Origin of the sequence: Methanolobus mangrovi (assembly GCF_031312535.1) — an archaeon.
GTDB classification, from domain to species: domain Archaea; phylum Halobacteriota; class Methanosarcinia; order Methanosarcinales; family Methanosarcinaceae; genus Methanolobus; species Methanolobus mangrovi.
Map to the genome: position 1 here is coordinate 1095492 of NZ_CP133594.1, position 115343 is coordinate 1210834.

Below are 115343 nucleotides of genomic sequence, written 5' to 3' on the forward strand. Positions count from 1 at the left end.
CATACACCTTAATGATAATCATGCACAACAACTCAAACAATGTTATTTTGTCCATTTGTGACATACATCCATTAAGATATGGATCATTCGAATGTTTTTTATATGAACTATCCAAAAGCTTAGAAGTAAATGGATTTAAACATGTTATTGTTTTTAGAGGAAATCCGATAAAATCAGTCAATACTGCCCTCTTATCAACAAATTCAGAAATACTTATCTTTAGCCCCTCAAAACACAGCATCTTTGATTTTTTTAAATTATTCCGCCTGGTTAAGGATTATAACCCAAAAATTATTCATTTCCATTTTTATCCACCTTATAGTATTCTCAACTTTATAAAATATATAAAAAATACTACTTTTTTGTATACAGACCATATGGGAATTAACCCGACGAATAATTATTGTAAGAAACTTATTAGAAAAATATACCATTACAGTAATTTTTTATTATTTAATAATCCAATCGATTCCATTATTTGTGTATCTGAAGTTATAAAATCAAAGTATTTAAAAGAATATGGAATCAAATCAGATAAATTGATTGTAATCTATAACGGCATTGATACTAGTCGTTTTTCATATGAAGAAAATCAATTTTGCGCTAAAACAAAATATGCCACGACAGAAGAAATAATAGTAAGCTGTATTGCTGGTTTAAGGATAGACAAAGGTGTTCAATGCCTAATAAAAGCTGCACCGATTATAATAGAAAAAATCCCAAATGTTAAATTATTAATAGTCGGAGATGGGGATTATAAAAAAAAACTAGAAGAACTCACAAGTAACTTGAATTTAAAAGAAAAAATCATGTTCACAGGGTTTAAAGACTCAACAGAAGAGATATATTCAATATCTTCATGCATTGCAATTCCTTCATTATCAGATGAATCATTTTGTTTTGTTGCTGCTGAAGCTATATCAATGGGTATCTCAGTTGTAGCCTTCGACTCTGGAGCAATAACTGAACTATTTGGTAAAATCAAAACTGTTAAGATTATACCACAAAATCATGAGGTGTTGGGGAATTCTATTGTTGATATATTATTAAATTTGCCAACTGACACCGTTCTAAAGGAAGGAAGTAAAGTCATAAACGATAATTATTCCGTTAATGAATGTGTAAATAGACATATTAATCTTTATAAATATTACACAAACAAGAACTAATCCTAGACACCATACAGGAATTTAGACTTTTATTTTATAACCCAAGTTTTACAGTTTCACTCTTTCACTCTTTCCTAAAGAGAAGACCTCCCTTTATCCTTATTTTCTTTTTTTGTCAGGAAAAACTAGTTGACAGTTGAAACAATTTCGCTGCATCCCCTATGATTTAATCCATTTTTATCTAAAATCAGTTATTTATAGCATGAAAGTTAGCGCAAATGCACTTTTTTACCTGATTTTTCACGGAATAGGTGGTTACTGTCAAATTCAACAGGTTATCTTTAATGAATTTTATTGACTTATGCTTGAGTTCATCGAATTAATATTACATCAGTAATATGAACAATTATGCAATGAATCCAATAATCACAGTTCCATTCTTGAAATAAGTATTGTCAGGTACATTACCTTTTTGGGCAGTAATCCCAATGGGTATGTTAATAGGAGCTGCAAGTTCTGAAATGCCTAAAGTAATCTGTTTCTTATCTGGCCTGTAATCTCGCTGTACCCATGTTTTCCAAGAGGAGATTTATCCCCATACAAAACAATGCTGGTCCAGTCCATGTTTATGTTGGTGTGTTCAAAATCATATAGAGTGAACAATCTACCCTGATATCGGAAACAATCGTTTCACGATTATTTCCCAAGGTTTCAAGAATCCTGTACAAAGTTCTTCCACTAAATTTGAGAAGATTGAAAATGTCGAGAACCTCAAAACGGTTGATCCACAGATTAACTTTATTATGCTGAAATTATCTGTGAACTTATAGCTCACAAGTGCTTCCATCAGGTCGTTGATATCAATACCATTCTTTTTGTATTTCCCAAAAACAGTGAAAAATTGGGGAAATCATAGAGTTGGTTTACAGCTAGAATGGTTCCGATAGGAAAACATATACTCGCATTTGAAATAGTGCCAGACATTGTTATTTTTTATTGCATGTTTGCCGACTACGACAAAATTAAGAACCATTTTATTACTTTTGATTGGCAAACTTGGATTATAATTATCTATCAACAAGTTTCATAAAATTCTATGTACATATTCACGTAATCGCATATTACACGGTCCCAGCTGTAATTAAGAGCAAACTCCTTTTGTTGTTTAATCACACCCTCATCATAATCTTTCCCATAAACTGCAGCAATTATATCACATATATTTTCAATAGTTGGTTCAAACGCATAAAGTTTATTGCTACTCATGAGTGTAAAATCATATATCCCTGCCTTTTTGGAAAAATAAACTGGACAGTTTGCACAGGCGAAAGCTTCAATATAAGAAAGTGGAAAGTTATCCCATAATGAAGGAAAGATAGCAGCATCTACTGTTTTTAGATATGATTTTATAATGTATTTACCTACATTTCCAAGTAAAATCACGTTATTCTGTAACTTCAAATCATAAATTAATTTTTCAAGATTTTTTTTTAGAGGACCCGTACCTGCAATATATAAAAAGGCATTACTTATTTTTCTTTTAGACATGAATCTATGAAATCCTTTTATCAAAATATCTACTCCTTTTTCTGCAGATAATCTTCCATGATAAAAGAATTCCAATCCATCTTTTTTAAGCATTAACTCATGTTCTGGTGAGTACCAATAATTATCTAAAGCATTAGGAATTACTTTTGCAGTTTTGACTCCATAGTTTTCAGCAACCAAGTTTTTAAACAAATATGAATGGACAATAAGCTGATCTGCGCTTTTCAATAAAGAAGGTAAAAAAAAATAAGTTGGAATATAAGAGTAGTTAATTGATTTGTTGCTGTGATAATTCAATTCTACTTCCTTTCTAATATCGCCATGATAATTAAATATTAAAGGATATTTCTTTAATTTTGAATAAACATGCAACAGGAATTTACTATTGGGATAGATATGAGGACTGACTGGAATATGGACAATACTGTGTGGCACATCCATAATATTTTTTTCAGAATATATATTGACATCTTCGAACTTCATTTTTATATTAGCCTCGTATTTTGAAGGCGAAAATATTTCAATATCAGTAAAAGGTAATTTATCTCTTTTTTTGAGAAGATGTTCGAAAATACTTTGACCTACGGACGAAGGAGCGCCTTCACTGAATGGATAATAATAAACTAAGCTTAAATCATCTTTAATAAATATGCCCCCTTATGAAAATGTACGTCTTCGATTAGTAAGTAATAAATGAAATGTACATCACATGGAATTACGTTTAGTACCAGTAAGGAATATTATTATATAAATTGAAAGCTCAACAGCTATTTATCATGATCAAAGTACCATATAGCCATCCTTGAACTATCGTATACTTTGCCATAATTCTGTTCCACGACCTTTGTCACAGGTTTAATGTAATATTTATCTTGAACAAAATATTTATACTCACTCAGTTGTTCCATATTTGTAGCTGCCTGTCTTAACCATTCCATGCGACCAGACACAGTAGTCCCACCTTTAACAACATAAGGTCCTTCAAAATAGAAGTCCTTTTGTAAGAAACTATTCTGGACATATTCTATTTCATCCTCCTTAATAAATCCATAAGCTAAATTGCCTGCACTAATAGTTGGTGTAATTGGATGACCTTCTGAAACAGCAAACAATCGTCCTGTTTCAAATGCAGTATCCAGACCATAAGAATTATCAGGAATATAACTTTTACCCCATATGCCAGTTACATAAGTATCTTGAGTCATATACCAATATGCATCAGATTCTCCTGTACGATTATGGTTATAAAAGCCTGTAAAAGTCACACTCAATAATATCATCATGATAAAAATAACTGATGAAAACCTTTTGTTAATCGAAATCTCAGTAACATTAAAAAAAGATATACTAATAAATAATACAATCAAAAGTAACAACAAATAAGCCCCATAAGCATGTAAGTAAATAGCCGGAATAAACAATGTAAAAAGAATAAGTAAAAGAAGTTCATTTATTGACTTGTCTTTTTTGAATAGACCATAAATGAAACCTCCAATTGAAAGAACGAACAGGGGACCCGATTGCCTTACCAAGGATATTAAAGAAGTGATTAGCCAGCTATATCTGGATCCAGACTCCACAAGTGATCGATTAATAAAAGGCAAGATAATAGATATAACTATTATGGGTAAAATAATTAGGTACAAATTCAACTGTATTGTATCAAAGTATTTTGTCCTTCTTAATAAAAGAAGGCACGTATAAACAACCATGATTGGGATAATAATAAAGGCAAGATGATGTATGGAAAATTGGAAAACAAGCAATAAGAACAAGAGAATTATTTTTTTAAACAAATGTATTTCAGATATGAGCAAATAAATAAACAATGGTAAAAGAACTATAAACAGACCTCTGGTACTTACTTCCCATGTAGAGAAAAGCATTACCCCAGGAGATGTTGAAAAAAATAAAGCAGCAAGATATTTAAATGTAAACTTTGAAGAAAATCTACCTGCTAAAACATAAGCTGTAAATATAGAAAAAACGCCAGTAACTACACAATAGATTAAAATAATTACTTCCATCTCGATTGATAACAATTGATGCATCCCAGACAGGACAAAAGGTACTGCACTTGCATATGAATATGCGTAAAAACCAAAAACTGAAAGCCAGTTAATCCACCATTGTGCATCTCCAAAGATTGAAATTGAATTTGCGAGAGAGTGTATAAAGAATGAATCGTAACCTTTCTCATGAGGAATGCTTGGAATGCGTAGTGCTAAATTGAGTAAAATCAATAATGATAGCAAACATACTTTGGCTTTCTTCCCAATTAAAAGAGAAGTTTTTATGGATGAACTTGTTTTTTGTTCCATAATTAATCAAAGAATTCTTTATATTTATTCCTGTAGTAACATCGAACTTCAGGCATATCAATCTTTTCTCTAACCACTAGCACTCCATAGATATAACCGTATAAATAAGCAACTCCGATATAAAAGAAAGGATACTTGATACAATATTTCAATGATTTTAATAGTACATAGATTGGATAGTAATCTCTGTAATAATCAGAAATACCTCTCACTTTATAGCCTTTCCATAATCCTTCAGTGCTATTAGTAGGACGTGACGTTATTGCTATAATATCATTGTATTTTTTAATTTTCCAACCAGAAAGTATCGCCATGACATTTGACACAGAATCTGCAGAATAACTTAATGGAAATCCACCGGATTCTTCGAAGCATTCTTTCCTCCAGACCCTCAACCCACCAATCGGATTTTGTGACCGGCCGTTTTCATGGACTAATTTATCCCCTAAATAGTATGCTGCTGAACCACTACATACACCCAGATCAGGATCAGTTTCAAACTGACCAAGTATCTTTTCAAAAAAATCCTTATCCAGAACCATATCAGCATCTATCAAAGCAATGAATTCATGAGAAATAGCATTCTTGTCACAAAAATCAATTGAATACTTTATAGCACTATCAACTATTTGTGCATAGTGAAAACTCAAATCTCTTTTTGACTCTTTTTCACTAATTACGTAGACCCATTCAACTTTATTCTTCAAATTCTCTAAAATTAATGGCGTTGAATCAGTACTACCATCATCTACTATGACCCAAAGGTTGGGTTTTATTGTATTATTAATAACTGAATCAATCAAGCTAGGTAACGATTCCTCTTCGTTTTTGCAAGGAGTCACTACAATATAATCATATTTTCCCATAAATACACCATACTGAACAATTATATTTATTTACCAATTTCAAGTGTTTTTTCTATTGCCCCAACAATGAATTCCACAATATCAACAGTATTGTTGTATAAATGTTGACTCTTCTCTTGCCATTTTAAATTTAAATCAGAATCCTCAAAAAGAGATTCCGCCTTCTGGATTGCAACATTCTTATCCTCAATTGTGTATACCAGATCATATTTACTTTCAAGTTCATTCAGATAGCCACGTTTGGTATTAGAGACATATATCGAAGGGACACCTAATATAGCAGACTCAGAAGCCATTGTCGCACCTTCACCAATATACATTTTTGCAAAGTACAATATATCATGTAAATCTTTGGGATTTATATTCAACCGATGCTTTTCGATGAGCTGCCAGTCATCAATCTCAGAAAATATAATAACTCGTCCATATCTTTCCAATACAGTTATCAAGTTTTGCAAATCATCTTCGGACTCAAAATTGAACCCACGTGCTCCAACATCATGATGAGAACCAAGAGCAGACAATCTTAATACAATATAATCATCCGTTAATTCATACTTGTCAAGAACGGACTCGTTTGGTGTAAAATACTTTGGGTGCAAGTATGCCATTTCATAGTATCCTTCAAAACGCTCTTGTTTTGGCCCCAAATCAATGAAAAAACTTGTTGATGTGTATATCTTATCCGTAAATGGAAATGTTAATTTCATTACAATTCCAGCGATCTCAGTATCAGGAAACGCAATATGTGGTTTTCCAAGCAATCGGCTCACATGAGCAGAGTATGGTGAACCAGGACTCACAAATATATCTGGTTTGAAATCTTTTGAAAACTTGTATAATCGATAATCATTAATTGGTATTCCTAACGCTTTACCCAGAATGTGCGAATAATAATTGCATAAATGGTACTCAATGCCCAAATCATCAAGCATTCTCCTTGTATTCTCTTTAGCTCTCGCAAACACTTGTACTTCATGTCCCTTATCGTTCAGCTCAGAGATGACACCTTTAAAAACATTGACATCCTTCGGATGACCAATATCAAACAACACCTTCATTTATCAACATCTCCAATCTTTTTGGCAGGGACACCGGCAACTATTGAATAATCATCTACATTTTTGGTCACTACAGAGCCTGCACCGACCACAGCCCCTTCTCCAACAATTATATCCGGCATTATGATAGCTCCTGCACCAATCCATGCATCATCTTTGATGATGACTATTCCCCTCTGTATTTTTACATGAGGATAGATTTTGGAATTGTTAGGATCGGATGATGAAAGTAAGATCACATTTGGCCCTATTGCCACCCTATTACCAATGACTATGTTACCCTTATCTTCAAGTTTTTCTGCAATTGTCAAACCTTCTGCAATATAGGTCTGATCCCCTATTTGATATCCACAATTTCGATACAAGAATAATCTCAGAGATGAGCAAGGGAGAGTTTTTGCAAGAAACTTAAATAGCTTTTTTCTGGATCTCCACAGCATGATCACTCACAACATTACCTTTTTATACACAGAAAGACCGATTCCTGCAATATTCTTCCTAATCCCGGAATGCACTTTCTCATACCTTCCAAAATTTACCATTTCCCCACCAAACCTTCTCTTAAACTCCCTCACACCATATGGTTTGTCGGGATGGCCGGCTCCTCCAAAATCGAATACTTTGTATTTACCAGCATTCTCTTTAAGAATGTGCCATACAAGAGCTTCATCTACATAATCAACACCTTGTTTCGAACCTGCGTACCAGTCGTAGACCATGTCTTTGTAGTTCAGTGTTATTCTTGTGCCTACAGCCTCATCATCCTTTAAGGCAATGAAGAAGTCTGCAAGACCTATTGATGATAGGTCATCGTAGGCAGCCTTAAAATGAGAAATATCTGCAATGGGAACCTTGAATCGTTTGTATGTTTCAAGCACCAGGTCATAGCATGACTGCAGCTCGTCTCTGCTGTCCACCTTTTTGATAGTTATGCCACTTTTCTCTGCACGATTTATACCCTTTCTGCGAGATTTCTGGATATCCTGCCATATATCCCCCTTGCTTCGGTTAAGATCGATGAGAAAATCAAGATGTGGCTCATAATCATATTCCATTGAACCAAATATCTGCAGGCAATTTTCCGTATCCCACATGTTCCTTATCTGAGTGTACACTATCCTTCTCCCTACAAGTTTATCGTAGTGTTCCATCATGCTCTGGACAGCTTCTCTTCCCTTATCTGAATCTACAAACAGAGGTCCACCATGTAGGACAGCACGCGATGAAAATGAGGAAAGAATACCTTTCATTTCACAAATGATAACGCTTTGCATAACAGCCAGCAGATTATTTGAAACAGGGTCCTTTGCAGCAAGACAAATAGACTCATAGTTTTTGGTCTTGCCATACAAATCAGCCATCATGGAAGTCTGGAAAATGTTACCCTGCGGATGGTTGGATACAAAATCATCCCATTCATGTTTGTCAAGGGTTTCAGTTATTGTTACCATTATTCAATCACTCTGACTTCAAGCCTTTATTTTCCGGTACTGTATAATACCAGCCTTGCCCACATTTTTCACATTCTGCATGACCAGTTCTTTTGTCCAGCCCAGCATTCTATCACACCATCTGTTGGGATGCGCAAGTATACATATCTGGTCCACTTCTTCTTTACTGATAAGGCTTATAACATCATTTGTACTTTTTATCGTTTTGCCATATCTAACACTTAATCCATTATCCGGAGATTCAAGAACATCCTTCACGCGTATGTTCCGGTCAGCCCATGTTCTGCCGGTATCAGTGAGATAGAGGACTTTTGAGTAATCTATAGAGAAATATGGCTCCCCTATGATTCCAAAATCTCTGAAGTCGTGATCTTTCCACATGTCCCTATTGGACCATGATGCAAGAGGATTTCCATGCATACATGCAGTGGTTACATCAGCATATTGACGCAAGTCCTCAAGTTCCTCTTTGAATATTTCAAGAGCTAAACGGACGTCTCCTTTGGCCTTGTCCATGACCTCGTAATGGAAACCAACTTCATGCCCCAGCTCAGCCACTTCCCGAATCGCAGCAGGAATGAAAACATCCCTGACATGCCTGAAGTAATACGTTGATCTGATACCAAACTCCGCCTCAAGCCGGGCCATTGCAAGATTTCGCTCCACAGCACGATCCACATCATGACGCATGATTATACATTTGCCCATAGGGGATGTAAGATAGTCGTGAATAGGTGTTGTGTCATAGTTAGTTAAAAGAATGGCTTCAATCAATTCCCTGTATTTGGATAATGTAAAATCTCTCAAATCAGTACCTCGGTTGGCGATTGACAAATCGTAGCCAATCATTATACTTAATGACCATCAAAAACTCCCATTTATGGCATCATAGCCAATTAATGTTATAATCGAAATATAATTAAACTATGCTATATAAAGTTAGCACCCGGATGCAAAAATGATAATGATGATAGGCCTGGTCAACTATATATAACAGTTTAATGATTCGAATTATAGGTAAAAAAATGCTGGATCAAAATAAAAACATAATAATTATCCTTATAGTACTTGCACTTTTCACCGGAGCGACCATCGAGCTCAGTGAGGGTTCCACAACCATGGGCATAGTGCTCTTCATTGTAGCTGCATTGCTAATGTCAAGAATGACTCTCACAAGTAATGAAGGATTGAAAAGCTCGAGGAACTATTTGATAATAGGCGGCTTCATTGCAGCTGCAGACCTCATATATAATTATGTCAACAAAAGTGATATCGGAACCCTTGACTCAATGGTCTTTTTCCTTGGTGTTTCACTCATGGCAATGGGAACTAACAAAAAGGACATTAAACAGATGGGAGAATTGGGTTTCTACATATCCTCTGTGTTCACAGTACTATATCTGATTTTCTACTCATTATTTGGATTCTTTAACATTGACTTCCTGCATCTTTTTGACCATTACTTCGTCCTTATGCCCACAGTTGCCCTGATAAAATCCTTCGGCATCCCGGTGGAGATTATAGCCATCGAGACAGTTATCCTCTATGGAGCAGTACCCATGACCATAGTCATAGGAGGACCATGCTCTGGCCTTTACTCCATGTTCTTGCTCATAGGCATAGTGGCAGGATATTCAAGGATCGAACGAATGAATATCAATCAATCTTCAAGACTTCTGGGACTGGCAGTATTGATCGCATACCTTGCAAATCTTGTCAGAGTAGTGATACTGTACATCACAGCATACCTTTATGGCATGGATATTATGATGATGGTCCACACACACATAGGTTGGATTATCTTCGCCCTGACCGCAGGCGGCATAATGTACATTATGAACAGGAAGAAATGAAAAACATATGAAGAACGCATCTAGCGTTCTATCAACCTTTTTTTGAATATTTTTGTGGCTACAAGAATAGTAACTATCAGGCCACCCATATACACAAAAGTGATACCGAATACAAGAAGGAACTTGAAATCCTTCAGTATGAATGTAATGGCCACAATGATGCCAAAAAGAACCACAGAGTAGGAAACAAAGCTGAATATCAGTGCTTTTTGCCAGTCCATAAGACTTGTGTAAAGATAATTTATCTCAGAGAACATGATAGTACCTCAATTCAGTTCTACTCCCTCAACAGCCTTTAAACGCTGCGAAATATCCGGTTTTGCTTCAAACAGGGATAGATGGACATCATAAAGTGAATTCACCTTAACTGGATTCATTGCAAAAAGGTGAACATGGCCGGGATTGAAATATTCAACAGAATTCAGATTAATGTCATTATGGACCCTCTTCAGGGCTGAAGTAAGATACTGTTTGCTCCCCAATGCCTTAGCAGCCATTATATCTGAATATAAGGTTGAATCCACCGATCCAAGATATACGACCAGCGAAGCTGGGAACATTACAAGACCCATTGCGACAAACCGTATGAACTTTGGTGCAGGATCGTCCTCCTGTCCGAAACCTCCAAGCAGAGACATCCACATGGCGATCGTGGAGAAAGAAGCAATGATACCCGCAACAAAGGCCACAAAAGTGTTATGGGACACATTTCCCTCGGAGATGCGAGCCACCTCACGTGCGAGCATGGCTTCCAATTCATTATTACTTAAAAGCTCCAGAAGCCCATAGGACATTACAATGTTATATTTTTTATTAGAGCCTACTGTAAAGATGATTGGGGTCGATGAATCAAAGATATTAAGCTTAGGGCATTTAACGGAAAAGTTCTCTGAAAGGTACTTCAACATTTGGTGTGCATCTACGTATTCCCCTGGAGACATATATTCACACCTGTACAACCTCATCATTATTTTGGAAGCTGAAAGGTAGATCTGCCTGCTTAACAGATACAGAATAAGCAAGCTTACCAATCCAGCAGTGACACCTCCAAAATAGAATATCAGAGATACTATGGGCAGGGAGATTATGATAAACAGAAAATATATCCACACCTTATTTTTAATAGAGAACCCTCTTTTTATTTTAGTTGAAATGTGCCTGATTTAAGAAGCTGTAATATTATAGAACCCTATACTTATATATTTTAGCAAATAATTACACTCAGTTCATAAATAATTCATTATATATTAATCACCCTACAAGGATCTCGTGAACAGATGTTCGGCTCTAATAAATGCGCGTATACCCAGGATCTTAAACTATTATTGGTTGCGTCGTTACTATCGGTTGTATTCATACTCATTCCACCGTTTAACGAGATAGCACTGGTAAGGATACTCTTTGCCCTATTGATCATATTTTTCATACCCGGATATGCATTTATATCAGCCTTGTTCCCGAGTAACAAGGAAATTTCAGGAATAGAACGATTTACCCTGAGTGTTGGTTTCAGTATTGTGATTATGGTCTTTGATGGATTTATTGTCAGCCTCACAGAATGGAAATTCAGACCAAATTCAATAACGTTATCGCTTGTCATTCTTACGGCAATCTTCATCATACTTATATATATTTCCAGAAAACGCCTTCCTGAAAATGAACAATTCAGCTTTTCATACAGTGCTTTTATCCAGTCACTGAATTCTGACGATGAGGTCCATACAGAAGTTGAAGAAACAAAATATCAAAGCACAGAAATGGATAAGAGATTCTCTGCAAGTAATCGAAAAAAGATATCTTCGGTACGTAAAAAAAACCGCACAACCCCAACAGAACCCAATACAAACAGAATCCCCCCCGAGATCACAAAAGCACTCATGATAGCAATGGTGCTTTCCATAATTATTGCAGGTGCTATGTTTGCCTATGCAAAAGCAACCAGGGAAAAAGAAAGTTTTACTGCACTATATATACTAGGACCTGATGGAAAGGCTGAGAATTATCCAGAGAATTTCTCCACATCAAATCCTATCCACATAATTGCAGGCATAGAAAACTACGAACATGCTGATGTCAACTACATACTACAGGCAAAACTGGATGGTAGTGTGCTGGACGAAATCGAAGTAACACTTGGACATGAAGATAAGTGGGAACAGGAACTTGTACTGACACCTACAAAATTCAAGCAGGGAAGGCAGAAACTCGAGTTTGCTCTTTACAAAGAAGAAATTGGATATTTCGCATACAGGTCAGTACATCTATGGGTAACTCAGGAAATAAGTACGGAAACTATTGATACAACAGATTCCAAAATAATAAACTTTATAGAAATGGAAAACCCTTCAATGGAATCTGATGGCGGTTGGACATTCATATCTAGTAATGAAACATCAGTAATAGGTAATTACCTGAATGAATCAGGCATCTACACATCCAGGGCATTTATTATCAACAATACTTTTGAAGGGTATTGGGGACAAGGAGGTTATGAGCAGTACTATCTACAGCAGGAGATATACAGTAACATAACAGAAGATGTGTTGCTTTCAGTTTATCTAAAGGATAACTACACAGGAGGAACTTCTGGTGAGGATGAATACCAGTTCAAGAGAGTTACACTCAATAATCTAATAGTATGGTCAGATGGCATAAATGGCGATGAAGGGTGGCAACATGTAGTAGTACCTGTTACCATACTAGAAGGGAAGAACACGCTAACATTTGCCCTAGCACAGAATCGTAACATGAATCTTAAAGCTGTCGAGTTTTCCATAGATGAAGTGAGTTTCATGCCGATTTCATCTATATCCCCATACATGAAGGAAGATAACACTGTTGAATTTGATCTTCCAGTATCAAAAGTACTCCAGCTCCCACAAAGTGTGAACGAAAACAAGTTTGTAGTCAGTTGGAACGGAACCGATAAAGGTTCTGGCATTTATTATTATAATATAGATTACAGCACAGATGGCATTAACTGGAAGAGATGGTTAAGCAAAACTACATCAATCTCAGCAGAATTCGAAGGAGAAATGGGTAAGACGTACTACTTCAAATCAAGAGCTGTTGATAATGTCCTTAATGAAGAAATGGAGCACCCTCTTGCTGATGCCAGTATAAAATTAGATAGTACAACACCACAAATAGAACTTGACATCACGCCAAACCCCACTAGTAGTACCACATATCTTACAGTAGAATCAAACAAACCTCTGATGGAAGTTAAATGCTTAATAACACCACACACTTTTGGCGAAGCAGAATATATAAAACTTTCAACTAGCGACAACATAAAGTGGACTGCTAAATACACCGTGAAATTAGAAGATGATTATGACGTAGAAATCTCTGCAAAAGACAACGCCAACAACACAGCTTACACATTTGGCACTATATACACAGACATATCTGCGGAAGAACTATCAATAAATATCGATCCTGAAAAAACATCTGATGATGTAGAGATTAGCATTATCCCATCTATTGCCTTAAAGGAAGAACCACACGTAACAGTAACAGATGTATACGGACACTATTTAGATGTGAACCTTAAAAGTTCATCTGGCAATAAATACGTATATACAGTCGTGATGGATGATATTATGAAGGATGGGGTAGCACGTGTGACTGTAACTGCAAAGACAGTGAATTCCCATAGCTTATATGAAACAGATACATTCATTATTGATAGGGTAGAACCTACCATTAAGAGTTTCAACCCTAGTGATGGAGAGAACGTGAATACAAACAGCCCAGCAATCATAGCTTTGTTTTTTGATGATCGTTCAGGGATTGATAAAAGTAAGATCGTCCTTCGGATTAATGGAATAGATGTAACGAAAGATAGCGAAATTACCGAGATAGATTATGTATCTATAACTTATCCTACAAGTGGACTTGTCAATGGTGAAGTAGAAGTGTACCTGAGTGTTACAGATGAGGCAGGAAACACCAAGATAAAAGAATGGAGTTTTCACGTAATCTCATAAGTAACTCATAATTATGAGGATAACCATATAACGACATTTGCAAATGTTTATATAGAAAGATGCTACATTGAAACAATATTAGACAATAATTATTAGTTAGACAATAATTATTAGAAGGTGGTACGAAAATGAAGAAATTAATAATACTAGCTATAGCCATGATTGCAATGATTGCAATGATTGGGACTGCAAGTGCATATCAAGCAGTTTTCTATGACGAAACTGGAAATGTTGTAAATCTTGAAAATCCATTGCAATTGAAACCAGGTGCATCAATAACCCTAAGTTATTATGCAAGCGGGATATCAGATAATGACGTAAATGATGATTTCTATTACAAGATAATTAAAAGTAATGTGTCGTTAGAATCACCAGTACCTGCTTCCGACAACGATATCGAGGTAATATTGAATAACGTAAAGTTCAACCCTGCTGGGGCAAATGCATACATGGACATTGGCGCTGTAACAATAAAAGTAAAGGATACAGCACCCGAAAAAGCATTGTATACTGTAGAAGTAGGTGCAGGAAATCCAGATGGTACCAACATCCCCTCGAGTGCAATAACAGAATTCCAAACTGTTTCAAAATCAGTTCAGCTTATCCCAGAATTCCCAACAATTGCACTCCCAGTAGCTGCAATACTCGGCCTTGCATTCTTCATGCAGCGCCGTAAGGAAGAGTAAGTTAACTAACTTACTCCAATCTTTTTTTATTCTTTGTTCTAATTCTCAAATTCTTTTTCTTACTCTAACACTTATATTCTTTTAACCCCATACTTTCCTGAATAACATCAGAAGATGATCATCATGGAAGAATTAATCACTAAATTGTCAAATGCCCATGGCATATCCGGTAGCGAAGGGAATATCAGGACCATCCTCGAAGAAGAGCTAAAGCCATATGTGGATGAGATGAGAGTAGACAAGATGGGCAATCTCATCGCCGTCAAAAAAGGAGAAGGACCTTCCATAATGCTTGCAGCACACATGGATGAGATCGGACTGATGGTCAAATACGTTGATGACAATGGATTCCTTAAGTTTGTGAAGATTGGTGGATGGTATGACCCAACACTGCACAGCCAGAGGGTTGTTGTCCATACAACAAAGGGACCTATTCCGGGAGTAATTGGATCAAAGCCACCACATGTCATGAAGGAAGAAGACAGGAAAAAGCCTCCAAAAGCAGAGGATATGTTCATTGATGTTGGTGCTAAGGACAAGGAAGATGCCACAAATATGGGAATCATCATAGGAACCCCTGTTTCCATGGACCGTGAGGTCAAGAAGCTTGCAAACGGCAAGATAACAGGAAAGGCATTTGACAACAGAGCAGGTTGTGCCATAGTCATCGATGCTATGAAGCAGATAGCAGAACTGGACATTAAAGCAACCGTTTATGCTGTAGGCACAGTGCAGGAAGAAGTTGGCCTTAAGGGTGCACGCACATCAGCATTCGGGCTCAACCCCGACATTGCAATAGCAATTGATACAACCATACCAGGAGATCACCCGGGTATCAGTAAGAATGAGTCTGTACTTGACATCGGTAAAGGTGGAGCTATAACCATAGCTGATGCAGCAGGCAGAGGCATAATAGCTTCACCACAAGTAGTCAAATGGCTTGTGGAAACAGCAGAGAAGAACGAGATCCCATACCAGACAGATGTTGGAGATGGCGGTACAACTGATGCAACGGCCATTCATCTTACAAGAGAGGGCATTCCATCCACAGTCCTGAGTGTTGCAACAAGGTATATACACTCACCTGTAGAAGTTCTGGACCTTGCAGACCTGAAGCACTGCTCAAACCTCGTGGCAAAGGCAGTTCTCAGTGTCAACGACTATTTCTAAGCAGGGAAGGATTTTTTTCCCTTACTTTTTTTTGATAGGTTATCAGATCAGTAAAACCACCACGTAACCGTCTCTTTTCACTTCCCGGATGTGAATTTATTTCCAATCATTCAAAAAAGACATTATACTACGAACTGAGCATCAGGAAAATAACATGGCATCCTCATGACGAATCATGATAAATTAATCGTTATACATATATAGCACTTCAGTGTACTTCCCTAAGCTGCTACTAAGTAGCAGACAAATATTGTGAGGGATTGTATTATTCGAAAATGTCCGGTTTTTAGACACAACTCTTAGAGATGGCGAACAGACACCAGGTGTAGCACTTACCAGCGAGGATAAGGTAACTATTGCTACAAAGCTTGATGAACTTGGCGTAAATGTAATAGAAGCAGGCTCAGCCATCACCTCAGAAGGTGAGCGCGAATCCATAAGAGCCGTGGTTGCCGAAGGACTGAACGCAGAGATATGCAGCTACTGCAGGATCATGAAGCCAGATGTAGACTATGCACTGGCATGTGATGTGGATTCCATTCACCTTGTAGCTCCCGTATCAGACCTTCATATCAATGTAAAGCTTAAGAAAGACAGGGAAACCGTAAAGCAGATGGCTGTAGACGTAACAGAATACGCAAAGGAACACGGCCTCATTGTAGAACTCAGCGGAGAAGATGCTTCAAGGGCAGACATTGATTTCCTGAAGTCACTATACAATGACGGAGTAGAAGCAGGAGCTGACAGATTATGCTTCTGTGATACCGTAGGATTACTTGTCCCAGAGAAGACAGAAGTCGTCTTCAGCGACATATGCTCTGCAGTAAAGGCACCGGTCAGCATCCACTGCCATAATGACTTTGGTCTTGGAACAGCCAACACCATTGCAGCCTTAAAGGCAGGCGCGCAACAAGCCCATGTAACGATAAACGGCATTGGCGAAAGAGCTGGTAACACGGCCCTGGAAGAAGTTGTGATGACCATCGAATGGCTATACAAATGTAAGACCGGAATCAATACAAAAGAGATCTTCAAGACCTCTAGGCTTGTAAGCAGGCTCACAGGACTACCTGTGGCACCAAATAAATCACTTATCGGCGGCAATGCATTTACCCATGAGGCTGGCATCCACGTGCATGGACTGCTGGCAGATACAAGCACATATGAACCTATTAACCCTGAGGTGCTTGGCAGGGAAAGAAAGATCGTGCTTGGAAAACATGCAGGCAAAAGTTCGGTTACACTGGCAGTCAAAGAAATGGGATTCGAAGTCGATGACCCACAGCTCCATGAAATTCTCAACCGCGTCAAGGAACTTGGAGACCACGGAAAGAAAGTCACCGATGCAGACCTGCAAGCAATCACCGAAACAGTGCTCGATATCCAGAGAGATGTAAGAGTCGCCCTTGAAGAGTTCACGGTCGTATCAGGTAACAAAGTAACCCCAACCGCTTCTGTCAAACTTATGGTTGACGGAAAAGAAGTTGTGGAGGCAGCTACCGGAGACGGACCTGTGGATGCAACACTTGCAAGTATCAAAAAGGGTATATCAGGCATTGCAGATGTGCAGCTTGAAGAATATCACGTAGATGCTATCAGTGGAGGAACCGATGCTCTTGTAGAAGTATTGGTGAAACTCTCAAAGAACGGAAAGATGGTAACATCCAGAGGATCACGCACAGATATAGTCATGGCTTCTGTGGAAGCAGTCCTTAATGGAATAAACCGCCTTATCTGAAGTGTCAGATTGTCAGAAACTTTTAAGATAGATACTGGCAATTTACACGCAGATTTGATTTGAAAATTTGATTTACCAGTTTAACTACCAATTTAACTAATATTTAGAGGTTTTATATGACTGAATCGACGGAAAAAATGACAGGTGCAAGAGCCTTCATCGAGTGCCTGTACAGAGAAGGTGTTGATACCATCTTCGGGTATCCGGGAGGCGTACTGCTCCCCATATACGATGAACTTTATGATGCGGATATCCGTCATATACTAGTCCGCCACGAACAGGCTGCAGTCCACGGAGCAGAAGGGTATGCAAGAGCTACCGGAAAGACAGGAGTCTGCCTGGCAACTTCAGGACCCGGGGCAACAAACCTTGTAACAGGCATTGCAAATGCATACATGGATTCCATACCAATGGTAGTCTTTACCGGACAGGTACCAAGTAGCCTTCTTGGAAATGACGCTTTCCAGGAAGCGAATATTACCGGCATCACAATGCCAATTACCAAGCATAATTACCTTGTACAGGATGCAAACGACCTTCCAAGAATAATCAAAGAAGCATTCCATATAGCATCCACCGGCAGACAGGGACCTGTACTCATAGACCTTCCAAAGGATATCACTGTTCAGGAAATTGATTTCTATTACCCTGACAAAGTAAATCTGAGAGGATACAAACCCACATATCAGGGCAATCTCCAGCAGATAAAAAAAGCAGCTTCAGAGATAGGAAGATCAAAGAATCCGGTCATATATGCAGGTGGCGGAGTCATCAGTTCAGAAGCAAGCAAAGAACTTCGTGAATTTGCAGAGAAGATCAACGCGCCTGTAACAACAACCCTTACAGGCATGGGCGGGTTCCCCGTGGAACACCCACTGTTTTTGGGAATGCCCGGTATGCATGGAACCAAGTATGCCAACTATGCCATTCAGGAATCAGACCTTTTGATCGCAGTAGGAGCAAGGTTCGATGACAGGGTCACAGGCAAGCTCAAGGCATTTGCATCAAATGCGAAGATAATCCACATCGACATCGACCCTGCAGAGATATCAAAGAATGTAAAGGTCGATATACCAATTGTCGGAGATGCAAAGTGGATACTGCAAAAGCTTTTGAAATACGCATCACCATCACAATCCGAAGCATGGATCAAAAGGATAGACCACTGGAAGAAAGACAATCCTCTCTACTATGTAGAACCTGCAACTGGTGATGGAATCAAACCCCAGTACATCATCGAGCAGATAAGCGAAGCATGCAAGGATGCAATCATAGTTACAGAAGTAGGACAGCACCAGATGTGGGCTGCCCAGTACTTCAGGTTCAGCGAACCAAGGACCTTTATCACATCCGGAGGACTTGGAACCATGGGTTACGGATTCCCTGCATCCATCGGTGCCAAAATTGCAAGACCTGATAAAATAGTCTTTGACATTGCAGGTGACGGTTCATTCCAGATGAACTCACAGGAACTTGCAACGGCAGTTCAGGAAAATGTGCCTGTAATAGTAGCGATTTTCAATAACGGCTACCTTGGAATGGTCAGGCAATGGCAGGAACTGTTCCATGACAAAAGATATTCCTCAACCTGTATACAGAACAGCGTTGACTTTGTAAAACTTGCAGAAGCCTACGGTGCACTGGGACTTCGAGCCACCAAACGTGAAGAAGTACGCCCAGCAATTGAGGAGGCCATCGCATCAGGAAGACCTACTGTAATTGACTTCATTGTCGAATGCGAAGAGAATGTCTCACCGATGGTACCGGCAGGTGCTGCAATTAACGAAATACTTGATCTGGAGAAGAAAGAATGAGACATACACTTGCAGTTCTGGTTGAGAACAAATACGGAGTACTCTCAAGAGTCGCAGGCATGTTCTCAAGAAGAGGTTACAATATCGACAGCCTTACAGTAGGAGTTACTGACGACCCAACCATTTCCCGCATGACTATCGTAGTAATGGGAGATGATGATGTCCTTGAGCAGGTCATGAAACAGCTCAACAAACTCATTGATGTCATCAGAGTCAGTGATCTTAAATCAGAAGAGTCTGTTGACAGGGAACTGGCCCTCATAAAGGTTAACTCTGAAGTAGCCAACCGTTCCGAGATAATGCAGATTGCAGACATATTCCGTGCCCGCATCATAGATGTTGGTTCAAAGTCCATGATAATTGAAGTTACAGGTGACGAAGGCAAGATAACTGCTATTGAGCAGCTACTAAAGCCATTTGGGATCAAGGAAATGGTAAGGACCGGAAAAGTTGCCCTGCGAAGAGGACAGAAGAATTCTTAATTATTCAAGCACTTATAGATATTTCAATTAAAGAGGTACATAAAATGGCAGAAATGTATTATGATAACGATGCAGACCTTAACTTACTGAAAGGTAAAAAGATCGCAGTGATGGGTTACGGAAGCCAGGGACATGCACAGGCACAGAACCTGCATGATTCAGGACTTGATGTGACCGTCGGCCTTAGAGAAGGCAGCAGACGCTGGAAACAGGCAGAAGAAGATGGACTTAAGGTCATGACAGTTGCAGATGCAGCAAAGATGGCCGATGTCATCCAGATACTTCTTCCTGATGAAGTACAATCACAGGTTTACTACAGCGAGATCGAGCCAGGACTTGAAGCAGGCAATGCAATTGTATTCTCACACGGATTCAATATCCACTACAACCAGATCATCCCACAGAAGGACATCGATGTATACATGGTAGCTCCAAAAAGCCCAGGCCACCTCGTCAGAAGGACCTACAGGGACGGAGCAGGCGTACCCGGACTTATCGCAGTCTATCAGGACGCAACAGGCAACGCAAAGAACCTTGCCCTTGCACACGCAATGGGAGTAGGATGTACACGTGCCGGAGTATATGAGACATCATTCCGTGAGGAAACCGAGACTGATCTTTTCGGAGAACAGGTAGACCTCTGTGGTGGAGTAGCTTCCCTTATTAAGACTTCATTCGAAGTACTTGTTGAAGCTGGTTACCAGCCGGAAATGGCATACTTTGAGACATGCCACGAACTGAAACTCATCGTTGACCTTATCCACGAGGGCGGCCTTGACAAGATGTGGTACTCAGTATCCAACACTGCAGAATACGGTGGAATGACAGTTGGTCCTAAAGTCATCAACGAGCTTTCCAGAGAAGCCATGTACGAAGCACTTGAGAGAATACAGAACGGAGAGTTCGCTCGCGAGTTCGTACTTGAGGGCAAGGCAAACAGACCAGTCCTTACTGCAATGGAAAGACAGGACAGGGAACACCCTCTCGAAGTCATCGGTAAGCAGATCAGAGCTAAGATGCCCTGGCTTAACAGTGAATTGAACGAAAAGTAGACCATCTGGTCTACACAATCTTTTTTTATTATTTAATGGATTAGAATATTCGCAGTATCCACTTCTTAATTAGAATGAATTGAGCAATCTTTCATTAAGCTTGTATCTTTCATCTTTAATATCCGCTATCTCACACTCAATTCTGCCCTTTTGACGTATCAGTTCCACTTTTTCGTCTACATTGGTAGTATTTTCTATGCCCTCAATAATAATATCTAATTCATCTTCCAGAGCCATGAGTTCATAACCTAACCTAGTTGCCCTTTTACCGAGTTCATTAATATCTTCGTCCATCGTAGCCCGTCCCAATTATATTTTAAATGCCAGTAATTTAATAAAATCAATTCTCGGAGAATATAGTGCACCTGCACCCCTCAATGCAGCAATAGCATTCGATAACTCGAAAGGAGTAAGCAAAGACATTGTTTCAACATCTTTCATGGAGATTACCACATCAATACCAAAATTATCCTCTAGTTGCAGATACAATTGCGCTGCTTCTGCAGGCAAACGGAATATGTCCCTTGGAGATAGATTGGATTTCTGAAACTTAGAAGCATGTGCAAACATATCCATCCAGATATCAAAGCCTTCACGTACATTGGCAACGGTAACTTCATTGCTGAAGTTCATTCGGGCAATACTTGACCCTAGTTTAGGAGCAGCGTCACCAAGATCCTGCTTATAAACAAAATTATGTGAGTTCGTGAATGTCTCAGTCATATCATATATCCGCTCGGTCAAGCATTTTTCTGCTTTTTGAGTAATCTCCGGTTGAAACATCAAAGCATCCAGAAGATGAGCCCTTACAAAGGGAATCTCAAAAGATACATCTGCAGAATAAGCGGACTTTGGACGCATTTCAGCATCAAAAACTATAGGTACATGCACAAATGTCTCTTTGGGCATTAATATTGAAAGATTTACCTCCATGCTGCCTAAGGGGTTTATTTTATTTTCAACCTCAGAAGAACTATAAAAATAAGGCGACTTTACACTTTTAAATTCCCGGGGAACTAGTTTCTGTAAAGAAAGAAAGGAATCCCATCCACTTTTCTTTGCAATTATTCCGGAATCAATACCACCTTTTTCATTGATACCAATTGCATTCGATGAAACGGAACACATTGCAAGACACTGAGAAATATTATCAATGTTTTCGTCTGCCCTATTAAATGGATGCTTAAAGAAATTAACGTATTCTTCCTGATCCATTACTTTTCTGTGAAGAAGTTTATTTGGATCGATTTTTGTCCATGCTTTAACATACCGGACATCAATATTAACAAGATTATCAAATGTGCCCTTTACAACCCTCTCTATTTCAAATGATGTGACTTTTATCAGATCATTCACGTTTGGTGTCGGAACAGATTCGTCGGCTATTATGTATACATCTCTTTTTGGCGTAGGGAGAAAAGGAGAAGGATCAAGATAGAAAATCCGCCTGCTTCGACCATCAAATCGAACAAAACCTGTTTCATCACTATCAAATATGAGTTTATGCTCCACACCAGAAAGCTCATAACCAAACTCACGGTTCTTCAGGGTTTGTTTTTTGACCATAGCACGACCTTCTCATTATTGATTGATAAGGGTTATTCAACCTGAACTAAAGAGAACAGTAATTTTAACTATAAACTGTAATCTTATAATTCTTCTTATCCATAAATGACCGGAAAATATTATTTTATTAGTGGTACAAATTAGGCAACACAGGAAGCTAGAATATGACAGAAACAATAGATACCATACTATCAAGGCGCAGTGTTCGGAAATTCACAACAGACGAAGTAACAGATGAAGATATTAGAACCATACTGGAAGCAGGCAGATGGGCACCATCCGGCCTGAACAACCAGCCATGGAAATTCATTGTGATTGAAAACAAGGAAAACATGAATGAACTGGCAGAATGCACGCATTATTCACATATAATCCTGAATGCACCTTTGCTTATAGCCGTTTACCTTGATACCGAAACTATGTACAACAAGACAAAAGATATACAGGCTATTGGTGCATCAATACAGAACATGCTTCTCGCATGCTGTGACCTTGGACTTGGAGCAGTCTGGCTAGGAGAAATACTCAACCAATCAAATAAAGTTAACTTGATTCTCAATTGTCCTGATACTATGGAACTGATGGCAGTGCTTGCAATAGGCAAACCTGCAGAAATTGGAAAAAATAGTACCAGAAAAGATCTGAATGAGATTACATACCGTGAAAAGTATGGAGAGATATTTTAATTAAAAAAAGGAGGCAGAGACAAATTGAAGATAATCATTGGTTTGTGTAGATTGATTGGAGGTGGTAGATTTGAATGACCCATTTATAGTGGATTATTATCAGGAAATAGGTCTACAATTCGTCTCTAAGCCTTAAAATGGATTTTATCCTATATAAACTTATGTCAAATATTTGATTAAATCAAGGAAACATGATTTAACACCAAATCAATTTTGATTGATTCTTCCAGATATCCGCTTTTTACCCGGGCATTGGCGATTAGCACAGAACTCTACAGCATCCTTTTCCTTTTCTTTAACACGCAGCATGTGCCAGCCACAATGCTCACATAGAGTACTGAGGACCGTAAGCCTGCCTCCTTTTGGGACTGACTGTGTATGTCCGCATCTGTTAGTACAACCAAGGAAACGAGAATCTTTGACAGATATAAGGAACATCGAACCATCACAAACCGGACAAGGACCAACGACTTCCGGTGGGAAACACTTCTTTTCCAACTCACATGTAAAACAGGGACCGATTCCAACAGCCCAATTGTATTTGTTGCCGACCTTGAGAACAGCTACTCCACCCTTACTACACTCCTGGGAACGCATGACAGTAAGTGCACCAGTCTTTGGCAGAGGATATGTCTTTTTGCACCCAGGATAACCGGTACAACCCACAAACCTTCCGTTCTCGGTTTTGATCATATGCAGTATCCTTCCACATTCAGGACATGTACCCACAAAGTTCTTCTTATCCGTAGTTACCTGCTCATCAGTGATAGTGCCTGCCATTCTTGCAGCAATTGCATCCTTGCTTGAATACAACTGGGAATACATTTCCTTGATAAGTCCGGTTCCTTCCGCAAGAGCCCCATCAAGTGTCTTTTTCCCATCCTCAACATCCTGTATCAGAGATTCTATACGGGCCCTGATCTCTGGTTTTACAAGTATCGACACGGTCGTATCAAGTGTATCCATCAGGGTAAAACCCGTATCAAGAATTAAGATGGTCTTTCCCTTTGTTTCAAAATAACCTCTTTTCTTATTAGTTTCAATATGGCTTGGAGCCGTTGCCTTAGTACCAATGCCATGCTTGTCCATTAAAGTAAGTAATTCTGCCTCAGTAAGTCTTTTGGGAGGGGTTGTCTCGGATTTAATGTTCTTTATCTCCTTTACACCAACCTCTTCCTTTTCCTCAATAGCGGGCAATAATTTGTCATTCTTGGTTTCAAAGGGATAAACTTCAAGCCATCCTGCATCCCTGAGTACAGAACCTGTGACATCGAATATTTCACCACCAACAAGAATCTCAAATCTTGTTTTCTCAAATACGGCAGGCCCCATGAGATTTGCAAGGAAATGTCTCACAATGAGATCATACACCTTCCACGCATCCGGCATCCTGACACTCTTCTCTACATCATCTCGTGAAACCGCTTTGATTGGATGGATAGGGGGATGGTCATGTCCATCTTTGGTACCGTTTCTGCATTTTATTTCTCCGGCAGAGATTATTGAAAGTGCATACCTCTGATAAGTGCCTGATGAAAAAGCAACCAGCATTGACCTGAAATCAAAATCCTCGGCATATTTGTTAGTCTCGGTCCTTGGATAACTTGTAAACCCTGAAAGATAGAGCTGCTCTGCGATCTCAAGGGCATTTTCAGGACTGATACCCAGGAATTTGGAAGCACGTTTCAGGAACTCAGTGGTATTCAACGGATATGGAGGACTTGTTAGAGCCTGTTTTACACTTTTTTTATCAACAAGACCTTTTTTGCAATTCTTTATCCTGGCAAATAGCTCATCTGCTTTTGCTTTCTCAGAAATGTGCCCGCCCCTGTGAGCGCCTGTAAATTCCGTGCCGTTTGCATCGAAAACAGCTTCGATCTTCCAGAAGTCCTTTGACTGGAAGTTCTTTATCAGTTTCTCCCTCTCATAGACAAAACCACATGTCGGGGTCTGACAGGGACCAATTGAAATAACACCCTTGGTGCGGGCCTTTTCCCTGACTGCAAGGGTCATGAAACGAGTAAATGCAGCACCCATCTTCAGGTCAAGTATCTGGCGGGCTTCAGCTGACATTGCCATATTATAGTCAGGTTCAACAAGATTTGCAAAAGCATTTTTGATCTCACTGGCAGATAGTGAAGAAAAACGGGCCCTTTTAACCGGAAAAGAAGCTACTTTCTCGGCAATTGTCTTCGCCTCGAATCCAATATTCTCCCCTTCCCTGTCAAAGTCGCAGGCAAGAACAACTTCTTCCGCACCACTTGCAAGAAGTGAGATGGCAGCAGCATATGATTTTTTAGTTACATTTTTAACAGGGTCAGTATCCAGCAGGATTGCAGGATCGCATTCACGCCAGTTATTGAACTGCTCCGGGAAATCATAACCCATGATATGGCCGGCAAGACCCATTATCCGCCATTCTTTCCCATTCATTTTAAAGTCGTACACAGGAACACCTTCCACTGAAGCACGATTAAAATGTCCTCCGCTTAAGATCCCTGCTATCTGGGAAGCTGCCTTGTTCTTTTCCGTGAATACGACAATTGACATGCTGCATCCGTATGTCCTGATATTAGATAAGAATTGAGCTTGCGGGGTGAAAGTAATAATAAAGATAAAATAATCTCAAATATTCGATAAGTGCTGTGAAACATATATATGTGGCAAGAATGTATCTGCACCTAAAGACACTGCATACCGGAGTTACAATGACATTAATGGAAGATGCTAAAAAGGGCAAGATTACGCCCCAGATGGAGGCTGTAGCTAGAGATGAAGGCATTGATGCTAAGACCATCTGCTCGTGTGTTGCCAAGGGACTCATAAGTATTCCCAACAACCCTGTAAGGGACTGCAGGGTCGTAGGTATAGGAAAATATCTCAGTACTAAGATAAATGCCAATATCGGAACCTCACGTGACTACATAAATATCGATGAGGAAGTCGAGAAAGCAAAAACAGCAGAAGCTTTTGGTGCTGATGCACTAATGGACCTGTCAACTGGCGGGGACCTTGACCTCATCAGGAAGAAAATAATGGATGCTGTGAACATCCCAATCGGTTCTGTACCCATATACCAGGCAGCAGCCTCACAGAAAACTGTTGTGGATATGACATCCGATGATATGTTCAATGCAGTACGCAAGCATGCAAAAGATGGTATTGATTTTGTCACCATACATGCAGGCGTGAACCAGGATTCCATGAACAGGATCAAACAGGGCAGCAGGATAACAGATATTGTCAGTCGTGGCGGATCATTCACCCTTGCATGGATGCTGCATAATGGAGAAGATAACCCGTTCTATTCAGAGTATGATTACCTGATGGAGATAGCTCACGAATACGACATGGCCATCAGCCTTGGAGATGGCATGAGACCGGGTTGTATCCATGATGCTTCAGATGGTCCTTCGTTTATGGAATTCATAACTCTTGGTGAACTTGTAAAACGCACCCGTGAAGCAAACATACAATGCTTTGTGGAAGGACCGGGACACGTGCCAATTGACGAAATCGAACTAAGCGTAAAGGGAATGAAGAGCCTCTGTGACAATGCGCCTCTCTACCTATTGGGTCCGCTGGTAACAGACATAGCCCCCGGATACGACCACATAACCGGAGCCATAGGAGGCACTTTTGCCGGAATGTGTGGAGCTGATTTCCTTTGCATGACCACACCAGCTGAGCATCTGGCACTGCCTACTAACGATGATATCCGCGAAGGAACTATTGTCACCAGAATAGCAGCCCACGCAGCAGACCTCGCAAAGGAAGGACAGAAAGAGCGTGCAAGAGCTGTTGATAATAAAATGGCATATGCCCGTAAGAACCTCGATTGGGACACACAGTTCGAGCTTGCCATAGACGGAGAGAAGGCAAAGAAAATACGAGACAGCAGAAACACCGGAAGCGATGCCTGCTCAATGTGTGGCGACCTTTGTGCTATGAAGATAGTCAGCAAGGCATTAGAGGAAGAGAAGAAGAAATGAATATTCCAGTGTTAAACTGAATAACATATATGAAAGGACCACAGCGGTCCTTTTCTATCATTTCTTATAATTTCCACTTTTTATAACTGCTTCCTGATACACATGAACCAGTCAAGGCAGTATTTACTTTCCTCTTCTGATTCAACTCTTTACCAGGTAGTTCCGCATGATTCCGGTGGTGGAATCTGGGTTGTGTCCGTCGGACAATGAATGATACAGAATAGCCCTTATCCTTGCATTCGAGTCAATTATGAAAACTGCCCTGACAGTTTAGACACCCCAAGCATTTAACCGTAAAATGCCAGACTTCTTTGCTATTTGATTTTATGATAACATAATTTTATGGGACTATCAAAACTTAGAGAATATCTACCCACACTTCACTAAATATTAAGGACTTTTAAAACAAGAACCTGATAGAAGTGGATGTAAATATTAATACTGTCAAGTTCTGAATATTAAATAGTACAAAAAATTATAAATACTGCAGTATACAAAGCATAAATGGGTAATGTATAAAGTATACCATCTTTTGAACACACTAACCATAAAATGAAAAAGATGACAGAAAAATATCACAGGTATGTAGATGAAACATCTGTTCTACCTGAAAACGGTGACGATGGATTTGAAAACCTCGTTGATGAACTCCCCCTGGGCATACTTTCATGTGACAGGGAAGGCAACATTACAGCAATAAATAACTTTCTTTTGAATATATTAGGTTCTCCTTCAGCGGAAGATACAAAAAAAATCAATCTATTGACTTTTCCCCCTTTGGTAAAATCAGGCGTTTCTGCAGTTGTTGAAGAAGCTCTTACAACTGCAAAGAACTCATCAATAGAAACGTCTTACTTATCTAAATGGAAAAAGGAACTCTTCCTGAGTTTCAAGGTATTTCCCCGAAAGGACGTTAATGGATTTGTATATGGATGTCACGCTATTATCGAAGACCTGACAACAAGAAAAAGAGCAAATCGGGAACTTGAAGAAAGTAAGAATAAAGACATTCTGATATCTCGAATATCAAGCCGTTTCATCAACAGCAATTTCAAGGATATTGAAGGAGACATCAATAAAACACTTGAAGACCTGGCTGATTTCATTGGTGCTGATCGTGTATCTCTGTTCAACGTTACTGAAAATACAGATCATATCATTAAAACACATGAATGGCACGTTGAAGGACTAAGCTCCAGAATACCACTCAATGAAAAATGGGATACTAAAGAACTCGTATTTGAACAATTGAGTAATTCGCAGATCGTTAATATTTCTGATGTTGATAGACTACCTGAGGAAAAGGAGTGTGTACGAAAGTTACTCCATGATCTTGGAATTAAATCCATTGCAATGATTCCTCTTTCACACTATGGTATTTTTAAAGGTTTCATTTGTATCGATTCAAAAAGTGAAAAACAGAATTGGAATGAAAAACAACTCTATGTCCTGAAGATAGCCGGTGACATGATAACCGGAATCCTCGAACGTAAAGATGCAGAAGTCATGTTACTCCAGAAAGAAAAGGAATATGAAGATATTATAAATTCCCTGGACGCAGTAATATGGAAAGCTACCTTTGACAAAGATGGAAACGTACTGACATCCTACATTTCTAAACCCGTAGATAATGTACTGGGACTACACGACGGGACCATCGGTAATGACTGGAATAAGTTTTTTGCGCATATACACCCCGAAGACCTGCCAAATGTGCTGGATGCCTTTAAAAAATCCTTTATTGAAATCGACACCCCTATTGACCAGGATTACAGGCTACTGTCAGATGAAGGAAAAAGCGTCTGGATAAGTTCCATAGGGTCTTCACATCTTCAGAGTGACGGAACCTTCCTTACATACGGAACATCGGTTAATATCACACCCAGAAAACTTGCTGAGGAAGAGGTTGCTCGAAGTGAGGAACGGTACAGATCCCTTGTAGAGGAATTAAGTGATGCAGTTATCATAAACACTTTTGAAGGGGAGATACTGGAGGTCAATGATAAGACATGTGAAATGGTTGGTTATTCCAGAGATGAATTGCAGAATATGACCATTTATGATCTTATGCCTCCTGAAAGAAGGACATCTGCAAAAGAAAATATGAGTAGGTTCATTAAAAATGGAAAAATTCTGGCGGAAAGTAGATTCGTCACTGCAGATGGAAACCTGCTAATAGTGGAAGTAAATGCAAAAGCCCTGAAAGGATATAATAACACAGCCCAGGCCATTGTCAGGGATATCACTGAGCGCAAAGAAGCTGAAATTGCACTCAGGGAAAGCGAGGAGCGGTTCAAAGTACTTCATAATGCGTCTTTCGGCGGAATTACCATCCACGACAAGGGAATAATCCTTGATTGCAACCGGGGTCTTTCTGAAATAAGCGGTTACTCATATGAAGAACTGATAGGAATGGATGGATTGATGCTCATTGCGGAATCATTCCGAAACACTGTAATGAACAATGTCCTCCGAGGTTATGAAGAGCCATATGAAGTAATGGGACTTCGCAAAGATGGTAGCGTATATCCCCTTCGACTGGAAGCAAAGAATATCCCCTATAAAGGAAAACAGATGAGAGTTGTTGAGTTCAGGAACATTACCGAACAAAAACAAACTGAAGATAGAATAAAAGAAAGTGAAGAAAAATACAAATCTCTTTTCGAACAATCCAATGATGCCATATTCCTGAATCATGTTGATGGACAGATAGTGGATGTGAACGAAAAAGCTTGCAAAATGTTCGGATATACAAGGCAAGAATTCCAGAAAATGAATGTGGTTGATCTTCTGGCCCCATATCATAAAACTGCTGGCGATATGGGGATGCAGCAGTTCAGAGAAGATGGAAGCGTTTATATTCACCTATTGTACGCAAAGGCAAACGGCGAAACCTTTGATGCAGAAGTGAACGCTAAGGTCCTTGAAGGATATAATAATCTCGCTCAGGCTATTGTTAGAGATATCAGTGAGAGTAAAAAAGCAGAAGAAGAAATCATCCGAAGCGAAACTAAATACAGGAGCCTTTTTGAAAGATCGAATGATGCTATAATGATCCATGATCTTAACGGACTAATACTGGAAGCAAACGACAGAGCTTGCGAAATGTTTGGTTATAGTGAAACCGAATTAAAACAAATATCTGTTCTGGATCTAACATTGGAAGAAGACAGAATAGAAATGAAATCAAGAATTGGGATAATCAAGACAGAAGGTTACTGCCGTAAAGAAAACAGGATGGTTCGCTCAGATGGGAGTATTATATATGTAGATGTTAGTGCTTCATTCCTCAAAGCACAACAAAATCTGATTCAGACCGTGAGTAGAGATATAACAGACAGGGTCCGAACGGAAGCAGCTATGATCTGTGCAAAAATAGAGGCAGAAACAGCCAGCCGCACTAAAAGTGAATTCCTTGCTAATATGAGTCATGAACTGCGTACACCATTAAACTCTATCATCGGTTTTTCAGATGTCATGCTTGATGGTCTTACAGGAGAACTTAGTCCTAAGCAGAAAAACTACATGAAACATGTTTCAAATAGTGGACATCATCTGTTAAACCTCATCAATGACATACTTGACATTTCCAAAGTGGAAGCAGGAAAGATGGAGCTACATATTGATACGTTGAATATGGAAACAGTAATTGATGATATTGTAGCTATAACACAGACCCTTACATCCAAGAAAAATATAAGCGTTAATGTGGATGTGCAGGAGAACATGCCAGGGATGAGAGCCGACAGATCAAAGCTCAAGCAGATAATGTATAATCTGATGGGAAATGCAATTAAATTTACAGATGATGGCGGTAAGATAACCATACTTGCTAAAGTCAAAGATAAAAAGGTACTTGTTTCTGTCATAGATAACGGAATTGGTATTTCCATTGAAGACCAGAAGAAACTCTTCAAGCCTTTCAGCCAGATAGATTCGTCCATATCCAGAAGATATGAAGGAACAGGTCTTGGACTTGCCCTTGTAAAGGAACTTGTAGAATTGCACGGAGGAAAGATCTGGGTTGAAAGTGAAGTTAGAAAAGGAAGTAATTTTACATTTGAATTACCGATTGATGATAATCAGGACTAACTATTATTGATCAATTAAAACGTTTTTATTTTTTATAGACTAACTACTTGTTTTGTAAACCAGCAGCTACTTCTGATTGGATTGTCAATCAAACAATAAAATAAATATTCCAAATATAAGTTACCCTGACCTTGCCAGGGCAACTTGGGAAGTGGGATGTGGTGGAGTGGAGGTAGTTTGATGGATATAAATGACCCACATCCTCGTATGCACTAGAGTAATAATCCTCTAGTAATTTGTCGTTTTATTATTACTGACATATAAAGATATCGTGAAGATATAAATACAGTAGGCATTATTTCTAATTGTGCAACAAAATAGAGCAGTCAAATGTAAACCAATATATAAATGACAGTATACGTACTGAATTTTCTGCCAACAATTGTAAACCCTGAATGACTCACGCACATCCTTAAAACTTAATACATGAGGACAATAACCACAACTCTTATGTATTTATAAAAAAGAGATTAGACAGGTTGAATACGGGGAGGAACAAAGACGGACAACATTGCATTTTTGATATACTCGTTCAGCTCCCTTTTTGCCATAGTCAGTCCAGTTGGTGGAGTTATCACATTCGTCTCACTGACAAGTGACATAACACTGGAAGAGAAGAATGTACTTGCCACAAAATCCGTAATCCTTGCCTGCATAATTGCCTTATTTTTTGCAATATCAGGAGAAATGATATTAAACTTCTTCGGTGTGAGCATTGATGCTTTAAGAGTAGCTGGCGGAATACTGCTTTTTACTGTGGCTTTTGATATGATACTGGCAAAGGTTTCCCGTGAAAGTATCACAAAAACAGAAATAACCAAATCACAGGACCGTAGCGATATATGGATATTCCCTATTGGCCTTCCACTTTTAACAGGCCCGGGTACAATTACCACCGTTATTGTCCTAATGGGAAGTGCAGTTTCAATATTACAAAACATTGCAGTCATGTTTGCGATACTGCTCACCTTTTTAATAACATTGATTTTATTTAGGTTTTCCAGAAGAGTGTATAAATTCCTTGGCCATACCGGAATGCTGGTATTTACAAGACTTATGGGATTGTTGCTTGCAGCAATGGCTGTAAATTTCATTGCACTTGGAATATGGAATATTTATACCTCATTCCAGTGAACGACAAGTACATTTGATCCAAAGATAACAATCACAATGATTTTATCGGATAATCTCATAAACCTCATAGAGTGTGGGTGACAAAGTGCCGGAAGAAAGGGACTTTCAATGTCGATCCAGAGGGGACGAACATAACATTTCACTGGAGCAGATTCTTGAAAAACTTGCTGCATCAGCTGAAGGCTTGTCTTCTGAAGAGGCAAGCAGAAGGATTGGTCTTTGTGGAAGGAACGTTTTCGAGGAAACCGGAAAACAAAGTCTTCTTATCAAATACTTAAAACAATACAGGAATTTCTTCTCACTTTTACTTTTATTTGGTTCCATACTTTCATTCATTGCTGAATGGCTTGACCCCGGACAGGGCAATATTTTCATTGCCATAGCACTACTTGGAGTGGTTATACTCAACGGCAGTTTTACATTCATTCAGGAATACCAGGCCGAAAGGATAATGGCGAGTTTCAAGAACCTCATTCCTCCAAAAGCCCGGGTACTGAGGGATGGAGAGATCAAAGAGATACTTGCCACCGAAATAGTGGTGGGTGATGTGGTCTATCTTGAGGAAGGTGACAAGATACCTGCAGATGGCAGGCTCATAGAAGAGAACTCACTGAAAGTTGACAACTCACCAATAACCGGAGAAGCTGAACCACAACTACGTTCATTGAACTGTACGCATCCCAATATGCTGGAATGCAGGAACATGGTATTCTCAGGAACACTTGTCCAGACAGGAAATGGAAAAGCACTCATCTTTGGCACCGGTTCGGATACACAGATAGGAAAGCTTGCAGCCCTGACAGAACAGACATCTTCCGTGGACACACCCATACGCAAGGAACTCAATGACTTTATAAAGGTCATTTCTGCAATTGCTATATTTCTTGGAGTTTCCTTCTTCCTTGTAGGATTCCTCATTCAGGATACATTCCTTGCAAATCTCATTTTCGCTATTGGTATCATCGTTGCAAATGTACCTGAAGGACTACTGCCAACGGTAACGCTTGCCCTGAGTCTCGCATCGAAAAGAATGGCAAAAAGGAATGCACTGATCAAACAACTGGAATCAGTTGAAACACTTGGTTCCACAACTGTCATCTGTACAGATAAAACAGGAACCCTTACACAGAACAAGATGGCTATTCATTCAGTTTACACAGGTTCAGGCCATCTGGATGTAGAGAAAAAGGCCAACCCATCCGATGTATTTCTGCGTGTGGCTACCATATGTAATAATTCCAGACTTACAGAAGAAAAACCGGGATACAAAGGTGATCCTACTGAAGGCTCTTTGCTTGTTTATGCCAGTGAATTCACCGACATAAATAAAATGAAGGATGAATTTCCCCGGCTTGCAGAATATCCTTTCGATTCCAAAAAACAGAGGATGCAGGTTATCTCCAAAACACCAACCGGAGAGATGGAAGCATACCTGAAAGGAGCACCTGAAGTTATTATCGATATGTGCAGCCACATAATGATTGATGGGATAGAAGAGATACTTGACGAAGTAGAAAAAAAATCCCTTGACGAACAACACCTTGTAATGGCAAAAAAAGGGGAAAGAGTACTTGCATTTGCTTACAGGAAAGCAGATAGCGATAACGAATATGACGATGGTTTTATCTTCATTGCTTTTGCAGGTGCCGTAGACCCTCCACGACCGGAAGCAAAAGAAGCCATCAAAAAATGCCACCTTGCAGGTATCAAGGTTGTTATGATAACAGGAGATCATCCGGTAACCGCACGTTCCATCGCTGAAACCGTAGGCCTTACCGACGATCACATTGAACCTGTCCTGATAACCGGTTCAGAACTTGAAGAGCTTTCGACAGAAGAGCTTGCACAACGACTGAAAGCTCCAAGCATTGTATTTGCACGCACATCCCCTATACAGAAACTCAAGATAGTACGTGCTTTCCAGGCGGCAGGCGAAATCGTTACAATGACTGGAGACGGTGTGAATGATGCACCTGCCATGAAGAATGCAGATATGGGGGTTGCCATGGGAAGCGGTACGGACGTTGCAAGGGAAGCAGCGGACATGGTACTGCTCGATGATAATTTTGCTACCATCGTCAATGCAATAGAAGAAGGCAGAACCGTCTTTGATAACATCAAGAAGTTCATAGCCTACATTCTTACAAGCAATGTCCCTGAAATATTACCATTCATAGCTTTTGTGCTGCTTGCATTGCCTCTGCCAATGAACGTGCAACTCATCCTTGCCATTGACCTGGGAACTGACATTCTCCCGGCGTTGTCCCTTGCAGTGGAAAAAGGAGAAGGCGATATTATGAAACGTCCCCCACGCTCAAGGGAAGAGAAACTGCTTACACCACAGGTACTGCTAACGTCCTACGGAATCAAGGGACCTATAGAAGCTGCTGCCGGATTTGCATGCTACTTTGCAGTGCTTTTCGATGGTGGGTGGAAATGGGGACAGCAACTGCCATTCACGGATACTCTTTACATGCAGGCCATAACAGCATTCTTTGCAGCCGTTATTGTCTGCCAGATAGCAAACGTTTTCACATCAAGGACCAGAAGACAATCCGTATTGACAAAAGGATTTTTCAGCAACCGCATGGTTCTTCTCGGTATAGCCAGCGAGCTTCTCATACTGGCTTTCATCATCTACAACCCACTGGTGAACCTTGTATTCAATACAGCAGCAATATCCATGAAATATGTACTTATTGCAGTGCCATTTGCCCTGCTGCTGCTTGGAGTCGATGAGTTCAGAAAGTATGCAATAAGGAAAGACTCACCCTTTGTCACCCGTTTCTTCAAATGGTGATTATCGGGTGACCTTTATTCTTTCTTTTTCCGGAAAACCACTTCAGTATGAGGATATGCGATTTCCACATCATCAGAAACCCTTATACGGTCAAATATCTCTTTTGTGATCTTCGTGGAATACTCGTTTAACTGCCGGGCCGGAGAGAAATACTTTATATGGACATCCACCCCACTTGCCTGGAACTCAAGTCTTATACGAGGATTTCCAGGACTAGTACTGATAATGCCTGCAAGATATTTTCGAGCTGCAAGATCAGCTATTTCAATTGCATGATCAAGATTGCTCTCATATGTCACATTCACTATCACACTGTCAAGAACAAAATCATTGTTTAAAGTGTAATTAATGATATTTTTCTCAAACAGCATCCAGTTGGGAACCATCACCACTCTACCAGAGTTTTCCTCATCAATGATAAGACCACCAATCTCCATAACATGCACATGAGTCAGATTGATATCTACAACATCACCTTTCACATCACCTATTGTGATCCTATCACCGATGTCAAATGGTCTTTTGGTTACCACCATAATCCAGGCAGCTATACCCGTCATCGGTTTCTGGAGAGCAAAACCGATAGCTGCTGAAAGCAGACCAAGGAATACACCAAATTCAGACCATGCATTAGAATATGAAAGAGCAGCGAATAGAATAATTATCAGGTAAAGTGAATACCTGAATAGCTGACTCATTAATTTGATGTTGGAACTTTGTTTCTTCGTTTTAGCCTTGCGCAGGAGATTATTTTTCAGCACATCAATAACTATACTGATCAAAACAAGGATGATAAAGACTGCAAGAAGTCTCATCCCAAATGACAGTAATCGATCTACAGTAATAAAGTCCTGCAAATTAAGTAAAGTAATAATTTCCTGCAAATTAAGTCCCATGAAATCATCCATTGACAAATTAAATCAAAAAATGAAAGAGCATTGTCACTCTTTCTTCAGTAGTTTCTTAACCATTTGTTTTAAATCAGATGCCAGATCATCTGCCTCATTTCCGGTTGCCTGAGCCAGTTCTTTGACTTTATCAGATATCTTGTCTACATCTTTTTTAATGTCTACAGATTTTACCGAAGAGGCTATTTTCTTAATGACATCCATGATATCTTCGGTGATCTTTGCAGCCTCATCACCTGTTGCATCAATGAGTGAATCTATTCCGGCATTCGCCCTGTCATAGTTCCTTCCAAGATTGATCTTCTCTGCAAGGATGTCCAGCTGTTCACCAAGCTCAGAAGACAGGCCCTTTGCTCCATCCCCGGTCTTTTTGGCAAGATCATCGATGCCTTCAAACAATTTATCCATGTCTTCACGAAGGTCTATGCTTTTTATATCATCTACAATGCCTTTTATTGATGATTTTACGCTAACAGCGATATTTTCTGCCTCATTGCCAGTCTTGTCAACTAGTTCATGTATCTCATTTCTAATTTTACGAATCGTTTCTTTCACAATGACCCCTCCCCGAGTCTAAACATATTTGATTTTTTTAAGTATTAAACATATCGTAATCAGTAATGATATACAGCAAAAAATCTTTATTCAACTCTGACAACTATCCCCCTAAGGAGGCGACCCAGTATATCCGAACCTGTTATAATTATCTTTTCGGGATCATCCTTGTTCCAGTAAAGCAGAAGATCATTATCTATAACATCATCCTCAGAATCTACAGGATAAACCTTCAACTTGTGAAGTACACCACCAATCTTTTCTTCAGGATCCCTTACAATTATAGGATGATGGCAGTACTTATAGGGATTGAATTCTTTTTTTCTGTAGACGGCATCCCTGAGAAATGACCCGGAATCAATTGCCATCACTGGCTCGTTGGTTTCATCCACCACTATGACCCATTTCTTTGAACTTGAAGCAATATTTTCCAGCAACGTATCGAACTCAGCATCTTCAGATGATGGAAATATAACAAGGCCATTGAAAGTAGGCAGGGATATTATACTCAATGGGTCAATAACAGACCCTTCCTGCTTGACATGAAGATCATCTATGGTAAGGAAATTCAAAGCTCCAAGCCCTTCAAGGTGATCGATATCACTACTCTCGGAAATGATATGTTTTCTAAGCATTATTCCAAGAGAACGTTCTTTGAAGAACTCCATTTTCTCTTTCCCAAGCCACGTATCCAGAATTATTGCAGACGGTTTTGCCACGGGATACAGCAAGAACATGTATAATTTGACAAGAGGGGAAAAAGTAGCTCCAAGTCGTAAGGAATTACGTGTGAAATAAGCCTGCGGAGCAATTTCTCCGAAACTTGTGATAAGAACTGTGGAAAAAATAAAAGCTGATGCTCCAGACATTATAGAATCAGTCAGCAATGCCAGAAGAACATTTATACCAACATTACCCCATAGTAAAGTAGAGAGCAGCAGGTGGGAATTACGCCTTATTTCCAGTATTTTCCTTGCATCCTCATTCTTAGCTTCAGCCTCTATTTCAAGACGAAGACGGGTCAGTCCGAACATGCCTATGGTCAGTCCGGAAAATATACCGGATTGAAGCAGGCAGAGAGCTATCAAAAACCATGTTATTATGTTATTCATGTATTATTCCGTTGAGGCGCGTTCAAAAACCTCTGGTTTGATATGGGTATAAGAGTAGTAAAACTTTTCTGAGGAATGGACTGCTTCATCTTTAGCTAAAAAAGGGTTGCTAAGATCTATTTTGGTCATAATTAATTCTGAATAGCAGGTTCAGTAACTCCTGTCAGATATTTTCATATATAATCGGACTCTATTTAGAATGGAAGATATTTAAGGGAGAAGGGAATGATGCTGGAAAGCAAATGTATAATAATAGCAGGTGAGGAAGCCGGTCCAAAGTCTAATAAAATGGGCGGCATCTGGAATGTAATTGATGCCGAAGCCAGAAATCTTGCCAATCTGATAAGTAAAGGGGTTATCGATGAAAAGACTGCACCCAGTATAATTGTCGCAGGTCCTTACTATGGTCACAGCGGTTCTGACTGGAATAAAGGGCTAAATCGTATCACTGATATGAGCGGATTTGAAGAATTTGAATCGGAAGGTGAACTCTTTGAAACCCTCGAGGAATTAAAAATAAAAGGTATCGAAGTAATTCCGGGAATTGAACATGTGAACGGTGTAAAAATAATATACCTCATGTTCAGAACAAATGATTTTTGCAGGGTCAGCAGAGAGTATAAAGGACAGGAAATGTGCCTTGCCAATATGATAAAAACAGAGGCATTCGACCTTATCGGCCTGGACTCCATGGCTTATGAAAATATGGGCAATGGCATGGAATATACGCATTATCTAAATCTTTCCTATGCAATTTCAGAATTTGTAAAAACGCTTGTAACAGCAAGAGAAAAAAGCTCAGAGGAATATAAGGACAAAGCAATATCAGAATTTGCAGCTTCGCTAATGCCTGCAATCCACGTTTCACTTCACTGCCACGAATTCGGTGTTTTCTATTCCCTTGCACGCCTTAAAAAACTGGGGATCAGTGTTAATACAGTGGCAACTTATCATGCAACACTTCCAGGCAGGTCATCAGGACATCATTCCATTCAGAAGATACGGGAGAATGATAGTTCATTTGACAGTGGTGTTCCGCTCAATTTCACAAAACTTGAGTCGCTCTCTTCTTATGCAGATGTTGTAACTGCAGTTGGAGATTCAACACGCAAGGAAATCAAGCTATTCTACGGCATAGATTCGATAATTGTCCGCAATGGCATAGACAACAATGATGATGAGATCGAATGGGGAAAAAAGACAGAATGCCGCAAGAAGATACAGGATTTCCTCTCTGAAAAGATATACAACGTTTTTGATAGTAAAGTAATACCAGCAGACAGGATAATACCCATTTTTTCAATTTCGCGTATCGAGATCGAGAATAAAGGATATCCCGATCTGCTCGATTCCCTTGTTATACTTGACAGGATGGTTAAGGCAGAGATCGATGCCGGCCATCTTGATGAAAATTATCGCGTTATCTGTTTCATTATTGCTGCACATGGACCAAAGACAAATCTTCCTGATAATTTCCCGATAAACCTTCCTGAAGAAGTACTGGTTGGAGAGGAAATACGCCTTCAGCAACTGATTAAAGCCAGAGGGCTGGAATGCTCAAGAATACCTGATGGCAGCAGACATGTTGCCGCAGTACTATATCCACAGTGGATATCTGACCATGACGGAGGACTTAACCTCAGTCCGGATGAATTCATGTCAGGGTGTATTGCAGGTGTTTTCCCGTCTAAGTATGAGCCTTTCCTGCTTACAGGACTTGAAGCAGGAAAAGAATCTACCCCCAGCATTGTGAGTAAGATATGTGGTTTCAGTGACGCACTCAAAACCCTGAAACGACTTGTCATGGGAATGGGAGGAGTAATAGTCGTTGATAATATCAATCTCTCTTATCTGGAATCTATTTCTGACTACGCTCTTGCTATGGACTATTTCATAGACACATACACGGATGATAAGGTAAAGTACAATCTCCTTTGCCAGGAAGCAAACCTCCTTGCAAGAGACATGAACTGGGAAGATCCCATTAAAACGTACTATGAACTTCTCACAGGAACGAGGATGGAGTAAATGTCTGAAATACGCAAACACTATTTCCTTGATGAGCATTGTATTATAGCAACCGGCAGAGCTAAAAGACCATCTGCTCCAAAAGCCTGCGGAGAAGAAAGCAGATCTGCAAGTTGCGTCTTTTGCAAAGGTCATGAGGGGGAGACACCACTTGCAAATGCTGTTTACAAAAATGGTGAGATACTAAAAGATATTGATGAACAACGTATCACAGACTGGGATGTAAGGTGTATTCCTAACCTTTACCCTGCATTATCCCCTGAAGCCCCTGAAGTTGAACATGCAACATTTGAAGTTAAAAAGGGCTATGGGTTTCACGAAGTTATCATCGAGAATCCACTTCATGAAAGCAGACTACATCTGTCCTCAGATGAAGAAATTCTTCTTCTGATGAAAGTATACCGGGACAGGGTAATGCACTATCAGTCGCAGAAAGAGATCAAATATGTTTCACTGTTCAAAAACTGGGGTAAAAAAGCAGGAGCATCACTGGAACATACTCACACACAACTAATAGCTGTTCCGATCATGCCTTCCTCCATCATAAGAGAAAGAAAGGCAATGGAAGAACTGGAAAGTTGTCCTTACTGTAAGATAGTTGAAAAGGAAAAAGGAAAAGAAAGACAGATTTACGAGAATGACGATTTCATCCTTATAGCACCATATTTTTCCAAAGTACCTTATGAAACGTGGATACTTCCAAAACAGCATGTAAACCATATATCAGCATTCAGTGATGAAATGCTCCTGTCGCTTGGCGACTGTATCAGGACAGCAGTTTCATTCCTGGACCGGACCATACCTGAACTGGCATACAATTACATGTTCTTCCAGATAGAACATGACCTGGGTTACCATTTCAATATCCGCATATCTCCAGTAACATCAATTGCAGCTGGTTTTGAAAAGAATACGGATATATATATCAACTCAATGCCACCGGAAATAGCTACTCAACATCTGCTGGAAAAAGTGTAGGAAAGCATGTTTAAGAAGTGATCCAATGAAAGAACAATTGAGAATAGCCATGTTTTCATGGGAAAGTCTTCATTCTGTTAAAGTCGGCGGACTGGCACCTCATGTGACGGAGTTATCAGAAGCTCTGGCATCCATAGGACATGAAGTTCATATATTCACCCGTAACAGGGACATGCTTCCCTATGAGATGGTTAATGGTGTGCATTACCACCGGGTATATCATGATCTCTACGGAGGCATAGTGCAACAGATGGACAGTATGTGTGATTCTATGCACACTGCCTTTGTTGAAGCCACACGGGATTTTGGAGATTTTGACATTACACACGTACATGACTGGCATCCTGTAAACCTGGTTTGCAGACTGAAAGATGAATACGGAATTCCTTTTGCCATAACCTATCACAGCACGGAATGGGGAAGGAATGGTAACCAGCATGGCAACTGGTGGGAGGCTATGGAGATAAGCCACCGCGAATGGAGAGGCGGATACGAATCTGCATGTGTGATATCCACATCCACAATCCTTACAAAGGAAATACAGCACCTTTACCAGATCCCTGATTATAAGATAACTATTGTTCCCAACGGCATACATGAGAACAAGATGGAAATGAAAGTGGACCCTGGTAAGGTCAAAGAAGAGTATGGGATTCATCCATACGCACCAGTTATTCTTTTTGTTGGAAGGATGAATTATCAAAAAGGACCTGATCTCTTTGTCCGGGCTATCCCTGATGTGCTTGCGAGCAAGTGGGATGCACAATTTGTCATCATAGGCGAAGGAGAGATGCGACCTGAATGTGAACGGATATCATATGAACTGAACATTCAGGACAACTGTCATTTCCTGGGTTATGTGGATGAATCAGTAAAAAAGAAATGGATGAATGCCTGCAACCTGATCTGCGTTCCAAGCCGTAATGAACCATTTGGCATAATACTGCTTGAAGCATGGGATGTTAGTAAGAATATCGTTGCAACGGATGCCATATCACTTATAGATAACTTCAAGGATGGAGTTATAGTTCACCAGACACCCGATTCAATCGCATGGGGAATTAAATACGTTTTTAACAATTGTGCAGACGATGAGCTTGGAAAAGAAGGCAAGAAACTGATAGGAACCAGATATAACTGGAACAGTATAGCTGAAATGACCGTGGGTGTCTACGGAAGTATGGTCCCATAAGCCTGTATTTGCTTCAGTATATGCAGTTATTTGAAACAATCAAGGACATAGGGGCGATATTATCAGGAAATTTGTAAATAGGGTTTCAAGAAAAGCAGGAATGGCACCCGGAACTCTGGTGCATGTTGGTGAAGAAAGGACTGAGAAACCAAAGATAACCATCATAGATTATGACAAGGACAACTATCAGGAAAGAGTGGTTGAAACTGTAGAGGAATGTTTCCCTTTCAAGGATTATCCGACAATTTCATGGATAAACATTGACGGCATCCACCAAGTTGACATCATTGAAAAACTTGGTAAACACTTCGGTCTGCATCCGCTTGTCATGGAAGATATCGTCCACACAAGCCAGAGACCTAAAATGGAAGATTATGATAACTACATTTATGTAGTTCTTAAAATGCTCTGGTTTGCAGATGATGATACCGATGTGAAAGCCGAACAGGTCAGTATAATACTTGGACATAACTTTGTCCTGTCTTTCCAGGAACTCGAAGGTGATACTTTTAATTCCGTAAGGGAACGCCTTAGAAATTCAAAGGGTAGGATACGGACAATGAGGGGTGATTATCTTGCATATGCTCTGCTTGACTCCATAGTTGACAACTATTTTATAATAATCGAAAGGTTCGGGGAAATAATTGAGGATCTGGAAAATAAACTGATAGAGAACCCATCCCCTGAAACCCTGCAAAATATCCATGACCTGAAAAAAGAGATGATATACCTACGTAAGTCAGTTTGGCCCCTGAGGGAAGTTATCAACGGATTGGAAAGAACCGAATCACCCCTGTTCCAAGATACGACTTTCGTATTCCTTAAAGATGTCTATGACCATACTATACAGGTGGCAGAAACTGTTGAAACATATAGGGATATACTCTCCGGGATACTGGACGTTTACCTTTCAAGTGTAAGCAATAAGATGAACGAAGTAATGAAGATACTCACAATTATAGCAACTATCTTCATACCACTTACTTTCCTTGCCGGAATGTATGGAATGAATTTCTCCTATATGCCAGAACTTGGATGGAAATGGGGATATCCTGCCGTATGGACCATCAATATACTGATATTCATATCTATGTACATGTACTTCCGTAAAAAGAACTGGCTTTAACATCGCAGAAGGATACAGATAAAAAATGTATGAAATATATCATCCACCATTCACAACAGAATTAACAGATTTTGAAGATACTGTCATTACAGTTGAAAAGCAGGGAAGCGACCTTGTGTACAAGCGTACATTCCAGGGAAAAGAGGAAACTGAGCTTGTGCTGTTGAACAATGATGGAAATATCCTCATAAATCCTATCGAGCCGGTGAATCTTCCACGTAAACTTACATCATTCCTGTTAGTGGAATTCAAGCGTCCGGCTTTGATACGACCTGGTGACAGGAAGAAGATATACCTTACATTTCCCGTAGAGATAGGAGTGTTCGTCACTGACAAAGCAGGAAATCATGAAGTAATCGACATCTTCACTTTTTCAAGAGTTAAGTTCACACTTTACGGCAGCCATAATCACGGACTTATCTGCAGACACTGGGAAAGTGATGTTTACTCCACGGAGCCACATACTGATCTGTTGCATGAAGGATACATTGAACTTGAAATCATCAATGATTCAAACCACATGATGGAAGTCACAAAGGCTGTATTCAATGCTTATGGGATGAAAATATACTATGGTGACAAAAGACTTGGTATGAAAGCATCCATGAGAATCATAAACAAGCTGCTGGCTGAAACCGATTTCAGTACATACCCCACAACTTCTAGATTCAAGAGGTCCATGGAACTCTATACGTCACGTAAGCTGATCATAAATGGGACAAAGGGAATAATGGAGTTCGGGCTATGAGCAACAGCACCATCATCTCACAATATATCCCTTCGCTCTCTGACCCTTTCCTGCAGATCATCACAGTCATATTAATACTCTTCTTTACCATTTTGATAGGTAAAGGAATCACAATCTACCTTCAGCGCTCACTTAAGGACAAGATGGACAAAGAGCATCTCAACATCCTGCTCAAGACGATCTATTACGGACTGATAGTAGTTGCAATAATCGGGATCATCTTCCCTCTCCTCAACATTGATACATCCGGTCTGCTTGTGGCCGGTGGTGTTGTGGGTATTGTCCTCGGTTTTGCCAGTCAGAGCATTGTGGGTAACTTCATATCAGGAATATTCCTGATGATCGAACGTCCTGTTAAAATAGGTGACCAGGTAAATATCGACAACAAGCTCGGATACGTTGAGGACATAAAAATAATTTCAACGATCATCCGTACATATGATGGCCTCTATATCAGATTGCCAAACGAGACTGTTTTCACCACCAGCATCACAAACTATGTGGCAAATCTTACTAGAAGGTTCGAATATGTGGTCGGAATCCGTTATGAAGATGATGCAGATAAAGCCATAAAGATTATCAAGGGACTCATTGACGACCAGCCATATGCGCTTGTAAATCCTTCTCCAAGTGTTTTTGTTGACAATCTTGGAGATAATGCTGTTAATATCATTGTCAGAGTATGGGCTCCTGCTACTGAATGGTATGATATGAAGACAAAACTCCTCTGGATAATCAAAAAGACACTTGAAAAGAACGGAATTGAGATAGCCTTCCCACAGAGAACTGTCTGGTTTGCCAGCGAACTCAATACTAAGAGAATCGATACTGAGCATGAAAATAACGTAAGTATTAGGGGAACTGATGAAGTATGAAAGCTGTATGTATTTGTTTTGAAGTACACCTCCCAGTTCCCTTACGCTGGTACTGGCCCCGGGAAGGGTATGGAGAGACACATATCGAAAAATACTTTGATATGGAAAAAGCATTCCATAATTTCAAAAAACTGGCAGAGAACCTGGAAACATTGAACGATACATTATCCGAATCCATAGATAATGGCGGCAAATACACCCTGGATATCTCCGGGGTGTTCCTTGAACAATGCAAATGGGCACCTGAAGTAATTGATGGTTTCAGGAAGCTTGACCCTGAAATGGTATCTTTTGCAGCTTCACCATATTATCATTCAGTATGTTCGCTGTTTCCCGACATGACTGAGTTCAGGGAACAGGTTAAGATGGATATTGCTACAATAAAGGAACTTTTCGGACAGGAACCAAAGACATTCGTGAATACTGAACTTCTTTTCCAGCAGAAGGCAATTGAGGTCATCAAAGAAATGGGATTCAGGTGCTTCATATCTGAAGGATCCCATAACCTCATGAATGGTTATGACCCCACGCACGTTTACAACAGTGGGATTCCCACACTTCTCAGGCACATAAACCTGAGTGAGGATCTGGAAATCAAGTTCTCAGATAAAGGATGGGCAGGATATCCACTGATAGCCGATAAGTTCGCATCGTGGATAGCAAGCATGGATGGAGATGTAATAACACTCTACATTAAGTATGATGCTATGAACACACACCTCCAGAACAATAAGGAGATACTAGAATTCCTGCGGGAAATACCCCTGTGTTTCAAAAAGCATGGGATAAAGATGCTTTTAGCTGAGGAGGCTGTGGATATGTTTAAAATTAGCAAGTTGTCGTCCCTTGATTCAAAGACAACGGCACGCTATGGTATGCATAACCTTCTTGGAAACCATGCACAGCACCTGTTCATGCATGAACTGGTGGATATTGGCGAGCAACTTATGAAGGTTAAACAGCCGGAAAGAAGAACAGAACTGCAACGATTATTCCGCTATCTGCAACAGAGCGAGATATTCCTGGAGATGAACTCAGGAGGAAGACGACTTGGATATGAGAGAGCAGTGAACGCCCTCTTGATACTATCAGATATCGAGCGTGCAATACTGGAGGAAGGAGAATGAATTCAATCTGTCCTTTCTTTGAAGTTCACCAGCCATACAGACTAAGGTGGTTCTGGCCTGATCAAAAACAGGGTTTTGACAGGTATTTTGACAAAGCTGTGAACAAAGAGATATTCCATAAGGTTGCAGATAAGTGTTATCTTCCTGCAAACAGGACCCTTCTTGAACTTACAGACAGTACGGATGGTAATTTTAAGGCAAGTATGTCTGTCACAGGCACCTTGCTTGAGCAGTGTCAGGAATGGGGCGAGGATGTACTCGATTCCTTCCGTGACCTTGCAAAAACAGGTTGTGTGGAATTTCTGGATGAAACATGCTATCATTCCCTTGCATCACTATTTGAATCAAAGGAAGAGTTCGTTGATGAAGTGAAAGAACATCGTGAACTCATCTCCGAACTGCTTGGTGTCACCCCACGCGTATTCAGGAACACGGAGATGCTATACAACAACAGTATCGCTTATTTTGCAAAGGAAATGGGTTACGATGCAATACTGACAGAGGGCATCGAGCGCATTATGGATGGCAGGTCCCCGGACCACGTGTACAAAGCAAAAGGCTCCGACATAGCCATCCTGCTTCGTAATTACAAATTAAGTGATGATATAGGATACCGTTTTTCATCCAGATGGTGGGAAGAGTATCCACTAACTGCCAGCAAGTGGGCAGACTGGGCATCCCGGAATATGGGTGAAACCCTGAATATATTCATGGATTACGAGACATTCGGCGAGCACCAGTGGAAAGATACAGGCATCTTTGATTTTCTCAGGGCGCTGCCAGGTGAAGTAATGGATAGGGGAATGCGTTTCCTTACACCATCACAGACAATTGAAGCTTACAGACCAGCCGGTGAGATAGATGTAGGTGATTTCTCCACAATATCATGGGCAGATATAGAAAGAGATACAAGTGCCTGGCTTGGAAATGATATGCAGAGACGCTGCTTTGAGGAAATGAAAATACTCGAGAAATATGTCAAAAGGACAAAGGATGCAGAGCTGTTGAGAATATGGAAACACCTGCTGACCTCTGACCACTATTATTATATGAGCACAAAGTGGCTTGGAGACGGGGATGTGCATTCATATTTCAGCATCCACAGCAGCCCCTATGATGCAGCAGTTAACTTCATGGCAGCAGTGATGGATTTCAAGGCACATGTCTTCAGGATTCTGGCAAAAACAGAATAACAATATATCATTTAAAGTCCTATTTATTTATCGGGAGTATTTTGCATGGTAAGAGACCTTTACATGTTCTCCAAAGTGGATAAAGAAGCAGAAGTTGTCTGGTTCAATATCGCATACGAGAACACAGTGCATTCTGAAGCGGACATAACATCTTTTTTCGCAGAGAAGGGACTTGACATAAGATTTGCATATCTGGATTGTTCGGATGATCCCTCCAGAGGCAAGTATGTCATGTTCACTGAAGCTAAAAAAGGCATGGACATCAAAAGTATAGCAGATGAACTTGGAAAAATGGATGTTGTACTTAAGCTGGATTGGGGCTTTTCAAAGAACCGGGTAATTCAATCTGTGGAATTCCCTCTTCACCTGCTTGGAGAAAGAGCGGTCATCATCAGGGCAAAGACCTTTGTAAATATCCTCAATATGCTTACCGAGCACGTTCCACAATCAGAAGGACTGCTAACTATGATAGGACTGAAGAGCGGGGCAGACGTTGTAAACTATCTGAGAGATATGGTTGATGTGAACGACAGCAACTTCCTTGACCTATTAAAGGAACTCCTTATGGCTGCAGGGTGGGGTATTCTTGAATATGAAATGAGTACTGTGGATCTGAAAGGAACTTTAAGGATCAATGACTCGTTCATTGCTGATGAATACGAAGAAAGTGATGTTCCCACATGCCGCTATATAAGCGGTTTTCTTGCCGGATATATCTCCGAATCATTGAATACTACGGTCCATGTCCGCGAAACAATATGCAAGAGCATGGGCAATGGTTTCTGTGAACACCTTGTATCACCTGCTCCAAAAGGTGCTAAGATAGAACATTTACTAAGGGGAGAATCTCATTGATACGACAGCCCAATGCCATTCTCGGCAATGACAGGTTACTTGTGACCGTCGGGAAAAAAGGTGAGATCTTCGGATATTACTATCCCGGGAGGGATTTTGCACAGCATGTAGAAGAGTCACAGGCTTGCCTGCATGACGGAAAAGGTCTCATATGGTTAAATGCCCGTGAATGGGTGGCAGATCAGAAATACATTGAAAATACGAACATCGTAAACACTGAGCTTACCCATCCCTCGGGACTTACAATCAATATAAGGGATTTTGTTCACCCTAACCTGCCTGTTCTTGTACGTAAATATAAGATAAGTTCACAGAATAGATTCCAGGGGAAGTTCTTCTATTACTCAAACTTCCAGGTTGGGGAAATGAATAAAAAGAACTCAGCTTTCTGCGACTATGATTCCGGCCTGCTGGGACAATACTGGAAGAATTACTATGTGGGAATAACATCAAGTCCCATGTTCGAGGAATGGCAGATTGGCAAAGCCATGGACACTATATGGTGGACAAATGCCAAATACGATATGGAAGACGGTGAACTTCAGAAGAATCATGAAGATATAGGCAACCTTAACTGTTCTATCGGATGGAAACTTGACATCGATATATTAAATCCTGCTGAAATAACGGTATTCATTGGCGCAGCATCAAGAAGACCGGCACTTTACAGACGAATGCGGGATGTACAGAAAGAACCAGTAGAGAGCATATATAATGAAACACAGGAGAAGTGGATCAAGTGGCTCTCAAGGAAAAAACTTCTGGATTTACCTGAATATCCCGGCTTTGAAACTTACAGACAGGAACTTTTGAATGCTTTTAACCGTTCATTGCTTGCCTTAAGTGTACTCAATGACTCAAGCAAAGGCTCATTCGTTGCCGCCCCGGAATTCGATCATGAATTTGAGATGAGTGGAGGCTATGGATATTGCTGGAACAGGGATTCTGCTGAAATTGTTACTTCGCTAATGGAAGCAGGATATCCTGAATATTGTGCTCGTTTTTTCAAGTGGTGTAAAAATACCCAGCTCCAGGACGGCTCATGGTTCCAGCGTTACTGGCTTGACGGGAACACTGCCCCCTCATGGGGAAATTTCAGCTTCTCAACCCAGATAGATGAGACGGGTTCCACTATTTTTGCAATGGATAACTATTACCGTACACTGGAACAACCTATTAAAACAGAGTTTCTGGATAGTGTGTGGGCAACAGTGCTGTCCGCTGCAGAATATCTGATGAGAAGAACTTCCGAAGGCCTGCATGAACCATGTATCTGCCTATGGGAAACCTATGCCGGAGTTTTCACTTATACTAATGCCGCCATATATGCCGGATTGATGGGGGCGGCAAACATGGCGATGGATTATAATGAAAAAGGACTTGCAGACAGGTGGATAGAGAGAGCTGAGTTCGTCAAGAGTACAACCATCAAAAAACTATGGCTTGATGAAGGCTATTTTGCCAGGGGAATAATCCACGACAAAATTGACACTGCTATTGATGCAAGTATAATTGGCACCTTTGTTCCTTTCAATATGCTTTCAGCCGAGGATGAAAAAGAAAGAGAGATGATTAAATCCATAATCAAGAATATTGAGAAACAGCTCAGGATTCCTGTAAATGACCATTTTGGAATTAAGAGATATGTGGATGATAAGTATATTGACGGCAACCCCTGGATAGTTACAACCCTGTGGCTGTCAAAGGCATTGCTCGAGATGGCAATTACCACCAATTCCACAGAAAAAGAAAAAGATGAAGTTCAGACTTTGACCAATGATGGCTTAAAATATATCAAATGGTCACTGAAAGGTACCACTGGTGCGGGAATGTTACCGGAACAGGTCAACAAATATACAGGCAGGCCTGCATGGGCCATACCCCTTTGCTGGAGTTGTGCATTGATGCTTGACAACATTCTCCTTCTGGACAAACTACAGAAGAAACTGTCAGAGTAACCTATCTGAACTCGCTTAATGAACTTGTAATTATGAACTACACTGACTACATAGCAGGAACAGGCAAGGAATGGATAATTACCAATGGTCTTGGAGGGTATGCATCCTCTACGGTCATAGGAGCTAATACACGCAAATACCATGGCCTGTTGATAGCTTCAGTAAACCCTCCTGTTGAGAGAAAAGTCCTGCTTTCGTCCCTTGATGAAGAACTGATCATTGGGGAGAATATTCTCAAACTAGCTGTTCACAGATATCCGGATACCATTTATCCCCACGGTAACGAGTATCTTGAAGACTTCAGTGTGGAACCTTTTCCGACTTTCCTGTACAAAGCAGGCGGATTGACTATCAAAAAGCAAATTATCATGGTTCATGGTGAAAACACCAGTATAGTAAGATATGAGATTAACAATCCTTCAGGAAAACATGGAACTTTCAGGATACTACCACTTATAAATAACAGGTCAATTCATCAGATGACCAGCTCAAAAGGACTTTCCTTCATGCAGGAAACATTTTCCAGAGAAACTATACTGAATTGTGGAAACTCTTCTTTCAAAATATCCTCTGACCTGCCCTACAAAGATGATGAGCACTGGTACTACAATTTCGAATATGAAGTGGAACTCTCAAGAGGGTATACGCATATCGAAGACAACTTCAATCCCGGATATTTCGATCTGGAAATAAATGGGACAGATACTTCCTGTTTCATCGTAGCTTCCACAGAAATTGACCAAAATTGGGATATACGGAAAATTCAGGACCTGTTTAGAAACGAAGAAAAGCTTCAGGAAGAACTTGTTCAGAAATTCATAAATGAGGATATATTCTTACAAAAACTCACTATTGCGGGCGATTCCTTCATAGTCGATAGAAGGTCAACAGGCTCAAGATCGATAATTGCGGGCTATCACTGGTTTGGAGACTGGGGAAGGGATACTATGATATCATTGCCAGGCCTGACACTTGCAACCGGAAGGTTCAATGATGCAAGGTCCATACTTTCCACCTTTGCAGCTCACTGTAAAGATGGGCTTATACCCAACCTTTTTCCTGAGAATTCATCAGATTCACCTGTTTATAACACGGCGGATGCATCCCTTTGGTTTGTTCATGCAATTGGAAGATATCTGGATTATACAGGTGACATTGAATTTATTGAAAGTATGTGGCCAACCATTGAAAGCATACTGAACCATTATCGTAACGGAACTGCCTATGACATCAAAATGGCTGATGATGGCCTTATAGAACATGCAGGGCAGCTTACCTGGATGGATGCAAAGATTGGGGACTGGGAAGTAACACCCAGACGGGGAAAAGTCTGCGAGATCAATGCTCTCTGGTATAATGCACTGATATATGCAACAAAAATAGGAAAGCAGCTTGGAAAAGATGTTTACGGTTTTCAGGAGATTGCCGGATTAACAAAAAGCAGTTTCAATGAGAAATTCTGGAATGATGAAAAGAACTGTCTTTATGACTGTATTTCCGTTTTTGGGGAAAGAAGCGAAAAAGATGCTTCTATCAGGCCAAACCAGATATTAGCAGTTTCTCTTCCCCACACAATGCTTTCACATGAAATGGAAAAAGCTATTGTTGATAAGGTTACTGAAGATTTGCTGACCCCTTACGGCCTCAGGACACTCTCACCATATGATAGCAGGTATGCAGGCCAATACAAGGGGAATCCTGAAACAAGGGATGCTGTTTATCATAATGGTACTGTCTGGCCATGGTTACTTGGTCCTTATATAACGGCTTATGCAAAAGTATACAGGAACATGCCGGATCTGAAAGACAAGCTCAGGGCGTTCCTGTATATGATAGAAAAGCACATGGATGAAGCATGTATTGGTACGATCTCAGAAGTATTTGATGGAGATATGCCTCACAGTCCCGGTGGATGTGTATCACAGGCATGGAGTGTGGCTGAGATAATGCGCTGCTATGTTGAAGATATTCTACCGGAATAATCGGATATTCATCAGGACTAGAGCAGGAGACCACCGTATTAATGCGGTGGAGGAATGTGTCAAATACCAACGAAAATGCCATATAATCATGAATTATATGTTCAATATATGCTTCTGACTATCAAGGTAAAATTATATCCTAATAATCAACAACATAAGGCATTATTAGAGACCATGGAACGTTTCAACGAAGCATGCGATTATATTTCAAAAATAGTATTTAGCAATCGTGTATTCGGTAAAATCGCCATCCATAGAATTGCTTATTATGATGTTAGGGAAAAATTTGACCTTTCTTCTCAAATGGTAGTTAGAGCAATAGGCAAAGTAGCGGAATCTTACAAAGTTGACAAATCATGTTGTCACGAATTCAAAAAACATGGTGCTATCGTCTACGACCAGAGGATTCTTACATTCAAAACATCGGATGAGATCTCTATCCTAACACTTGAAGGTAGAGAACGCATTACCATAAAATACGGAGAATATCGCCCTCTTGATACGGATAGAGTAAGAGGACAGGCAGACCTCATCTACCATAACAATACCTTCTATCTTATGGTAGTTGTAGACGTTCCTGATGCAGACCCTATAGACCCCAACGGAGTCATAGGCATAGACATGGGAATAGTTAATATAGCTACAACCTCTGACGGTGAGATATTCTCTGGAAAAAAGTGTACGGAAGTACGTCAACGTTATTCAAATCTTAAAGCAAAACTCCAAAGCGTAGGAACTCACTCAGCCAAAAAACATCTCAAGAAAATAAGTGGAAAGGAAAGACGATTTAAAAAAGATACTAATCACTGTATAGCTAAAGCGATCGTTCAAATTGCAAAAGACACAAACAGGGCTATTGCCATTGAAAAACTCAAGGGTATTAGAACTAACAGCACGGTTAACAAAGCAGTAAGAACAGCTATCGGTAAATGGGCTTTCGATGAATTGGGTAACTTTCTCAAATACAAAGCCGCTCTCGCAGGTATTCCAGTATTTGAAATAGACCCTAAAAACACATCGCGAGAATGTTCAGTATGTGGCCACATTGACAAGGGCAATAGAAAAAATCAAGCAGAATTCCATTGTCAAAAATGTGGACATAATGAAAACGCCGATATAAACGCTTCCAAGAACATATCATCCAGGGGCATCTGTCAACTGTCCCATAGTCTTCTGTCCTGTTAAGGAACCTAGAAAGACAAGCCGCCCCATTTATATGGTGGTAGTTGACTCGCAATCTTTATGATAGGTTAAATTCCTTTTTATTACAAGGTTTTTGGGTTTTATTGTATAAGTGAGTGGAAGTATGGAATCATTGAGAATTGCAATGTTCTCATGGGAGAGTCTTCATTCTGCGAAAGTCGGAGGACTGGCTCCTCATGTGACCGAGTTATCAGAACAACTGGTAAAGTTAGGCCATGAAGTACACATATTCACCCGAAGTGGGTGGTACAGGGACTACGATGAAATAAACGGTGTACATTACCAGAGGTGCAGCTTTGACGAATCCGGGGATATAATCGCCCAGATGAACAAAATGTGCGATGCAATGTACTCCAGATTTATCCAGGTCTCAAAAGACTATGGAAATTTTGATATTATACATGGACATGACTGGCACCCCGTAAATGTACTTAACAGGATCAAGTACGAACATGGGAAAAACTATGTAATGACATATCACAGTACAGAATGGGGACGAAACGGAAATGTCAACCTGAATTCTCCGACATCCAATGAAGTATCCCATCGGGAATGGCTTGCCGGATATGAGAGTTCTGAAGTGATAATCACCTCAGAAAATTTCAAAAGAGAAGTACAGAATATTTACAGCATTCCGGATTATAAGATATCAGTGGTACCTAACGGGATATCACCCGGCAAAATGGAGAAAGATGTTGATTCCGGATCTATCAAAAAGGATTATGGCATCCATCCGTACGCACCTGTAGTGTTGTTTACCGGCAGGATGAATTACCAGAAGGGACCAGACCTGCTGGTGAGAGCGATTCCCAGAGTACTTGACGGAAACTGGGGTGCACACTTTGTATTCATAGGTGAAGGTGAGATGAGGCATCATTGCCAGAATCTTGCCAATGAATTGGATATAGGTCAATCATGTCATTTTCTGGGTTATTCACCTGACGAAGTACTCAAAGACTGGACTAATGCATGTGACATGACATGTGTTCCAAGCAGGAACGAGCCTTTTGGGATCGTTGTACTTGAATCATGGGATGCTAACAAGGCAGTGGTAGCAACAGATGCAGTTAATATAGTTGACAATTACCAGAATGGCCTTATAAGTAACAGGACACCCGAATCTATAGCATGGGGCATCAATTATGCCCTGGATGGTTTAGATTCAACAACACCTATTATGGGAAACAATGGTAAACAGCTGGTTAAAACAAAGTTCAGCTGGGATAATATTGCCAGAAACACGGTTCATGTTTATAATAGAATTACATGAAGTGATACAAATGGATGAAATGTGTTTGAACATTGGTGAAGCAGCAGGTTATGTGTACAGGCTGCTTGAAAACGGAGAATCGAATTTGGCAAACCTGAAAAACCATCTTAAGGAAAATGGTTTTGATTCGCAGCCAGTGGTATTTATGGCAATTGGATGGCTTGCAAGGGAGGAAAAGATATGCATGGCCAAGAATGGGAATTCCTGGTCACTGAAATTAAAGTGAAGCAGGAATTATCCAGTAGCTCCTCATCATCCGTAATAATTGAATTATTACCTTCGGGTAAACTTATTATTTCTTTTTTATCAATAAAAAATCCAGATACATGTGTGTATATGGATAGCAATTATATCAGGCAGGAGTTTTTGGTATTGCAAAGGATATCCAATTAGCAGATATACCTATATTATTGTTTAAAAGTGCAATCTAAAGAGATATAAAGTATTATCAAGCAAAATAAGCTATTTTGAGGCTTTTTTTATAGAGAATCACGCTTGAAGTTTTCATGAAGTAAAGTATGTTTATATCCGGTTCTGCAAATCCGGGACTGTAGGTTGAAACATGACGCAATGTTAGTTTCAAACCTATACTTTGAACTCAACTAGGAGGGATTACGAAAACGTAAGCAATTTTGTAGACTTTTATGACCCTTATACCGGTTAGTTTAGTACTGAGCCAAACGGAAGGCTAAACCGGAAAATAGTAACAAGGGACATGAAAAAGATATTAATATTTAATTTATAAGATAGATGTGCATTTATATACTATAACTTTGATAAACCTTTATGCATAATACAAAAGAAACAGAATTTGGAGGGGAAAGAATATGAAAAATCAAACAAAATTATACGTATCTGTAGTAGCAATATTAATATTGCTAATATGTTCAGGCGTTGCTACTGCTGCAAGTAACACTACAGATAACAGTACTGGTAATCGTATATGGGATGCAGATGAAAATCTCTCTCTTGAATACACATGGACAGCTTTGAGCTATTCAGGATTCTATTATGACCTCGATTCAGGTGAAGGGTCAGAAACACTCACTATAAAGCTGGACAGTAATAGTGACAGAAATATAGGAGACGGTGATCTCGAATACGTAACAACTCCCATTGACACTGATTTTGAGCAGGGAGATTGGGGATCCTATCAGGTAATCGGATTCATGGCAGAGAGATATTTTGCCGGTTACACTGATGACACCGAATTCGCAAAAGATAGTGTAAGCCTTATTTCCGATGGTATACTTGCAAAGGTCCTTATGGATGATGATGAAGAGATATCATTCTATTCCGGCTCTTCCCTTGTACTTGAAGAAGGATACGAGCTTAATCTGGAAGAAGTAGACGTAAACGGTAACAGTGTACTTGTCACTCTTGAGAAGGATGGAAAGAAACTGGATACTGATATTGTGTCTTCAGATGACGATTATGTATACGAGGCTGATCTTGGAACCGATGATGACGTTCCTATAATAGCAGTCCATTTCACTAACATCTTCCAGGGAACTGAAACAAATGCAGTATTCGTTGAAGGTATCTTCCAGATATCAGAAGATTATGTGAGTGTGGAATCTGGAGATACTTTTGGAAAGATGGAGATACAAGCCCTGAGCTCAGATGAGATCACAATGGAAAATTCAGATTCCATCAGTCTGGGAAGAGGCGATACCATCAGCATTATGGGTAAACTGAAATTCCTGGTTGCAGATGCCAGCACCCTTAGATTCGGACCTATGGTCGATATGTCAGAACCAGGCACCTATGAGCTTAGAGGTACAGTTGCAGAAAACGAAGAACTTAAATGGACACCGCTGAACTTTGAAGGATTCTATTACAACATCGATGAAGGCGTGGGAACCGAATCTCTTGAGATAAAGGACCTTGGTGGCAGAACTATCGATGACGGAGACCTGGTTTACAGAAGCATACCTCTTGATGTCAGTTTTGAACATGATGACTGGGGAGATTTCCAGGTAATTGGTTTCCTTGCAGAGAAATACTTTGCCGGATATCCTGACAACGAATTCACAGATGATGTCAGCCTGCTTTCTGACGGTCAGCTCTCAAAAGTACTTATTGACGATGATAGTAAGACATCACTTTACTCAGGTTCTTCTTTGATACTTGAAGATGGGTATGAACTCTACATTGTTGAAGTCGATCTTGACGGAAGCAGTGTAATGGTAAACCTTGTACAGGATGGCGATGATGTTGATACGGGAATTGTTTCCTCCGATGACGACTATGTTTACGAGAAAGACATTGGTTCAACAGATGACGTACCAATCATAGTTGTGCACTTTGATGAGATATTCAGAGGAACTGAAACAAATGCAGTATTCATAGAAGGTATTTTCCAGATATCAGAAGATGTAGTTGAAATTGCTGCAGATGAAAAGTTCGGAGAGATGGAAGTTACAACTTTCTCATCAGATGAGATAGTCCTTGAGAACGAAGACTCTATTTCACTTACAAGAGGAAATGTTGTCGAGATCATGGGCGATATTGCATTTAACGTTGCAGATGATGGTGATGTACGTTACTATCCATTTGTGGAAGTATCCACACTGCCCTCCGAATCACTTTCCATAGACATGCCTTCTGTTGTTAAGCAGGATACAGAAATGGAAATTGAAGTAACATCAAGAGGTGCAGCTGTTAACAATGCTGTTGTAATGTTCGGTGGTGAGGAAATCGGACAGACATCAACTGATGGTACAATATCATACACTCCGGAAACTGCAGGTACTTTCACCGTCACTGCTGAAAAAGAAGGTTTTGTTTCAGCAAGCGAAAAAGTGGAAGTCATCTCACCTGAGGATGCAAGCAGGAAACTCGTCATAGAAGTATCCCCGGAAACGGTTGTTGAAGAAGACACAATAACCATCTCTGTAATCACAGCTATTGGAGGAGATTCCGTTGAAGATGTACAGCTTTACTATGATAACAAGCTCATAGGAAGTACAGATTCCAATGGTATGATCACATACACTGTGAAAGAACCAGGAATGCATAAGCTGACATCTTCATCAGATGAATATCTTGAGGCCGAGCTCAACCTTGAGGTTCTTGAGTTGACTGCAAAGTTCTCATACTCCAATTTGCAGGTGACACCTATCCTGGTGAAGACCGGAGAAGAGGTCACTGTTACAGTTGATGTAATGAACACAGGCACCGCAGCAGGTGAAACAGATGTGGATCTGCTCATTAACGGAACCGTTGCAGACTCTAAGAGTGTATCATTGGATAAAGGAGAAGAAACAACTCTTACTTTCACAGTCTCACAAGAAGAGGCTGGTACCTATGAAGCACAGGTTGGAGATTCCACTGCAATCTTCGAAGTCGAAAAAAGCTTACTCCCTGCACCAGGTATCGTTGCTTCAATTATGGTGGTACTTGCAGTTGCATTGCTTGTACGCAGGAATGAAAGAAAGGGCTGAATAATAAACAATTGAACTAAATCAGTACCTGCGTTTCCGCAGGTACACATACTTTTTTTGAGTTATATTATACTTATTTATTCAGTTATTATTGCCATACTTGATTTATTTACGGGGAGAATTGCCACCACCTTTTTTAGAAGCTGCTGTGACTGTAACTGCACCGCTTCCCTGATACACAATGACTTTTTTGCCATCCAATCTTGTTTTTTCAGCAACAAGGAACAAACGTTCAACATTTGAGTCAATATCCGGCAAATCCTTTACATAGAAAACAAACTGATACTTGTAGTCACTTTCTGTGTGAACATTAGAGAATACAGCCCCTGTATCCCCAGGTTTGCTAGGATTGTTTGCATCCGGAAGTCTCAATGTTAATGTGAACCTTTCTTTATCCTCATTCATATAGTTAGCAAGCTCACTGAGACTGAAATCCTCGGCATCCTCATCATAGACCTTCACAATTGATGCCGTACCATCACTGTTGATCGTGGAATAATAGTATGGATTACTGTACACTGCCACACGAATAGGATAATCTTGTATTAAGGGGATTATTGCTGTTGGTCTATCAATGTAAAGAGGGTGAGTCTCGATAGGAGATATGGCTATCCAGATGTTGTCGTCTTGAAATAATTCATTGACTTCCGTTGGTTCTTCATCTTCTTCATGTGCCATTGCAGGTACTGCGCTGATACATAAAATTAAGAACAATACTACTATTTTGTTTATCATAGATTTCCCACACATTATGATTTAAATGACTTAATAGAGAAAGTCATTAATAGAAAGTTATAACATTAGACATATACATAAGAGTAAGAATAAATAATTCTAATTAATTATACATATTATAGGAAATAAGGTATAATATTTTATGATGTAGTAACATGGAAATTAACTTCTGTAGAAGCTTTGTTTTTCATAGTGCTGCAAATAAGCACGAAATCCTCTTTGATATTGCAAGAAAAACACTGCAAAAAACCATACCCCAATGTGTCTGACACCTAATAAACTCTAAATCGGTTATTAAAGGTCTTATATCAGTCCCATTAAGATCTTCCATATATTTTACATGACAGCGATATGGCTTTGTGTCATCATATATCTTCATAGGAGAATAGCAGACTATCCAGTATCCGGTATATTGCATATTACCAGAACCTCCAAATCTACAAAATAAAAGACATCAATTCATTTCTTTGCGGTACTGAAGCTTATAAGATTATATAGTGTACAGTGACGCATAATTGAGGTATATAGTCCTGCAAAAGCAATCAGTGCAAGAACCCATCGCCAGATGCCAGAGCCTACAAGATCCAATGCCAGCACGGTTATTGCTATTGATCCGAAAAGTGCTCTTAGAAGAAGATCCAATCCACCCACGTTCTCCTGAAGGAATAACTCTTTCATATCCATATTTTCACTCCTTTTTAATCACAGAAACAATTGTAATTGTTGTTTCATGAATACTAAAAATATGAAGGAATTAACAGATAAAGTAATCTGTTGGGTCTGGGAATTTTTAAACAAAATTAAGAAATAGAATAGAGAGTCTGAAATCAAAAATTACAGATTTGCATCCAAAGTCTCATCCTCTTTCAGCTTCAGCCCTGAGGTATTAATGCTCCAAGTTTGTTAACTTCCCTTTTCATAAAGATCACGGCTACAACGAACCCAAGGAAATCCGATATTGGGAATGATAGCCATATACCTGTCAGGTCCATGAACAATGGAAGTATGAATACAAGGGGTGGCAGGAAGAACACCTGTCTTGAAAGTGTGATCATCAGTGATTGTTTTGATCGTCCCAGAGATTGGAGCAGGGCCATGGCAACTATCTGACTTCCTATGAATGGCATCATAAGAAAACTTATTTTAATGGCTGGCACCCCCATTTCTATCAGCTCAGCATCACTGCTAAAAACACGGAATATCTGCTCAGGAATCAGGAAAACCACAATGACGCTCAATATGCACATACCAAATACGATATAATTTGAAAGAGAAACGGTTTCCCTGACCCTCTCGAAATTGCTGGCACCGTAATTGAAACCAAAAATAGGCTGTATTCCGTGTTTGATCCCTATTATGGGCATCAGGGTAAGCATGAACACTTTTATAATAATGCCGAATACAGCGATTGCCATATCCCCTCCGTATATCAGGAGACTCTGGTTCAGGAGAATAAAGACCAGACTTTCAACCGAATTGAAAATGAATTCGGACATCCCTATGCTTAGAGTTTCCCATGAAAGAGCAAGGTCAGGCATCATATATCCAGGCTTGAATGAGACAAGGCTGATATTACTCTTATAGTAGTGAACTGTCATCAAACAGCCGACGATCTGGGATATAACAGTTGCAACAGCGGCCCCCATAATGCCCATGTTGAACTTGAAGATGAAGAGCGGATCGAGTATAATATTCACAATACTTGAAAGTAACATGATAGACATTGCAAACTTCGCATGCCCTTCTGCCCTTATGGCATTGCTCATTGCCGCAGAGAATGCAAAGAATACGGTTCCAATAAGAATATATTTCGTATATTCCCTTGCAAAAGGAAGTACATCCTCCGAGGCCCCGAATATCTTCAGTAGTGGGTCAATAAATATCAACCCGAGAATTGTAAAGATCACACTCGCTATGACAACCAGTGTGACCATATTGGCCAGGGTTCTCTCGGCCTTGTCGGAATCACCCATTCCGAGGGTCCTCGAGATAATAGATGCCCCACCTATACCTATTCCCATGGCTATTCCCATCATGAGCATCTGTATAGGAAATGCAACCGATATTCCAGCAATCCCAAGAGCACTATCTGCTCCCAATCCTCTTCCCACAAAAATGGTGTCCACAAGATTGTAGAATGCCTGCACAAGCAACCCTACTATCGCAGGGGTTGACATCTTGAAGATGAGATTCTTTATGTTCTCGTTCGCAAGCATATCATATCTATCGTGTTTCATACAATGGACCCCTGATCACTGTAGATTGGTGAGACTTGCAATGTGAGTATTTTCTATTTAATTTTGTAATTTAAAGCCTGAAAAACCGGGCCGGATTAAACTGCATTGGTCAAGCCTTAGATCATCTGGTGATTGCAAAAAATCAGCAAAATTAAACCAAACGGAGAAGGAATGGAGATCATTGAACAAAATACATGATCAGGCCAAGCAAAACTCCCATAAGGATCCATATTTTAAACATACCAGAACCACCACAGCAGCATGAATTGCATTGTGCATTATTTTTTTCGTTTGACATTGGAATATCACATCCTTAGTATTATTGAATGACTGTTTGGCCTATGTTGAGAACTACTTTTGACAAAATCAAAAGGAAATAACTATTGATGATTTAATTATTACATTTGAGTAGTAAAAAATGAATAAAAAATAAAAAAATGAGTACACCAGCCGGGATTCGAACCCGGGTTCGAGCGTTGGCAACGCCCGGTGATAACCGCTACACTACTAGTGTGATTTGCTTAGGTGCCCAGACCCGGACTTGAACCGGGGACAACTGCCTCTTCAGGGCAGCGCTCTCCCAACTGAGCTACCTGGGCATGATGACCCGAAGCACCTAATTGCTGTTTTAGTATTTAACCTTAACTGTTGTGGTGGGCCCGGGGAGATTCGAACACCCGACCTCCGCCATGTCAAGGCGACGTCATGACCAGCTAGACCACGAGCCCATTAACAGTTAGCAAATATCTGTAAACACCTTACTGCTTAACAACACTTCAGTGTTATTACCGCAAGCCTTGGCGCTTATCAGCACCCCTCATAATGCATAATGGTTGATAAACCTTTTGGGTCAAAGGGTACAACACCATAACAGGACATATAAAGAACAGCCACCATGATAGTTATCATACAGCATTTACTTCATCAATGACCCTTCAACACAAGCAGAACAATACACAATAATCCAGCAATACACCTATAACTCCTTCCCTGCGGCATGCCCTGACGGAAGGATTGGAAAGATCATTCAATATACTACACTCCCCATTAATCCAAAATTAATGTTCAGAGTGATTCACTCATCATAGAAAGTATCCGGTGTAGCAGTTACATATGATACGGTTCTTGTGGAACCATCCGGGTATATCATTGTTAAAAGCTTTACAGTGCCACCCATTTCATGAGAATCATGAAGATAGTATTCATCATTCCTACGGGATACATCCTTTACAAAAATCACCGCATTATCCCTTCCAATCTCAAGTACCTCCACATCCCCAAAATCATAGAAAAAGTCATTGATAGCAGGTTCAAGGTTGTAAGTTCCCATCAAAAATACATATATACTTGAGAACATATCAAGACTGTAGGACATTGAAATAACTGCATCGGTACCCTGGAATTTCATAGTGACCTGATTAAAATGAACGTATTCCTCACCATTTGAAATTATGTTATTACTGGCTGAGAACGAGAAAAGAGAAACTATCAATGCAAAAACCAGAAAGGCACTTAGCTTCATTTTAGACCATGTCCAGGATTATTAAATGCATAGTTTCTTATATTCAGATGTCACTTTATTCATATTAACTTTACTCACAAGTTAAAGATCATAAATTTGAGTTACCTAATTGTAAAAACCGTCAAGTATATATTTTGTACGTACAACTGTGAACAAACCACAAACCTTGTGAGAAGACTATGGAAAAAGAAATTACTACTTCTAGCGAAGAGATTGAATTATACGAGGATAATTTCGAAACCACAGACTCCATAGATGTTCCCGAGCTTTTGATAGATCAGATTATCGGACAGGAACATGCAGTGGAGGTGGTGAAAAAAGCAGCAAGCCAGAGACGCCATGTTATGATGATTGGCAGTCCGGGCACTGGAAAATCCTTACTTGCAAAGGCAATGGCTGAACTTCTTCCAAAGGAAGAATTACAGGACATAATGGCGTATCCTAACCCTGAAGACAGTAACAACCCTAAGATACGTTCAGTGCCTGCCGGCAAGGGCAGAGAAATTGTCATGGCCCACAAGCTGGAAGCCCAGAAAAAGGTCCAATCACGCAATATGCTGATGATGATACTGGTCTTTGGTATTATTATATACTCATTCTATGTAGGCCAGCTCTTATGGGGCATCATAGCTGCAATTATGATATTGCTACTGACACGTCAGTTTCTGCCAAAAGAAGAAATGATGATACCTAAACTGATAGTTTCAAACTACCAGAAGGAGCACGCACCTTTCCTTGATGCAACAGGCACCCACGCAGGTGCACTTCTTGGTGATGTCAGGCACGACCCTTTCCAGTCAGGCGGACTTGAGACACCGGCACATGACAGGGTAGAGAGCGGTGATATTCACAAGTCGCACAAAGGTGTGCTCTTCTTAGATGAGATCAACACCTTGAGCCTTGAATCTCAGCAGAGTATGCTGACAGCACTTCAGGAAAAAGAATACCCCATCACCGGCCAGTCAGAAAGAAGTTCCGGTGCACTGGTAAAAACAGAGCCGGTCCCTTGTGACTTCATAATGGTAGCTGCAGGTAACCTTGATGCAGTGGAAAAGATGCACCCTGCACTCAGATCCCGTATAAAGGGTTATGGATACGAGCTATTCATGAGAGATTCCATGGAAGATACTCCTGAAAATCGTAAGAGCCTAGTCAGGTTCGTAGCACAGGAAGTCCTGAGAGATGGCCACCTTCCACCATTTGATAAGGAAGCAGTGGACGAAGTTATACGTGAAGCCCAGAGAAGAGCAGGGCGAAAAGGTCACCTCACGCTGAAACTTCGTGACCTTGGAGGTCTGGTAAGAGTTGCAGGAGATATTGCGCATTCTGAAGATGCAGCAGTCACCACTGCAAAGCACGTGCTTGCAGCAAAGAAGATGGCAAGATCTATAGAACAGCAACTTGCTGACAGTTACCTTGAACGCAAGAACGATTATCAGCTGTTCAAGAAAACAGGTAGTGCTGTTGGTAGAGTTAATGGTCTTGCGGTAATGGGAGGAGATTCAGGCATCGTTCTGCCTATAATGGCAGGAGTGACACCATCACTTTCTAACTCAGAAGGGAGAGTGATCGCCACAGGTATGCTTAAGGACATAGCTAAGGAAGCTGTTCAGAATGTATCTGCTGTTATCAAGAACGTCACAGGTAAGAGCATACCCAACCATGACATCCACATACAGTTCATCGGAACGTATGAAGGTGTAGAAGGAGACAGTGCATCCATATCTATAGCCACTGCAGTTATATCTGCTCTTGAAAATATCCCTATCGACCAATCTGTAGCAATGACAGGTTCATTGTCTGTAAGAGGGGATGTACTTCCAATAGGAGGAGCAACCTATAAGATAGAAGCTGCAGCCAGAGCAGGAATAAAGAAAGTAATCATTCCTAAATCCAATGAGGCTGATGTGCTGATAGAAGAAGCATATAAAGATAAGATAGAGATAGTTCCAGTAACTAATATTATAGAAGTTATTGAACACAGTCTTGTTGACGGGCCTGATAAGGACAGGATAGTTGAGAAGTTAAAGAGCCTTACAAGTCTCAAAACCAGTGCAGAAATGCCAGAAATTGTCCCTGTGTGAACAGGGAACTTTTATTTATTTAAACTTGTATTTAATTATACAGGGAGGAGTAAAATTATGCATAGTGTAGACTTTTTTGATACAAGGATCATAGAGGGGACAACCACCTCCATTGTGCTTGATAATGATAAGATCGAGCAGATATCTGTCAATTTTACAAAAGGTGCGGCGGTACGTGCTTTAAAAGGAGGTTCATGGGGATTTACATCCGCTGACGGGGACTTCGATATTGAGAAAGCAATACGTGCAGCCACAGAGCTTGCTATTAGCATGAATGAGAAATCACCTAAAGAAAAGGTGCAGATGAAGGAAATAGCAAACCCGATTGTTTCAAACCTCCCTAAAGTAAAAAAGAACCCCCTGGACATATCTCTCGAAGAGAAGGTTCAAAACCTGAAAGAATTTGGTAAGCATGCCAAAATGGATGGTATCAGCAGTACCAGTGCAGTGTACAGCGAATCCTCCTACAAGATAATGTACAGCGATTCCACAGGCATCGAAGGAGAATATGATGTTGTACGAACCGGTTTTGCCATTAGTGCTGTAGCATCACGGGACGGGATATACCAAGCTGGAAGAGAGAGCCGTTTTGGCGTTACAGGATACGAGATATTCGATAAGTATAATGCAGCAGAGCTTGCAGAAGAAGCAGCAAAAAGTGCATTGCAATTGCTCGATGCAAAGCCGGCAAAAGGCGGGAACATGCCAGTCATCCTTGATCCGGAACTTGCAGGTGTTTTTGCTCATGAAGCAGTCGGACATGCATCAGAAGCGGACCTTGTACTTGAAGGAAGTTCAGTCCTTGAAAATCGTATCAATGAGAATATTGCATCCCCCCTCGTTACAATTATTGATGATCCCACATTGCATGAATACGGTTATTTCCCCTTTGACGACGAAGGTTCACAGTCAGAGAAAACAACCCTTATAGAAAATGGCATACTGAAGTCATACCTGCATTCAAGGGAAACCGCTGCTAAACTCGGAGGAACGCCAGGACATTGTCGTGCACAGGGGCATTCCAGACCCATTATCCGTATGAGTAACACGTACATTGATAATGGAAATTCCAAATTTGAGGAAATGCTTGAGGAAATAGGCAACGGAATTTACCTTATAGGCTCCAGAGGCGGCCAGGTCAACACCGGTGAAGGTGTTTTCCAGTTCAATGCTGAGAAAGGATACCTAATAGAAGATGGAAAACTCACAACACTCATCAGGGATGTTTCACTTTCCGGAAAGATACTTGAGATACTGAACAATGTGAAAATGGTTGGTGACGACCTGAAGATGAATTCGGGAAGATGTGGAAAAGGTGGGCAGCTTGTACCTGTCACTGACGGTTCCCCGCATCTGATGATATCCAAAGCCATGGTTGGAGGTGCATGATATGTACGACCTTGCTGAAAAAGCCTTAAAAGCAGCGACAAAATATGGTGCTAAAGAGGCTGAAGTATACATCATTGAAAGCCAGAAAACTTCTGTAAACATACAGAAGGATCAAATCGAGGGTGCAAAAGAAAGCATCACAACAGGTATCGGCATACGTGCTATCATAAACGGTGCCATAGGATTTGCAAGCACCAACAAAATGAGTCTTATTGATGAGGCTGCAAAAAATGCAGTCAGTTCTGCAAATATACAGGACGGCGACCCGGACTGGAAATCATTGCCATCGAACCAGAAATATCCAACAGTCTCCGGAATAATGGATGAGCATATCAAGAATATGGAACTGGATGACTGTATTAGTCACACCATGGAAATGATAGAAAGTGCAAAGAACACACCCGGAATCATAGTTACTTCTGGTAGTTTTGGACGCAGCCATGGAAAAAGACTGATACTGAACACCAACGGAGTTGAAGTTTCAGAGGAAGGAACCGGAGTATCCGGGTTTGTTGATGTTATCACAAGTTCAGGAGAAACATCCACTGCCTATGATTTTGCAATATCCCGAAAAAATGATATTGATTTTACATCCATCGGGAAAAATGCCGCTGAACTTGCAAAGAGGTCACAGAACACAATATCTGTTGAGCCCCATAAGACTGAGGTAATAATCCATCCTTTTGCATTCTCAGACCTGATAGAAAATGCATTCATGCCATCAATTGATGCCGACAATGTCCAGAAAGGACGTTCTAACCTTATCGGAAAGAAGGGTGAAATGATAGCAAATGAAAAACTGTCAATATACGATGACGGTTTACTTGCAGGTGGCATAGAGACAGGGATTGCAGATGATGAGGGAGTTGCATCACAGAGGACCACTGTGATCGAGAACGGAACATTCATGTCATACTTATATGACACATATACAGCAGGAAAGGATGACGTGGAAAGTACTGGGAATGCATCCAGAAATTCATATCTTTCAACACCTTCTGTAGGACCAAGGAATTTCATAATCGATTTCCCAAAATGCGATGTGATAGCTGACACGGACTCTGGTGTTTACGTGAACACAGTAATTGGTGCCCATACAGCAAATGGTATCTCAGGAGATTTCTCTGTGGAAGCAAGGAATGCTTTCACTATAAAAGATGGAAAACTGGATAAACCCATCAAGTCACTCATGATATCAGGCAACATATTCGATATGCTTAAGAATATCAATGGAGCAGGCACCGATGTAAGAAAAGTCGGCGGTACCATCACTCCGTCAATAAGAGTTTCGGATATGAGCGTAATAGGCTGATCATAGAATGGTTACATGAGAACGATACGGTTCTCATGAATAATTTATTTCTTTTTTATTTTTTCGGATACATATTGTTTTCTAAACTATCTTTTATGAAAGTGTGCAGTAATCGGAGAATGGTGATTGTTTTAGACGATCTGCATTCATTAGCTGATTATTTACTTCTCAAATGTGCATGTAACATAGACATAATTATATATGCATATAAATTATAAGGGAGTTATATACCATTAAAAACAATGACAATTGTATTACTTATATTTGTTTTAAGGCGAATAAATGGCAACATTACTCAGGAAGACATTGGGCATCATTGGTGCAACCCTTATAGGAATGATCTTTATCTTATACCTGAGTTCACATTTTATAATAATAGACAGCTTTGACAAACTGGAAGATCAGGATGCCAGGAAAAATGCCATTTCCCTGAAAAATACATTATTATTCGAAACCCAGGACCTTGAAAACAAAGCTGCTGACTGGTCTGTGTGGGATGAAACTTACCAGTTCATTCAGAATAACAGAAGCGAGTATATTAAAAATTACCTGATGGATGAGACTTTTTTAAACCAGAGACTGGATTTCATGTTCTTTTATAATGAGAGCGGAACTCTGGTGTACAAAAAAGCATTATCTTCAATAGAAAATAACAATCAGACCATCCTGGAACTGGAAGAACACCTTGAACAGGTAAATTATCTTCTGGAACATGAGAACGAAACCACAAGGAAAACAGGATATTTGGTTTTTGCAGGCAAAGCGATAATGATAACTTCCCAGCCAATCATTAAAAGCGATAAAAGCGGTCCTATTATGGGATCGGTTCTTATGGGAAGGGTTCTTGATCATGATGAGATTGTAAGATTAAATGAAATAACTAACCTGAAGATAGATATTGGACATATCAGGAACTTCACTGAGAACGTTAATGATATGAACACACCGAAAAGCCTAAATTATGAAAACATAAACATAAACATTCTCACAGACGATACTAATATTTATTCATATACAAATTTCAACGACATCTACGGAAACAATGCTTTTTCCCTGGAAATTAGTATGCCCCGTGAAATACATACACAGGGGATCAACACTATCAACTATTCCCTTATGGTTTTAATCATTACAGGCATCGTTTTCGGTATTTCCGTAACGACTCTGCTGGAAAGATCACATATATCACGCCTTAAGAAGCTGCAGAATGAAGTTAGAGAGATCGGCCACCATGGAGATTTTACCAAGAGAGTGTTCCATGAAGGTGACGATGAAGTAGCTGATCTGGGACAATCCATTAACAGAATGCTTGAATCGCTTGAAAGGACACAGGACCTTATTATCAAAAGAGATACAACCATAAACGCTATTTTGCGGGCAATGCCTGATATGATGTTCCAGATCAAAAAGGATGGAACTATCTGCAACTATAAGCTCTCTACGGACAAGTGCATCTACGAATCTCCTGAGACTGAGCTAAATATCAAAATTGATGATGTTTTTCCAGGGCATATTGTAGAAATGCAACGCAAAGTGATAGAACAGGCCCTTCTCACAAAAAAAATCCAGACCATGCAATATGCAATGCCAGTTAAGGGAGAAATGAGAGATTTTGAAGTAAGGGTGGTGGTTAGCGGTGATGATGAAGTCATGGCTATTGTTAAAGACATAACTGAGATAAAGCAGGCAGAAGAGATGCGTAAAAAAGACCTGCTATTAAAAGAGATACATCACCGCGTAAAAAACAACCTCCAGATCATATCAAGTCTGCTACGACTCCAGTCAAGGAAATTTACTGATAAAAAAACCATAGAAGCTTTCAGGAAGAGTCAGATTCGTGCTAAATCAATGGCTATTGCACATGAAAAATTGTATCAGTCACGCGATATCGAGAACATAGAACTTGAGACATATATAGATACCCTCACCAAGTACTTACTTAATTCCTATGGCTGTAACCCGGACGATATCAAAATAGATATAAAGATTAGAAACATAACACAGGGCATTGATACAGCCATCCCGCTTGGACTTATCATTAATGAGATCGTTTCAAATGCCCTGAAACACGCATTTGAGGACCACAAGGGGGAGATCCAGATAGAGATTTTCCCGATGAACGATGATCTTTACATGCTTATTATCAGGGATAACGGAATCGGATTCCCGGAAGAGATCGATTTCATGAAAACAGATTCATTGGGCATGCAACTCGTTGTTTCATTGGTTGAACAAATAGAGGGAAACATAGAACTCATAAGAAACAACGGTACGGAATTCAGAATCGCATTCAAAGAACTATCCTATAAAAGAAGGGACTACTGATGACTAATGAAAGGATAATGATAGTCGAAGATGAGAAAATAGTAGCTCTGGATATTAAGGATAGTCTGGAACATTTTGGATACTCTGTACCATGTATGGCTGCCAGCGGAGAGGATGCAATCAAATTCGTTGAAGAATGCCATCCAGACCTGATACTCATGGATATAGTCCTTAAAGGAAAGATAGATGGCATAGACGCTGCAAATGCAATACATCAGAATTATGACATACCTGTTATTTACCTCACCGCCTATTCGGATGAGAGAACATTGCAAAGGGCAAAACTCACCGAACCCTTCGGACACATCCTGAAACCTTTTGACGAAAGGGAACTTCGAACGAATATCGAAATTGCCCTGTATAAAAGAGAAAAGGAGAAGGAAAAACTTTTCGATCATGAAAAGTGGATTACTTCATTACTTAACAATTTTGGTGATGCAATTATATCCACCGATAACAGTGGCACAATAAAATACATGAATCCTCTTGCACAGGCACTTACAGGATATACACAGGAAGATGCACTGGGCCAGAAGATCGGCAAAGTTTTCAAAGTCGTTTGCGAAGATAGTGGAAAGTGTGCACAGGACCCTACTGCAAAGGTTCTCCGGGAAGGTGCTTTTTTCGGACTTGACGAAAACACCATGCTGATATCAAAAGACAGCACACGCATACCACTCGACATAATCGGTTCACCCATAACCAATAAGAAAGCCGAGGTAATCGGTACTGTAATAATCTTCTATGATATTACCGAAAGGAAGAATATAGAGAAGTCATTCAGATGCTTTGAAGTAGCTTACAGCTGATCAAATTTTATTCTTTTTTAAGATTTAGGGGTTCTTTAATACCCACAAGTACAAGCATCAATGATAACAGTAACATAACTGCACAGAGATAGAAGGGCATTTCAAAGGATATATAACCTGCAAGAAGTCCTCCCATAATAGGACCAAGAGCCATTCCTGCTGCCTGTGATGCTGTAATGGAACTCACTTTTGAACTCACTGATATACCTGCAAGATCAACAGCCAGGGCCATGACTGGAGTTTCTACCGCAGCCATGGATATACCCTGAATTGCACGTAGTATTATGAGCTGTATGACGTTGTCAACATGACCAAGACCGATTACGATTGGAATGTTCAGGAGAAGACCCATTGCAATTACTCTTTTTCTCCCAATATGGTCGGATATAAGACCCATGGGAGTCTGGAACAGCACTCTTACGATCACATAGGCAGAAACTGCAATACTTAGAGATATCTGTCCGGTATTGAGTCTTGTTTCATATTCGGGCAGGAACGCAAATATGATCATTATCCCTGCCATCATCATGAACATGGCTATCGAAAGAATAGCAAACTGGAATCCCTGTGCAGAATCGGATGTGCTTTTCTTAGACTGTATGCCGTCATGCGTCTCAGATACAAAGAACGAGATCAATATAAGACTTGCAAGACCCAATAAAGCGCATATGTAGAATGCCGTTACAAAGCCATAATAACTGGCAACGATACCGCCGATAATGGAGCCGATACCAAAGCCAAATCCCCGCACAGTAGAATAGATGCCAATGGCAACACCTCTTGTACTGCTTGTTGACATATGGGTTACCATTGCAACAATTGCAGGTACAGTTGCACCTACTGTAAGTCCCTGTAGCAAGCGTAGCAGTACCAGTTGATCGAAATTATGAGTATTGGCATAGATGAAAGATATCAGAGTAAATCCGGCCATGCCTATAACAACAAAAGATTTTCTTCGGTTAAGAGAATCTGATAAACGGCCGAGAAATGGCTGGGATATAGCATTCGAAAGTCCAAAAACAGTAGCAATAATGCCTGCCCTGACAACTATAGGAGTTTCAGAGAAAATATTACTATCCATACCGACTATATACAGAGGAAGCAGGAATGCAAGCATCCCGGTACCAAGATCCTTGAATAACTTGGAAAGAGAGAGTACATAAAGTGCAGGATCCAGTTTCTGTTTATCTTTTTGAATTAGCCGTGTATCTGGTGTCATCATGGGACCTTTGTATTCGAATTATTTCAAAGTATAAATTGACAGGATCATTGAGCATATATCAGAATATCTGCCTGCGATCATCAATGATTCCTGTTGAATGTAATATCAAACTTACTCACTATTCTGTCATGGTATCTTGTAGCAACATAATAACTGAGGACAGCAAGTATGATACCACCAATGAAATCTGAGATCCAGTGTATACCCAGATAGAATATAGTGAATTGAATAGCCAGGGTTACAATAACCGCAACTACTTTTACTCTCTTAAGATCTGTTCTGAAAACTATAAAGAGCATTGCCAGGAAAGAGAGTGCTGCGTGAAGACTCGGAAAGCAATTATCAAAGAAAGGATCTACAGACCTCAAACCATCATATATTATGGGACTCAGGTTGTAAAGCAGTGGTACTACATTGGGTAAAGTGTAGCATGTAACCTTTACAGGAGTGAAAAGATAAAACGGGAAGGCCACTATGTAGATAATTGTAACTCCAATGGCAAATTCCTGTAATGCCCTGATCTGCCGGGTCAATATGAATATAACAAATGTGAATATAAGAAGGAAAGAAAATCCGAAGAGATAGACAAATGAACTTATATATGTAAGTAAAGGATTGGTAAAAGCCTGGAACATACTGACCCTGTTACCCTCTATAAGAAAGATATATTTTGCAAGATCATAGTCCGGAGAAATATCTAACAAAGTTATGATAGCATCCTGGGATTTCACTAAAATATAGATTACAGAAACCAGTATCAAATATGGGAATATTTCAAATAGGAATAAATATGTACCTCCACTATCTTTTAGTGACTTCTTGATTTTCATTCTGTAACTTTGTGGTATGAACATGTAATAGGCAACAATGTTCATTAGTAAAACCACAGGCACAAAAATCATCAATAAGTACATATCTTCCATAGTATCATTTTGATTGGTTTTTTCCAACTAGAGATATAATTAAATAAATTTACTTTCTATGATAAAGATTATGCTTGAGCCTTTATTTATTGAATGCTACCAGAAGATAGCAAACAATGAATTGTATTCAAGGTCAGAACTGATAAAAAACATACCTGCAGTTTTCGATGAAAAGTGTAGCGAAAAAGAGCTTTGGAAGCTACATGAATATTACATGGAAGTTTACAGGGAATATAAGCAAAAAATCTATCTGAATGGTAATAAAGCAGAGAGGAAAACTGAAAAGAGTCTTCTTGACCTGAAGATATTAATTGCCGAAAGAATAATTGAAAACTGTCACCTTTGCCATCACAGATGCGGAGTGAACAGAAAACTGGGTGAGAAGGGTTTTTGCAAACTAACCGATACTTCCAGATATGCTGCTGAATTCCTGCACATGGGAGAAGAACCGGAACTTGTGCCATCACACACAGTATTCTTCACAGGGTGTGTGCTTTCCTGCATATATTGCCAGAACTGGGACATATCCATGCACCCTGAAACCGGCAAGCAGATCGATGCCATCGATATGGCACGGATAATCGATAAAAGGCGAAAGGAAGGAGCAAAGAACCTCAACCTTGTGACACCCACGCCACACCTGCACAACATATTGAAGATCGTGAAGGAAATTTCCATTAACACACCTGTTATCTGGAATTCAAATATGTACCACTCACAAGAGGCTACAAAGTTGCTTGAAGGTGTTGTGGATCTGTTTCTTGCAGACTTCAAGTACGGAAACAATGATTGTGCCGTCAAGTACTCTAAAATAAAAGAGTACATTGAAACTGTCACATCAAATCTGGAATATGCAAAAAGGGATGCTGAGATATTAATGCGGCATCTTGTACTTCCCAGACACCTTGAATGCTGTACCCGAAATGTAATTGACTGGACCGCTAAGAATACGCCCGATGTTCGTTTTAACCTGATGTTCCAGTACAGGCCAGAGTATCTTGCTTACAGATATCCGGAGATAGACAGAACACTGGAACTTCAGGAAAAAGAAAAGGCTATAAAAATGGTAAAGGATGTAGGGCTTAAGGATGTCCTGCTTTAACAGACCTACTCAACAACAATGAGCCCGCCATTTGTCCATGGGTGAGTCACAAGTTCATAGTTGTAAGTGCCCACATCTTCAAATGTGTAGGTGAATGTATCATTTTTCCTGAGTGTAGGTGACTGGAAACTGTTGCCTCCCACAAGATTACCTTTTATAATGAAGGCTACAGAATCATTATTTATCCATCTGACAGTATCGCCGGATGATATAGTTGTTGAATATGGATGGAACTCATACTTATCAATATAGACAATTGCATCAGCTTTGATAGCTTGTGATTCTGAAGTGTCCTCATTGGACGGTATATCAGAAGACTGCTCTTCAACACAACCTGAAAAGAACAATGTCAGTACCGATACCAGCACGATAAGGAATAGAAGACTTCTTGCTCTCATATTCTTAGAAGAATTGCTATTCCTAATAACACTTTTGATGGCAGCTCAGTTCCTTTCACGCTGCATCAGGTACATTTCTTCAAGGCGTCCGATGGTCTCAACATCCTCAACGGACTTATCAGACCTCACATTTACCAGACGAGGGAACCGAAGCGCATAACCTGACTCGTAGTTAACGCTTTTCTGGATCTCTTCAAAGGCAACCTCAAAGATGACCTCAGGTTTAATTTCGACCTCTGTCCCCGATTCTACTATAATGAGTTCAGAGAACAATTCTGTGAGCTCTACAAGCTGCTCGTCGGAAAAACCAGTTGCAACACGTCCAACTGGCAAGAAACGCCCTGTATCAGGGTCGTGACAGGCAAGCGCATAGGAACCGAGGACACTAGTACGTCGGCCGTAGCCCCATTCAGCCCCGATAACAACCAGATCCAGAGTTTCCATGACCGGTTTCTTCTTGAGCCAGTTCTTACCTCGTTTTCCAGGAGAATAAGGAGAATCCGGGTTCTTTATCATCACACCTTCATGTCCGGCCTTAAGAGCATCATTGTATATCTCCAGTATTTTTTCAGGATTATCCGTCAGATACTGTGCGTCAACTCGGATCTCATTTCCATTTTTAACGCATGCTGCAAGTTTCGCCCTCCTCTGGGTGAGTGGAAGGTCAAGCAGTTCCTCGCCATTTAGATACATAATATCAAAAAGGTTGAGTATAAGAGGAATCTCACGTGCTGTTGACTGGACATCGTATTTTCTTCTAAACCGTTTCAATATATCCTGGAATGCACGGGGCCTGCCATTCTCATCAATGGCCACCGCTTCACCATCAAGTATTGCGGATTCAGCACTTACGTTTTCCCTTACTGCTTCCACGATATCCGGAAGGGAGTCTGTGATATTCTCAAGCCTGCGGGTGAAAAGCGTAACATTGTCGCCTTCCTTGTGTATCTGAACCCTTGCTCCGTCAAATTTCCATTCTACAGCCGCAATGCCTATGTCTGAAAGAGCTGCATCAAGACTTGGAGTTATCTGGGCCAGCATCATACGTATGGGTCGGTTGAGTTCAAGGCCAAGTGATAATACTGCATCCCTACCACCATTTCTTGCGGTGGTTGCAACAAGTCCGAGGTCATTGGTAAGCATGAAAGCCCTTTCAACCTCATCGGAAGGAACATCAAACGCTTTGGAAATAGCATCCCTGACAATTCCCTCGCCAACGCCAATTCTCAGTTCTTCAACTGCAAGGCGGGCAATGTAACCAACCTCTTCAGGAGAGGATGAATTGAAAAGATATTGAAGGTTCTTTATTTTAGCTGTCTGGGAACCTTTTCCCGATGATCTTGAAATATCTTTGAATCTATCAAAGACCTCAAGGATAGAAAGATCATTGGATTCTTCAAGGAAAGAAGAGAACGTTGCCTGACCACCTGCAACTTTTTTTAGTGCCCTGAAAGCAGTCTCACCGATATCGCCAGTTTCCCTTACAAGTCCCTTGATATCAGAAACTGCAAGCCCTGCTGATTTTGCAAGGGCATTATAGAGGATACCGGCACCAACACCTATCTCTTCACTGCTCCATGCAGGGAAAATCTCACCCATCACAAAATGGGTTACAATTGGAAGTTCCTCTGGAGTGACCTTTTCAAGTAATTCAGCAACCAGAGAAACCATATCAAGGGAGCCGGAAGTACTCTCGATAACCTTACAGGTCTGAGAGAATTCTCTGAAACTTGTCATAATCTATCTATTTCCTGGAAAGATTGGAACATTTCATTCCCTGTAAATGGATATCATATCACTGAGAATAGCACTGGCGGTTTCAATAGAACCTGCTCCACGTCCGGTTACAGTGATAGGACCGGAAAGATCGGTCTGCACGGATGCAACATTGAGAGAACCGCCAACTGCCAGTGGATGATCTATTGGCACAAGCTTGGGAGCCACATTTATCCTGCTGTCGTTGACCTCTCCTATCAGTTTAATGACATAACCATCATTCTGCGCCAGAAGCAGTGCCTCAGGAGTTATCTTTGTTATACCTGTGATAGTGACATCCTCATGAGTCGCATTCATCCCGAATACGCAGTTTGCCAGTATGACCAGTTTGCAGGCAGTATCAATACCCTCTACATCGTATGTGGGGTCAGTTTCCGCATATCCAAGCTCCTGCGCTTCTGCGAGCATCTGTCCATAGGGAGCATGTTCTTCCATCATACGGGTGAGAATATAATTACATGTACCATTGAATATACCTTCAACATTGGTAATTTTGTTACCTGCCAGAACATCCCTTGCCAGATTAAGTACAGGCATTGCACCACCTACGGTCGCTTCGAACCTGAATACAGAACCACTTGCATTGGAAGTTTCCATAAGTTCACCATATTTCATTGCAAGGGGACCTTTGTTGGATGTAACGACATCCCTGCCATGTTTAAAGGCCATGAGCATGTTATGAAGACCGGCTCCACCCGTAACTATGTTAGTAGGGGTAGTCTCAACTACCAATTCATGATCAATGGTTTCTATGATCTCAAGTCCCGTGGTTTTTTCAGATCCAACAGTTCCTTCTGCGCTCTTTCTGGAAATTGCCGCAGTAAGGTCAACACCATTAAGATCCACGACCGCCGTCCTTGAGTCTGCTATTGCAACAACTTTAAAGTCAAGTCCGATACTTTCAAGATAATCTTTCTTGTCGATAAGAACCTTTGCAACACCCTGACCCACTGCACCGAAGCCTATGATGGACATTCGTATTGTTTTCATTAAACTGCCCCCAATTCACTTTTTATAGGCTCAATGACCAGAAGGTCTTTCTTTTTAGCAATGTCCTTCAGAAGTTCGATAGCTGATGCCAGATGTTCCTTGCTTACTGCATCTATCTTTAAGGATGCTGATGATGGCATTTTGATCTTCGGCATAGAAAGGTTAAGATCCACAACTTCTGCATAACCTGTATTATCGATCGTATCGATAGTATCCTGAATATCTGTGTGGACAATATGTCCGATAAGAATTACTGCACCGTGCTCAAAATATCTCTTTTCATCAATACGTGCAATACCGATATCACTCTCTTCAAGGCTGGAGATAATATTATTAAGATTGTCCGGTTTTGTCTCAAAAACAATCTGAACCGGTATAGTTCCGCGGGGAGTCCTTTTTTCATGATGGTGGACCACCGATATCAAATTACCTTTGAATTCGGATACCGGTCTTAAAGCAAGAAGTAACTGCCCGGGGATATCTTTTAACTCAATGTCCATGGAAACTCGCATGTATACCCTCGTAAATATGTAAATATATGTAAATAGAACTATTTCTCAATTCTTAACTCCATACACATTAAATGCAGTTATACATTTTGGTTTGAATCTTCTTCAGCCTTGCTTTCCTCAAGAATTATCACATTACCACGACCTTTCTTGAATTTCCGTACGATTCCCCGGCTCTCAAGATCGGACACCATAAGGCTGACCTTGGCTTCTGAATGGCGGACCCTTGTACGGAGTTCCTTCTGGGTAATTCGCCCATCGTTCTTTGAAATGATACCTATTACTTCCCGGAGATCATCAGGTAATCCCTGCCATATATCTGCCGGAAGTATTGAACCAAGATCGTCGTTAGAAATATGACTGTCTTCATAATCCGAAGTCGATTTACCACTGCGTTGTTTTACAATATAATAGGCTCCTGCAGATAGTATCACAAGAATGAACAGAATAGCTATCATTGCCAAAGAAAACGGACTTGAATCCTGTTCATCGTCAGCATCTGAAAAGCTTGCAATCTCATCAAGTTCCGCAAACTCATTCTCACCCAGAGAATCATAGTATACCGGCAGCAAAATCAGGTCCAGTACATAGTCACCATCACCAGTGACAGTAATTTCCTCTTCTGTGTATGCAACCAGATTGTTAGAACTGTAAAAACTGGCAGATATAAGATAATCCCCGGGCTCCAGATTAAAAGAATATATTCCATATTTTGCAAGCATGGACTGAGGAGGCGTGGAATTCACCTCAACAATAACATCCTCAAGAGGATCAAATGAATCCCACTCATACACCGCACCATGGATAGTTGCTACTTCTACCGCAGTTGAAAACTGCACACCTGCAAGTAATATGATGCAGATTATACCAAGCAGGGTCATTTTTTTGATTAACACAGGATGTATATTTACTAAGTACACCCATATAATAGTTACTTCAAAATCAGTCTGAAGTTAAATAAAGTATAATCAAGCAATTAAAGCCCCTATAAGGCTTAAAATTTGAATATGGGCCATTAAAGAATGAATGAAGTAAAGTATGCATATATACTCATCTGAGAATCATAAGATTGCAGGCACAATATCCAGGATCCGAGAGTACTTGCCGGAATAAGGAGAATGTGACACGCTGGCAGACAAATAACCATCTGTGGTTAAAATAACTGACCTGCCTGCAATATTAATATCAAGAACTGATTCATTTATATTAAAAGATAAAGCGAGGAATGAAAATGAAAAACATAGGAGTTAAGATATTTGCATACATTGCTGTTGTACTTATGCTGGCTAGTATAGCCCCGGCAATGGCAGTTGCTGATACGGACAACCTGCAGGACAGAATACAGGAAAGAGATAGAGTCAATCTAACAATGGACGCATCAAATGATGGGGTGCAAAACCAGATCAGACAGGTTATGAACACACAGGAAAGATATGGCGAAGCAACTGAGAACTTCCTGCGTATAAAAGCCAACAACTCTGCGCTCAATACGGAAGAAGCCATAGAAGCCACCAAAGAGTACCTGAACAGTACCATTGATGTGATGATAGAGTCTCTTGAAAATGAAGAATATATAGAAAAACTGAATGAAGAAAAGGAAGATATCGCTGCAGCCACCACCAGAGCGGAACTGGCCGAATGTGCCCAGGATATAAGAGAAATCTGGAGAGAAGCTCGTGATGAAAGAACTAGCTCTACAACTACTTCCATCAATAACAAGCTCACAGCAGTCATGAGAATATCCGAAACCATGACACTTCGCCTTGAAAATGAGATTGCACGCATTGAAAAGAATGGTGAAGATGTGACCGGGCTTCAAGAGATGCTTGTAGAATATAAAGCACATATCGCTGAAGCAAGAGAATACCAGGAACAGGCAATGATTGCCAACACCAACAGGGAAAGGCAGTCTCAGGGCTTCCAGAACATGAAGCAAGCAGGTCTTAGTATCAAAGAAGCAAATGCCGTACTCGGAGACATGCTTACAGAACTCAAACAATACCGCGAGGGTCTTGTAACTCTTAGCGCAGATGAAACACTTACTGCCGAAGGGGATGGAACTGCAGTTCTTTCCGGTGACTTCGTCCTTAGTTTTAATGCAGACGATGCCATACTTGTTGTCAAGGACATGGACGGAGATGCAAAGGTAGACACCGAAGGTGCAAGCTATGGATATTCAAACGTAGATGCAGGTAACAGCGACATTAACAACCGGGCATTTGTCTATCACAACCTTACAGGTGATGTTACAATTGAAGGCACCCGTCTTACAATCACACTAAGAGGAACAGATATATCTCTTGATGTTGCTGGAAATGGCAGTGTAATGTTTACCGGAAATGGAACCTACGAATTGAACGGTGAAGAAAGTAAATGGACAGCATCTTATGTTGAGGAGGAGAAAGAAGCTGAATCCGAAGATGAAACACCAGAGCCTGAGGAACAGAACGATATTTAAGTATAAGATTGACAGGATTAAAAATGTTTAAATTTTACTATGAAGGAGATGAATGTACATGTTAAAACGAAAATACATTGTAATACTGGCAATTCTGGTCCTTGGACTTGTAGTATCAGGTTGCACGGACAATGCACCCCAGGAAGATAAAACATTATCTGAGAACACTGCAGCAGAAGAATTAGATGACAATAACAATGCATCCGTTGCTGATGTGACACTTGGCGAGGAAATGGTTGGAATTACGGACCCTGAGATCCAGGACATTGAAGAAGAACTTCAAGAACTGCAAGTACTCATCAATGAAACAGATGTTGAAGAAGACATTGTTGTCGAAGAAATATGAATGAGCTTCATTCATATTTTTTATTTCTTTTTTTAATATTGCCAATCTTTGTGTAAACCTGACAGAGATTGCATTGTCATTGTTCTTTTTTAGAAGCTCTTTGTACCTGCTTAGAACTAGCGTTAGAACAAGCAGGACAAATATTCTAATTATTGTAACTTATGAAAAACAATTTTCTTCTGAATATTTGGTCAGGTTATTACCATCATACTGGCTGATATTGTGTAATTATCAGACATCTGGCTACTTGTATAGATACTATATTTCAAGAGTATTAATCAGGAAGTATTGAATTTACCTCAACACCGCCATAACTGCATAATTTTTGGTGAATGTATAATGCGCATTTGCCAATCATATCCAATAACAAAGGTTATCCTACAATTCAATCTAAAGCCTGATAAAGCTTTATCAAGTTAAATAACTCATTCAAAGACTCCTTCATACAACAAAGCATGCTTAAAGTTTCCATGAAGTAAAGTATGCTTATATCCGGCTTTGCCAATCAGAGAATTGCAGGTGTAAGCTAAGCACACCACCAAGTATTGCATGGCTTACACCTACAACATATAAGATGAAATGGGAGAAGATAGTTTGAAAATAAGAACATTGACATTAATTGCGGTAGCCATTATGCTGGTCAGTTTATTTACTGTGACTGCAATGGCAGCGTCTGAACAAAAACAGAAAGGGGATAGATCACAAGATGGCACATGCCTCCTGACCACTTTTGTAGACGAAAACGGTGATGGTGTTTGTGACAATTTTGTAGATGAAGACGGTGACGGTATCTGTGACAACTGCCAAGGTGATGGTGTCTGTGACGGAGACGGACCATACGGAAATGCTAGAGGTTATGGCAATGGTGATGGAGACGGAGTGTGCGATGGACCGTGCGCAACGGATTAAATCACAATAAAAAAGGCTATCCGGCTAATTTAGCCGGATCTTTTTATTTATAGCACATCATAATCTTTATCACTTTCATTTATTATACCAATATACCAACAAAATAAATTAATAGACAAAAAAATTAAAAGAGAATTGGAGGGTAATCTTATGGAAAAACAAGGATTGAGAATATTTGCATACTTTGCTGCAGTATTAATGCTGGTCAGTATTCTTCCAGCAGGAGCACTTGCTGCATCCGATAATGCGAAAAACTTTGATGATAAGGCAATATCAGGAAACAATGGGAATGGGAATGGAAACGTAGCTGATGATAACAGTGCTGATGAAGATGATTCTGATGATGACACGACACCTTCCTATGACAGGGATCGTGACAGAATAATGGATAACGCATCGGAAGATGTGACAAGGAAAAGAACTGAAAACATGAATGCTGAATCTGATTATAAAGATGCAAAGATCAAGTATTCCAATATAAAGTCCAAAAATCCAAATCTGAACTCTGAAGAAGCTATTAACACTACCAAAGAATACCTCAATAGTTCAATCGATTATATGATATCACTCCTTGATGCGGAAGATGATGCAGATTACATAGAGGTTCTGGAAGAGGAAAGAGACAATGTAGAAGCTGCCGAAACGAGGAAGGAACTTGCAGATGCTGCAAAGAACATCAGAAGTATATGGAATGATGCACGTAAGGACCGCGTTGTCACTGCAGGAAAAGCCATCGACAACAAGATCAATGCGGTTCTTAAGACATCAGAATCACTCATAGTACGTCTTCAGAATGAGATCGATGCCATGGAAGAAAATGGGGAAGATGTAGAAGATCTTACGGCAATGCTTGACGAATACAAGGAACTCATAGATGATGCCAGGGAGAAACAGGAGCAAGCAAGATCTGCATACATGTATGGAAATGTCGGTAACGGTGAGAATATCCAGGAAGCAAACAGGTATCTTGCAGAAGCTGGAGAGGACATCAGAGATGCAAATGCAATTCTGAAGAACATGCTCAAGGAACTCAAGAAGCAGAGAGAAGGAGTAGTTGTACTTACAGGAAATGAGACACTGGAAGCTTCAGGTAATGGCACAGCTGTTATCTCAGGAGATGTTGAAATAAATATCACAGCTAACGAGTACGCTAAGCTTGTCATTAAAGACCTTGCAGGTAATGCAAAGATAATACTAGGTGATGAGACAACGTATGAAACCTCTAACATTGATGCAGGTAACAGTACAGACAATAACCGCGCATTTGTCTTCATAAACCTCACAGGTGACGTATACATTAACGGAAGCCGTCTTACGGTCATGCTCCAGGGATCAGATGTAGAACTTACTGTTAAGGGAACAGGTACTGCAGTACTTTCAGGTGATGGTATCTATTATATCGGTGACGAAGGTGGAGAATGGGCGAACCGTTATATCGACGACGATGAAGACTCAGAGGATGAAGAACCAGCAGAAGAAGAACCTGAGGAGGAAGATGATAGTGTAACAGTCGTTGCAAACTTCACTTACACTGTTGATGGTCTTAATGTGACTTTTAATGATACATCTATGAATGCTTCTTCATGGAACTGGGATTTTGATGATGGTAATAATTCAATTGAACAAAATCCAACACATGAATATGCTCTTTCTAAGGAATATAACGTCACTCTGACCTCATATGAATCTGATAATGATAAATTGAACAATGATTCAATAACACAGACCATTAACTTGACTGTATGATGGTGAATGATATAGGAGTTGATGTGAAATGACCAAATTAAGAAATATCGTCATCATCGCTGTCCTGCTCTTCGGTGTTGTGGTTTCCGGATGTGCTGATAAAGGTACAACTGAAGAGGAAGCAGTGACAAACGATACCATGCAGGAAGTAAGTCTTGCAGATGAAGCACTTAGCCAGGAAATGGTAGGTATTACAGACACTGAGATCGAGGATCTGGAAACTGAGCTTGCAGAACTTGAAGCACTTATTGATGAAATGAGCCTCGAAGAGGACATTGTAATCGAAGAAATATGAATGGATGACATTCATATTCTTTTATTTTTTTGATTTTTACCTCAGGCCTTTGCATGGCTTCGCATGCATGCTTTTTTAATATCAAGATTTAATCATTTCTGTAGATTAACAAATAACGTACAGATGCATTTTTATAGATGAACAAACAACATAATTGCACTTAGAAATGATACCATATCTAAGAGGAAAATCATGGGAAATATGACAAAAACTACATTATTACTGGCATCCCTTACCGGTTTACTGGTCATCGTCGGCCAGATGATAGGCGGGACGTCAGGAATGATAATTGCATTTATATTTGCAATTGTTATGAACTTCGGAAGTTACTGGTACAGTGACAAAATTGTCCTGAAAATGTACCATGCTCAGGAAGTTACTTCAGCTGAAGCTCCCCAACTTTATGGCATAGTCCAGAAACTGGCAATGCGTGCAAACCTCCCAATGCCAAAGGTATACATTGTGAATACATCTATGCCAAATGCATTTGCAACAGGAAGAGATCCACAGCACGCAGCAGTTGCTGCAACCTCTGGAATACTGGAACTTCTGACAGCTGAAGAACTTGAAGGTGTGCTGGCACATGAAATGGCACACGTGAAGAACCGTGACACACTGATAAGTGCAGTCGCTGCAACCATTGCCGGTGTTATCACCATGGTAGCTACATGGGTCAAATGGGCAGCCATATTCGGAGGAATTGGCGGAAGAGATGACAACGGTGCAAATAACATAATCGGTTTCCTGGCACTTGCAATCGTTGCTCCGCTGGCAGCAACAATTATACAGCTTGCTATTTCAAGGTCAAGGGAATTTGCAGCTGATGAAGAAGGGGCACGTATCTCACAGAAGCCATGGGCACTTGCAAGCGCATTGGAGAAACTTGAATACGGAAGCACACATTACCGCCAGAGAAGAGGTGATGTACAGCCATCCCAGACCACTGCACATATGTTCATAGTGAACCCATTGAAGGGAAGTTCTCTTATGAACCTGTTCAGGACACACCCTGTAACAGAAGAGCGCATAAGGCGTCTTCGCGCAATGTAATTACAAAAATCAGAAATTAAAGAGGCTCGTCTGTCCATGTTCTACAAGGTGGATGACCTCTATACCATTTTCTTCCAGTTTTACAGAAAGATACTGCCTGTGACAACTTTTTGGACTTTTTTCCGCACACATCAGTACTAATCTGCCACCTTTTTCATTTACTTCCCTGATAAGGTCCATAAGTTTAGAAAAGCTACTCCTGAAAGAATCGGTTTGCATATATTCGACATATGTGGAATCACGCATTCCACCAACGCCTTCCGAATGAGAGTAGATAATCCCGTTCTTTGGGAGAATCAACTCAAGTGATTCCTTATCGTAATCCTTGAATGTGGACTGTGGATACCTCCGTATATCCACAAGATGAGTTACTTTATTCTCAATGAGCATGCCAATAAAATCATTGACATGACGATTTCCATATCCTATCGTATAACACTTCATTCTTTGCACCATCAATTATGTAGTAGGAGAAGTGTTATTCTAATTTAAATGTTGATGCCGAATTTCAGATATCTTATAGACACGGGTCGAATGGACTTACTAATCCCATCCCACAAAAGGAGAACATGGCTCCTGCTCATCGATAAGAATATCACTGAGAAAGGCTATTTTGTCCATAGTATTGAAGTTTAAGGAAAAAGTTATATTGGTTTTGTTAAAACTAAAACATTATATTGATATTCGATGCAGACCTGGAATGACATCTTAAAATATCACACTATTATACTTATTTAAATATTCAAACTTGCAGTTTAAGAGGATAAAATGAAAGTATCTGTCAGCACTTCAAAGATCAATGGTGAAGTATTTGCACCACCGTCTAAAAGTTATACACACCGCGCAATCACAATTGCCGCCCTGTCTGAGGAATGCGTGATTCACCGGCCCCTTCTCTCAGCTGATACCCTTGCGACTATACGTGCATGCGAGGCATTCGGAGCAAGCATTGATAAAACAGAAGAAAAACTCCATATAACAGGAGTTAATAGTAAGCCATTTGTCCCCAATGATGTAATAGATGTCGCAAATTCAGGGACTACTTTGAGGTTCATGACAGCTGTTTCAGCACTTACCAACGGCGTAACTGTGCTTACAGGCGATGGTTCAATAAGGAACAGGCCAAACCAGCCGCTTCTTGATGTATTGAACAAGCTTGGTGTGGAAGCATATTCCACCCGTGGCAATGGATGTGCACCACTCGTTGTACGTGGAGGCCTGAAGGGTGCCATCACAATGATAGATGGCTCGATAAGTTCACAGTTCATTTCCGCACTGCTTATAGCATGTCCTTTGACAACCCAGAGTACAACCCTTTCTATAAAGGGAGAAATGAAGTCAAGACCTTATGTTGATGTCACCATAGAACTTCTTGAAAGTGCCGGTGCTGAGATACTTGTTGAGGAAGGAAACACTATAAAATTCATAATTCCTGCTAATCAGAAATATAATCTTAAAGAATATACAGTTCCTGGAGATTTTTCATCAGCTTCCTACCTGCTTGCAGGAGCAGCAGTAACAGGGTCAACTGTCACCGTGAAAAATCTATTCCCATCCAAACAAGGAGATGTAGACATAATCGATGTCCTTGAACGTATGGGTGCGGAAATCACCTGGGACAAAGAGAACGGAATAGTAAAGGTTGCAGGAAACGGTCTGAAAGGAACAACTTTCGATGCCGGAGCAACACCTGATCTTGTACCCACGATTGCCGTACTTGCAGCATGCGCTGAAGGCGTAACAGTGATAGAGAACGCAGAACACGTACGTTACAAGGAAACTGACAGGCTTCATGCAATGGCACTTGAGCTAACCAAGATGGGCATATCTGTAAAGGAAGAACCGGATCAGCTAATAATCACCGGTGGTGAACTGCATGGTGCTGAACTGCACGGATGGCATGACCACAGGATAGTTATGGCACTCACTATTGCAGGAATGGTGGCCGGAGACACTATAATAGATACTGCTGAATCAGTGGAAATATCTTTCCCCAACTTCTTTGAGGAAATGATGAAACTCGGAGCACAGATAACACTATCATAACATTAAAAAAAGAAAGGGAAGATAATTTCCCTTTTATTTTCCTGAATAGGAACCTTCAGCAGATCTGCTGCTTATGGCTTTTTTACGCATATAGTCAGGAATTACATCTTTTTCCACAACAAGTTTGGATGTGCCGATTCCAACTACAATTATCTTGCTCTCAACAGGCTCTTCACCTTCTCTTACCATGAGATCTTTTTTGGTGACTTCTATCTCCACCTCATCCTTGGAGTAACCTGCTGCCTTCATGTAATCCATTATGATCTTCTTACCGGTGTTCCGGGCAAAGTCAAAAGCTTCCATATATTCCTGAAAGATAGATCTGCCTTCAGGAGTGAAGACGAAGTAACTGATGACTTCTTTAGCATTCTTCAATTCCTCATCCGTGACGTTTACTCCTGTAATTGGAGCAAAGTCCCTCTTGATAAGTATCTCGACACGCTTGATACCTTTGCCCACAAGAGAACCAACTGCATTGCCTACACTGGCATGTTCCGGAACAACTATATTGGCATCAATGAGCTTTTCCATCTCTTCCTTATAGGCAATCACAGGCCCTCCCAGCAATACAACAGGCGTTTCCACCTTAAAGCGGGTGTAGTTATCCCCGGCAAGCATTTGATCAACAACAGACTGCGGAATTCCATCCACAAGATAAGAAACAAGATCTGATGCCATGTTCTTTGCTACCTTCTGCTTTACCATAACAGCAACTTCTTCCTTGCTTACCCTTAGCTGCTTGGCAAGCCTTTCAGCACCTATCAGGGATGCTTCAGTTTCCCATTTTCTGAAATCACCAATCACATGCAGGGCATCGGTAGGAGTAAAACCAATAGACTGTACAAGACGTTTCTGAATTAGACTGTCCAGGGCACGTACACTTGGCTGTTTTTTCAACTGCTGGAAAATATCAACATATGAAACAGGGATTCCCTGAATTACATCATATATTTCATCTTCAGTTCTTGTAAGTTCGAGTGGCCTCAGTCCGGTACGAACAAAGAACTTAGTTGGCTGCACATTCTCGCAGAGTAGTTTTCGGGAAGGTGACTTAGAACCTTTCAATCTCTCAAGAAAACCATTATACTCAACAGCAGCACGACAAAGAGGGATAACCCTTCTGGGACCAATATGGAACCTCTGCTCCTCAACCCATACGTGACTATCACCACCCGTAGCAGATGTTTCCATCCTGATGGCTTTTACCATTGTTTTCCAGCCGCCTACGATGGCACCCTGGTCACTGAGTTCAGGAACACCGTTTCTGATAAGTGCAACGTCTGTACTGGTGCCTCCTACATCCACCATGACACATGTATCATATTTTGTGAGGAAGGCTGCACCCACCAGACTTGCAGCAGGTCCGGAAAATATAGATTCGATTGGACGCTCCAATGCCTCTTCCATACCTACTACAGAACCATCACATTTGAGCATGAGAAGATTGGCATCAATACCTCTTGACTTGATATCCTGCATGATCGACTGAATGAATTTATGCGTAATAGGCAATAACTGAGCGTTAAGATATGCAGTAATGGCCCTGTCATAGGCACCCACTTCCTGGGAAAGCTCATGCCCACATACAACAGGCAGTCCAGTAAGTTCACGGATTATATGTTTGACACGGAGTTCATGTTCAGAGTTACGGTTACTGAAAAAAGAGGAAACTGAGAATGCTGCAACATGGTCCTTTACTTCAAGGGCAAATTGTTTGACTCCATCTTCGTCAAGAGGGGCAGCCTCTTCACCATTACTTGTATGGCCACCACTGAGTCTGACATAGTATGGAGCAGGAAAGCCTTCTTTCGGGATTACATAATCGCCAACCAGTATTACACCTACTGGAAAACCTGTATCTTCCAGTATAGTGTTGGTTGAAAGAGTTGTTGAAACAGAAACCAGTTTAATATCATTCACATAATCCGGATTCAGATTATCAATGACTTTTTTAATTCCACCTATAGGATCCGGATAGGTAGTAAGCACTTTAGTAGCATCCAGTATCACACCATCCGAATCACGGATAATAACCCCATCAGTGAAGGTTCCTCCGGCATCAATGCCAAGACTGTATTGCATTTTGATTCACTCCTTGAAAACAATGATCAAATTTAATATTGATTGTGCAAAAAAGAAAGGTTTTGCAATATTTAAGCATTACCACGCAAAGGAGAACAAAGCAGGATAAAAATGCTACAAAATTAAGAATAAGACAAATTCAAAACTTTGCAGACTAAACTTATAGAACTTGATGAACAGGAAGTTATCAAACTTCTGGAAGAAAAGATAATTACAGGCAGAGAAGGACTTTTCTGCCTGGGATCAAGTCAGAATTTGACACTAAAAGAAGAACATCTGACATACAGAAAAAAGGATTCGATTGAAAAAATAATCAATTCCCTAAGATCTGTTCCACTCATATTTTCTTAAGCATCAGGGCCATTATTCCTGGCTTTGATGGCTTCATAGGGTTCTGGAAAAAGTCCATTTCCATACTAGGTCCACCGAACATCTCATTATTGACCCTCTCGGTTATCTCGTCGAGTATCATCTTGTAGGAGATACAGTGGGGATCTACGTCCTTTATTTCTCCGCCAGTGGGGGTTATGGCATTGTAAGGACAGCCACCTCTGCAGTATTTTATATGTTTACAGTCCTTGCAGTTCTCATCCACATAATCCTTGTAATCGAACATGAGCTTCCATGCATCGGACTTTGAAAGTTCTTCAATTCCCGGCTTGTCGCAAACATTGCCCATTACGTATTCCGGCATGCCTACAAAACGATAGCATGGATATATGCCTCCGTCAGGTCCTATTGCTAAGACGTCCCCCATACAGTCCACGAAAGTACAGACAGCACCTCTGCCTCCAAATACACCTTTACAGAGGTGGTCGATGTTCATGACTTCAATTCGGTCCATGTTTTCCAGGTATTTGTCCAAGAGGTAAATTAGGAGCCTGCCGTATTCTTCCGGGTCAAGAGCCCATTTTCCTGGTTCTTCGCCGCGTAAAGAGGGCAGAGCAGGATGGAACTTGAGAGTCCAGCCATTTTCCAGGTAAAAATTGAAAATATCCTCTCTGAATTTTTCGGAATGGGAAGTGAAAGTAGTAATAAACCTCACGGAAAGTCCATGTTCTTTTGCTATCCTGTAGCCACGCATGGTATTTTCGAAATATCCCTCTCCTCTCTGGAAATCATTAAGCTCTTTGGGGCCGTCAAGGCTGGAACCTATTGGAATGTTATATTCCGCAAAAATTTCAGCTATTTCATCGGTCATCTTCCAGAGGTTGGTCTGTATGGCAAAAGCCACTTTCTTTGGCTTTGATCCCTCAACAAGGATTGGTAAAGCCTCCCTGTAGAAATCTGCACCTGCTAGGAGAGGTTCCCCACCATGGAAAGTAAAGGTAACTGAATCCTCCCTGAAGTTTTTGAGCCATTCAACTACTTCTTTTATGGTCTCGATACTCATTACAGGGGATTTTTCATCGGAACTCCAGCAGTAATTACATTTCCCCGGACAGCCCAGAGTAGGAATAAGCATCACGTGAAAAGGCATATTTACAGCACGTTTTTGTTCAGTTCTAGCCATAGGGCACAAATTATGCACAATAGGTAATAAAAGCTTGGTTAGTAACTATAAATACTCACCTTAAAATTGTGGTGATTCTAAAAAAGAGTAAGTAGTAGGCATAAAGCCTACACTTGTTTTAAAATTACTTTGCTGGAATGATGAGTGATCTCTCACCAGCAGGCTCGAACTCTCTGAGAGCTCCTCTTGCGAACTCCTTCCTTGGCTTGGAGAAGTCGAATGGGAGGAGGTCGTCTGCGAAACAGACCTTGACGAGTGGGTTGACTGCGTATGCATCTCCACGCCCTGCGTGAGCAGCGGATGCAATAGCTGTGTAACCACCCTGGTGACCTACGTTCATTGCGTAGTTAGGGTAGTTTGGTCCACGGAGTTCAAGAGCAAGACCTTCGTCGGACTGGTATGAGAGTACGTTTGTAGCACCACACTGGTCCTGCAGGTCGTATCCGAAGAAACCGAGACGGCCGTGTGCTTCCTTGTGGAGGTACATACAGAGGTACCAGCCGGACAGACCAGCGTTTCCGTTTCCTGTTGCCAGGGATACTGCGGAACCAGCTGCTGCTGAAAGGCTTGTTGCTCTCTGGGATCCACCGAAGTGGTCTTCGAGGGTTGTTGGGTACTTCTCGTAGTTCTCGAGACCGTAGATTGTGGACTCTGTTGCGATGTCCTTTACTACTTCGAGGTCTGCCTTTACCTTGTTGTCTGTACCTGTGTTTGCTGCACCATCGTACTTGTCGTTGATGTAGTCTACGTTGTAGTAGAGGTTGTCATCAAGGATGTTGTTACAGTATGCTGCTGTTGCGTACTGGGTGAAACCTACACCACCAGACATGTATGAACCGAGCCAGATCTGGTCGTAAAGCATACATGCTCCACCAACTACCTCAAGGGTTACGTTTGCTGGGTCTTCTGGTGTCTTACGGCTTGTCTGAATGATATCAGCCATGTGACCGAATGGAATTCCTCCAGGCTCGTTTGGTGCACGTGCACGTCTTGCAGGAAGCATTTCTCCCATCTGGATAACACCAGCGTGCTTTGCTGCGTATGAAAGATCAGCTACTGCTGCTTCACCAGCACACATGCTGTATGCTGAAATGAATGCCATACCGACCTGCATAGCCATCCACCTGCTTGTCTGACCACCATCTGTGGTTCTGCTGACAACTGTTGGGATGTGTGCTGCCTGCCAGGTAGTCTTGCCGATAGCTGCTTTGAGTGCCTCAGCCTGCTCTGCTGGGAACTGCTTGTTGATGTCAATAAGGAACTGGCTGTCGATCTCGTCTGCGAGTTCATCGTCACCAGTGAAGATCTTTACGAAACAGTCATCTACAAGAGCTGGGTGTGTTTCGACCATGTGTTCCTGGACAACTGCTCCACCAGGAAGTGCGTGGTTGAGTGTCTCAAGGTAGTGGTTGATTGTTTCTGGTGTGACTTCGATACCGAGCCTCTTCTCGAGGGTCTCGTGTGCCATGTCCATACCGACAATTACTGTCCTTCTGATGTCATCCCACATCTGCTGCATTGCAGCGTTGTTGACGTAGTGAAGGTCATCGATCTCGACCATGTCATCTGTTCCGGAAAGGAAAGATGGTGTGAGTGCTCTCTGACCGAGTGGTATACCACCACAGTGCATCATTGGGTTGTAACCGACAAGGCCTCTCTTCTTTGCGAGTTCCTGACCTGCCTTTTTCATTTCTAATTTACGTGGGTTCTGATCGACACCAAGTCTGTGGTATTCCACAGTCATATCGGTGATCTTTCCACCTTCCATTTTGTTAGTACCGTGTTCTTTTGTGTACTTAAGTTCCATGTGTTTTGCAAACATTCTCTTTCTATCGTCTGCCATTATAATCACCTCAGTTCTCCGGCTTGAATCCGTATATGGTTCTCTGGTCGAATACCCTGTGTACCCATTCGATGACTTCTGCGTCATCTCTGAATGCTACATTGTCGACACGGTAGATGGTGGTCCTCTTTGCTGCCTCTTCTGGAGACATTGGCTTACCGAGGTTTACCTTCTTGTCGATTGGTCTTCCTACCTGGTCCTTGTGCATAATGATTACATCGCCTTCTTTTCTGCACCTGTCGAGCATGTCGAACATTACACCGTCTTCAGGAAGCCTGAGTGAGTGACCGTGTACTGTTGCACCTCTAAGACTTGCGAGTGCTGGGCAGGTCATTTCAGTTTCCATCTGGAACTTTGCGAGCTCTTCCATGTCTCTTTCACGAGCTTCAACGACCTGACGACCGGAAAGTGTACCTGGGTCGACACCCCTGAAGTTGATTGCTGCTGCGTAGGATCTGAAGTATGGTACTGATGGCGCATTGTACATTGAGTCAACAAACTGTACGTACCTTACCCTGTCACCAGCTTTTGCGCCTGGTGTTGGTTCTACCATTTCTCTGACTGAACACTCTGGCTCGCCCATTTCTGCGAGTGGTGGGTGGGTGCTTGGGTAGTCGCTACCTGGTGCACGGTGTCCAAGAATAAGTGTCAGGTCATCGTCGGAGATATCTCTTATCTTCTCGACTTTACCAGACATGTGTTTTCTTCTGTTTTCAGCAACGGATGTTGCTCCTGGATAATATTGTAGTTCATATGCCATAATTAATCACTCCTAATTCTCTAATGATCTCATTGTGGTTTTCACGGCTTTCACGAGTTCGTTCAGTTTTTCCCTCGAACATGATTCGCCTCGTGTCACTCCTGTCACAATTTCCATTACCCTTCCTTTTGCTAAAATATCACTATCTTTGGGTTTAACAAGCCTTGTTTTTACTCCTGCCTTTGCAAAATCCTCGAAATCAACGAGGGTCTGACAAACAACTACTGCAGGAAGATCAGCTTCTTCAAGTATTGTCTTTACTTTTCTTACCACATGGTCCCTGATATTTCCCGTATGGATCACAGCAACCTTGTGCCTGTTTATCTGTGCGATCTCTTCAGGACTTATTCCAAAAGAGCCGGAACCCATATTGGTGTCCGGTACACCTGATCCGGTGTTTAGCACCAGAACACTTACCTGTATTTCCTCACGGCGCATGCCATATGTGAGTTCACAGACAGGTTTTGTGATATGCCTTCTACCGGGGCTCATTGCAACTGCGATGACATCAGGTCTGCCAGTCTCGGAAAGAGTACCGCGCTGTGCAAGCCCTCCTCCTCTGCCAAGACCCATTCCGTGTCTGCAATCAACAACCTGCGTTTCCCGGTCAAACATAATCTCACTCTTCCCTGTTCCCAGGTTTAAGGATACATACAGGATTATCCTTCAATTTTCCTTTAGGATCGGTCATTCCTATCATCATAGGATCAGCACCAGCTCCCCGTTTTGCATAATCGGTGACGGTCTGTCTGGTGGGGATGAAATGACCTTCTCTGAATTCAAAAGGTATTGAAAGGATACTTTCGCAAACTTCCCTGACCTGCTCCTTAACGTTTACATCTGCAACTTCCATACGAATGCTACCGACGTATACGGCAAGTTCTATTGTCTGACCTGCAACCTCTATGATCTTGTTCCCTGAATGCTGCACAGGTAGACCCTTTGCAGGTCCGTAAGGAACGGTCTGAGGAAGCCTTGGACCATGAACGAACAGTCTTATTATACCTTCAAGATCTGCGATCTCATTAAGTAAAGACTGAGCAGTTTCAGGTTTCAGCAGTCTTGAGGGGAATATTTCAAGCTGCACATTGTTTACGTCTGAACAAGCTTCGGACATTTTTGTTACCTTTATGATTATCTGTGATATTTAAGGAGGGGAGTTGTGTCTTAGAGAGCTCCTGCAACTGCCTTGATTGGCTCCTTGAACTCTGGAATTGATCCAAACACGTTACCGACAAGTGTGGATGTCTTCTCGATGGTGGTCATCTGTGTGCCTGCGTCAAGTGAGACTGCTGCACATACACAAGGAATTGCGAAACCTCTGGAGTGCCTGGTTACAACGTGGTTACCGTTGAAGATACCTGGTCCACCGCCACCATAGATGGAGTGACTGAAGAATGAGAATCCTACTGCAGTACCCTGTGCCCTACCCATGTCACAGCCTGGAAGACCTGTTTCCTTCTCAAGTATGTCATTGTAGTAGAGGATGGTTGATGATACGTTCTGAGCTGCCCTACCTGCTGCACAGTTTACCATGGTTGCTGCAAGCTGACCTGCTGCTGCACATGCATTCCACATGGAAACATCGTTTGCCTTGTAGAAGTTGTATCCGGATGGAGCTGTCTTGTCGACTGAGATGATACCTGCTTCAAGAGCTCTGTCAACTGTGGACTGAATTACAGTACCGATTGTACCGTTCTTACCGTTCTCCTTTACGATGTCGTAAACGTAGTTGCCTGCGTTGAGACCCTGGTATGCAAGACCGAGTAACTGGTGTCTCTCGAATGGTCCTACAGCGTTACCCATCTCGTACATACCTACCTGTTCGAAGATGGATGAAAGTGCTGCTGCATTAATTGCCTTCTTACCGGTAATTGCTGCTACGTGGTTTGTTGTGATGTTCCTCAGGGAGTAACCAAGACCTTCGTTGTTCTGTGGAATGCTGAGAATGGATGCGATGTTTGCGCCTTTCATGTCCATTGTCTGTGGGTAGCTTCCCCATACAGCGGACTTTACGATTGGTGCATCGAACATGTCAGTGTTGAACATGTCAATGATTGTCTGGACCACTGCTGCACCTGTTACGGTACTTGCAGATACGAAGTCAGCACCGATCAATGTCCTTACGCTTGGGATCTGGACGAGGAGCTGCTTTCCGCCACCAAGTTCCTTTACGTTGGTGTCGTCGTCTTCTCTTACCTTAATGAGCTTCTCAACTGCATCAAGGATAGCACCGGAGTTGCCTACAATGTCGTAGTTAAGTTCTCTGCCAAGGATCTGCTTTTTAGCTCCACCCATAGCACCGGTTTTGAGTGCTTTTTCGATACCTGCGAGGTTTACAGCAACTGTCCTCTTGGTGTCTTTGATGATGTTTTGAATCGCTGCATTCCTTGTTGGCGCAATATCCATAAGATCAACGCCACTTTCCAACAGTTTACCTCTGTCGTCGTAAATGTCTATTTTATCAGACACGTATATTTTCCTCCTATGTTTCTATTCAGAAATCACCCATTCATGGAAACGTACAGATTAGCGAATGAAAGTCAATTACTCTGTACCACACAGTAATTTCTGTACGAAAAGATTCCACTGGGATTCTCGGAATTATTAAGCAACAATGACGTTTAAACCTTTTGCATCGTTTTTGACAATATCGTTATCATTAACCACATGATTGATTCCCTTTTAAAATAATTGAGTATGTCATCTGTTAATAGATCAATAATAAAGAAAAATAATCCATTCCACAAATAAGATTTATATGTAAGGAAATTTAGAGAATACATGATATAGACTTTTAGACTTTACACAAAAATACTGTTTATATGAAAGACTCGTCATCCGCAAACCTTTAAGTACCTATATAATATGTAACCCATTCTATGGAGATCATTGCTGACGTGGGAGGCAATCCGGGAATAGATTGCAAAGGCTTCTGCACCTATTGTTATTTTAAAAAAGTAAAAGAGAATCCCCCTTTTGGATGTAAATACTGTTTTCCCTTCAAAAAAGGCTGTGACTACTGCACCAGAGGCGTAAGGGAAGCCTATTCTGGTTTCAAACCCGGACAAAATGTATTCCAGGAGCTTTACCAGAAACTCGGGATGGGGGCCGCGAACATAGATAAAATAACCATCAGTGGTGGCGGGGATGTTAGCTGTTATCCCGACCTTATGGAACTCGTTGCCAACCTGGCGCAGTTCGGATTACCAATTCACCTTGGATACACCAGTGGGAAAGGATTCAGTAATGGGGATGAAGCTGAATTCTTCATAGAATATGGAGTAACTGAAGTTTCATTCACCGTATTTGCAACTGACCCGGAACTGCGAAGGAAATATATGCGAGACCCAGAACCGGAAGCTGCACTCAAAGTGTTACGCCAGTTCTGCCAGCATTGTGATGTGTATGCTGCAATAGTCCTTATCCCCGGAGTCAATGACGGGGATGTTCTTGAAAAAACATTATATGACCTTGAGGAAATGGGAGCAAAAGGAGCCATACTCATGCGCTTTGCCAACAAGACCGAAGAAGGACTTATACTTAACAATGCCCCGGTCATGGAAGATATTCAGACGCACAGCATAGATGAGTTTGTACAAATTGTCCGTGATGCTTCTTCAAAGCACAACCTGCGCATCACCGGAACACCACTTGAAGATACACTTATTGGCTCCCCATATGCCATAAGGAATGAAAAGGAAGCACTTGGCAAGCTTCCGGAAATCAGAAAAGATGCTACAATCCTTTCCAGCAGAGCTTCGCAGGAAAGGCTTCAGGAAATTTTCACAAAACTTGGAAGTTCAGTCAATGTCGTTGCGGTTGACAAGGACATTGGATGTCTTATCACTATCGAAGACCTGAAAAAACTCAATCTCAAAGATGTAAAAGAAACAATCGTAATACCCGGAAGGGCATTTGTACATGACCCTGAAGCAGTAGCAGCACTTTCCAGAGATGGCATTTCACGTTTTGTCCGTAGGGGACCGGAAATGCTTACATATGACGGAGAGATGTCAATAGGCCTTTCAAAAGAAGATGTTCTTGAATTTGAGATAGAACAAATCACCGAGCTTATTCACGCAATAAATGCCATTGGGATACCTTTGAAAGAATAAACTGGAAGACTAAACCACAAAAATAACTAAATAACAGCAGATTCGGGCTACATGAACTCCATAAGCCCGGTCTGCTTTGAGCGATCATTCTCAAAAAGAGATTTCATATCCAGTCCAATAATTTCTATTCTTTGTTTTGTATAACTTGAGACATTGTAATCGTGAGCTACTTTCTTTGAGACCTCAAGATACTTTTTCACGGACCCTTCATGAACAGTTAGTATTACGCTTCCACCGCATTTGGGACATACACCTGTAAGCGGTGGTCTGCGAAACTTTGCGGCACACTTGAGACACCTTGTGCTCTGGCGGGAAAATGCCCTGAGATTGCCGAACATGTCAGGCAGGAAGTGAGATATGAGCACCCTTTCAGCCACATTTGAAGCATCAACTGCACGTATCTTATCTGCCAGCGCAAGCTGTGCATCCATCTTCTCCACCATGCTTCCAAGGGTCTTGTAGGCACTATGAAGAGGACCTGAAGCGATATTATTAGTAGAATGGGTGAACATAAAATGATCATATTGTTCAGGAGTCCCAAGTCTGCGACTTATGAGGTCTATTTTGCCCTCTAATTCCTTGGGGTTTGTGTAGTTCAGGGTCGCTTCATAGAATGCAAGAGGATAATGATCACATACATCAATGTTATGCGCCTCCTTGTCAACCTCGCTTGGATCTATACGAGTGGTAAGTACAAGAGGTGCATCCATTTTACCACCTCGCTTTTCAGGCAGGTAATCCCTTGAGAAATTGATCAGCCCATCCATCAGCAGCATGACACAATCTTCATCACCATCACAGTTTCTCCTTTTTGCTGCATGGAAGAACGGATGCGCATAACCCACAGATGCCTTGGTGAAACCTACAAGTCTTCCAAGGACACCTGCTGAAGTATGCGGTGCGAGTCCCATAAGCATTACACCTACAAGATCATCAATGGTCCTGGCATTATAGTAAGATTCCTCATGATAATACTTCACAAGCAAATCATCAATGTACTTGCTAATTCTCAGGAGATATTCACCACAATCATACGAAACAACAAGATCCTGCACTTTAAGGCAAACTACCTGATCCTCTGTTTCAATGGGCTTGCCATATATATCCTCTGTGTACCCCAGTTTCTTCAGTTTCTCAACAGTTATGCTAAGTTCATCGGCACGGATATGCGTAAGCGGAATGTCGGACATGTCATACCTGACCGTCCCGTCCTTGAAAGTAAAAAGATCATGTTTTGCCCGCAAGATACCTTTTTCAAGAGGTTCCGGAGTCATTGTCCCGGACATCATGCGCTTGACACCTTTTACCTCGATATTTGTATCCCTCTCACCAAGGTTTTCAAAAGCGGCCTGGTAGACCTCCTTGAAATCAATATTCTGCATTTTTACGCATGTTGTTTTCGAACCGCATTTTGGACACAGATCTTTCTGTACGGATATACCACACCTCGGACATGACAATTTAGGTACTGTGAATTCACCACAATCGCAACGATACCAGAATGTATCCTTTCCACATGCAGGACACACACGATTACCGATTTCCACCCGAATCTGTCCGACCTTCCCGTTCATAGAAGACATGTAGCCTGCAGCAGCTTCCATTTTACGAGTATTTCCGGCAGAATCCCCTATGGGGAATAGGACATGTGGAGCCGGAGACATCTTCCTCTTGTCAGATTTTTCCGGACGCCCCATCCTTGCACCAATCCTCACTGGTGCACGTGGGCGCACTACCAATCCACTCACTTCGTTGACAGCTCCAACGGTGTCTGTGGATTCAACAGAATTCCATTTCTTAGTCAGATCCTTTTTCAGGCCCATACATCTGATAAAAGGCAGAGGATTATCGACGATAATCTTTCCGTCTGCAACTCTATGCAGGACAAGCAGATGCTCAAGAACTATCTTTATTCCATTTTCAATGCTTAAGTCAAATGGAAGTTCAAGGCTCGCAGCATCATTTGAAAGGATGCCATTTTCTGACACGAATGTCACAAGTCCGGTAAATTCGTCAACTGTGATATCATGCCATAGATACGTATATGCAGGGTGCAGAGGAACACTGTATTTGTCGCACAGCTCCATTGCAAGATCCTGAGAAGGTAATTCCAGCTCACTTTGAGAATATGATGCAGTTGTGACATGCTTCTCAAACTCCTGTATCCACCATTCAAAACAATATGATGACGGTACAAGAGGATGATTATTCTCAAGGAAATCACCATAATTTATCAATATTTCACCGATGTCCAGTATGCACTCTACTTCAGGATGAATCTGTATTGCATGTTCCTCATCGTCCACCCTTATGACATCACCGGACCTGAGTCGGACAGTAGGACCTTCTATGCTATCTACCGGCGCCATTCCGGCAGCTTTGCCAGGTCGCTCCACCTTAAGCTGGGTACCTGAAACGATAAAACTATCCATTATGTACATACTGGCAGGGCTTATACCAGCGGCTGCAAAGGATGTGTTTCTTGACCTGCCATACCTTAACCTGAAACCACCCGGTCGCATCGGATGAGAGAACACAGGCCTGCCTGCTATCAGATCACGCAGATATTTGTCTTTTGGTTTTACACCGACAAAACCACCATCATCGTCATCATCGCCACCCTTTGCCCCGGCTATGAGTGTGTTGAGCCAGTCCCACCCATCCATCTCGAGCTTGTTGACGTGTTTGAGAACCTTCGGAGCTTTCAGAGCCAGACCTTCTGCAAGTACAAGACACATACCACCACGTACCCTGTTTGTACCTATCCTGTCAAGGTTCCTATACCCTTCAACCTCTTCAGCTTCCGTGGGTTCCCCATCAATACATATGGGGCAGTTCTCCACGATAAGCCTTATTTCATCTTCCGAAGGAGTGTACTGTAAGGTTGCCACACGCCTGTAAAGCAGAATCTCCTCAACATACCTTTCAACCTCTTCCTTACGTGGCTTGTACCTGTCAATCCCAACCGCACGACGCACATAGTCACCCACAAGTACTGAAAGAGCCTGAGCAGTACCTCCGGCACTACGTATGGGACCAGAGTAAAATATCCTGATGAACTCGCTTCCATCATCATTTTTACCAAGAGTTACCTTATCTATTCCCTCTATTGGTGCAGCAACCACACCCTCTGTGAGCATTGCAACGGATACACGTATAGCAGCCTCTATTGAAGCTTCCTTGGATTCAAATTCCCCAACAACACCCTCGGCAACAGCTTTACCTATTGCAAGCGCACCCTCCTCACGAGACATAGTCTCTTCGTACTTGCGTATCTCCTCTGCAACACCTTTTACGCCAATGAGGTTTTCCACCCTGTCTGCAAGGTCTTTTGCAAGAGGTATCTCAATATGTGGTTTTGGATCCCTGCCTTTTGAGCGTGCGCTATTTGCAATATCGATCTCATTATGAAGCTTTGATTCAAGCTCCTCAAAATAATCCCTCATGGAATCGCTAACTACTATTTCACCCATTCAGAACAGCCCTTTATGATACGCACTTATGTATTTTTCACTAAAATTATTTTCCTGCAGAAGGTGTGGTGGGTCATTATTTAATATATTAAAATACAAATATCTATTATTTAAGCTTAGATTACAAACCTACGGAAGGATGTGGATGAAAAAACAAATTATTGTTCTAATATTAATTCTTACTGCGCTTATACCTGTTGCAAGTGCAGACGTTGTCAGCGACCTTGACATTAAGGTAAATGAATACAATGAGAATGCAGATAAGTTACCTTCTTTTCTTAAAAGCCTTCTGGGCAATGAAGTCATCAAACTCGTCATACTGACAAATGATGAGGAAGAAATATACATAAAAGCAATTACTGAAGATGCATACATAACCGTTTTTGAAGAAATCGACGAAAACGATGAAATTGGGGAAACCATAATCATAGGAACAAGCGAAAACACAGTTCAAAGTATACTCAATTCCGAAGACCCACTGACAACATTCCTTGATGCAAAAGATAACGGTGAACTAATAATCGAACCTGTGGGTTTTGTGAACAATCTTACCTTCGCCGTGGCAAACGTATTATTGAAACTGTCACAGCTGCTTGGACTAATATAAGGTAAAAACAAAAAACAAAAATTATTAGGTCAGCGAATCTCCAGTTCGCTGGCCATTTCTTTATATGATCGTCCTTTGTCAGTCGTTACGAAAATGTTTCCTTTTTGCTCGATTAACTTTTTTTCTTCCAGCCTTGAAAGATATTTATTTGCAATTGTAGAATTCAGATTCGCTCCATAAACTATTTGAGTCTTTTTCGCTCCACTAGCAGCTATCTTTAAGATAGCGATCGTTATATCTAACCTACTCCGCCTGATAGTAATGCCCCCCAGCATTCTATTAAATAGTACCACTAACTGATGACACTTTATTAATGCAATAAGTATCACCCTACTTTATTAACTGCCACCTATTTAACACCATCGATTTACAGTGTTATTCAGTAAAGGCATCAGATTAAAAAACACATTCTCTTTTCAATACATAAAGAAGAGCATGGCTAATAAAACATATCGTAATACGCATGCATACTCAGAAGAAAATAAGATTAGTAGTTAACATAAAACAAACAAAAGTAAGAATAACAAATAGATTAGCTGTAGTAAAAACCAGTTAGAAAAAGTTATTGTTTATGAGTGAGTTGGCAGCGATCCAGAGTTCCCGAAGACTCTCGTACTTCAGTACAGTAAGGAACGCTGGCGGGCTTATCTTCTGTGTTCGGGATGGGTACAGGAATCTCCCCGCCGCTATGGCCGCCAAACTCTCTCATAATGAATGGTAAATGGTAAAGCCAAGGTCCGGATTCGAACCGGAATGGAATCGCTCTGCAGGCGATTGCGTAGCCGCTCCGCCACCTTGGCAACGAGCGATTCACAAATGAATCAATTACACTTATACTTTACCTTGAGTTCGTGTATATTAAACATGCACATATCAGATTTCGCCTGGACAAAGCAAGACGGACAGGCACGGGTTATTAGTAGCCGCGGACTGAACACCTCGTTGCCTTGGTGCGTACATCCCGACCCTATCAAACCGGTCTTTTACCGGGACCCTTAACGTAGTCTCTTTTCAAGTCAGATTTCGAGCTTAGATGCATTCAGCTCTTATTCCTTAGCGCGTAGCTGCTCAGCAATGCCCTGTCGGACAACTGATACACCAGTGGCGCCGCTACTCTGTTCCTCTCGTACTAAAAGTAGCTTACCCTCAGACTACAGACACCTCTAGTAGATAGTAACCGACCTGTCTCACGACGGTCTAAACCCAGCTCACGATCTCCTTTAATAGGCGAACAACCTCACCCTTGGCCGCTGCTGCACGGCCAGGATGGAAAGAACCGACATCGAAGTAGCAAGCTGCCGGGTCGATATGTGCTCTTGCCGGCAACAACTCAATTATCCCCGGGGTAACTTTTCTGTCATTTTTGGCTCGCACCAAGCGAGCACAAAAGTTCGCTAGAACCGACTTTCGTCTCGTCATCCACTACTGTGCTGAATAACGTCAGGCTGACTTATGCTCTTGCACTCTTCAGTGGGTTTCCGACCCACTTGAGTCAACCTTTGTGCGCCCTTGATATCTTTTCAAGGGCGTCCCGCCCCAGGCAAACTGCCCACCTATCGGGGTCCTCCTCTCGGAGTTAGGGTCGTAATTTCAGAAGGGTAGTGTCCCAACGGCGACTCCAGTGATGCTGGCGCACCACCTTCGATGTCTCCTACCTACACTGTACATCCAAAATCACAACCCAACGACAGGCTGCAGTAAAGCTCCACGGGGTCTTCACTTCCCCCTAGAGGTCTCTAGACTGTGCACTAGAAAGTAAGCTTCACCGGACTCTGGCTAGGGACAGTAGAGCTCTCATTGATCCATTCATGCAAGTCGCCAATTAAGCGACAAGGTACTACGCTACCTTAAGAGGGTCATAGTTACCCCCGCTGTTTACAGGCCCTTCGATCCGTTGAACCGGAGTTTCAGGTACCTGCACTGAGCAGGATTCAGAGATCGTACTAGCCCTTACGGGTTTGCGATCTCCTATGTTGATATTAGACAGTTAGAGCTCTCTTGTCACTGCGACCTGCTGTCTTCACAGCAGGCACTCCTTCTCCCGAAGTTACGGAGCTAATTTGCCGAATTCCCTTAGCCAAATTGTATCCGACACGCCTTAGCCTTTTCAGCTAGGGGCACCTGTGTCAGTTCTCGGTACGGACCCTTGACTTCCTTTTCACGGGTTCCCGGGTGCAGCTGACTTTCGCCATAACACATTCGCCCGCTTCTCGCCATTACGGCTCTCCACGGGATTCGGTGCTTAGACGGCGCGACGGCGCCGCTCAACCTGCCCAAAAACGTCAGTTTATTGTCAAGAGGTACAGGAATATTAACCTGTTTCCCTTTCGGCGTACTCGAATTACGGTACGTCTTAGGACCGACTAACCCTCGGCTGACGATCATTGCCGAGGAAACCTAGCCCCTTCGGCGGATAGGATTCTCACCTATCTATGCTGTTACTATTACCAGGATTTTCGTTTCCGCACGGTCCACAGGACTTCACAGCCCTGCTTCTGCCCGAACGCAACGCCTTCCTACGAGATCACCTTGCGGTGCTCCGTGGTATCGGTGGTCGACTTGAGCCCCGTCCATTTTCGGGGCCCCAAACCTCGACTGGTGGGCTGTTACGCACTCTTTAAAGGATAGCTGCTTCTAAGCTAACCTTCCAGCTGTCTAGGGCTTAGGACGCCCTTTAGTATTAACACTTAGTCGACACTTGGGGACCTTAACCACGGGCTGGGTTGTCTCCCTTACGGACTACAAGCTTACCCCAGTAGTCCGGACTCCAACTTTCTTAGACGACGGTGAGTTTGGAGTTTGACAAGTGGCTGAGGAATTTCTTCCCCGGGACCACCAATCAGTGCTCTACTTCACCGACTATCTCCAGTTAGGTCATGCTTCGACATGTTTCGGAAGGAACCAGCTGATGCCGGGTTAGATTAGCCTTTCACTCCGAGACGCAGGTCACACGAATGATTTGCAGATCAATACCGCTTGCGGTCCTCCACGTAGCTTTCGCCACGCTTCAACCTGCCCACGCCTAGATCACCCGGCTTCGGGTCGTACCCTAATGACTCCACGCACTTGTATACGCCGCTCCTCGCCTTACGGCTGCGAGCATGTTGCTTTCGCTTCGGCTTCCTATGTAAAAAGTTAGCCATCGCCATTTGAATACACTCCCTGGCCCGTTCTTCAAAACGTAAGATATGACATTGGCAATAACGCCCGTACTGCAGCCTCGCGGCTGTTTCCTTCGCGTTAAAGATCCTTTAACGCCATATCGCTCCATCGCCTCCAGGTTTCAGGCACTTTTAACCTCCCTTCTTGGGGTACTTTTCAGTTTTCGGTCACCCTACTAGTTCACTATCGGTCTCAAGAAGTATTTAGTTTTGGAAGTTGGTGCCTCCCAAATTCACGCGGGAATTCCGACCCACGTTACTCAGGCCACATTCCAGATCCTTTGGTTGTTATTTACGTGACTATCACACTCTTTGGTCTAACGTTCCAGAAAAGTTCAATTCCAACCAAGTGGGATCTTTAGAAAAGGCCTACAACACCACATCTCCCGCACGTTACCGGCGGGATTCAGTTTGAACTGTGCCGTGTTCATTCGCCATTACTAGCGGCATCTCTTCGATTTCTTTTCCTGCCCCTACTAAGATGCTTCAATTCGGGGCGTTCCCGATCATTACTGATCAACACACAAAATGTGTTAGGAAGACCCATTAGGAGATCCCAGGTTCATAGGCTCCATGCACCTACCCTGGGCTTATCGCAGCTTGGCACGTCCCTCATCAGCCCTTGAGCCGAGCCATCCACCTGAAGGCATATTTACCAGAGTCCATCTCACTTTGTCCAGTGAGCGTCTGATATATGCATGCATATACACGATCTCATTGCAGCCGTTGTTGCTTCGACCACTTCATCCTTCCCCGAAAAAGTTACTTCTCGGGTGCACTAAATAATGGACTTGCTGGGATTCGAACCCAGGGCCTTCGCCTTGCAAAGGCGACGATCTCCCAACTGATCTACAAGCCCTCCTGGATTCGCCTTTTTTGAATCCATGTAGATTATTTCGGATTTGACAGTTTTTCGATTTCTGACCGGTAAGTGGTGATCGGCGTTGTGCCGATCTGCTTAGGAGGTGATCCAGCCGCAGATTCCCCTACGGCTACCTTGTTACGACTTAACCCCCCTTGCGAAATTTAGGTTCGAACACGGCACTAGGTCCGTGCCCTCACCCATACCTCACTCGGGTGGTTTGACGGGCGGTGTGTGCAAGGAGCAGGGACGTATTCACCGCGCTATATTGAAACGCGATTACTACGGATTCCAGCTTCATGAGGGCGAGTTACAGCCCTCAATTCGAACTAAGGCCGGGTTTATGAGATTACCAACCCCTTTCGGGGTAGGAGCCCATTGTCCCGGTCATTGTAGCCCGCGTGTAGCCCTGGAGATTCGGGGCATACTGACCTACCGTAGCCCGCACCTTCCTCTGGTTTAGCACCAGCGGTCCCCACAGAGTACCCATCATCCCGAAGGATATGCTGGCAACAGTGGGCACGGGTCTCGCTCGTTGCCTGACTTAACAGGATGCTTCACAGTACGAACTGACGACGGCCATGCACCTCCTCTCAGCGATTCAGGTAAGACCTTCAGCCTGACCTACATATTGCTGTCGCCCCAGGTGAGTTTTCCGGCGTTGAGTCCAATTAAACCGCAGGCTCCACCCGTTGTAGTGCTCCCCCGCCAATTCCTTTAAGTTTCAGCCTTGCGGCCGTACTTCCCAGGTGGCTCGCTTCACGGCTTCCCTGCGGCACCTGAAACGGTCGCACCGTCCCAGACACCTAGCGAGCATCGTTTACGGCTGGGACTACCCGGGTATCTAATCCGGTTCGTGCCCCCAGCTTTCGTCCCTCACCGTCGGACCCGTTCTGGTAAGACGCCTTCGCCACTGGTGGTCCCACAAGGATTACAAGATTTCACTCCTACCCCTGTAGTACCTCTTACCTCTCCCGGTCCCAAGTCTGACAGTATCCCCCGGAAGCCTAACAGTTGAGCTGTCAGATTTCCCGGAAGACTGATCAAACCGGCTACGGACCCTTTAGACCCAATAATAGTGGCCACCACTCGGGCCGCCGGTGTTACCGCGGCGGCTGGCACCGGTCTTGCCCGGCCCTTGCTAACACATGCTATTTATACATGCGGACAGCCAACATAAGATGCTGGCACTCAGTATCCCCTTATCGCGGTTTCCCGCATTGTAAAGTTTTCGCGCCTGCTGCGCCCCGTAGGGCCTGGATTCATGTCTCAGAATCCATCTCCGGGCTCTTGCTCTCACAACCCGTACCCGTCGTCGGCTAGTAGGTACACTACACCCACTACAACCTGATAGGCCGCAGATTCATCCTAAGGCGCCGGAGCTTTTGACCACAGAACATTCCAGTATCTATGGTATATTAGGGATTATCACCAGTTTCCCGGAGTTATACCTAACCTTAGGGCAGATTATCCACGTGTTACTGAGCAGTACGCCATGTTTACGAAAAACATTTGACTCGCATGGCTTAATCGAATACTGATAGCAGTGACCTCTGGCAGGATCAACCAGAATTGTTAATCCACACACAAAAGTATATTATTTTGGAAGTCATTTAAGGAATCATTAGGAAAGAACTCTCACTAGAGAATTTCTTTTCACATGCACTTAGTTGGTTAATTCCAATTAGTTAGTAGTTGTTCACTACCGGTCAGAATTAACCGAACTGCCAAATCCAACGTCAGACAAGAAATAACTCTTGCCTCCACTTGTTAAAAGGCGGTGATTGTAAGTTCTCGCGTGATTCACGCGGACTCCTTCAAAGGACATCATCCTATATATACCTTCCGAATCAGGAGATTCGAAGGCAAAGGATGAACCTTTGTGACACCTGCCCGATGAAATGAAATTAGTACTTCATCATATGCTTCACGTAGAGTTATTATCATGATGCAGTGACGCACCATTGTGCTCAACGCGAGCACCCTTACAAGTCAATGCTTGTATAAAAGGGTTGCGGAGAAATTGGCAAATACAACGAATAACATACCTATAATATACAATAAGTACTCCGAAATAAACTAAACCTTAAGGATTTGCATGAGACTACCATAAAACTGAGGAATTGCTTTTTACAATGATAAACCGCTTATAGCACACATCAGACTATTTTTAACACGACTCTGCGCAACGATGAACACACACCTGATGCATCACTAACCAATGAGCAAAACCTCAAGATCATGCAGTAACAGAACAATCCGGGTGTTGCACACCCAAGAAGAACATCACCCCAATCCAAACAATTACATAAGTCTATTAAACTTCAAAGTGTTGGGCAAAATAGTAATATTATATACATAATTTTACTACCCATTATTGATTTCAATAGGTTTCCTACATAGCAAAATTGTTATCAAATTAGAATGCAGGGAATTTTACCCCTGATTTGATATACCCAAGTAAAAAAAAAACTACCACCGACAGTTAGATTTATAATTAATACTGCAATAGAGGTATCGTTAATCTCAAATGCGGGAGTAACCAAGCGGTCAACGGTGGCAGACTCAAGATCTGCTCGCGTAGGCGTTCGGGGGTTCGAATCCCTTCTCCCGCACCACTTTAAATTGGCAATGTTCTTCTATTCTTTTCTATTATTCTTGTGTTTTTGATATACCCAATATTCACTAAAAGACATTGAATCTTTTTCATGGCACTGTGCCCCATTATTCCTATATATCTTAGGAACAAGAAAATATTGGGCATTTCACCTGCACGTATTATTCTTTTACAAAATCCAAATGTTTATGTTTGCCAATCTCATCCATATTAACAATCGGAATAAAATAAATAATAAAAGAGTATAATTAGCGCAAAATCGTAGAATACTTTAATCATACTCATGCAGGAGTTCGAATCTATTCTCCCGCAAACACCAAAGGTGATCTTTTTTGTCAAATCCCATAGAACGTGATACCGTTGTATCAGCTGTTGTTGATATTTTAAGAGAAGCAGAGACCATATTACCACAGGATGTTGTAGATGCACTTAAAAAGGCAGCTTCGAAAGAAACATCCCCTGTTGCAGGAGAACAACTTGAAGCGATTCTTAAGAATATCGAAATTGCAGGCAACAGGAAAGTACCCATTTGCCAGGATACAGGAATACTCATATTTTTTGTCGAGCTGGGACGTAAAGCCCTGCTTGACTTTAGCCTGGAAGACGCGATCCTTGAAGGCGTAAGAATAGCAACCGAATCAATCCCACTGCGCCCCAATGCCGTTGACCCCATAAGTCGCAGCAACAGTGGAAATAACATAGGAACCGGCATTCCAGATATAAAATACGAGCTGACAGAAGGAAGCAGCATTAAGATCACTGTTGCCCCCAAGGGCGCAGGTTCTGAAAATATGAGTGCTATTAAAATGTTCAACCCTACAGAAAAAGACATGATACGTAACTTTGTTCTTGAGACTGTACTGAATGCAGGCGGCAAACCCTGCCCGCCAATAATTGTTGGCGTGGGCATTGGCGGTTCTTTTGATAAAGCCGCAAGGCTTGCAAAATCCGCCCTGCTTGAGAATGTTGAAGACATGAATGAAGAGGAACTAAGTCTGCTGGAAGACATCAACTCCCTCGGAATAGGACCAATGGGACTTGGCGGTAAGACAACAGCACTTGCAGTACACATCAAAAAAGCGCATTGTCATACAGCATCCCTCCCGGTGGCCGTGAATATCCAGTGCTGGGCCAATCGTCATTCTTCAGTGACCCTTGGTGGTGATGAGTAATGGAATACAGGCTGACAACACCATTACAAAAAGAAGATATCGGAAAGCTCAAAGCAGGCGATATCGTCTACCTCAGCGGAACAATATTTACGGCTAGAGATGAAGCCCATGCCAGAATTCTGGAAATGTACCAGGAAAAGGAAGAGCTTCCATTTGATCTGGAAGGTTCTGTGATCTATCACTGCGGACCCCTTATGAAAGAAGATGAAGGTAAATGGGAAGTCGTTGCTGCAGGACCCACCACAAGTGCCCGCATGTCAAAAATGACACCAAAACTCCTTGAAATTCATGAAGTTAGGGCCTTTGTAGGAAAGGGTGGAATGGATAATGTCACAGATGCCATGGAAAACAAAGCTGTCTACCTCGCCTTTACAGGTGGCTGTGCGGCATTGGCTGCCATTAGCATTGAAAAAGTAAATACTGTACATTGGCTTGACCTTGGAATGCCAGAAGCTGTGTGGGAGCTTGAGGTTAATGAGTTCGGACCCCTTGTTGTCGGAATAGACTCACACAACAATGATCTGTTCTTAGAAGTTAGTAAAAAAGCAAAGGCGGCTTATTCCAAACTTGAATAAGCCAGATCATTTATTTTTAATGTTTGTTTCAGATCAAGAACGTGAAGATACACCAGGCAATAAGCGTCAATATAATAGAGTGTTTTAAACCCAAAAATGCCGAACCTTCACCCATCTGCCCTGCCACCAGTCCGCTCATGAAACCCTGAATGACTGTTGCATGAAACATCAGACGAGTGTACTCTGCAGGATCAAAAGCTCCAATGAAACTGCTTCCTGCACCGGCTGCAGATGCAGCCCTACCTGCTTCTGCCATGGTTGGCACAAATGTAGAAGTGAGCATGGCTATTACAAAAATGAAAACGAAGAAGGACATGTAAGTGATGACCACATACACCATCATATTACCACGTCTTTCACGTTCCAGCATTTTCACTTCTCTTGCGTCACGGGCAGCAGCCTCAAGAACAGAAGATACACGACCTCCAGCTTTGCTTGCCTGAGTAATAAGGGAAACTGACCTCACAATAATAGGGGTCGATATTCTGATCGCGAAGGTTTTCAATGAATCTTCAAAAGATACACCCCAGGACATTGAAGAATCCATTGCCTGGACTTCCTTGGTCAGGGCACCATATTCACCCTTAGCAACAGTATTAACAGCATTCGGAAGAGTTAATCCTGCCCTGCTCATTTCAGATATATCCCTCAAGAAAGTTGGGAGATACTCCTCAATCATACTTGTCCTTTTGTACTTTTTATGGAAAGCAATGGAAGGAGGTGTCACACACAGGAGGACTGAGAAGATGATAACATCATCAATTACTGGTGTACCCCAGGTAATAGCCATTCCGATTGTAAAAAATACCAAAGCCAGAGGAATACTCAGGGCAAACGTATATTCCGGATTGAGACTAAGTGTTTTTAGGGGCTCTTTGAAGAAGTTTTTTACAAGCACATTTTTAGTTGCTTCCTCCATCTTTGCATCTATCAGGCTATCTTCAAGCGTGGAAAGTTCTTCCTCTGTAAGCAATTCACTGGACTGCGTTTCTCTTCGGAAAAAATCAAGTATCTTCATTTTATGCCTCCGGAGTAAGCATACTGATGACTACCACATACATTATGCTGCCAATTGGTATCAATGCGTAAATAATGATATAGAGGAAAGCCATCTGTGCATTTCCCATGATAGACATAATGGATATGACCACCACAAGAAAAAGAGGACCGGCAACAAAAGCCGTCACATAGGTTTCACCAAGAAGACCCAATGTCTCAAGGAATTCTTTCTGGCTCTGACGGTTCTCCATGATATATTGATCCGTCTTTATTCTGAAATAGGATTCAAGCTGACCACCGGATGTCACAACCGTAATTGCACCCTGCAGGAAGTCCTGCAATGCACTGGAAGGAGTTGTAACTGCAAGATTCTTCATTGCACTGACAAGATCCTGACCAAGTATCTCAAGATCACGTACCAGATAGCGGCACTCCACTGACATCTCACCATAGATATCATTTGTCGCAAGTGACCTGAAAAGATCTACAGGGAGCACACCTGCACCGGACATTGCAGACATGTAGTTCACAGCATATGGAAGCATGCTGTCAATCCTTCTTTTTCTGTCACCCGCCATTATAGAAGGATAAACCTGGAACAACTTGTAAACAACTATAAACACCATAGCAGTGAAAATAACTACAAACAGCAATCCAAGAAAGATAGACTTGTATTGAAGAAGTGGTTCCACCCATGCAGGAAACATAATCCTGGTTGCCCTTATATCAGGAACCCCGAATATCAGCATAATGAATGAAATTCCAATAAGAGCAACAAAAGAACTAATAATTGAAGTCAGTAGTGCGCAGGACATGTAAACATCATAAGCCATGTCCATCCTGTTCTTCAGGAGACTATGCCTAAGGCCAAAGAAATCAAGCCTTTTCTTTTCGTAATACTTCCCGAAAAGATTGTAAGCAAGGAGCGGATACAGACTAGACATCCAATTCCTGCCTTACTTTTTTTATGATCATTTCCGGCTCACGGCCATAAGCCACCACTATCTTTGCAAAATCCCTGAAGTTCGTAATCCTTTTATTGCGAGCCCATTCAAGAATATCCTGCCTTTGTTTTAACTCATCACGGACCTTCTCTTCAGTCCATCCGCGGTCTTCCATAACACTTTCTATAACATAGGATCTACCCGAATACTGGAACATATCCTTTGCAGCATCCCAGGTAAAAACGTCATTGGTAAGAAGTTCACCCGTACGAGGATCCACACCTACTACCTCCGTCAGTGATTTACAACGTCTTACACGCTCACCGCCAACCTTGATCTGTACCTGTATTGCCACAAGATCAAGAGCCTGTATCATAATCCTTGGAACATTGATAGGAGGATTCTCCAGCCTATGTACCACAGATTGCACAGAATCAGCATGCATTGTTGAGAATGTAGTATGGCCTGTAGACATTGCCTGGAAAAGCACATAGGCTTCAGCTCCACGAACCTCACCCACAATAATATATTCAGGCCTCTGCCTCAAAGATGCCCTCAGAAGCTCATACATCTCAATGGAACCTTTCTCCTCACCCGAAAATGCCTGCCGGGTAACTCCCGGAATCCAGTTAGGATGAGAAAGGTTCAGTTCCCTTGTATCCTCAATAGAAACTATCTTCATTTCCGGCTGGATGAAGAGAGAAACTGCATTCATAGCAGTAGTCTTACCTGATGCCGTACCTCCGGCAAAGATCAGACTTTTATTTGACTCTACAGACAACCAGAGATAGGCCATCATGGCAGTCGAAAAAGTATGGAAATCAACAAGATTGGTAGGACTGATAGGGTTATCCTTGAATCGCCTGATAGTAAAAGTACTACCACGAGTAGTAATCTCCCTGCCCAGTGTCATCTGGATACGTGAACCATCAGGCATAGTAGCATCAAGTATTGGTCTTGCAATCGATATATGCCTGCCACATATCTGGGCGATCCGGATAGCGAAAGAATCCAATACTGCATCAGAAGGGAATTCTATATCCGACGGTATTGAATTGTACCCCTTGTGGTAAACATATATAGGCGTATTAGGACCATCACAGGAAATATCTTCCAGATTTGGATCCCTCATTAAAACATCGATTTCGCCATACCCTACAAAATCACGAACAATATGATAAATTACCCTCTCTCTTTTTCGTGGTGAGATGTCTATACGATATTCCTGTAAATAATTAATCACATTTTCCTTAAGGAATTTTTCTGCATTCTTACGGGATATCTCTTTTAGATTCACATCAAGGGTTTCGACGAACTTTAGCTTGATGGCTTCCAGAAGTTCCTGTTCCTTTTCAGTCAGAACCGGCTCTATAGTCTGGTACTGATACTCATGAGATTCAGGATCGTATGCAATCCTTACATAACCATACAGAGGATTTACCTCATATAGCTCAATTTCCTTGAAAGTGCTGTCAACAGGTATTGTCAGATCTACTATAGGACCATGTTCTACAATATTATAAGGTTCTATATAGAGAGTGTTTCTGGAAAAAAGTTTAGTGGCACGATCCAGCAATGACTCTGGTTCTTCATCATCTACAATTAATTCTTCCTCTATGGGTTCTTCCCCATATATCTCTGAAATGACATTTCTCCAGAAGGACTCCTTGTCATATGGAACATCAATATCATTATAAAAAGGAATATAAAGGTCATCAACCCTGCTTTTTAAGCTATCAATACTTACAGGTTCCGAGTCCGGCAATATAAGATCCGCAAGTTCATCTATAAATTCATCCTCTTCCGCGGACAGAAATTCCCCCAATACATCCGGTTCATCCTTTATATCCTCGTGCTCTTTATAGTCCTCCCTACCAGACATATCAGAGATTTCAACAAGATGACCTGCAGGAGAAACTGAAGCTGAACCCGTATCTACAGGCATATCTTCGACTGGGTCTTCGGAATCTAATGAGAGGTCTTCTTTCACATCAGAAGAAGATAAACTATCTTCAACCATTATTGTCTCAACTGGAAGACCGCTTTCATCATCCTTATCCCCAGTTCGGTCACCTGAAATATTACTCAATATTACCAACCCCAATACTAATTATCATTTTATTATCTTCCAAATTGATAGTTTTAAGGCATTTTAGTCCTGAATTTGATAGAGAGATCATTCCTTGTTTTTTGACAATGAGAATCTCTTGCCCTTCTTTTTCTTTTCTTTTACTTCTGCCGACAGATCCTCTACCGGAGCCTTTATGCCTGCAATCTCAGCTGCCTGGCGATTGAAGCAGACAGCCACAGGAGAGCCTGGATATTTCATAACAACTGGTGTTTTAAAAGCTAAAGAATTCCTTACGCTATTATCTTCAATTATGGTCTCCAGAATCCGAAGCCCAAGAGTAGACTCTATCCTGTCATTGCTTAATTCATTTGGATTAACGCCAGTCCTGTTAATGAAGACCCCACGGAACGGTTTGCCCATACTGTCAGAAATAGTCTGTATTTTCATTGCGCCTGCAAGAGATACGATATCCGGATTCATTACCTGAATAACTTCATCTGCAAGTGATATGGATAATATTGAGTTTTTGTTGATACCCGTAGGAGAATCTATAATCACGTAATCATACTTTTCTTTTACAGTATCCAGAATATCACTAATAGCATCTGTATTTGCATTTACAAAACTATGAAGTGAAATACTTCCCGGAAGAACATGCAAATTGTTAGGGCCGTCATATATGGCATCCTTTAGCTCTGCAGTGCCTGCAAGAACGTCATGAAGACTTGCCTTTGAAGTTTCGATACCCAACATCAGCCCAACTGTGGGCATTCCAATATCAGTATCAATTATTAGAGTATTTTTTGCAAACCCTGCAAGTGCAGCACTGAGATTTATAGCAGCCGTAGTTGTGCCGACACCACCCTTCCCTGAAACAATAGTAAAAATTGTTGCTGTCATAAAATGCCTCGGTTGATGATTACAATATGAGTAGTTTCCTTTCTTGTTGAAAACTTCGTGAATATATATTCATATAAGATACATTCAGATTATAGTAGTAGTTAAAAATATAAATACATATCTATATTATTTGGAAATTAAATATTGCAAATAGGAATTATTGATATACAATCAGAGATAATCACGTTCAAATGACACCTGATGCTGAAAAAGACATTAAGCTCTTCCTATACCATGCGAAGCAATGTGACCCGAAAAAGTGCACCGGTAAGAAAATGGCACGATTCGGACTTGTAAACTTGTCCGAAAAAATAGAAAGAATACCTTCAAGGTCAATATTGCTTGACCCTATGGCTGAAAAAGCCCTGTCACCTGAGGACAGTGCTAAAAAAGGCATTACGGTTCTGGACTGTTCATGGGAAGAAGTTGAAAGGGTTTTCCCACAACTACTACGAATGAGACTTGAACACCGTGCACTCCCATACCTTGTTGCTGCTAATCCTGTAAATTTTGGAAGACCTTTCAAGCTCACATCTGTAGAGGCTTTTGCTGCTGCCCTATATATACTTGGAAATAAACAGCAGGCAGAGACAGTTATGTCCAAGTTCAACTGGGGACACACATTCCTCGAACTAAACCATGAGCCCCTTGAGGAATACTCACAGGCAAAGGATAGCAAGGATATCCTGAGGATACAGAGCGAGTATATGTAAATTATTAACACATATACCAACGGGAAAGAAAGATGATACAGATAGGAGTCATTGGTGCCGGTTCCTGTGACACAGAACTAAGAAGAACAGCGGAGGAAGTAGGTGCTGAAATTGCAAAAAATAATGCAATAATGCTTTGTGGAGGACTTGGTGGAGTGATGGAAGCAGCAGCATTCGGTGCTAAAAAACAAGGAGGGACTACAATTGGCATCCTACCTGGAAACAGCCGTCAAAGTGCTAACCCCTGCATCGACATCGCAATTGTAACAGATATGGGACATGCCAGGAACGTTATAATAGCCCAATCATCAGACGCTTTGATAGCTGTTGGCGGGGAATATGGCACGCTATCTGAGATAGCACATTCACTTAAAATGGGAAAAACTGTAGTTATACTGGACTCTAAGTGGGAGATCGAGGGCACCATTAAAGCAAAAAACTCAAAAGATGCGGTCAGAATTGCTATTGACAGCATCAAGGTAAAATAAAATATTAGGTCACTTTATCAATAATTATATTAGAATTCAAGGTCAATACCTATAGGGCAATGATCTGAACCCATCACTTCAGGCATAATGAATGCATCTTTGATATTATCTTTGACATTTTCACTTGCAAAGAAGTAATCAATTCTCCAGCCGACATTTCTTTCCCTTGCCTTTGTCCGCATGCTCCACCAAGTATAGTTCTCAGGCTCACTATTGTACATTCTTAAAGTGTCCACATAACCTTTGTTCAGGAGCTTATCGATCCAGGCGCGTTCCTCCGGCAGGAAACCTGA

The 115343-nt window shown here is 41.3% G+C and carries 90 protein-coding genes, 6 tRNA genes and 3 rRNA genes (1 of these 99 only partly in view); 50 read left to right on the top strand and 49 right to left on the bottom strand.

Translation table 11 applies throughout. The annotated features are described in order from the left end of the window. Nucleotides 1-20 precede the first annotated feature (20 nt). Nucleotides 21-1169, top strand: coding sequence for a glycosyltransferase family 4 protein (locus tag RE476_RS05275; RefSeq protein ID WP_309309358.1), 1149 nt, complete (start codon nucleotides 21-23; stop codon nucleotides 1167-1169). 1014 nt (nucleotides 1170-2183) lie between these two features. Here the strand turns inward: RE476_RS05275 and RE476_RS05280 are convergent. The 7 genes from RE476_RS05280 to RE476_RS05310 all read right to left on the bottom strand — a co-directional run bounded on the left by RE476_RS05280 (nucleotide 2184) and on the right by RE476_RS05310 (nucleotide 9163). Continuing rightward, nucleotides 2184-3140 (bottom strand): glycosyltransferase family 4 protein, encoded by a 957-nt coding sequence (locus tag RE476_RS05280; RefSeq protein WP_309309359.1) that lies wholly within the window; start codon nucleotides 3138-3140, stop codon nucleotides 2184-2186. A gap of 284 nt (nucleotides 3141-3424) precedes the next feature. After that, entirely contained in the window at nucleotides 3425-4978 is a 1554-nt protein-coding gene (locus tag RE476_RS05285; RefSeq protein ID WP_309309360.1) for a hypothetical protein, read from the bottom strand. A 2-nt stretch (nucleotides 4979-4980) separates the two neighbouring features. After that, the gene (locus RE476_RS05290) at nucleotides 4981-5844 is read right to left on the bottom strand and encodes a glycosyltransferase (protein WP_309309361.1); all 864 of its coding nucleotides are present in this window, start codon (nucleotides 5842-5844) and stop codon (nucleotides 4981-4983) included. Nucleotides 5845-5870: 26 nt separating this feature from the next. Beyond that, entirely contained in the window at nucleotides 5871-6905 is a 1035-nt protein-coding gene (locus tag RE476_RS05295; protein WP_309309362.1) for a DUF354 domain-containing protein, read from the bottom strand. Further along, nucleotides 6902-7270 carry an acyltransferase gene (locus tag RE476_RS05300; protein WP_309309363.1) on the bottom strand — a complete coding sequence of 123 codons (369 nt, stop codon included), beginning with the start codon at nucleotides 7268-7270 and terminating at the stop codon, nucleotides 6902-6904. The genes RE476_RS05295 and RE476_RS05300 overlap by 4 nt, the downstream gene beginning before the upstream one ends. Before the next feature lie 81 nt (nucleotides 7271-7351). Then, complete coding sequence (locus RE476_RS05305) at nucleotides 7352-8356, bottom strand: lipid II:glycine glycyltransferase FemX (RefSeq protein WP_309309364.1); 1005 nt, start codon at nucleotides 8354-8356, stop codon at nucleotides 7352-7354. An 18-nt stretch (nucleotides 8357-8374) separates the two neighbouring features. Next, on the bottom strand, nucleotides 8375-9163 hold the full coding sequence (locus RE476_RS05310) for a polysaccharide deacetylase family protein (protein ID WP_309309365.1): 789 nt from the start codon (nucleotides 9161-9163) through the stop codon (nucleotides 8375-8377). A gap of 218 nt (nucleotides 9164-9381) precedes the next feature. Between RE476_RS05310 and artC the strand changes: the two genes are divergently transcribed. After that, nucleotides 9382-10209 carry an archaeosortase C gene (artC, locus tag RE476_RS05315; RefSeq protein WP_309309366.1) on the top strand — a complete coding sequence of 276 codons (828 nt, stop codon included), beginning with the start codon at nucleotides 9382-9384 and terminating at the stop codon, nucleotides 10207-10209. Between the two features lie 20 nt (nucleotides 10210-10229). On the opposite strand, the gene RE476_RS05320 is transcribed toward artC, so the two are convergent. Then, on the bottom strand, nucleotides 10230-10466 hold the full coding sequence (locus tag RE476_RS05320) for a hypothetical protein (protein ID WP_309309367.1): 237 nt from the start codon (nucleotides 10464-10466) through the stop codon (nucleotides 10230-10232). 9 nt (nucleotides 10467-10475) lie between these two features. Then, the gene (locus RE476_RS05325; RefSeq protein WP_309309368.1) at nucleotides 10476-11150 is read right to left on the bottom strand and encodes a M48 family metallopeptidase; all 675 of its coding nucleotides are present in this window, start codon (nucleotides 11148-11150) and stop codon (nucleotides 10476-10478) included. 336 nt (nucleotides 11151-11486) lie between these two features. On the opposite strand from RE476_RS05325, the gene RE476_RS05330 reads away from it, so the two are divergent. The 7 genes from RE476_RS05330 to ilvC all read left to right on the top strand — a co-directional run bounded on the left by RE476_RS05330 (nucleotide 11487) and on the right by ilvC (nucleotide 21143). After that, on the top strand, nucleotides 11487-14201 hold the full coding sequence (locus RE476_RS05330; protein WP_309309369.1) for a DUF1616 domain-containing protein: 2715 nt from the start codon (nucleotides 11487-11489) through the stop codon (nucleotides 14199-14201). 128 nt (nucleotides 14202-14329) lie between these two features. Further along, nucleotides 14330-14887: a PEF-CTERM sorting domain-containing protein gene (locus tag RE476_RS05335; RefSeq protein ID WP_309309370.1), complete on the top strand. Its 558-nt coding sequence runs from the start codon at nucleotides 14330-14332 to the stop codon at nucleotides 14885-14887. Between the two features lie 123 nt (nucleotides 14888-15010). Further along, nucleotides 15011-16057 carry a M42 family metallopeptidase gene (locus RE476_RS05340; protein WP_309309371.1) on the top strand — a complete coding sequence of 349 codons (1047 nt, stop codon included), beginning with the start codon at nucleotides 15011-15013 and terminating at the stop codon, nucleotides 16055-16057. Nucleotides 16058-16316: 259 nt separating this feature from the next. Then, entirely contained in the window at nucleotides 16317-17795 is a 1479-nt protein-coding gene (locus RE476_RS05345; RefSeq protein ID WP_309309557.1) for a (R)-citramalate synthase, read from the top strand. Between the two features lie 116 nt (nucleotides 17796-17911). Then, nucleotides 17912-19609: an acetolactate synthase large subunit gene (locus tag RE476_RS05350; RefSeq protein ID WP_309309372.1), complete on the top strand. Its 1698-nt coding sequence runs from the start codon at nucleotides 17912-17914 to the stop codon at nucleotides 19607-19609. Next, nucleotides 19606-20091, top strand: a complete 486-nt coding sequence (ilvN, locus tag RE476_RS05355; RefSeq protein WP_309309373.1) for an acetolactate synthase small subunit — start codon at nucleotides 19606-19608, stop codon at nucleotides 20089-20091. Before RE476_RS05350 ends, ilvN begins: the two co-directional genes overlap by 4 nt. Nucleotides 20092-20135: 44 nt before the next feature. Next, nucleotides 20136-21143: a ketol-acid reductoisomerase gene (ilvC, locus tag RE476_RS05360; RefSeq protein WP_309309374.1), complete on the top strand. Its 1008-nt coding sequence runs from the start codon at nucleotides 20136-20138 to the stop codon at nucleotides 21141-21143. A 69-nt stretch (nucleotides 21144-21212) separates the two neighbouring features. Here ilvC and RE476_RS05365 read toward each other — a convergent pair whose 3' ends face one another. Both RE476_RS05365 and RE476_RS05370 read right to left on the bottom strand, forming a co-directional pair. Next, nucleotides 21213-21437: a hypothetical protein gene (locus RE476_RS05365; protein ID WP_309309375.1), complete on the bottom strand. Its 225-nt coding sequence runs from the start codon at nucleotides 21435-21437 to the stop codon at nucleotides 21213-21215. Nucleotides 21438-21452: 15 nt separating this feature from the next. Beyond that, nucleotides 21453-22709 (bottom strand): hypothetical protein, encoded by a 1257-nt coding sequence (locus RE476_RS05370; protein WP_309309376.1) that lies wholly within the window; start codon nucleotides 22707-22709, stop codon nucleotides 21453-21455. Nucleotides 22710-22873: 164 nt separating this feature from the next. Between RE476_RS05370 and RE476_RS05375 the strand changes: the two genes are divergently transcribed. Further along, on the top strand, nucleotides 22874-23395 hold the full coding sequence (locus tag RE476_RS05375) for a nitroreductase family protein (protein WP_309309377.1): 522 nt from the start codon (nucleotides 22874-22876) through the stop codon (nucleotides 23393-23395). Between the two features lie 207 nt (nucleotides 23396-23602). On the opposite strand, the gene RE476_RS05380 is transcribed toward RE476_RS05375, so the two are convergent. Beyond that, nucleotides 23603-25945, bottom strand: a complete 2343-nt coding sequence (locus RE476_RS05380) for a DNA topoisomerase I (protein WP_309309378.1) — start codon at nucleotides 25943-25945, stop codon at nucleotides 23603-23605. Nucleotides 25946-26103: 158 nt separating this feature from the next. Here RE476_RS05380 and thiC point away from each other — a divergent pair, with 158 nt between their 5' ends. The 4 genes from thiC (at nucleotide 26104) to RE476_RS05400 (ending at nucleotide 35413) form a co-directional block, all read left to right on the top strand. Continuing rightward, nucleotides 26104-27387: a phosphomethylpyrimidine synthase ThiC gene (gene thiC / locus RE476_RS05385; protein WP_309309379.1), complete on the top strand. Its 1284-nt coding sequence runs from the start codon at nucleotides 26104-26106 to the stop codon at nucleotides 27385-27387. Nucleotides 27388-27939: 552 nt separating this feature from the next. Beyond that, entirely contained in the window at nucleotides 27940-31479 is a 3540-nt protein-coding gene (locus tag RE476_RS05390) for a PAS domain S-box protein (RefSeq protein ID WP_309309380.1), read from the top strand. Nucleotides 31480-31998: 519 nt separating this feature from the next. Next, a complete protein-coding gene (locus tag RE476_RS05395; RefSeq protein WP_309309381.1) occupies nucleotides 31999-32613 on the top strand; it encodes a MarC family protein in 615 nt (204 codons plus the stop codon). 73 nt (nucleotides 32614-32686) lie between these two features. Then, nucleotides 32687-35413, top strand: coding sequence for a cation-translocating P-type ATPase (locus RE476_RS05400; RefSeq protein WP_309309382.1), 2727 nt, complete (start codon nucleotides 32687-32689; stop codon nucleotides 35411-35413). A 14-nt stretch (nucleotides 35414-35427) separates the two neighbouring features. Here RE476_RS05400 and RE476_RS05405 read toward each other — a convergent pair whose 3' ends face one another. The 3 genes from RE476_RS05405 to RE476_RS05415 all read right to left on the bottom strand — a co-directional run bounded on the left by RE476_RS05405 (nucleotide 35428) and on the right by RE476_RS05415 (nucleotide 37988). Further along, nucleotides 35428-36321 carry a mechanosensitive ion channel family protein gene (locus RE476_RS05405; protein WP_309309558.1) on the bottom strand — a complete coding sequence of 298 codons (894 nt, stop codon included), beginning with the start codon at nucleotides 36319-36321 and terminating at the stop codon, nucleotides 35428-35430. 33 nt (nucleotides 36322-36354) lie between these two features. Continuing rightward, nucleotides 36355-36876 carry a hypothetical protein gene (locus RE476_RS05410; RefSeq protein ID WP_309309383.1) on the bottom strand — a complete coding sequence of 174 codons (522 nt, stop codon included), beginning with the start codon at nucleotides 36874-36876 and terminating at the stop codon, nucleotides 36355-36357. A gap of 86 nt (nucleotides 36877-36962) precedes the next feature. After that, a complete protein-coding gene (locus tag RE476_RS05415; protein WP_309309384.1) occupies nucleotides 36963-37988 on the bottom strand; it encodes a DUF21 domain-containing protein in 1026 nt (341 codons plus the stop codon). 228 nt (nucleotides 37989-38216) lie between these two features. Between RE476_RS05415 and RE476_RS05420 the strand changes: the two genes are divergently transcribed. From RE476_RS05420 to RE476_RS05490, 15 genes are all read left to right on the top strand, one after another. Continuing rightward, complete coding sequence (locus tag RE476_RS05420; RefSeq protein ID WP_309309559.1) at nucleotides 38217-40016, top strand: glycosyltransferase family protein; 1800 nt, start codon at nucleotides 38217-38219, stop codon at nucleotides 40014-40016. Further along, nucleotides 40017-40994: a galactose-1-phosphate uridylyltransferase gene (locus tag RE476_RS05425; protein WP_309309385.1), complete on the top strand. Its 978-nt coding sequence runs from the start codon at nucleotides 40017-40019 to the stop codon at nucleotides 40992-40994. A 25-nt stretch (nucleotides 40995-41019) separates the two neighbouring features. After that, the gene (locus RE476_RS05430) at nucleotides 41020-42186 is read left to right on the top strand and encodes a glycosyltransferase family 4 protein (RefSeq protein ID WP_309309386.1); all 1167 of its coding nucleotides are present in this window, start codon (nucleotides 41020-41022) and stop codon (nucleotides 42184-42186) included. 100 nt (nucleotides 42187-42286) lie between these two features. Then, nucleotides 42287-43312: a magnesium/cobalt transporter CorA gene (gene corA / locus RE476_RS05435; protein ID WP_309309387.1), complete on the top strand. Its 1026-nt coding sequence runs from the start codon at nucleotides 42287-42289 to the stop codon at nucleotides 43310-43312. A gap of 25 nt (nucleotides 43313-43337) precedes the next feature. Continuing rightward, nucleotides 43338-44060, top strand: a complete 723-nt coding sequence (locus tag RE476_RS05440; protein WP_309309388.1) for a DUF432 domain-containing protein — start codon at nucleotides 43338-43340, stop codon at nucleotides 44058-44060. After that, the gene (locus RE476_RS05445) at nucleotides 44057-44935 is read left to right on the top strand and encodes a mechanosensitive ion channel family protein (protein ID WP_309309389.1); all 879 of its coding nucleotides are present in this window, start codon (nucleotides 44057-44059) and stop codon (nucleotides 44933-44935) included. The genes RE476_RS05440 and RE476_RS05445 overlap by 4 nt, the downstream gene beginning before the upstream one ends. Then, the gene (locus RE476_RS05450) at nucleotides 44932-46062 is read left to right on the top strand and encodes a glycoside hydrolase family 57 protein (RefSeq protein ID WP_309309390.1); all 1131 of its coding nucleotides are present in this window, start codon (nucleotides 44932-44934) and stop codon (nucleotides 46060-46062) included. The genes RE476_RS05445 and RE476_RS05450 overlap by 4 nt, the downstream gene beginning before the upstream one ends. Further along, entirely contained in the window at nucleotides 46059-47255 is a 1197-nt protein-coding gene (locus RE476_RS05455; RefSeq protein WP_309309391.1) for a glycoside hydrolase family 57 protein, read from the top strand. The genes RE476_RS05450 and RE476_RS05455 overlap by 4 nt, the downstream gene beginning before the upstream one ends. A 45-nt stretch (nucleotides 47256-47300) precedes the next feature. Then, nucleotides 47301-48110, top strand: a complete 810-nt coding sequence (locus RE476_RS05460; protein WP_309309392.1) for a 4-vinyl reductase — start codon at nucleotides 47301-47303, stop codon at nucleotides 48108-48110. Beyond that, entirely contained in the window at nucleotides 48107-50068 is a 1962-nt protein-coding gene (locus RE476_RS05465; RefSeq protein WP_309309393.1) for a glycoside hydrolase family 15 protein, read from the top strand. Before RE476_RS05460 ends, RE476_RS05465 begins: the two co-directional genes overlap by 4 nt. 32 nt (nucleotides 50069-50100) lie before the next feature. Next, nucleotides 50101-52050, top strand: a complete 1950-nt coding sequence (locus tag RE476_RS05470; RefSeq protein WP_309309394.1) for an amylo-alpha-1,6-glucosidase — start codon at nucleotides 50101-50103, stop codon at nucleotides 52048-52050. Between the two features lie 108 nt (nucleotides 52051-52158). After that, the gene (locus RE476_RS05475) at nucleotides 52159-53235 is read left to right on the top strand and encodes an RNA-guided endonuclease InsQ/TnpB family protein (RefSeq protein ID WP_309309395.1); all 1077 of its coding nucleotides are present in this window, start codon (nucleotides 52159-52161) and stop codon (nucleotides 53233-53235) included. A 121-nt stretch (nucleotides 53236-53356) separates the two neighbouring features. Next, the gene (locus RE476_RS05480; RefSeq protein ID WP_309309396.1) at nucleotides 53357-54523 is read left to right on the top strand and encodes a glycosyltransferase family 4 protein; all 1167 of its coding nucleotides are present in this window, start codon (nucleotides 53357-53359) and stop codon (nucleotides 54521-54523) included. Nucleotides 54524-54533: 10 nt separating this feature from the next. After that, nucleotides 54534-54749, top strand: a complete 216-nt coding sequence (locus tag RE476_RS05485; protein WP_309309397.1) for a winged helix-turn-helix domain-containing protein — start codon at nucleotides 54534-54536, stop codon at nucleotides 54747-54749. 601 nt (nucleotides 54750-55350) lie between these two features. Further along, nucleotides 55351-57969: an S-layer protein domain-containing protein gene (locus RE476_RS05490; RefSeq protein WP_309309398.1), complete on the top strand. Its 2619-nt coding sequence runs from the start codon at nucleotides 55351-55353 to the stop codon at nucleotides 57967-57969. A gap of 105 nt (nucleotides 57970-58074) precedes the next feature. On the opposite strand, the gene RE476_RS05495 is transcribed toward RE476_RS05490, so the two are convergent. The 7 genes from RE476_RS05495 to RE476_RS05525 all read right to left on the bottom strand — a co-directional run bounded on the left by RE476_RS05495 (nucleotide 58075) and on the right by RE476_RS05525 (nucleotide 62463). Continuing rightward, complete coding sequence (locus RE476_RS05495; protein WP_309309399.1) at nucleotides 58075-58704, bottom strand: hypothetical protein; 630 nt, start codon at nucleotides 58702-58704, stop codon at nucleotides 58075-58077. 459 nt (nucleotides 58705-59163) lie between these two features. Then, entirely contained in the window at nucleotides 59164-59388 is a 225-nt protein-coding gene (locus RE476_RS05500; RefSeq protein WP_309309400.1) for a YgaP family membrane protein, read from the bottom strand. Nucleotides 59389-59576: 188 nt separating this feature from the next. Beyond that, the gene (locus tag RE476_RS05505; RefSeq protein WP_309309401.1) at nucleotides 59577-60941 is read right to left on the bottom strand and encodes an MATE family efflux transporter; all 1365 of its coding nucleotides are present in this window, start codon (nucleotides 60939-60941) and stop codon (nucleotides 59577-59579) included. Nucleotides 60942-61383: 442 nt separating this feature from the next. Then, nucleotides 61384-61455, bottom strand: a tRNA-Gly gene (locus RE476_RS05510). Nucleotides 61456-61467: 12 nt separating this feature from the next. Further along, nucleotides 61468-61540, bottom strand: a tRNA-Phe gene (locus tag RE476_RS05515). A 52-nt stretch (nucleotides 61541-61592) separates the two neighbouring features. Next, nucleotides 61593-61669 (bottom strand) — tRNA-Val (locus RE476_RS05520). A gap of 347 nt (nucleotides 61670-62016) precedes the next feature. Continuing rightward, on the bottom strand, nucleotides 62017-62463 hold the full coding sequence (locus RE476_RS05525) for a hypothetical protein (protein ID WP_309309402.1): 447 nt from the start codon (nucleotides 62461-62463) through the stop codon (nucleotides 62017-62019). A 179-nt stretch (nucleotides 62464-62642) separates the two neighbouring features. Here RE476_RS05525 and lonB point away from each other — a divergent pair, with 179 nt between their 5' ends. The 5 genes from lonB (at nucleotide 62643) to RE476_RS05550 (ending at nucleotide 70382) form a co-directional block, all read left to right on the top strand. Beyond that, entirely contained in the window at nucleotides 62643-64547 is a 1905-nt protein-coding gene (lonB, locus tag RE476_RS05530) for an ATP-dependent protease LonB (RefSeq protein ID WP_309309403.1), read from the top strand. Nucleotides 64548-64604: 57 nt separating this feature from the next. Beyond that, nucleotides 64605-65936 carry a TldD/PmbA family protein gene (locus tag RE476_RS05535; RefSeq protein ID WP_309309404.1) on the top strand — a complete coding sequence of 444 codons (1332 nt, stop codon included), beginning with the start codon at nucleotides 64605-64607 and terminating at the stop codon, nucleotides 65934-65936. Between the two features lies 1 nt (nucleotide 65937). Further along, nucleotides 65938-67248 (top strand): TldD/PmbA family protein, encoded by a 1311-nt coding sequence (locus tag RE476_RS05540; RefSeq protein ID WP_309309405.1) that lies wholly within the window; start codon nucleotides 65938-65940, stop codon nucleotides 67246-67248. 282 nt (nucleotides 67249-67530) lie between these two features. Next, a complete protein-coding gene (locus RE476_RS05545) occupies nucleotides 67531-69573 on the top strand; it encodes a CHASE4 domain-containing protein (protein WP_309309406.1) in 2043 nt (680 codons plus the stop codon). After that, nucleotides 69573-70382: a response regulator gene (locus RE476_RS05550; protein ID WP_309309407.1), complete on the top strand. Its 810-nt coding sequence runs from the start codon at nucleotides 69573-69575 to the stop codon at nucleotides 70380-70382. Before RE476_RS05545 ends, RE476_RS05550 begins: the two co-directional genes overlap by 1 nt. Before the next feature lie 7 nt (nucleotides 70383-70389). On the opposite strand, the gene RE476_RS05555 is transcribed toward RE476_RS05550, so the two are convergent. After that, the gene (locus tag RE476_RS05555) at nucleotides 70390-71604 is read right to left on the bottom strand and encodes an MFS transporter (RefSeq protein ID WP_309309408.1); all 1215 of its coding nucleotides are present in this window, start codon (nucleotides 71602-71604) and stop codon (nucleotides 70390-70392) included. 80 nt (nucleotides 71605-71684) lie between these two features. Next, nucleotides 71685-72335 (bottom strand): phosphatase PAP2 family protein, encoded by a 651-nt coding sequence (locus tag RE476_RS05560; RefSeq protein WP_309309409.1) that lies wholly within the window; start codon nucleotides 72333-72335, stop codon nucleotides 71685-71687. A gap of 250 nt (nucleotides 72336-72585) precedes the next feature. Between RE476_RS05560 and RE476_RS05565 the strand changes: the two genes are divergently transcribed. Beyond that, nucleotides 72586-73629, top strand: coding sequence for a radical SAM protein (locus RE476_RS05565; protein WP_309309410.1), 1044 nt, complete (start codon nucleotides 72586-72588; stop codon nucleotides 73627-73629). 5 nt (nucleotides 73630-73634) lie between these two features. On the opposite strand, the gene RE476_RS05570 is transcribed toward RE476_RS05565, so the two are convergent. From RE476_RS05570 to RE476_RS05590, 5 genes are all read right to left on the bottom strand, one after another. Continuing rightward, nucleotides 73635-74027 (bottom strand): cupredoxin domain-containing protein, encoded by a 393-nt coding sequence (locus tag RE476_RS05570; RefSeq protein ID WP_309309411.1) that lies wholly within the window; start codon nucleotides 74025-74027, stop codon nucleotides 73635-73637. A 45-nt stretch (nucleotides 74028-74072) separates the two neighbouring features. After that, nucleotides 74073-75764, bottom strand: coding sequence for an ATP-dependent DNA ligase (locus RE476_RS05575; RefSeq protein WP_309309412.1), 1692 nt, complete (start codon nucleotides 75762-75764; stop codon nucleotides 74073-74075). Nucleotides 75765-75797: 33 nt separating this feature from the next. Further along, nucleotides 75798-76793, bottom strand: a complete 996-nt coding sequence (locus tag RE476_RS05580; protein WP_309309413.1) for a homoserine dehydrogenase — start codon at nucleotides 76791-76793, stop codon at nucleotides 75798-75800. Next, entirely contained in the window at nucleotides 76793-77305 is a 513-nt protein-coding gene (locus RE476_RS05585; protein ID WP_309309414.1) for an amino acid-binding protein, read from the bottom strand. Before RE476_RS05585 ends, RE476_RS05580 begins: the two co-directional genes overlap by 1 nt. A 77-nt stretch (nucleotides 77306-77382) precedes the next feature. After that, on the bottom strand, nucleotides 77383-78198 hold the full coding sequence (locus RE476_RS05590) for a helix-turn-helix transcriptional regulator (protein WP_309309415.1): 816 nt from the start codon (nucleotides 78196-78198) through the stop codon (nucleotides 77383-77385). A 335-nt stretch (nucleotides 78199-78533) separates the two neighbouring features. On the opposite strand from RE476_RS05590, the gene RE476_RS05595 reads away from it, so the two are divergent. The 6 genes from RE476_RS05595 to htpX all read left to right on the top strand — a co-directional run bounded on the left by RE476_RS05595 (nucleotide 78534) and on the right by htpX (nucleotide 84106). Continuing rightward, entirely contained in the window at nucleotides 78534-79760 is a 1227-nt protein-coding gene (locus RE476_RS05595; protein WP_309309416.1) for a hypothetical protein, read from the top strand. Between the two features lie 58 nt (nucleotides 79761-79818). Next, the gene (locus RE476_RS05600; protein ID WP_309309417.1) at nucleotides 79819-80106 is read left to right on the top strand and encodes a hypothetical protein; all 288 of its coding nucleotides are present in this window, start codon (nucleotides 79819-79821) and stop codon (nucleotides 80104-80106) included. 594 nt (nucleotides 80107-80700) lie between these two features. Further along, a complete protein-coding gene (locus RE476_RS05605) occupies nucleotides 80701-81015 on the top strand; it encodes a hypothetical protein (protein ID WP_309309418.1) in 315 nt (104 codons plus the stop codon). Between the two features lie 150 nt (nucleotides 81016-81165). Next, the gene (locus RE476_RS05610) at nucleotides 81166-82761 is read left to right on the top strand and encodes a PKD domain-containing protein (RefSeq protein WP_309309419.1); all 1596 of its coding nucleotides are present in this window, start codon (nucleotides 81166-81168) and stop codon (nucleotides 82759-82761) included. A gap of 28 nt (nucleotides 82762-82789) precedes the next feature. Beyond that, nucleotides 82790-83056: a hypothetical protein gene (locus RE476_RS05615; protein WP_309309420.1), complete on the top strand. Its 267-nt coding sequence runs from the start codon at nucleotides 82790-82792 to the stop codon at nucleotides 83054-83056. A 192-nt stretch (nucleotides 83057-83248) separates the two neighbouring features. Then, on the top strand, nucleotides 83249-84106 hold the full coding sequence (htpX, locus tag RE476_RS05620; RefSeq protein ID WP_309309421.1) for a zinc metalloprotease HtpX: 858 nt from the start codon (nucleotides 83249-83251) through the stop codon (nucleotides 84104-84106). Nucleotides 84107-84115: 9 nt separating this feature from the next. On the opposite strand, the gene RE476_RS05625 is transcribed toward htpX, so the two are convergent. After that, the gene (locus RE476_RS05625) at nucleotides 84116-84550 is read right to left on the bottom strand and encodes a DUF488 domain-containing protein (protein WP_309309422.1); all 435 of its coding nucleotides are present in this window, start codon (nucleotides 84548-84550) and stop codon (nucleotides 84116-84118) included. A 324-nt stretch (nucleotides 84551-84874) separates the two neighbouring features. Here RE476_RS05625 and aroA point away from each other — a divergent pair, with 324 nt between their 5' ends. Then, nucleotides 84875-86152, top strand: coding sequence for a 3-phosphoshikimate 1-carboxyvinyltransferase (gene aroA, locus RE476_RS05630; RefSeq protein WP_309309423.1), 1278 nt, complete (start codon nucleotides 84875-84877; stop codon nucleotides 86150-86152). A 33-nt stretch (nucleotides 86153-86185) separates the two neighbouring features. Here the strand turns inward: aroA and RE476_RS05635 are convergent, their stop codons facing one another. Further along, on the bottom strand, nucleotides 86186-88234 hold the full coding sequence (locus RE476_RS05635; RefSeq protein WP_309309424.1) for a hydantoinase/oxoprolinase family protein: 2049 nt from the start codon (nucleotides 88232-88234) through the stop codon (nucleotides 86186-86188). Nucleotides 88235-88381: 147 nt separating this feature from the next. Here RE476_RS05635 and RE476_RS05640 point away from each other — a divergent pair, with 147 nt between their 5' ends. After that, complete coding sequence (locus RE476_RS05640; RefSeq protein ID WP_309309425.1) at nucleotides 88382-88585, top strand: hypothetical protein; 204 nt, start codon at nucleotides 88382-88384, stop codon at nucleotides 88583-88585. Here RE476_RS05640 and RE476_RS05645 read toward each other — a convergent pair. The 6 genes from RE476_RS05645 to mcrB all read right to left on the bottom strand — a co-directional run bounded on the left by RE476_RS05645 (nucleotide 88572) and on the right by mcrB (nucleotide 94822). Continuing rightward, nucleotides 88572-89747, bottom strand: coding sequence for a TIGR04083 family peptide-modifying radical SAM enzyme (locus RE476_RS05645; RefSeq protein WP_309309426.1), 1176 nt, complete (start codon nucleotides 89745-89747; stop codon nucleotides 88572-88574). The two genes, RE476_RS05640 and RE476_RS05645, sit on opposite strands and share 14 nt — an antisense overlap. A gap of 124 nt (nucleotides 89748-89871) precedes the next feature. Further along, nucleotides 89872-91590, bottom strand: coding sequence for a coenzyme-B sulfoethylthiotransferase subunit alpha (gene mcrA / locus RE476_RS05650; protein ID WP_309309427.1), 1719 nt, complete (start codon nucleotides 91588-91590; stop codon nucleotides 89872-89874). Between the two features lie 10 nt (nucleotides 91591-91600). Then, complete coding sequence (gene mcrG, locus RE476_RS05655) at nucleotides 91601-92350, bottom strand: coenzyme-B sulfoethylthiotransferase subunit gamma (RefSeq protein ID WP_309309428.1); 750 nt, start codon at nucleotides 92348-92350, stop codon at nucleotides 91601-91603. Between the two features lie 12 nt (nucleotides 92351-92362). Further along, a complete protein-coding gene (gene mcrC, locus RE476_RS05660; protein WP_309309560.1) occupies nucleotides 92363-92968 on the bottom strand; it encodes a methyl-coenzyme M reductase I operon protein C in 606 nt (201 codons plus the stop codon). Between the two features lies 1 nt (nucleotide 92969). After that, nucleotides 92970-93467, bottom strand: a complete 498-nt coding sequence (mcrD, locus tag RE476_RS05665) for a methyl-coenzyme M reductase operon protein D (RefSeq protein ID WP_309309429.1) — start codon at nucleotides 93465-93467, stop codon at nucleotides 92970-92972. Nucleotides 93468-93517: 50 nt separating this feature from the next. Next, on the bottom strand, nucleotides 93518-94822 hold the full coding sequence (gene mcrB, locus RE476_RS05670) for a coenzyme-B sulfoethylthiotransferase subunit beta (protein WP_309309430.1): 1305 nt from the start codon (nucleotides 94820-94822) through the stop codon (nucleotides 93518-93520). A gap of 410 nt (nucleotides 94823-95232) precedes the next feature. Between mcrB and mmp10 the strand changes: the two genes are divergently transcribed. Continuing rightward, nucleotides 95233-96468: a methyl coenzyme M reductase-arginine methyltransferase Mmp10 gene (gene mmp10, locus RE476_RS05675; RefSeq protein WP_309309431.1), complete on the top strand. Its 1236-nt coding sequence runs from the start codon at nucleotides 95233-95235 to the stop codon at nucleotides 96466-96468. 47 nt (nucleotides 96469-96515) lie between these two features. On the opposite strand, the gene RE476_RS05680 is transcribed toward mmp10, so the two are convergent. After that, nucleotides 96516-99941 carry a DNA polymerase II large subunit gene (locus RE476_RS05680; RefSeq protein WP_309309432.1) on the bottom strand — a complete coding sequence of 1142 codons (3426 nt, stop codon included), beginning with the start codon at nucleotides 99939-99941 and terminating at the stop codon, nucleotides 96516-96518. Between the two features lie 145 nt (nucleotides 99942-100086). Here RE476_RS05680 and RE476_RS05685 point away from each other — a divergent pair, with 145 nt between their 5' ends. Then, entirely contained in the window at nucleotides 100087-100548 is a 462-nt protein-coding gene (locus tag RE476_RS05685) for a hypothetical protein (RefSeq protein ID WP_309309433.1), read from the top strand. Between the two features lie 29 nt (nucleotides 100549-100577). On the opposite strand, the gene RE476_RS05690 is transcribed toward RE476_RS05685, so the two are convergent. The 6 genes from RE476_RS05690 to RE476_RS05715 form a co-directional block, all read right to left on the bottom strand. Continuing rightward, nucleotides 100578-100823, bottom strand: coding sequence for a winged helix-turn-helix domain-containing protein (locus tag RE476_RS05690; protein ID WP_309309561.1), 246 nt, complete (start codon nucleotides 100821-100823; stop codon nucleotides 100578-100580). 303 nt (nucleotides 100824-101126) lie between these two features. Then, nucleotides 101127-101248 (bottom strand): 5S ribosomal RNA (gene rrf / locus RE476_RS05695). Between the two features lie 28 nt (nucleotides 101249-101276). Beyond that, nucleotides 101277-101348, bottom strand: a tRNA-Cys gene (locus RE476_RS05700). Nucleotides 101349-101446: 98 nt separating this feature from the next. Continuing rightward, a 23S ribosomal RNA gene (locus tag RE476_RS05705) occupies nucleotides 101447-104373 on the bottom strand. 122 nt (nucleotides 104374-104495) lie between these two features. Further along, nucleotides 104496-104568: transfer RNA gene (locus tag RE476_RS05710), tRNA-Ala, on the bottom strand. Between the two features lie 101 nt (nucleotides 104569-104669). Then, a 16S ribosomal RNA gene (locus RE476_RS05715) occupies nucleotides 104670-106144 on the bottom strand. Together the 16S, 23S and 5S rRNA genes with 2 tRNA genes alongside form the textbook arrangement of a ribosomal RNA operon. A 959-nt stretch (nucleotides 106145-107103) precedes the next feature. On the opposite strand from RE476_RS05715, the gene RE476_RS05720 reads away from it, so the two are divergent. The 3 genes from RE476_RS05720 to RE476_RS05730 all read left to right on the top strand — a co-directional run bounded on the left by RE476_RS05720 (nucleotide 107104) and on the right by RE476_RS05730 (nucleotide 108935). Beyond that, nucleotides 107104-107189: transfer RNA gene (locus tag RE476_RS05720), tRNA-Leu, on the top strand. Between the two features lie 331 nt (nucleotides 107190-107520). Beyond that, nucleotides 107521-108360, top strand: coding sequence for a fumarate hydratase (locus RE476_RS05725; protein ID WP_309309434.1), 840 nt, complete (start codon nucleotides 107521-107523; stop codon nucleotides 108358-108360). Next, a complete protein-coding gene (locus tag RE476_RS05730) occupies nucleotides 108360-108935 on the top strand; it encodes a FumA C-terminus/TtdB family hydratase beta subunit (RefSeq protein WP_309309435.1) in 576 nt (191 codons plus the stop codon). The genes RE476_RS05725 and RE476_RS05730 overlap by 1 nt, the downstream gene beginning before the upstream one ends. A gap of 28 nt (nucleotides 108936-108963) precedes the next feature. Here the strand turns inward: RE476_RS05730 and RE476_RS05735 are convergent, their stop codons facing one another. The 4 genes from RE476_RS05735 to minD all read right to left on the bottom strand — a co-directional run bounded on the left by RE476_RS05735 (nucleotide 108964) and on the right by minD (nucleotide 113849). Next, nucleotides 108964-109953 (bottom strand): type II secretion system F family protein, encoded by a 990-nt coding sequence (locus RE476_RS05735; protein WP_309309436.1) that lies wholly within the window; start codon nucleotides 109951-109953, stop codon nucleotides 108964-108966. 1 nt (nucleotide 109954) lies between these two features. Then, nucleotides 109955-110878 carry a type II secretion system F family protein gene (locus RE476_RS05740; protein WP_309309437.1) on the bottom strand — a complete coding sequence of 308 codons (924 nt, stop codon included), beginning with the start codon at nucleotides 110876-110878 and terminating at the stop codon, nucleotides 109955-109957. After that, nucleotides 110871-112967 carry a type II/IV secretion system ATPase subunit gene (locus RE476_RS05745; protein WP_309309438.1) on the bottom strand — a complete coding sequence of 699 codons (2097 nt, stop codon included), beginning with the start codon at nucleotides 112965-112967 and terminating at the stop codon, nucleotides 110871-110873. The genes RE476_RS05740 and RE476_RS05745 overlap by 8 nt, the downstream gene beginning before the upstream one ends. 87 nt (nucleotides 112968-113054) lie before the next feature. Beyond that, entirely contained in the window at nucleotides 113055-113849 is a 795-nt protein-coding gene (minD, locus tag RE476_RS05750; protein ID WP_309309439.1) for a cell division ATPase MinD, read from the bottom strand. A gap of 191 nt (nucleotides 113850-114040) precedes the next feature. Between minD and RE476_RS05755 the strand changes: the two genes are divergently transcribed. Both RE476_RS05755 and RE476_RS05760 read left to right on the top strand, forming a co-directional pair. Next, a complete protein-coding gene (locus RE476_RS05755; RefSeq protein WP_309309440.1) occupies nucleotides 114041-114562 on the top strand; it encodes a DUF367 family protein in 522 nt (173 codons plus the stop codon). A 32-nt stretch (nucleotides 114563-114594) separates the two neighbouring features. Beyond that, nucleotides 114595-115050 (top strand): TIGR00725 family protein, encoded by a 456-nt coding sequence (locus RE476_RS05760; RefSeq protein ID WP_309309441.1) that lies wholly within the window; start codon nucleotides 114595-114597, stop codon nucleotides 115048-115050. Nucleotides 115051-115079: 29 nt separating this feature from the next. On the opposite strand, the gene xth is transcribed toward RE476_RS05760, so the two are convergent. Next, nucleotides 115080-115343: the 3' portion of an exodeoxyribonuclease III gene (xth, locus tag RE476_RS05765; protein WP_309309442.1), read on the bottom strand. 510 nt of this gene lie beyond the right edge of the window; the window shows 264 of its 774 coding nt (coding positions 511-774); its start codon lies off the right edge, out of view; it ends in the stop codon at nucleotides 115080-115082.

Bases quoted from the DNA above. Each gene is read 5' to 3' on its own strand.
- mcrD (WP_309309429.1), bottom strand. From the start codon at position 93,467: ATGTCCGAAGCTTGTTCAGACGTAAACAATGTGCAGCTTGAAATATTC.
- RE476_RS05535 (WP_309309404.1), top strand. From the start codon at position 64,605: ATGCATAGTGTAGACTTTTTTGATACAAGGATCATAGAGGGGACAACC.
- htpX (WP_309309421.1), top strand. From the start codon at position 83,249: ATGGGAAATATGACAAAAACTACATTATTACTGGCATCCCTTACCGGT.
- RE476_RS05490 (WP_309309398.1), top strand. From the start codon at position 55,351: ATGAAAAATCAAACAAAATTATACGTATCTGTAGTAGCAATATTAATA.
- RE476_RS05290 (WP_309309361.1), bottom strand. From the start codon at position 5,844: ATGGGAAAATATGATTATATTGTAGTGACTCCTTGCAAAAACGAAGAG.
- RE476_RS05565 (WP_309309410.1), top strand. From the start codon at position 72,586: ATGATAAAGATTATGCTTGAGCCTTTATTTATTGAATGCTACCAGAAG.
- RE476_RS05570 (WP_309309411.1), bottom strand. From the start codon at position 74,027: ATGAGAGCAAGAAGTCTTCTATTCCTTATCGTGCTGGTATCGGTACTG.
- RE476_RS05440 (WP_309309388.1), top strand. From the start codon at position 43,338: ATGTATGAAATATATCATCCACCATTCACAACAGAATTAACAGATTTT.
- RE476_RS05425 (WP_309309385.1), top strand. From the start codon at position 40,017: ATGTCTGAAATACGCAAACACTATTTCCTTGATGAGCATTGTATTATA.
- RE476_RS05470 (WP_309309394.1), top strand. From the start codon at position 50,101: ATGAACTACACTGACTACATAGCAGGAACAGGCAAGGAATGGATAATT.
- RE476_RS05585 (WP_309309414.1), bottom strand. From the start codon at position 77,305: ATGCGAGTTTCCATGGACATTGAGTTAAAAGATATCCCCGGGCAGTTA.
- ilvC (WP_309309374.1), top strand. From the start codon at position 20,136: ATGGCAGAAATGTATTATGATAACGATGCAGACCTTAACTTACTGAAA.
- RE476_RS05350 (WP_309309372.1), top strand. From the start codon at position 17,912: ATGACTGAATCGACGGAAAAAATGACAGGTGCAAGAGCCTTCATCGAG.
- minD (WP_309309439.1), bottom strand. From the start codon at position 113,849: ATGACAGCAACAATTTTTACTATTGTTTCAGGGAAGGGTGGTGTCGGC.
- mcrG (WP_309309428.1), bottom strand. From the start codon at position 92,350: ATGGCATATGAACTACAATATTATCCAGGAGCAACATCCGTTGCTGAA.
- RE476_RS05735 (WP_309309436.1), bottom strand. From the start codon at position 109,953: ATGAAGATACTTGATTTTTTCCGAAGAGAAACGCAGTCCAGTGAATTG.
- RE476_RS05305 (WP_309309364.1), bottom strand. From the start codon at position 8,356: ATGGTAACAATAACTGAAACCCTTGACAAACATGAATGGGATGATTTT.
- RE476_RS05445 (WP_309309389.1), top strand. From the start codon at position 44,057: ATGAGCAACAGCACCATCATCTCACAATATATCCCTTCGCTCTCTGAC.
- aroA (WP_309309423.1), top strand. From the start codon at position 84,875: ATGAAAGTATCTGTCAGCACTTCAAAGATCAATGGTGAAGTATTTGCA.
- RE476_RS05740 (WP_309309437.1), bottom strand. From the start codon at position 110,878: ATGTCTAGTCTGTATCCGCTCCTTGCTTACAATCTTTTCGGGAAGTAT.
- RE476_RS05680 (WP_309309432.1), bottom strand. From the start codon at position 99,941: ATGGGTGAAATAGTAGTTAGCGATTCCATGAGGGATTATTTTGAGGAG.
- RE476_RS05600 (WP_309309417.1), top strand. From the start codon at position 79,819: ATGTTAAAACGAAAATACATTGTAATACTGGCAATTCTGGTCCTTGGA.
- RE476_RS05545 (WP_309309406.1), top strand. From the start codon at position 67,531: ATGGCAACATTACTCAGGAAGACATTGGGCATCATTGGTGCAACCCTT.
- RE476_RS05370 (WP_309309376.1), bottom strand. From the start codon at position 22,709: ATGGTCAAAAAACAAACCCTGAAGAACCGTGAGTTTGGTTATGAGCTT.
- RE476_RS05420 (WP_309309559.1), top strand. From the start codon at position 38,217: ATGCTGGAAAGCAAATGTATAATAATAGCAGGTGAGGAAGCCGGTCCA.
- RE476_RS05375 (WP_309309377.1), top strand. From the start codon at position 22,874: ATGACAGAAACAATAGATACCATACTATCAAGGCGCAGTGTTCGGAAA.
- RE476_RS05335 (WP_309309370.1), top strand. From the start codon at position 14,330: ATGAAGAAATTAATAATACTAGCTATAGCCATGATTGCAATGATTGCA.
- artC (WP_309309366.1), top strand. From the start codon at position 9,382: ATGCTGGATCAAAATAAAAACATAATAATTATCCTTATAGTACTTGCA.
- RE476_RS05380 (WP_309309378.1), bottom strand. From the start codon at position 25,945: ATGTCAATTGTCGTATTCACGGAAAAGAACAAGGCAGCTTCCCAGATA.
- RE476_RS05610 (WP_309309419.1), top strand. From the start codon at position 81,166: ATGGAAAAACAAGGATTGAGAATATTTGCATACTTTGCTGCAGTATTA.
- RE476_RS05685 (WP_309309433.1), top strand. From the start codon at position 100,087: ATGAAAAAACAAATTATTGTTCTAATATTAATTCTTACTGCGCTTATA.
- RE476_RS05500 (WP_309309400.1), bottom strand. From the start codon at position 59,388: ATGGATATGAAAGAGTTATTCCTTCAGGAGAACGTGGGTGGATTGGAT.
- RE476_RS05320 (WP_309309367.1), bottom strand. From the start codon at position 10,466: ATGTTCTCTGAGATAAATTATCTTTACACAAGTCTTATGGACTGGCAA.
- RE476_RS05285 (WP_309309360.1), bottom strand. From the start codon at position 4,978: ATGGAACAAAAAACAAGTTCATCCATAAAAACTTCTCTTTTAATTGGG.
- RE476_RS05460 (WP_309309392.1), top strand. From the start codon at position 47,301: ATGGTAAGAGACCTTTACATGTTCTCCAAAGTGGATAAAGAAGCAGAA.
- RE476_RS05645 (WP_309309426.1), bottom strand. From the start codon at position 89,747: ATGGCTAGAACTGAACAAAAACGTGCTGTAAATATGCCTTTTCACGTG.
- RE476_RS05365 (WP_309309375.1), bottom strand. From the start codon at position 21,437: ATGGACGAAGATATTAATGAACTCGGTAAAAGGGCAACTAGGTTAGGT.
- RE476_RS05340 (WP_309309371.1), top strand. From the start codon at position 15,011: ATGGAAGAATTAATCACTAAATTGTCAAATGCCCATGGCATATCCGGT.
- mmp10 (WP_309309431.1), top strand. From the start codon at position 95,233: ATGGAGATCATTGCTGACGTGGGAGGCAATCCGGGAATAGATTGCAAA.
- RE476_RS05760 (WP_309309441.1), top strand. From the start codon at position 114,595: ATGATACAGATAGGAGTCATTGGTGCCGGTTCCTGTGACACAGAACTA.
- RE476_RS05405 (WP_309309558.1), bottom strand. From the start codon at position 36,321: ATGGATGATTTCATGGGACTTAATTTGCAGGAAATTATTACTTTACTT.
- RE476_RS05555 (WP_309309408.1), bottom strand. From the start codon at position 71,604: ATGATGACACCAGATACACGGCTAATTCAAAAAGATAAACAGAAACTG.
- RE476_RS05505 (WP_309309401.1), bottom strand. From the start codon at position 60,941: ATGAAACACGATAGATATGATATGCTTGCGAACGAGAACATAAAGAAT.
- RE476_RS05475 (WP_309309395.1), top strand. From the start codon at position 52,159: ATGCTTCTGACTATCAAGGTAAAATTATATCCTAATAATCAACAACAT.
- RE476_RS05325 (WP_309309368.1), bottom strand. From the start codon at position 11,150: ATGTCTCCAGGGGAATACGTAGATGCACACCAAATGTTGAAGTACCTT.
- RE476_RS05275 (WP_309309358.1), top strand. From the start codon at position 21: ATGCACAACAACTCAAACAATGTTATTTTGTCCATTTGTGACATACAT.
- RE476_RS05450 (WP_309309390.1), top strand. From the start codon at position 44,932: ATGAAAGCTGTATGTATTTGTTTTGAAGTACACCTCCCAGTTCCCTTA.
- RE476_RS05635 (WP_309309424.1), bottom strand. From the start codon at position 88,234: ATGCAATACAGTCTTGGCATTGATGCCGGAGGAACCTTCACTGATGGG.
- RE476_RS05480 (WP_309309396.1), top strand. From the start codon at position 53,357: ATGGAATCATTGAGAATTGCAATGTTCTCATGGGAGAGTCTTCATTCT.
- RE476_RS05415 (WP_309309384.1), bottom strand. From the start codon at position 37,988: ATGAATAACATAATAACATGGTTTTTGATAGCTCTCTGCCTGCTTCAA.
- RE476_RS05595 (WP_309309416.1), top strand. From the start codon at position 78,534: ATGAAAAACATAGGAGTTAAGATATTTGCATACATTGCTGTTGTACTT.
- lonB (WP_309309403.1), top strand. From the start codon at position 62,643: ATGGAAAAAGAAATTACTACTTCTAGCGAAGAGATTGAATTATACGAG.
- RE476_RS05615 (WP_309309420.1), top strand. From the start codon at position 82,790: ATGACCAAATTAAGAAATATCGTCATCATCGCTGTCCTGCTCTTCGGT.
- ilvN (WP_309309373.1), top strand. From the start codon at position 19,606: ATGAGACATACACTTGCAGTTCTGGTTGAGAACAAATACGGAGTACTC.
- RE476_RS05730 (WP_309309435.1), top strand. From the start codon at position 108,360: ATGGAATACAGGCTGACAACACCATTACAAAAAGAAGATATCGGAAAG.
- corA (WP_309309387.1), top strand. From the start codon at position 42,287: ATGGCACCCGGAACTCTGGTGCATGTTGGTGAAGAAAGGACTGAGAAA.
- RE476_RS05495 (WP_309309399.1), bottom strand. From the start codon at position 58,704: ATGATAAACAAAATAGTAGTATTGTTCTTAATTTTATGTATCAGCGCA.
- RE476_RS05580 (WP_309309413.1), bottom strand. From the start codon at position 76,793: ATGAAAACAATACGAATGTCCATCATAGGCTTCGGTGCAGTGGGTCAG.
- RE476_RS05625 (WP_309309422.1), bottom strand. From the start codon at position 84,550: ATGAAGTGTTATACGATAGGATATGGAAATCGTCATGTCAATGATTTT.
- RE476_RS05430 (WP_309309386.1), top strand. From the start codon at position 41,020: ATGAAAGAACAATTGAGAATAGCCATGTTTTCATGGGAAAGTCTTCAT.
- RE476_RS05690 (WP_309309561.1), bottom strand. From the start codon at position 100,823: ATGCTGGGGGGCATTACTATCAGGCGGAGTAGGTTAGATATAACGATC.
- RE476_RS05540 (WP_309309405.1), top strand. From the start codon at position 65,938: ATGTACGACCTTGCTGAAAAAGCCTTAAAAGCAGCGACAAAATATGGT.
- RE476_RS05525 (WP_309309402.1), bottom strand. From the start codon at position 62,463: ATGAAGCTAAGTGCCTTTCTGGTTTTTGCATTGATAGTTTCTCTTTTC.
- RE476_RS05485 (WP_309309397.1), top strand. From the start codon at position 54,534: ATGGATGAAATGTGTTTGAACATTGGTGAAGCAGCAGGTTATGTGTAC.
- thiC (WP_309309379.1), top strand. From the start codon at position 26,104: ATGACATTAATGGAAGATGCTAAAAAGGGCAAGATTACGCCCCAGATG.
- RE476_RS05575 (WP_309309412.1), bottom strand. From the start codon at position 75,764: ATGACAAGTTTCAGAGAATTCTCTCAGACCTGTAAGGTTATCGAGAGT.
- RE476_RS05455 (WP_309309391.1), top strand. From the start codon at position 46,059: ATGAATTCAATCTGTCCTTTCTTTGAAGTTCACCAGCCATACAGACTA.
- RE476_RS05755 (WP_309309440.1), top strand. From the start codon at position 114,041: ATGACACCTGATGCTGAAAAAGACATTAAGCTCTTCCTATACCATGCG.
- RE476_RS05295 (WP_309309362.1), bottom strand. From the start codon at position 6,905: ATGAAGGTGTTGTTTGATATTGGTCATCCGAAGGATGTCAATGTTTTT.
- mcrA (WP_309309427.1), bottom strand. From the start codon at position 91,590: ATGGCAGACGATAGAAAGAGAATGTTTGCAAAACACATGGAACTTAAG.
- RE476_RS05280 (WP_309309359.1), bottom strand. From the start codon at position 3,140: ATGAAGTTCGAAGATGTCAATATATATTCTGAAAAAAATATTATGGAT.
- RE476_RS05390 (WP_309309380.1), top strand. From the start codon at position 27,940: ATGAAAAAGATGACAGAAAAATATCACAGGTATGTAGATGAAACATCT.
- RE476_RS05550 (WP_309309407.1), top strand. From the start codon at position 69,573: ATGACTAATGAAAGGATAATGATAGTCGAAGATGAGAAAATAGTAGCT.
- RE476_RS05330 (WP_309309369.1), top strand. From the start codon at position 11,487: ATGTTCGGCTCTAATAAATGCGCGTATACCCAGGATCTTAAACTATTA.